Source organism: Bacteroidales bacterium (assembly GCA_013141385.1).
Classification (GTDB): Bacteria; Bacteroidota; Bacteroidia; order Bacteroidales; family Tenuifilaceae; genus UBA8529.
The window spans coordinates 57672-144551 of the sequence record JABFRB010000010.1 but is presented as its reverse complement, the minus strand read 5'-3'; the positions used below and the strand labels follow the sequence as shown (position 1 = coordinate 144551).

The following is an 86880-nucleotide window of genomic DNA, read 5'->3' as shown; positions in this document are numbered from 1 at the left end:
AAGGCAGCCCATTGAGTCTTTCTTCAACTGGCTTGAGGAGAAAACTGGCATTCAAAGGGCGTCTAAAGTTCGATCGACAAACGGCTTGCTGGTTCATGTATTTGGTAGGCTAGCCGTTGCATTTATGTGCCTTTTTTTCAACCCTTAATTCGCATTGTTAGTTAAAATATAATTAATCAATGAATATCCTCTTCGATTTACTGCACCCTGCTGATGTAAATCTTTTTAGAAATTCAATTAATACTCTTTCCCAAGAGGGGAATTTAGTTTATTTAACTTATCGGCACCGGGGAGTTTTAGATTTAATTGCCAAAAGTGAGTTGCCGGAATTTACGATTACAAGACTTGGCTCACATCGCAAAAGTTTGTTTGGTAAGATATTCTCAATTATTCAAAGGGAGTATTTGGCGTTTCGTTTCCTGCGTAGAAATAAAATTAAACTAGTTATCTGTCAGGGTTTAGCTTCTGGTATTGCTTGTAAACTACTTGGAGTAAAGATTCTTCATTACGATGATGATAGCGAATACCGCTTTACATTTTTATTGGGCAAATGGTTTTCTGATATTGATGTGATGCCAGATTTTATGCCAGTTAACGGAAAAAACTTTTTTAAGTATAGAGGATATAAAGAACTTGCATACTTACATCCAAACTACTTCACTCCTAATCATGATATTCTTAAGGAGTATGGTTTACAACCTAACAGCTATGTATTTATCCGCGAAATCGCTAATGTAAGCGTGAATTACCATAACCGCATTGGATTGTTACCAGAGATTGTCATCTATTTGAAAAACAAAGACATAAAAATACTTTTATCCATAGAAAACAAGGCTTTAGTTAACGAGTTTAACGATAATTGTATTATTCTCAAAGAACCGGTAAAACATCTTTATTCTTTGATTTACTTTTCACGCTTTGTAATATCCTCTGGTGACACTATGGCTCGCGAGGCTTGTTTGTTGGGAAATCCATGTATCTATACTGGAGGGCGAATGATGCAAGCCAACCAACGGTTTATTGATATCGGAGCAATGGTAAAAACGGAGTTGATAGAAGAGGTTTACAGCACGATTGATACAATGATGGATGTTTCCTTTAACCAAAGTTCAAAAGAAAAAATGACCGCTCTAATCGCAAATGAATTTGAGGATACAAACGCTGTATTGTTCAGTCAGATAAAGAAGTTATTAAAATAGATTCGCTTTGAACTCACACACTTTAAAACCCGGCGCAATCATAATTGAAGGCCATGTACAGGGCTTGTCTCTTGCCCGCACGCTGGGCGAGAAAGGGATTCCTGTTTATGTTGTTGATAAGAGAAACTGTGTAGCTCGATATTCCAGATATTCCCATAAGTTTTTTATTTGCCCTGATTTTAAAGATGATGCCTTTGCAGAATTTCTTTTACAATTGGCAAAGGATGAAAATCTTAATGGGTGGATTCTTCTTCCATCAAACGACCATGCGGTAATCACCCTTTCTCGTAACCGAAAAAAACTTGAAGAGCATTACAAAATGCTAGTTCCTGAATTCAATATTATCGAGCTGATTTATAACAAGGTAAACCTTTTAAACAGTGCTTCAGAATTAGGTGTCCCTATTCCAAGCACCCATTGTTTTACCGATACCAATACAGATGATTTAACGCTTAAATTTCCAGTAATTACTAAAGGAAAGCATGGTTTGGCTTTCTATGGTGCAATTAAGAAAAAGGCATTAATTGCAAACAGTAAAGTTGAGCTAGAGGAACAGCTAAAGTTAATTGAGCAAGAATATACTCTCGGTGATACCTTTACTCAGTCGGTGATTCCATTTGATGGAACTAATAAAACCATATCGTTTACCGCATTCTCAGAGGTCGGTGAGATTAAAGCATTTTGGATGGGAGCAAAGCTTAGGGAGCACCCCATACAATTTGGAACCGCTACTTTAGCGGAAAGTGTTATGGTGCCCGAACTCCTTGATCTTTCAAAAAAACTAATAAAACATTTCGGGTATAGCGGTGTTTGTGAAATTGAGTTTCTGAAAGATCCTTCGGATAATCAGTTTAAGCTTATTGAGATAAATGCAAGAACATGGCTATGGGTTGGATTGGCAAAAGCCTGTGGGGTTGATTATGGATTATATATTTATAATTATTTAAACGGGATTATCAATAATTATCCCAATGAATTCAAGGTAGGAGTAAAATGGACTAACTCCTTAACCGACACTGTTTATTCTCTTTTAGCATTTAAAAAGGGACTATTAACAATTAAGAACTATTTGAAATCAATGAAAGGGGAACGGGTTGGTGCGCTATACTACAAAAAGGATATTAAACCTATGTTTGCTTATGCATTAATGATGTTTTCGTTCCTTAAAAAAAGATAAATGTATTTTAAACCAAATAAAGTAGAATTGTAATGGAACAAGTTATAATAGTAATGGCATCGTTTTTACTCTCGTCTGCGATGTTTATCTTTTGGGTAGCAAAAGGGGGTTTTAATAGGAAATATTTGTATACGGACAATATTCTTTTGGGAGTATTCTCTACTGCTATTGGGCTATTGATATATCATTTTGTTAGTATTCCGATTGCTGTTTTTGTGATAATCCTATGCCCACTAATAGTTTTCTTACTTTTTGTTGGCCTATTTTTCTACCGCTTTTTCAGAAATCCCCAAAGGGAAATCCCTGGCGATAAGGATGATATCGTTGCCCCAGCAGATGGAAGAATCATCTATATAAAAGAGCTTGAGGTTAACCAAACCCCTGTTACCATTAAGAAGATGAGAGTGGCAAACATTAACGAAATCACCAAAACAGATATCTTAAACCAACCCTGCTATTTGATAGGAATTGCAATGACACTCTTTGATGTTCACTACAATAGGGCTCCCATTGATGGGGAAATAATTCTTGTTAAACACACCGATGGTACAGCAATTGGGCTAAATACACCAGAATCAACACTAACCAACGAGAGAAACACCGTAGTTTTCAAGCGCAACGATGGAATTATGGCTGGTATTGTTCAGATTGCAGCTCGAGGTGTTCGGCGTTGTATTGTAATGACCAAGGAAGGTTCTGCTGTAAAGAGAGGTGAGATTATTGGGAAAATACGATGGGGTTCACAATCAGATCTAATAATTCCCCGAAATACAACCATCATGGTTCGGGAGGGAGAACAAGTACATGCAGGGATTACTATAATTGGAAGACTAAATTAGTTTTTGAAGGAGCAGGTTAATGAGAGATTTTACATCAAAAACATATATTTCTTTAATTGAGGCAATTAATAATGCGGGATATTGCTTTCAAACAGTTGAAGAATTTTTAGTAAAACCAGCAAAAAAGGTTGTTGTTCTTAGGCACGATTCCGATATATGGCCTGGTCATGATTTAAAGATTGCCAGAATAGAAAATAGTTATAATGTTAAAGCAACATATTATTTCAGAATACCTCACACTTTCAAGATAGAAATAATTAGCAAAATTAAGAATTTAGGTCACGAAATAGGCTATCATTATGAAAACTTAGCTGACACAAAAGGAAATTATAGCAAAGCAATAAAATCCTTTGGTCAAAAACTTGAAAAACTTCGACAAATATATCCTGTTAAAACAGTGGTAATGCACGGTCGACCACTATCAAAATGGGATAGCCGTAAACTTTGGGATAAATATTCTCTCAAAGATTTTGGGTTGATAGGTGAACCATATCTTAGCATTGATTACAACGCCGTTTTTTATTTAACTGATAACGGTAGTCGTTGGGATGGTGAACGGATGAGCATTCGTGACACAGTAAATAGCAATTTTGATTATTCTTTTCGCACCACTTTTCAGTTGATTGAGGCATTTAAGAATGGCAAATTGCCCAACCAGATAATCATAAACGCACATGCTGCACGATGGAATGATAATTTGGGAATTTGGGTTTATCGGTATTTCCTTCAAAAGGCCAAAAACATTGCCAAATATTTTTTAAAACTTTTTTTCCATTAACCGACATTATTAGATGGAGCCGCAAAAAAAGTATTGTTTACTAACTAATGATGTTGAAACCACGTCTATTGCAAATAACAACCTTTCGGATGCAATGGGAGAAAGGGTTCTCAAGGAGGGTCTGCCATTGTTGCTTCAACTATATGCAGAATACAATATTAAAGCAACTTTTTTTTTCACGGGGTATATTGCTGAGAAGTTTCCGGAGGTAGTTAGGATGGTTCTTCCGTATGGTCATGAAGTTGGTTCGCATGGTTATTCACATAAAGTTGATAAGGCGTTTGATGTTTTATCTTTTGAAGAGCAAGTTGAGCACCTGAGGAAATCTAAAAGCATTCTCGAAGACATATCTGGGCAAGATGTTATTTCTTTTAGAGCTCCTGCGGCCAGAGTTAATAGAGATACAGCCATAGCTCTTAAGCAGGTTGGATTTAAAGTTGATAGTTCAGTAGCCTCGCAGCGATTTGATATGTTTTTGTCCTTTGGTGGAATGAAGAAATTAAAATGGCTAGTAGCTCCGCGCAAACCATATTTTACCCATGAGCAAAATCTAATGAAACGTGGAAGCGGAGATGTTTTTGAAATACCAATCTCTGCCCTAATAATGCCGTATATTGGAACTACAATGAGAATATTCCCATTTACAACTCGACAGCTCAGAAAATTACTTTCTTGGGAATCAAGCATAAATAGTAAGCCGATTGTTTTTTTGACCCATCCAAACGAGTTTATTGATGAGATTTCGGATGGTAAGAAAATTGTTAGACGTTCATCGAACTACATTTCCTATCTTCTTGGGGATGTTATTCGTCGAGAACTTAAGCTTAAGAACCTCGGCTTAAAAGCCATTCCATTATACAGGAAAGAAATAGAGTATTTCAATAGTAACGGATTCAAATTTGTAACTTGTAAACAGTATTATGAAAACCAAATAAATAAGGAGATATAGTTATGCCAGCAAAAGAAGTTTTAGATTTTTATGGTCTAAAGGGGCCTTGGGGTACATTTCGATATGGTGTCCGATTTGTATGGCGGTTTGTACTTGACAAGGTAGCTTTCTTCTGCTTTGTTAAGAGTTGGAGAACCAGCATTCATCGCTGGCGAGGAGTTAATATTGGCAAAGGTGTTTATATTGGTCACGAGGTTATGTTCGACCGTGTCTTTACCGATCAAATATTCATTGGAGATGATACTTCAGTAGGAGATCGGACTACCATTACAGCTCACGCAAATATCCCTTCAAATACAAGGCTGAAAAAGATTTACCCCCGACAAATTATGCAAACCCGAATAGGGAAAGGAGTCTGGATAATGCCTAATGTAATAATTGCTCCAGGTGTCACAATTGGAGATGAAGCCGTCATCGCAACAGGTTCTGTTGTAACAAAGGATGTTCCTCCAAGATGTCTTGTAGGTGGCGTTCCTGCAAAAGTGTTAAAAGATTTATCTGAACACGAAGCCTTTAAATCGTAGATGATCGTTTCATTTTAAAAATATAGAACACGCACTTGAAACTATTAAGATTATTACTTTTTGTAATTCTTCCTCTTTTCGTTTGGAGTAAAGTTTATTGCCAAGAGATCCCTGTTTCCTTCTGCAATGAGGGTATTTATGATTTTCTTGATAAGCTAGCCAATAGCAAAGTTATAAACATAAATTCTGCCGTTAAGCCCTATACGAATGGTTATATTCTAAAATGTTTAGTTGAAGCGGAAAAAAGTAAAGAGCAAATCACAAAACGACAGAGCAAGGAGTTGGATTTTTACCTAAAGCAGTATCGGTTTATTGGTGAAAAAGGTAAAAATTCCTATACAGACTTGAAACGGGGCAATCTGATAACAAAAGAACCGAACTTCAACATTGGGTTTTTACCACTAGGAATACACTATAAAGATTCGCTTTTCACCTTCTCTTTAAAACCTATCTGGGGCATTCGTGAATACGTAGTAGGATCTAACAAAATAATGCACACATGGGGCGGGGCAGAGGCGTGGGGTAGTATTGGGAGGATTTCAATCTATGCGAATTTGCGCGACAACTACCAAACCGAAATTCTTGCAAAGCCTAGTTATTTCACACAAAGCGAAGGCGGAAACTATAAAGTGAGTGTACAAGGGAGGAAGGGTGGTGATTTTTCTGAAATGAGGGGTGGTATTGTGTACGGTTGGAAATGGGGATCATTAGGACTGATTAAAGATCAGTTGGAATGGGGCACAAATTACCATGGTGCTTCAATTTTTTCAGGGAGAACTCCATCCTTTGCTATGGTTAAGCTTAATATGAAACCAGTTTATTGGTTTGAGTTAAATTACTATCATGGTTGGCTGGTATCAGAGGTTGTTGATACTAGCCGTTCGTATATAACATCTGGTGGCGATTTTAGAACAGTGTTTAGAGATAAATACATTGCAGCAAACCTCATGACCTTTATCCCCTTCAAGGGTATCTCTTTTTCGGTCGGAAACTCAATTGTCTACTCTGATATTAAGGTTCAACCAGCGTACTTAATTCCAGTAATGTTTTATAAATCGATTGATCATACATTAAACCACGACATTGAGAACGAGAACTCACAGATGTTTCTTGATTTAAGCATACGAAGAATAAAGAATCTTCATCTATATAGCACTATTTATATTGATGAGTTTTCGGTTACACGAGTGTTCAGCACAAAGCGACACAACTTCGTTTCACAGAAGTATGGCTTTCGCCTTTCGAATTGGCCAATCTCAAATACATCTTTGACCTTTGAGTATACAAAAGCCAACCCTCTTACCTATAAACATCGAGTGCCAACAACTACTTTTGAGACCAACAAATTCAATCTAGGCCACTATCTTCGCGATAATTCGGATGAACTATTTGGCGCAATAGATATCAAGTTGTTCCGAGGTTTTCTTTTGAGAGGAGATATTACCTATGCGAGACATGGGAATGAATATACATATGTCACCGCCCCAAATGAAGACCAGTTGCCTTTTATGAAAGACATCACATGGAAGAACTTAACAATTTCTTTCACTAGTCGCTGGGAATTTATTCACGATTCATGGCTCTATCTCAATATCGCTCAAAGCAATATTCAGGGCTTTAATGTGGATGGGTACACAACTCAATATTACTTGGATCTTTATACCCCATCATCTTTTCAAGGGAAAAATTCTATAATTACAGTAGGACTAAATTTTGGATTCTAAACTATAAGATGCTGAATATAAAAGGAAAAAGCGACACCCAAAGGTTTTTGAGTTTAATTTTGGAATGTGGTATGAGAATTGTGTAATTTCACACCAATTATTAACCTTAAAAATAATAGTTATGATTAAGAAAATCACATTAATTATTGCAGTTGTTCTTTTTGCTGTTGGTGCTAACGCACAATTTAAATTCAAAAGTATTGGTGGTGGCTTAGCACTTGGGTCTAAAGCAGCAGTTAATAAGAGCGGAAACGCCCAAATGGGATTTGGTTTATATATTAATGGTCTTGCTCAAATTGTTGAAAAAATTGACGCAGAGGTTTCATTTGCATATTATTTTCCAAGTGAACCAGTTTCTGGTTTTAAATTTAAACTAACGACCTTCAATATTAATGGGCATTATAATTTTCTCCAGAACGATAAACTCACAGCTTATGGTTTGGCTGGTTTGAATTTTAGTTTTGGAAAAGTTGAAATTGGCCCCATCTCTTCAAGTACATCAAAGGTGGGCTTTAATATTGGTGCTGGGGGTGCTTATGGAATAACAAGCAAATTAGATGCTGTTGGTCAAATTGGTTATACTATTGGCGATGCTGATCAACTTTTCATTAACCTAGGTATCGCATATAAATTCTAAAAGAACATATAAGAAAATAAGAAAAGACCTATTTGTAGGTCTTTTTTTATGCCCTTAATTGTTGGATTATTCTTTAGGTTTTACAATATTACTAGACGTCGTCTTCTATAACCCATAATTATTTGGGATATGGTAAATACTTCCTGTTTTTGGTGTAGGATTCACTGTAATATCAAGCGTACGTGCAATGCTAGTACCACAGGAGTTAGTTGCAGTTACATTTAACTTACCCGAAGTTGCTGTTGATGAAAAATCTAGGGTTATGCTATTTCCACTACCATTTATTGTTGCTCCTGTACCAACAGTATAAGTCCATGCATAGGATGTCACAATTAGATCATTAGGCACTGTGTAGGTAACACCTGTTTGTCCTTGGCATACGGAAGTGGTGCTTGCTGTAAAAGCCCCTGGCTGGTTGGGAGTAATGCTCCAAGAAATAATTCTGGTATCCGTTACATCGGCACAACCATTAGCTCCCGTTAAGGTTAAAGTTGCTGTAATTGACCCGGTGGTGGTAGTGGGAGTAAATGATGCTAATGCTGGATCGGGATTTTGTGTCCAAGAGCCTCCAGAACCCGTCCATGTTGGTGTGCCGCTATAGGATCCTGTGGCAGTTGCTCCTGTTAGAACAATTGATGCTGTGCCACTACAAAGACCCAAAGCGTCTGGACCCGCATTTGCAACGGGAGCCTGATAAACAGTAACGGAGGTATTCGCAGATCCCATACATCCTTTAGTATCAGTAACTGTGTAGGTTAAACCATAACCTCCCCCTGTCGTATTGTTGAACAATGGATTGGTAATCGTAGTTGACGACAGGGATCCTGCGCCAACACCAGTCCAAGCGTGTGTCATATAGGGTGCTGTACCTCCAGCGGGAGTTGCAGTAATGGTAATTGGTGTTCCGCTACAGGTTGCTGGTGTTGCTGGTAGAATAGTCGCAGTTGGAGGAGTATTTACAACAATACTGTAATTTGGTGAAACCGTTCCTGTACTACAACCATTAGTTCCTGCTACAGTTAAATTTCCATTTGTTGCACCCACCGCAAAATCTATAGTTACGCTTGTACCTGTTCCATTTATTGTTGCACCAGTGCCTGAGTACGACCAAATATAGCTAGTAGCATTTGTTATGGGTGCGACACTATATGAGTAACCAGCTCCTCCCTTACAGACCTCTGCTACACCAGTAATAGCACCTGCTGCGCTTGGCATGGATGCCGTATTTACTGCTACAGTATAAGTTGAAGAAACCCCATTTCCACAGCTATTTACTCCATAAACAGTAATAATGGTTGACCCAGAATTTGGGAAGGTTAGTGTTATGCTATTTGTTGCACTAGTTCCTGTTGCACCGTTATTATTCGACCAATTATAGCTGGTTGCATTAGCGATTGCGGGTACTGTATATACGACAGATGAGGTTCTGCAAACGGATGCTGGCCCACTTATTGCACCTGCGGCAGCAGGTAATGGATTTACAGTAACCGCCAAAGCACTGCTTGTTGATGAACATCCTCCTGAGTTAGTTCCAATAGCATCAACAGATTGTGAGCCTACAGCCAACAATGAGGTATTATAAGTATTGCTCGCTCCATTTTGGACTGTAGTTCCGTTTATTCTAAAACGATAGTTTGCTAATCCGGCTGTTGCTGTAAATACAATATTAGTCCCTTGACAAATGATATTATCAGCATCATTACTGGTAATATTAACTGTTGGTATAGGACTTACATTAACTGTTGTTGATGTCATACCTGTGATAACGCCAGGAATACCGTTTGCAGTAATATTTGTAAGAGTATATACTGTTGTTGAAGAAGGACTTACTGTAATATTATAGGAAGCAGAATTTATGGCAGGGGTTGTAATAGGAGTAGCACCTACATTATATGTAAGCACATAAGGCATTGTGCCTGTGAATGTAACTATAATTGTTGTTGAAGATCCATTACATAGATTCACTACGCCCGGACTAGTTATCGTTGCTGTACTTGCAGCAACAGGTGTTACGGATGCTAGTGTGAAGTAGGTGTAACTACCATAATTTATGAATGTAGTAGTTGATACCGTACCAGAAGTTGCTGTTCCAGTTACTGTTGCACTAGTTCCCACAACCTCCCATTTAGATGATGATGCATTCCATCCTACAACCCTAAGATTCGATAAATCTAACAAAGAACTTGCTACATCACTAGAGCCATCAAGGATTATACTTATGATAGAGGCGCCTCCTGTTGGTGCTTCTATCTTCCAATACTCCGAATGACTTACTGTAGATATGGGGCTATCAAAATTATCTGTATTATATCCTGCTAATGTTGCGTTTGCAAAAAAGTAAGATGCCTTCCAATCATTTATACCAGAAGGACCAGATACAGATTTTAGCGTAATTGGACCATGTGCTTTTGTATCATCCCAGTTGCCAATTGGGAAAGTAAAGCTGTTGCCATTCATCATCTCCTTTGTAAGCACCCCATTTACAAAAGATAATGCAGAACCTGCTGATGGAGTAACTATTGCTCCATAGTTAATTCTGAATAAACTTGAGGGGTTTATACTTACTAGACCGTTAGTGAGTCTTAGCTCCCTATCAATCTCAACATCGTTAATAATAGTAACATCGTTGGCATTGTTTATCTCAAGATTATTTAAAGCATTACTATTCGAAAATGATCCAGTAATGGTTTGAGGAAGAGTTCCAACAAATGCGAGAGTTGCATTTGCACCACTACCTGCATCATACGATCCTGATGTTCGGGTTAGATTCCCCTTAATGCTTGTTTTACGGTTGTAGTAGTTTATGAGGTTAAGACCTGCATCACCTGTTATATTAAGATCTCCGTTTAGGAGAAGGTTGTTATTCGGAAATTTTCTATCACCTATTCCCGTAAATCTCAGATGGTTTACCACAGTAATATTTCCAAGAAATTCGTAGTTTGTTGTCCCGCTAAATTCAAGGGTTCCCCCTGCGGATGAAAAGAAATCATCGTATACAGCAGCGGGAATATCTCCTGCCTCAAGGTATATCGTACCATTCCCGTTGAGAATACCCAAACGATGACCGTAAGTTGAGTAGAGTTTAAGAGTACCGAATACTTCTGTTAGGTAACCAGCAACATAGTTTGAGGTTACATCAACGGTATGGGGGATGTTAATTTTTGTGATTGCACCACGAGGACCACCTGCAACATTTGGAGTCCAAATTGTACCCGTTGCCCAATCGCCATTGGAATTAGTTTCGTAGCTGGTTACTAAATCAGGAATAGCCCCATCAAGGCTTGCATCACCTGCTCCGGCTGTATAGTCGCCGCTTATTCCAGCGTCATTTTTGAGATTGAAATTGAATATCAGATCTTTATTTGTTTCATCAAAATCAGCCTTTGGAAATTTCAGCCAGTTACCTAGTCCATTAGCAAGAAGACTCGCCGTATGATAATCAGCAATAGTGTACTCTGGACCAACAACAGCATCAATATCTATATACCTCATTTTAGCAGAAGCCGTGAACCCCGAAATTCCGTTTGCCTTTAGAGTCCAGTAATATTGAAGAGCATTGTTTTTATCAATAATTTGTGTGCCTAACTCTGCATCCTCAAGAATACTGGGATGAATTTCGTTGGCAGGTTTCACGGCAATGCTACCTGTACTATTCCCGTTGGCTGAAATTGTTAGTGTTACAGGTGTATATTTATCGTTTGATCCAACAGGAAAAATGAATACAGGTGATACTCCCGCAGGAAATGTTTTACGCAAACCATTATCGGTAAAAGAGATATTGGTTTCAATCATGTTTGTATTTGAGAATGGTGACGACTCCTCAATAACAGCATTTACACCTATGTCGAGTAGATTTTTACCAATATTTAAAACGCCTGCTTGCATTTTTAACGATCGAGTGATGGATAGTTGATTTCCAATAGGAATTGTCACTCCATTGGAGTTATTGATAGTCAGTTTTCCAAAAACTCCATTACCTGAAAGAATTTGAGAATTATCTCCTTTTAGAGTTATCCCATCTCCAACTCCATTGTTTATATGCGTTGCATCATTATATACATCCCCTTTTACGGTTACAGTATTTCCATTATCTGTAAAAGTTCCGCCACAAAGCGAGAAGCTGTTGGTTACCAACAACGGTGTGTTGCCAGCGGTTAATATTACGTTGTTAGAAGTTAATTTATCGAAATTGTAGAAATTAAGCGAAGTTCCATTTCCTGTGATGGTTTGTGAACTACTTCCGCTTAAGAAGGTAGTGTTTCCATTGGGGATGAATGTTCCGCTAGCCGTCATATCGCCTTGAAGTTCGAGATCTAAACCATTAGCGTTAAAAGTTGCCCCAGCATCAATTTGAAGTAAACTTGTAATAGTGGCTGACACCACGTCGAGTCTTGCTATTGGATTTCTTGTACTAGAGTTGTTTATTCTAAGTTTAGGGAGCGGTTTTCCTGCATATATCCCTATTGTTTGAGAAGCAGGTGTTGATGTATGTCCTATGTTTATATTGGCTGCAAGACCTATATTATAGAATGCAGGGTCGAAATAGAATGCTGAGATGGTTGGGCTTGTTTGAGCACGTGCAATAAATAAATCTCCCCCAGTAATTGAGAAAGAGCTTCCAGCATTTAGTATTTCGAACACACCCCTATTTCCTATTGGTGCGGCATCGTTACCAATAACAACAGTTCCGTTGGTTTGTGAATAGGTAAGAATACCCACATCCGATGAAGGTGTTCGGCGAACTTGTCCCCCAACGGTTAATGTTCCACTTGTAACCGAGATTGTTGCCATTCCCGATGCCGAATACTCAATTGGATTATCGCCACCGCTCATATCAAGCGTTCCACCGCTTAGGCTAAGTTTACCATCAAGGCTAATACCCGAAGTACCGTTGGCATGAGTTATTCCCTGTTTAATATCGAGACAGGATGCGGCGGGTATTTCAAAATAATTACCTCCTGTGGTTAGGTTGATATTAATTGCCGGATCGTTTAAAATAAGCGTACCACTCTTCATTGTGATAGCTTTGGTTGCGGTGTTTGTTGACCCGTTTAGTATAAAACTATCATCGAAGGAAAAAGAGGGGGTTTGATTTGTACCCTTGTTCATTACTATACGATACAGGTTTGGAACTGTTGTTGAGGTTCTAGAATATGTTCCATTTTCGGTACCCTGCATCTCTAAAATTGCCTTGGATCTATTGGCCGCTCCGTAAAGATCTATTCCCCAGTTATTATCGGAACCTTGAATTATATTTCTTTTAATAACAAAAGTGTGCTCAAGGATACCAGCAGCAGCGGCTACATTTAGATTTCTATTACCTACAGATCCTGGAATAGGGATTCGTGTAAAATCAACATCTCTATCAACGGTAACTTTAACGGCACTACCTGTTGCGGGGAACTGAAATGTTGCTCCCAGCCAAAAACCTAAAACCAAATCTCGTTTTATATAAACATCTCTTAATGGATGCACTGTTGCATTCCCTTGAACAATCAGATCCGAATTGATTGTAATATTTTGGTTGATGTCGGTGGAGTACTCAATCATCATATTTGGAATAGGCGTTGGAATATTTGTTAGCTGAGCGGGTGCTGTGCCATTGTTAAAGAAGAGATAGTAAGAATATGGATTTGTCCCAAAATCACCAAAATCACCTGTTAAATTTATGTTATTTGCACCGAAAGAGATCATTCCAACTCCCTTTACAAACCCCAAAGTTGCGTTAACACTATTGTAAAACTGCAATCGTGGAACATTTTCGGAGTTCGATTGCGCAATAGGCAGGTTTGGTAATTCAAAAATAATTTCCGCTGGTGGATTCGGAATACCTGTAGCATCAACAGTTATCCTACCTGCTCGTGGTGGCGGGTTATCAACAGTTGCTCTACCGTTATAGATGTGTACAATACTTCCAGTTGTTGGAACAGCATGAACTCCGCTACCAATAAAGCCTACATCCCATGTGGCAGCGTTATTCCAGATCTGATAGCTTGCGTTTGTGTAGTAGTGAATTGGCGAACCTGCGAAACATGCGGCAGCCCCAGCTGTAAAGTTGTAATCGTCCAAAGAAAAGCCGTTTGAGGATGGAGTAAACAATCCATTGGTGCTATTTCCATTGAAAGTAATTACACGTGTATTTGTTGCCCCAACGTTTTTGATAATATCGTTATCGGTTAAAGCCTCGTATAATCTTGTGTATGGATTACTATCCTGTACTTTTCCGGGAACGTAATTAACTTCATTAACCGAGTTTGCGGCAACAAGATCCATTAATCCACCACCCGTTCTGTTTCTATAGTAGAAACGAAAAGCAACAGTAGGAGCAGTGGTGAAATAAGATGATGATACTCGCCAGTATTGTTGAAGAACCTCACCTCCTGCGGCGTTTAGAGTGAGCAGTGGTCCCATTGCAGTTCGAATTGTAACATACCCATCATCGGCAAAGTTCTTTACCACCATCTGTGCAGGACGGAAGTATAGCGTTGTACCCCCATCAGCCGTAAAGCCAAGAGGATAGGTTATTGGGCCAAAATTATTAAGAATATTGGGCTGATTCTCTGTTTGTGAATCTGCTGTTACTTTAAGAGTTAAACCACCATCGCTTGCTTTTCCATCGGTAAAAATCATAGAACTGCCAGAGTAGCCACTATCTGCCACTTTTAGATAACTATTAGTTGCACTGTTCTCGAAAATACCCATTTCCATATTCCATAAATTATCAACCTTAAGGTTATAGCTCTTAAGGTAGATAAGCCCTTTTACATACTCCATACGCTCGATGTAAACATCACTGGTAAGGGTTATTTTTGATGGGGGAGTTACATTTATCTGAACGTTACCAAAAACGGCATTGGTTGTGGTTGTGAGTGTTAACGCAGGGTTTTCAACCATTTGAATTTGGGCTCTACTGGGGGTTACACCCGGAAACCAAGTACCCATGTGGTCATTATTTGTTATGGCGCCCCATGTACGAATAGTGAAGAGGTTTTGATTTAATGTCCCAGATAGCACAGAAGCATTGCCGTTTATATCTAAACCAACCGACTCATTGGTTCTGGTTGCCCCAGAGGTTAGTTTTACTTCGTAACCGTTGGTTCTGTCTACGACAATATTTCCAAGTTCAAGCGGGTTAGTAGTATTACCCTGATAAAACTCTTCAACTGCACCCGTTCCGTTTGTTTTGTTGAAATAGGTTGTGTTGCGTGATGTTGGCTGATTGGCAATTGCATCGTATGGTGCTGTTCCTCCGCTTATGGGTACATACAGCGCCCCATTTTCAATATAAAAAGCACCTCCAATATATACATCATTTGTTCCTGAATTAAAGGTGATAGCGGGATATGTTGCACCACCAGATTCTTTTCCCCACAACCTAAAATCGTTTAGCACTTTTAGTGGTTGAGCGGCTACGTTTACATTATCGGGAGCAATATTTGTTGCTGCTCCCAATGAGAACTGTCGGGCAACAGCCGTTGAGTTTTTAAACGAAAGATTCCAGAAAGGGGCAGTTGATGTAATTAAAAAATCATCGGTTGATTTTGTTTCTGCAATCACTGTACCACCCGTAACTTTTATATTATCAGGATCGGAATTAATGAGAATACCGCTATTCCCTGTTGAGGTGTTTACATTAAGAGTACCACCACTCATGTTGAATACACAGTTGGGGTAGGGCAAAGAAAAAACGTAATAATCTGTATTTGTTGTTCCTCCTAGAACATTTACCGTTCCCGCTGTTTGAACATAGCCGCCATAGTTGGCAACCCCTACATCCGAAGTTCTAATTTGATTGGTATTAACAGTTCCCCCTTCAACACTTAGAATACCGTTGTTTCGAAATGTTATCCCGCTGATTGTTTTAGCCTCAAGGGTTCCGTTGGTAATTTTAATCTTGCCATATAAAGCAATGGTTTGTCCACTATTCTTTTGCGCAGTTCCACGATCCATCCATAGTTGCGCTCCTGCAGAAATGCTGTAAATATTTGCAGTAGAAAGTGTTGGTATTACAACGCTATTTCCTATTCTTACAGAGCCTCTTATTAAACCTAGAGCATTATTATTGTTTACTAATTGTGCCGTAGCAGGGGTATGGTTTTCGTTGGCAAATCCAAATAGATTAAAATTGGCTGGAGCAGTAGCATCAATATTTAATGTATAAGTATAATCAACTCCTTTGTCTACCTCAATTCTATAGAAATTTGTAATACCCCTGCACATTATACTTTGGTCGTTATCGGGGCTAAGGAAATTGGCATCAACAATACCATCAGTGGCCTCAGTTGCATAATCGGCAACAGCACGATTGGTAAACCTTACATCACCGCTATTGGTAAAGTCGCCATACATATTCAGCTGATGGCGAGCATTGGCCGTACCAGTTGCAATTTTACCTGTTGCTGAAACGGTGATATTTCCCTTTACGGTTATGTTAAGTGGAGTAGTTGAAGTATTATCGTTAATACTTAAAATTCCATTGAATATTTTTAAGTAACCATTGATTGAGTAATCACTTAATAATGTTAGCGTATTTGCTGCTGTTAGGTTGATTTCCAGGTTAAAGAAAGTGCGAGCAGAATTCAAGTTACAAGATGTTCCATAGTATTCTACCGTTCCTTCACCCAACCCAGCTGTAACGAAATTGGTAGCATCTCCTATTGGAAAGTTATCCCCGGCAAGACGTATACGACCAGTACCATTAATGGAAGTAAACGAATGTCCTATTGTTGTTCCAAAATCAAGTGTTCCAATAACAGTTAGTTTACTATTCACCTTTGTATATGTAGATACGGTAACTGTTCTCCCTGAAAGGATTACCACCTCATCAAAAGCAGACGAAGTGGATGTTGTAGGTGTTACATTATTGGGATTTAGCGGCTGTGTTCCGGAAGGATCGAGTGTCCATGTTGTTGGATCGTCCCAACTACCTGTTTTTAATGAGTAGAATACTCTTTTGATAGGCTCAGTGCCAGTCCATGTTGCATCTAAAGTTGAAGTAGATGATGCTTTAAGAGGGTTATTGCCCGCAGCGCTTGCACCAATTGGAACGCCCCAGACTCCAGCTGTTGGTTTATAAGCAATTTCGCAGAGACTCGCATTACCACCAGCAGGAATATCCCCAGCATCATAAGTAAACCGAATATCGGCTATTAATGATCCTGTAATACCGGTGGTTGAGGTTACCCATTGACGATTTAGCGGATGGTTTCCGGGAACTCCCGATGCAGGAGTTGAACTGCATTGCAGTTTAATACTCGATAATGGAGCAATGGATGTTGCCGAAAGACTGGCTATCTGCATAGATGTATACGCAGATCCAATGCCTACTGGGTATGTGAGTACAAAATCGGAATTGGTATTTCCCTCCTTAATTATGCTGCCAGTTCCAACGTCAATCATATTGAAGGAGCCAACCAATCCAACTACACTTGCATTGCTAGATAAAGTTAGTTCATTACTGTTTAGCGCAAGCCTCCCGTTAGTTAAGTTTAGAATGCTGTTAATGCGAATGTTACCTGCAACAGTTTTAGTACTTCCACCATCTATGGTTAACCTTTCATAAGTAGGTACAATTGAGATCGTCTGTGCGCCCATGGTTTGGTAGAAAATTGTACTAGTAGGATCAAGAGTTATATTTCCCGATGTATAATTGGTAGGGAATAGCACATTCGTTGCATTACCAGTATTTCCAAGGGTTAAAACTGTCCCCAAAGTCATTGTAAACAAACCAGTGGCATTTCCCGTAATCTGATAAATATCTGATGCTAAAGTAGTAGTGCCAGAAATAGAAAGGTTATTATTTATAGTTGTTGCTCCTAAAAGTGTTTTTGTTCCACTGCCAGATGTTGTGAGATTATAATACGGAACTCCCCGAATTTGTTGAGCTGTTCCATTATAGTTTACAGTACTTGTGCCACAATTGAATGTACCAGTCTGATTATTATTACCACCAATATTAAGTGTTCCTGTTGTAAACGATAAATTTCCAGCACCACCTAAATTTCTTGTAAGATTAATTGTATTTGCCGCACCGGCAATGGTTCCCTGCGAAATTGTTAAATCGTTGCCAATGCTTAGGTTTGAACCCAAAGTAAGTGTTTGTCCATTAGCATTCATTGTAAAATTGCTAAAGGATTGATTTAAACCCACAGGGGTTGTACCTGTAAAACCCGCACCAATGGTACAGTTGGAACTAGCACTCCAAGTTGAGGTTGGAATAGTGCCACTATTTTGATTATGATTATATACCCCGGTTGAGGTAAAGGTTAACGAACCACCAGTTACAATTCCTGAATTTGTTACAATCCCATTAATTGTAACTGTACCAACATTGGCATTAAAAGTTCCTCCACCTGCAATGGTTAGTGTTTGACCAGAAGCGAGAGTGATTGTATTATTCGCAGAATTTGAAAGAGTGCCAGTTATGCTTGTTGCTGTATTTATTGCCGATAGATTTAAATTAACCGCATTTCCAACAGTTCCATCGCCAAAGGTTGCTGAGCCTGATATGGTTAATGCCGATGTTGCATTTGTATTATTGATAGTAATTGATTGAGCCGTTCCGTTGGCGGTAAAACGAATACCAGTACCTTGTACTGTAAGAGAGTTTAAGGAAATATTTGGAACTCGGCTAATTGTTTGGTTAATAAAAGCTACAGGAATAATAACATTGTCGCCATTTACTGGAGCGATATTACTTGACCAATTTGTAGCAGTATTCCATCTTCCATTGCCAGCATCTCCGTCCCATGTTCTTGTTGCTTGCCCATAGCTATTAAAGACAAAAACCACCATTAAAAATAATGATAGTCCTAGTCGTTTGAGGGGTTCAGGTATTTCTTGTAGGTTTTTTAACTTACACGAATGGTGTGATATCCTATTTTTAAATTTTTTTCGATGTAACTGCGTAAAAGTATTGAAATTGCACATATTTATTTCTTTTTTCACACCTTATACTAAAATAGCTACGTATAATTTCACTTTAACTATTATAAACCAATTTCGGACAATAGAATATCAATAAAAGTAAAGACAAACAACAACCAAACCAATAATAATAAAGGCGTGATAATTAGAAAAATAAAATAATTGTAGTAATGATAAATACTCCTAAAGTCCATTTCTGGACAATTTTGTAGTATTAATAGTCAAAGAGGATAATTATAAACTCAAAAAACATTTTCATGCCATAAAATTAATCCAAATATTTGATCAAATTATTCATAATTAACAATATTGTTAACTAATCACTCACATAATTTAATAGATATTTCTTTTGAATGTAAAATAAACGTCAACCACCCAAGCTATTCTCGCAAAGTCGCCAAGTTCGCGAAGAAGAAAAAACTAAAAGTTTTTCCCTTTGCGCACAAACTGTAGATTCTATTTGGTATAATCAAATCGCAGTATTTCAACTGATTTTAATAGGGTTTCTTATCTATTTAACTTTCTCTGCGGCTTAGCGACTTTGCGTGAGATATTTTTTTGTTGCAGAATAGTTACAATCGTTTTTGTAACTTTGGCAACCTAACTTTAAATTAATTAATATGTTTTCAGGAATAGTTGAAGAACCCGCCAAAGTGGTTGCAATCGTAAAAGATAAAGAGAACCTACACGTCACACTTACATGTTCATTTGCGGAGAATCTAAAGATAGATCAAAGCGTATCCCATAATGGTGTGTGCTTAACTGTTGTGAAAATAGAGGGAAATACATATACAGTAACCGCAATCAAGGAAACGCTTGAGAAATCAAACTTAGGTCTTCTTAAGGTAGGCGATAAAGTAAACCTTGAGCGCAGCATGAAGATTGACAGTTTACTCGATGGACATTTAGTTCAGGGACATGTTGATCAAACCGCAACATGTAGCGAGGTTAAAGAGGCCGATGGCAGCTGGTATTACACATTTAAATATGATTCTAAGATAGGCAATATCACTGTTGAGAAAGGTTCTGTATCTGTGAATGGCGTTAGCTTAACCGTAGTAAATTCTCAGGAAGGCTCATTTCAGGTTGCAATTATTCCATACACCTATGAGCACACCAATTTCCATGAATTTAAGGTTGGTACAGTTGTAAACCTCGAATTTGATATTGTGGGTAAATATATATCTAGGCTTTTAAAGCAATATCTGGATTCAGGATTACTTGGGCGTTAGGAGAGAACAATAATTAATAATAGCTGTTGTTGTTTAGTTGATAGTTTATCCCATGAAAAACCCTTTAAACCGAGAAATCACAGTCTATATATCATTAACAGCAGCTATTGCCTCTGGGTTAATCGCCATAATTTTTATAAGCGGGAACAAAGAGTACTACCTATTATACCCAATCGTTAGTATTCTCCTCGTTTTTCTGCTTACATACCTTGTTACATGGTTATTTTTAAAAAGAGTTCCAAATGTTAATACTGTTGATGAAAAACCCACTTGGAAAAATCTCGATAAAATTTTCAACGAGGTTAATCAGGATGCTGTTTCCTTGGCAAGCAATCAGGTGAGAGAAATTGACCGCTTAAAGGGGATGGAGCAATATCGTAAGGAGTATTTGGGTAACGTTTCGCACGAATTAAAAACTCCAATATTTAATATACAAGGATACGTTCTAACCCTTCTTGATGGCGGGCTTGAGGATGCTGAGATAAACCGTAAATACCTAGAGCGAGCCGAAAAAAGCATCAATCGTCTTATTTCAATAGTGGAGGATTTAGAAACAATCTCAAGGCACGAGGCAGGAGAATTAAAACTCGTCAAAGAGAATTTCAACATTGTGCAGCTTGTTGAGGAAGTTTTTGAAACGCAGGAAATAAGGGCTAAAAAGCGCAATATTCAACTTGTTTTTTACAAAAAGTATAAAAAACCGATTATTGTCTGTGCAGATAAAATGAAGATTTTTCAAGTTCTCACCAACCTTATAACCAACTCAATTTACTATGGAAAAATGGAAGGTAAAACGCGCATCTCTTTTTCTGAAGTAAAAAATAAAATTCTGGTTGAAGTACATGACAATGGTATTGGAATTGGGGAAGCCGATATCTCTCGTGTTTTTGAACGATTCTATAGGGCCGATAAAAGCCGCTCACGCGAGCAGGGTGGAACCGGATTAGGCCTTGCCATTGTTAAGCACATTATCGAAGCGCATGGCGAAACAATTCATGTAAAAAGCAAGATAAACAAGGGCTCATCTTTTATCTTTTCATTACCCAAATAAATAGATTTTCAAAGGAATAACTTAACTTTTACCTTAAATATAAAAAGCAACAAAAAACAACCCCTACCGCTCCTTAAAAAAGGAGGAGAAACTACCATGCAACTCTGTTATAGCCCCTTAAAGAGTTGAGGTTCGTTCGTCATACTAAAATCACCATTAAATCTACTTTTCCGAACGCCAATGGAGTAAAGTATGCCAAAATCAGAAAAAATATCTCACTATTAAATAATACTACGAATGATCTTTAAAATCGCAAATAAAGGCAAAAATCACTTAAACTCTTTCTTATTGTTAAATTTCAGCAAACAATAGAATGCTCTTTTGTAGTTTAAAAATTTTATTACTTTTGATATAGGATTTGGTTTTATTATAAAATAGAATTATTAATGAAAAATAGAATTTTGATTTCCCCATTCTTAGCACTAGGATTTTTACTGATTATTGCTAATAGTTGTTGTAAAGACGATGATAACAGTCCAAGCAACCCAACCAACGGACTGACAATGGCAAAGTTTAACCCCCATTTGAGGTATGGTTCAATGACCGATCAGGATGGGAATACCTATAGAACCATTGCCATTGGCACCCAAACGTGGATGGCAGAAAACCTACGAACCACCAAGTACCGCAACGGCGAATCTATATTCAACATAACGGATAACGCACAATGGAGCGGCTTAACCACGAGTGCGTACTGTAATTACAATAATACGGTTAGCTTGGATTCCATCGCCACGCTAGGTCGGTTGTACAACTGGTATGCGGTATCCGACAATCGGGGCATTGCGCCCAAAGGCTGGCACATACCCGCCGAGGCTGAGTGGAATACGCTAACGGCCTACCTCGGTGTCGATAGTATTGCTAGTGGAAGGCTAAAGGAAGCCAGCATAATCCAGTGGGGAGGACCCGATAAATATACCTCCGATAACAGCAGCGGGTTCACCGCCCTTCCGGGCGGGTGGCGTTGGTATCCCAATGGCCGCTTCTACCACATCTACTACTATGGTAGTTGGTGGTCTGCTACGGAGTCAGATGCTCTTCATGTAAGGATTATTTCTCTGTCGGACTTCGACGCCACAATTAATAGGAGCAATGGCCGCACAGGCGATGGGTATTCGATCCGGTGCGTAAAGGACTAGACCATTGGGCTTTTTTACCATTTTGTTCTATTGCAATGTGTGCCTATAAGCAAAATCGCTCATTATATTCGGTATAAAATATAGGTTTGATTATAAGATGAATTAATTATGAGAAACGGAAATTTGATTTTCAAATTGGTTGTACTAGGATTTTTACTGGTTATTGCCAGTAGCTGTAGTAAAGACAACGATAGCGAGCCAAGCAACCCAACCAACGGACATACCACCGCGGTGTTCAATCCCAAGTTGAAGTACGGTTCGATGACCGATCAGGATGGGAATACCTACAGAACTATCACCATTGGCACCCAAACATGGATGGCCGAAAATCTGCGGACTACGAAGTACCGTAATGGCGATGCTATAACCAATGTAACGGGTAATGCGCAATGGGGAAGTACTACATCGGGTGCTTACTGCTACTACAACAATACGAATAGCTTGGATACCATTGCCCTGCTAGGCGGGTTGTACAACTGGTACGCAGTATCCGACAACCGCAGCATCGCTCCTAAAGGATGGCACGTACCTAGCGAGGGCGAGTGGAATACTTTGGTAGCCTACCTCGGGGGCGATAGCATTGCTGGATACAAGATGAAACAAGCCCCTTTTATTGAGTGGGACGGGGCTCTTTGGATTGGGATTGACCATATCGCCGATAACAGCAGCGGCTTCACCGCCAACCCGGGTGGGTGGCGTTGGTTCGACACGGGTCGCTATGTCTGGGTTTGCTACGATGGTGCCTGGTGGGCGGTCACTGAGTGTGGTGTCCCTTATGCGGGGGTTCTTTTTTTAGAATACTTTGAATCAGCAGTTACCAAGATCTGCAATTATAAGGGGAATGGTTATTCTGTTCGGTGCATCAGGGATTAAGCATTGGGGTATTTGAACATGAAAAATATGCTCTTTTTGATCTGCCCCAGTCAAAGGATAGGGAATGAAAAAGGGATTATAATCAGAAATGGGAACCCGATTACAGAGAAAGTGCTCTTTATGAAGCCGAATAATCAACTAAAATGTAATATTGAATTACTTTTTTATTTAACCACATAAACCTAAAACGATGATGAAAAGATTACTCAAATTTTTTTGCACCCTTCTAATCCTGCTAGCAACAGGTGGTATACTTACTGCCCAAGATTTTACCGTAAAAAGTTCAACTGATAAAACTAGTCAGCTATGCACACCCGTTAGAACCGGGAGCACGACTAAGGTTCAGGTCAAAGTAACAAGTAACAGGAGCGATACCTGTACCGTTTCAATTGATAAGTCATACTCGTTCGGTGCTTACGCCAGCTGGGTGAGCATTGATAATAGTGGTCAAAGTATATTAAAAACTCAAACTATTACATTTAATTTGGATATTACCCCTGCAAACGCAAATGATGGAGATTTATACCCTTTTCAGCTGACTTTTATTGTAAGGAACAAAAAGGGTAACTCAATCAACCCTAGTTATAGTGAAAATGTTTTATTTAGTGTTAGGATTGACAATTCAATTCCCTCAAAACCAGTTGCATCAGTTTCATACATTCATAGCAATTCTGCTACAATTAACTGGACGAGCAGTACCGATGATTGGTCAAATCCATATACTGCTTCTAACATTTCTGCCGGAGTTAATGGTATAAAAAGTTATACTGTAGTTTTAAAGAATTCGGCTGGTACAACCATGCCAGGGGCAGGGCCATTAGATGCTTCTACCTATTATTATACGGGTAACTATTACCCATATAGCGGCCTTACATCCAGTACTACCTATACGGCAACTGTTACAGCGGCTGATTTTGCAGGAAACACAAATACATCTTCAGTAATATCCTTTACAACACCCCTTCCTCCTCCAGATGCGCCAACAAGCCTTGCATCAAGCAGTATTTCCTATTGTAGCACCACGCTAACATGGGTTGCTTCACCTACGGCAACAATCTATAATGTCTATAATTCTACAACTACTCCTAGTTCAAAAATTGGCACCACAACGACTACTTCATTCAATGTAACCGGATTGTCCGCAGGTACTACCAACAAGTTTTATGTAACTGCTGAAAGCAATACGGGAGTATCTCCTCAAAGCACTACTTTTTCTGTAACAACTCTTTCAATTCCTACGCCAACAATCTCTGGTCCAGCTACTGTTTGCTCTTTAGGTGCTACCTTTACAGTTGGAAACTTACCCTCGGGCTGTTCCGTTTCATGGGATCCTGGTACCAACTTAAGCTTATCGTCAGCATCGGGTAGTTCAGCAACATTTACTCCCACCGGGAATAGTTCGAGTTGGGTTAGAGCAACATTTAACTCTGGCTGCGGAACAGCGTATCGCAACTATAGCATTGTTGCTGGCTCTCCAGTGCCTGGGGCTATTTCTATAGATTTTGATGCTCCACCAAGAAGGTTTACGGCAACCATCGATGGCGTAAACACCGCAACGAGTTATAAATGGTATCTGGATGGTGTTTTGAAATCTAGTACATCATCAACCAGCGTTATTTTCCAGAGACAGCTAAATAATTGCGGTCATGTGTACTACGTGGATGTAGCAGAGGTAAACGCCTGTGGGGTATCCGAAATAAGCCATGCTGAAGTCTCCGAGGATCCCTGCTACTATGGCTTTAGCATTTCTCCAAATCCTGCTTCTGAAAATGTAACATTGACCATTGGTAAGGCAGAGAATACGGCAACTACCCAATCTACACAAGATGCAGCAACGTTTAGGTCAAAATTCATTTCAACGAATTCTTACACTGTCCGCATTTTTGATAATTTTGGAACTATAAAAGCAACATTGAAGAAATCTGGAGAAACGGTTACATTACCCATTAGCAATCTTGATAACGGATGCTATATTATTGAAATAAATGATGGTAACAAAATATATCGTCAGCAACTAGTAGTAAAGCATTAATGATAGAAAAAATATTTGTTAAATTAGAGACCCTGCTTTCGCAGGGTTTCCTATTTAATCAACAACTTGAATTAATCAATAAATATTCAAAGGAATAACCCAACTTTTTTAAAAGAAAAGTTTTTTTGGGGAACACTACCATAAAACAACATAGAAAAGTCATTCGGGAAGGAAGAAAAGTCTCTTCCCTTCCTTCCCCGAAGACTTTTGAAGAAAGGAATGTTTCTCTCCTTCCTTCCCCGAAGACTTTTGAAGGAAGGAATGTTTTATTCCTTCCTTCCCTGAAGACTTTTCAAGGAAGAAATATTTTATTCCTTCCTTCGGAAGAAACTTTTGAAGGAAGGAAAGTTTCATTCCTTCCTTCCCCGAAGACTTTTCAAGGAAGGAATGTTTCTTTTCCACATAGAAAAATCCTTAGGGAATGTAGAAAATTCCTCTGCCAAAGGAGGAAATTGTTGCTCAGAGGGGGAAAATCCTCACTTGGAAGGAGGAAATTGTTGCTAAAAGGGAGGACGTCCTCATTTCAAACAAGAAAATCCTCATTCTGAACAAGGAATTCCTTACTCAAAGGGAGGAAATCCTAATTGCAAACAAGGAAATCCTCACTTCAAACAAGGACGTCCTCACTTTAAATGAGGATAACCCTGTTTTAATGGAGGAAATTGGTGCTCAGAGGAATCATCAAAGTTTAACCCTGTTCCCCAAAGTGTAAAAAAGCAACATGTATTATCGCATTTTGCGATAGTGAAACTAAGAAACAATTTATACACATTTTGCCACCTTGTGGCATTAAAACACAACCCTAAACGGGTATTAATAAAACATTTTAATTCAACAAATTAACCCCATAAACAGAGGGCTGGCAACGTAGGTTAATTAGCAAACATCTCTTAACCAACAATCTGTTTGATATTCTCATACAGAAACCTATCTTTGTGGGATTTTATTGCAAGGTACACTGTATAATAGTTAATTTGAATGAAACCTAAATTTCAAGAGTACAAAGGATTAGATTTGTCGCAGGTGAATAAAGACGTGCTGAAAACCTGGGATAAGAACAACACATTTCAAAAAAGTTTAACCACCCGTGAGGGTCACCCCGTGTTTGTTTTCTACGAGGGCCCGCCATCAGCAAATGGAATACCCGGTATTCACCACGTTATGGCGCGAGCAATTAAAGATATATTTTGCAGATATAAAACCCAAAAAGGATTTCTAGTTGACCGAAAAGCTGGTTGGGATACCCATGGATTGCCAGTTGAGCTTGGTGTTGAAAAAATGCTTGGGATAACCAAGGAGGATATTGGAACAAAAATATCAATCCAAGAATATAATGACGCCTGCAAAAAGGAGGTGATGAAATATACCGACCTATGGGAGGAACTTACCCATAAAATAGGGTATTGGGTCGATATGAAACATCCTTACATCACCTACGATAATAGGTATATCGAAACCCTATGGAATCTACTTCAAAAGCTATACGATAAAGGGCTGCTCTACAAAGGAAAAACCATTCAACCTTTTTCTCCAGCAGCAGGAACGGGCTTAAGTACCCATGAGCTTAACCAACCCGGTTGTTATCGGGATGTTAAAGACACCACGGCAGTTGCTCAGTTTAAGGTTATCCGTAACGATAAAAGCGAATTCCTTTTCCAAGGAATTAATACCGATTTACATATTCTTGCTTGGACTACTACCCCTTGGACATTACCCTCAAATACGGCATTGGCTGTTGGGCAAAACATCAAATACGTATTGGTTCAATCCTTTAACCCCTATAGCGGAAACCCAATCAATGTAATACTTGCCAAAGATCGTCTTGAAGCCTACTTCCCCGCCGCGAATGCAGAATTAAGGTTGGAGGAGTATAACCAAGGAGATAAAAGAATTCCATTTAAAATCGTTACAGAAATTCAAGGATCAAAACTTGCTGGAATTACTTATGAACAGCTCTTCCCTTGGGTAAAACCCGAAGGTGATGCGTTTAGAGTTGTTGTAGGTGATTTTGTTACCACTGAAGATGGAACAGGCGTAGTTCATATTGCACCAACCTTTGGTGCTGATGATGATCGAGTTGCAAAGGTTTCTGGTATTTCACCGCTAATCCTACGTGATAAAAACGGAAACCCAGAACCAATGGTCGACCGCCAAGGAAGATTTTATAGAATAGACGATCTCGATCCTGCATTTGTTCAAAATAACATCAACATCAACTTATACAAAGAATTTTCGGGACGATTTGTTAAAAACGAATACGATTCTACCTTAACCGAAACGGATACAACCCTTGATGTCGACTTGGCTGTTAACCTAAAGCAGCAGAATAAGGTATTCCGAATCGAAAAGCACATACACAGCTATCCACACTGCTGGCGTACCGATAAACCCGTGCTTTACTATCCGCTCGACAGTTGGTTTATTCGCACCACGGCATTAAAGGACAGAATGCTTGAGCTAAACAAAACGATTAACTGGAAACCGCAAAGCACAGGAACAGGAAGATTTGGAAAGTGGCTCGAGAATCTTGTTGATTGGAACCTATCCCGCTCACGTTTTTGGGGAACACCATTACCAATATGGGTTACCGAAGATCGTAGCGAAATGATTTGCATTGGTTCTGTTGCCCAGATGAAGGCCGAGTGTGAGAAAGCGGTTAAGGCTGGTTTTATGTCAGTTAATCCATTGGCAAAATATGCCGAAGGCGATTTCTCCGATTCAAATTATAGCTCATTCGACTTACATCGTCCATTCGTTGATAATGTTATACTCGTTTCCCCATCGGGCAAGAAAATGACCCGTGAAACAGATCTTATCGATGTTTGGTTCGATTCTGGGGCTATGCCTTACGCACAGGTTCATTACCCATTTGAGCATAAAGATAATTTCAGTGATGTTTTCCCCGCCGATTTTATTGCAGAAGGTGTTGACCAAACCCGTGGATGGTTCTTCACGTTACATGCAATATCAACCATGCTATTCGATTCTGTATCATATAAAAACATTATTTCAAATGGACTCGTTCTGGATAAGAGCGGCAATAAGATGAGTAAACGCTTAGGTAATGCCGTTGAACCATTTGAGGTAATTGAAAAATATGGCTCAGATCCTCTGCGTTGGTATATGATAACAAACTCACAACCTTGGGATAACCTTAAGTTTGATATCGAGGGCGTTGACGAGGTGAAACGTAAATTCTTTGGTACACTTTATAACACCTATTCATTTTTCGCACTATACGCCAATATTGATGGATTCACATTCGAGGAGGCTGAAATACCTGTTAACGAACGTCCTGAGATTGATAGATGGGTTATTTCATTATTAAACACATTGATTAAAGAGGTTGAGGATGCCTATGAAAACTATGAGCCAACAAGGGCGGGTAGAGCAATTCAGGATTTTGTATCGGAGCATTTAAGTAACTGGTATGTACGTTTGAACCGCAGACGTTTCTGGGGCGGCGAATTCAGTAAAGATAAAATTGCTGCATACCAAACGCTTTATACCTGCATTGAGACCGTGACTCAGCTTGCAGCGCCAATTGCACCATTCTATACCGATCGGCTATTTATCGATTTGAATAAAGTTTCGGGTAAGCATAAGGATGATAGCGTTCATCTATCAACCTATCCCAAATACGATATGGCCTTGATCGATAAAGATCTTGAGGAAAAAATGGAAATAGCACAGAGCGTTAGTTCAATGGTGTTAGGCTTACGCCGCAAGGTAAGCATCAAGGTTCGTCAGCCATTGAGCAAAATCATGGTTCCAATCCTCGACGATAATTTTAAACGTCAGCTATCCGCCATTGAACATCTTATCCTTTCTGAGGTTAATGTAAAGGAACTCGAATATCTTGTGGACACTTCGGGAATTTTGGTTAAAAAGATAAAACCAAACTTTAAGGAGTTGGGTCCGCGTTTTGGAAAATCGATGAAATCTATATCTGCTTCAGTAGCAAATATGACTCAGAAAGATATTTCAACGCTTGAAAGCAATGGTATTTTCACCCTTAATATCCCTGAAGGCTCAATAGAGATTGGTATTAAGGATGTTGACATCCTCTCAGAGGATATTCCTGGCTGGCTGGTTGCTAACGAGGGAAGATTTACAGTAGCTCTTGATATTAAAATAACCGAAGAGCTTCGTAATGAGGGTATTGCGCGTGAACTTATTAACAGAATTCAAAATTTACGAAAAGATGCGGGTTTTGATGTAACAGATAAGATTCATATCAGTATACTGAAACACAATGCAATTAATAAAGCGGTTGAAATTCACCGCGATTATATTGCAAGTCAAACCTTAGCAAAAGAGATTATTTTGGTTGATATTGAGCCAAAGGGAGCATTTACAAACATTGAGATTGATACAGATATAAATACTGCAATTAAAGTTGATAAGATTGCTGTATAAGCTTGGTTTATTCATATTAATTTTCATATTTTTAAGCAAAATTTAGAGTTATGGCAGAAAAAACAAGATACTCTGATGAAGAGTTGGCAGAATTCAAAGAGATTATTCTGCAAAAGCTCGATAAGGCACGTAATGATTACGAAACTCTTAAGAGTGCTATTACCATGAGTGAAAGCAACGATACTCAAGATACCTCACCCACATTTAAAGTACTTGAGGAAGGTGCGGCTACCTTATCAAAGGAGGAAGCAGGGAAGTTGGCTCAGAGACAAATTAAATTTATACAACATCTTGAGTCTGCCCTAGTTCGCATCGAAAATAAAACCTATGGTATTTGTCGAGAAACTGGTAAACTGATTGCAAAGGAGAGACTGCGTGCTGTTCCACATGCAACACTTAGCATCAATGCTAAAAATAACCAGCGATAAGAAATCTTTGCTAAAAGCATTAAGGTGATCGGATCTTTCCGATCACTTTTTTTTATAGTTTTGCCCAGTAAATATTACATCAAAACCATTTTTTACCAACAACATTAAAATGAAAATATCATTAAGAAATAAATCAATCCTTCTAATCCTTTTAATCCTTTTTCTGGACCAGCTGCTTAAATTTTGGATAAAAACCCATATGATTGAGGGGCAAGGGTTTTCTGTTATTGGGAATTGGTTTATCATTCATTTTACCGAGAACCCCGGAATGGCCTTTGGAATCGAATTTTGGGGTGGTTCTGGGAAACTTTTCCTAAGTCTATTCAGAATTGCAGCCAGTTGTGCAATGGGATACTACATATATCTCCTAATTAAACAAAAAGCGAATACCGGATTAGTTTTAGGAATATCTGCAATATTAGCAGGGGCAATAGGAAACTTAATTGATAGCGCATTTTACGGTTTGATATTCAATGATTCTATCTCTGGCGTAGCAACATTTCTTCCAGAAGGTGGCGGATACGCCTCTTTCCTTCATGGGAGAGTTGTAGATATGCTCTACTTCCCAATTATTAACACTACCTACCCCGAATGGTTTCCTTGGGTAGGCGGTCAACATTTTGTTTTTTTTAGTCCTGTCTTTAATCTTGCTGATTCAGCAATAACAACTGGGGTATTCTACCTTTTGATATTTCAGCGTAAGGTCTTATTAGGGAAATCTGAAAAGCAAACTCAAGATATAGCGTAAGACATTTTCTATATCTTGTTCAAGGTGTCTTTATCTCAGATTAGCTACCTCTTTAGAAATTGTTTTGCATGAATTAGCCTTTTTCTTAATTGGAGTTTCACCAAATTCCTAGAGTGAAACCCATCAAAGAAAATAGCGCAATATACATTCCTGCATCAATTGCCAATAATTTTATCGAACGATTGGCAAATAAATTACAACGAAATTATTCTCAAAAAATTTACTCCGAAAATTTGCATTCGGATTCCAACCATTTTAACTTTGACCGACCGTTCATTTAATTATAAATAGTTATATAAAAAGAGGTTAATTTCATAAATAATCTTTTGTTGAATGAATAATCATACAACATGTCGCCTCGAACAACATCTCAGAACAAACAAATAAGACAGGTAAAGCGAAAGCAGATAATGGATGCTGCGCTCGAACTTTTTGCAAATGTTGGATTCCATCCTACAAGCGTTAGTGAGATTGCCAAACAAGCAGGAATCTCAAAAGGTTTGATGTATAACTACTTCAACAGCAAGGTTGATCTCCTACTAAGCATCCTGATTGAGGGGTATGACAGGATGATTGTATCCTTTGATCCTAATCATAACGGAGTGCTTACGCGTGATGAAATGATTCTTTTTGTTACTGATATTCTAGAACAAATTAAATCGGATCCGAATTACTGGAAGCTATACTTTTCGGTTATGATGCAGCCTACAGGGAACACCATTTTCCATAATGAGTTAAAAGAGATTAGCGCACCGTTCTTCGAGATTCTGATTAGGTACTTTGAGTCTGCCGGTAAACCAAATCCTGAGGCTGAAACCCTGCTTTTTCACTCGATGCTTGATGGAATCTGTATCAATTACTTATATCATAAAAACTACCCAATTAAGGAGATCCGACAGCTTATAATTGAAAGATTTGTTTAACGTATAATATTTTGATATATGACCATTCTACGTATTATATCTATTCTTCTTGCACTTGGAATTTCATCAAACAGCATCTCCCAACAATTATCCGCAACCGATATCGTTAAACGAGCTGACGATAAGATGCGTGGTGAGAAATCGAGTTACAGCGTAATGTCGATGAAGATAGTTAGGCCAACATGGGAGCGTACAATCTCTTTTAAGAGTTGGGGCAAAGGAACGGAACTATCGTTGGTTTACATCACCGCTCCTGCAAAGGATAAAGGACAATCATTTCTTAAGTTGAATAGGGAAATGTGGAGCTGGAATCCAAGCATTAATAGAACTATTAAACTTCCAACCTCAATGCTTTCGCAGGGCTGGATGGGCTCCGATTTTACCAATGATGATCTTTTGAATCAGCGTTCAATCGTTGTTGACTACACACATGAAATTGTTGGAGAAGAAACTGTTTCTGAGGAGTTATGCTATAAGATTTTACTTAAACCAAAACCCGATGCACCAGTGGTTTGGGGAAAAATTGAAATGTGGATATCAAAAAAACATGACATAATCCTCAAAACGGAATACTATGATGAGGATCAATACTTAGTAAAATCAGAGATAGGAAAAAATATAAAGGAGATGAGTGGTCGTTATATGCCAACAACGTTTGAGCTGATCCCCGCTGAAAACGAGGGTAATAAAACAATAATAACAATTGATGAGATAAAATTTGACATTCCAATTGAGAATTCTTTTTTTTCTCAACAGAACATGCAAAGAATTAGATAAACACTATCCCTTAATTGGGCTAAAAAACACTTTCTCATCGAAGGGTTGTGGGAAAAACCAAAGATTAATAATAGCCGCTTTTATAAACAGTCAGTTATGGATTTACTTAAAATAGCTTGGCGGAACCTATGGCGAAATAAGCGACGAACAGCAATAACTGTTGCATCTATACTATTTGCTGTATTCTTCGCTATTTCCATGCGTTCAATGCAGCTTGGCTCCTACAATCAAATGATTAAAAGCATGATCAAATCCTTCACGGGATTTCTTCAGGTTCAGCAGGTGGACTATCAGGATGATCCTTCGCTTGAAAACACCTTCGAATGTACAAATCAATTCTTAACAGATTTAGAGAATACCCCAGGAATACAGGCTGCTGTACCAAGAGTTGAAACATTTGCCCTTGTATCCTCCGGCTCGCTCACCAAAGGAGCTCTTATTATAGGGATAGATCCTGAAAGGGAGAAAAACCTCTCAAACCCCAAAAATCTTCTTGTTCGCTATAGAATTACACAAGAGAGCATTGATAAACTTAAGGTTGATAATCGTTTACCAATTGAGGTTCGACAAAAGTTGGGAGATATACTCAATAACTCCTATTCTAACACTGGCACAATTGCCACGGATCTTGGTTTGGATAAGGTTAAGCAAAAGGATTTACTAAACATTATTGCTTCAGCATCACCTTTTTCAGGAAAATATTTAGACGGTAACGACAATGGCGTTTTGGTTTCAGATCGACTTGCAAAATACCTAAAACTATCCATTGGTGATTCGTTGATCCTGATGGGACAAGGATATCATGGTTCAACAGCGGCAGGACTTTATCCTGTGCGAGGAATCGTGAGATTTGCTAATCCTGAACTCGACAATAAGTTGATTTATATGACACTCGCTTCGGCTCAGAACTTTGCAAGTCTCGAAAATAATGTAACTACGATTGCTATCAACCTGAACGATAACTCGGATGAGGCAATGCTGGCAATGCAAAAGACCTTGAACAGCAAATTTTCCAGCTCGAAAATAGTTGTAAAGAATTGGAATCAGTTCAATAGAGTGCTGATGCAGCAAATTCAAAGTGATAACCAAAGCGGGAAAGCATTTTTGGTTTTGCTATACTTCATCATCTTCTTTGGCATATTTGGAACAGTGCTAATGATGATATATGAGCGGTATCACGAATTTGGCGTCCTTGTCGCCATTGGAATGCGGAAGACAAAACTTGCCCTAATCATGATTTACGAATTGTTTCTAATAGGATTAATAGGGGTTGTATCTGGGACCGCAATGAGCATTCCCTTGATATATATTTTGCACAATAACCCCATTCACTTAACTGGTGATATGGCACAAGCAATGGAGGATATGGGATTTGAACCTCTATTGCCTTTGGCATGGTTCGATAGTTATATCTTTTGGCAGGGGTTTGTGGTAATGCTGATGGTTATGCTATCGTGCATTTACCCATTACGGAAAGTGTTAAAACTAAAAGAAGCGGAAGCTTTAAGATCATGAATCAAGCACTTAAAGTGAACTAAAGTTGAGATTTTTTCAACTTTAGGCACTCGAAGTACTCAAGGCACTCTAACTTTTTAAACTATGATATTGTCTATTGGTTGGAAAAATGTATGGAGGAATAAAACCAGAAGTCTGGTTGTTATCATCGCGCTGGTGCTCGGGATCTTTGGAGGAGTAATGACCACGGGAATCATGAATGGTTGGATTGCCCAACGTGTTCACGATTGCATATACATCGAGGTTTCCCATACCCAGATACATAACCCACAATTCATGCTAAATGAAGACATACAATATACCGTCCTTAACTACGATAAGGTATTACACACTCTTGATACGGCGAAAGGTGTTATTGCCTATTCTCCAAGGGTTAAACTATTCGCAATGGTGCAAAGCGATTGGGCTGCATCAGGATTGGTAATCAGAGGGATTGATCCTGAGAAAGAAAAAAAGGTTTCTGAGGTTTATAAGAGATTGATTGAAGGCGAATATCTAGGTGGAAACTATAAAATACCATCGATTATAATTGGAAGTAAAGCGGCTGAATCATTAAAACTGCTGAACTATCAGGTAACAGCTCAAAAATTAGATTCTATTGATAAATCTTTGTACCCCAAAACAATTATTGAAAAACTAAAAGGCATTGGAGATAAACGATTCCGTAAAGATAAAGATTTTAAAGTTGCATTGAAGGAAACGCTCGAACAGAAGGATTTTGACAAGTATGCCGATAGATTGACGAAATACTTCTCGTTTTACAGGATGAATACCAGCATAAGGCTTACCGTGCAAGCAAAAAATGGAACCATTCAGAACCCCGTCTTTAAGGTTAGGGGCATTTACAAAACCAGCAACTTGATGTATGATGGGATGAATGCATTCGTTGATAGAAAAGCCCTAAACCAGTTCACCGGTCTAAGCGATAGCGAGGTACAAGAGATTGCAATTATTAGCAACGATAACGAAACGGGCATAATTGCAGGAGAGAAACTTGCTAAGGATTTTCCCGAAAACAGCGTATTCACATGGCGAAAACTTTCCCCTGAAATTGCTATGTACACTGATTTTATGTGGTTTATAGGTTATATATATGTTGGAATATTCCTATTCGCATTAGCTTTTGGTATTATCAACACCATGCTGATGTCGGTTTTGGAACGCTTTAAGGAGTTGGGAATGCTCATGGCAATTGGTATGAACAGGGTTAAAATCTTCGCCATGATAATGCTCGAATCGGTATTCCTTTCGCTCACAGGAGGGGTAATTGGCTTACTAATTAGCGGAGTTGCAACAAACATGCTCAGCAAATCGGGAATAAATTTTAGTTTTTGGTCTGAAGGATTAGAATCAATTGGATTTTCATCAACGATATACCCAAATGTAACTTTTGACAACTATCTTATCGTAACGCTACTTGTAATCATAACAGGAATGGTTGCTTCGATTTGGCCTGCCCGAAGGGCTTTGAAATTGAATCCGGCAGACGCACTACGAAATGAATAAAGTAAAATGAAAAGAAGGACACTGAAACCTAATTTATGAAAGTAATAGAACTAAAAAACGTCGAAAAGACATATAACGACTCCGAGGTAAAGGTTCATGCTGTTAGAGGCGTTGATCTTACCTTCGAGGAAGGCGAATTTACGGCGATTGTTGGTCCGTCAGGATCGGGGAAAACAACCTTGCTAAACATGCTAGGAGGTTTAGATAAACCTACATCGGGGGAGATAATGATTGGAGGAATACGTATCAGCGATCTCAAAGGATCAAAACTGATTGATTTTAGACTCCATAATATTGGTTTTGTATTCCAATCATACAACCTAATACCCGTACTAACTGCAAAAGAAAACGTTGAGTTTATAATGCAGATGCAAGGAGTACCAAATAAGCAGAGATATCAACGGGCAAAAGAACTTCTTGAATCGGTAGGATTGGGCGACCGTCTCAACAGTAGACCCTCTAAACTATCTGGAGGACAGCAGCAGAGGGTTGCAGTGGCAAGAGCCTTAGCCTCAAAGCCAAAATTCATCCTTGCTGATGAACCAACTGCTAACCTTGATACTCAATCCACTGAAAATTTACTGGACATCATGGAGAAGCTTAACCATGAAGCAGGGATGACCTTTATATTCTCAACTCATGACCAGCGGGTCGTAAACAAAGCACATCGAGTGATAACGCTAGAGGATGGTGCTGTAAAAAGCGATATTAAGGGAGATCCTCATAAGTAATAGTTTAGGTTCAGATTGATATGAATAAGATTAAAGATATCTCGCAAAGAGCGCAAAATTTTTCGCAAAGAATGCGAAGACATACACCCTTTGCGAAATTTTGCGTAAACTCTTCATTTTTGTTTACCTTATTTATTTTTTCTACCACAAAACAAACTCAAGCGCAGGAACCCACAAAATTTGAATTTAAAGGGTATATCAAGGACATACAAAATGTTTTTATCCCCAAATCCGATTCATTATACTGGTTTTCCGATAATACAATTGAAAACAGACTTCAGCTTAAATACTATCCAAAAAATTGGTTAACCGCAGATTTTCAGGTAAGAAATCGTTTTATGTACGGTGATTTTGTAAAGTCGATACCTGGATATAAGGATTATATTAATCAGCATATAGGATACTTTGACATGTTGGTTCCTTGGGGAAGCAACAAATCATTCCTTGCTCTTAGCGAAATTGATCGGTTGAATGTAATGATGAATTTTGATAAATGGCAAATCACACTGGGTCGTCAACGGGTTAACTGGGGTATTGACCTAATATGGAACCCTAATGACATTTTCAATGCATACTCTTATTTTAACTTTGAATATGTTGAACGCCCCGGTATCGATGCTGTCAGCATAAAATATTATACAGGAATTACATCCTTTGCTGAGGTTGTTTACCAAGTTGAGAAAAACTACGATAAAACATCGTATGCTGGGCTGTACCGCTTCAATACTCATGCATATGACATACAGTTTCTAGCAGGTAAAATGAAAACTGATTTGGTAGCAGGATTGGGATGGAGCGGAAAATTTGGGCAAGCAGCTTTTAGGGGAGAAACCAGCTATTTTCGATCATATAAATCGCTTTCCGATTCTACTGGAATATTGGTTTCATCAATATCAATGGATTACTCATTCCCTAATACTTTATACCTTCAGGGAGGCTTTCTCTTCAACTCCAATGGAGCAACCAAGAACATTGCCAGCCTAGATCTGTTTGGACAGCAGCCAACAAGCCCCAAAACTTTAAGCAAGGGGAAGTATAATCTTTTTGCCCAATCCTCCGTTCAACTTACACCGCTAATTACCCCAGGTTTTGCTGTAATGTTTAACCTTTCGGATTACTCGGCATTTGTTAGCCCATCGGTTACATTATCTGTTGCTGAAAACTTTGACTTTAGCACTGTGGGCATGCTTTTTCTGGGTAAAGAGAATACGGAATATAAGAATATAGGGCAAATGGTTTATGTGAAATTTAACTGGAGTTTTTAATACCTAACGTGAGCTCGATATAATAAATGTAATAATATACTCATTTGCAGAGACATATAATTATTTAGTATGATAATGGAAGGTTGGAATAATGGAGAACAAGAGGTTAGATTTTTGCTTGTATCTTCCATTTTTCCATTTTTCCACTATTCCTTTGATTCAAATAAAATAAATTGATTGATATATAGATTAATACATTGTTTCTTACGTCGAACTGACGTTACCTAATTATTTTATGCTAATTAAAAACGACAGTTTTTTAGGATTATACCGAAAAGGAAATTAGTCTTTTAATGAATGTTTCTTTGACGTTCTATTATCTTGCAGTTCGGATTTAAAGAAAGATTCTGTATTATCTATAACCTCCCTTAATCGTTTAAAATCGGAGGGGGTTATTATACCGGAAGCAACAATTGTGCATTGATGATGATTATTTTCATCTTGAATAAAACTCTCCATGAGTTCCGGAGCAGCAATTTTAACATGGATATTCATAGATTAGTTATTATTGTTAAATAAAGTGTTTATTCTTTCTGCCGTTTCATGAATTTGCCTTATCAAAACATTATTGCGGTTAGAGTATTTACCAAGATTATTGTTTAGTACCATACTTACGTACTGAGAGGAGCAGTTACATGTTTTTGCAATTGCTTGATAGTACCCATAAAATGGGACTTTTGACTTAATTTTTGCTATAGTCATAAAAATTATCGTAACTTTGTTTAATACATAGTTACAAATATACATTACAAATTGCGATTATGCAAGAAAAATTATCAAAAAATGCGATAATATCCATAATTGAAAGATTAAGAGTTTATTATCAAGTAGATACGGATACATCGCTTGCTAGTTTTCTGGGTGTTAGACAGAATACTATATCCTCGTGGAGGTCGAGAAGTGCGATTGACTTCGAATTAATAATCACAAAGTGCGATAATATTAACTTGAATTGGTTGTTCTTTGAGGAGGGACCTGTTTATAGGAGAGATATGAACTCAAATACACCAAATAATCAATCCAATGGCCTGAGCAATATGCTTTTAAAGCAAACTATTTCCGAAAAAGAGGAAAAGATAGAGAGTTTGAATAGGGAGATTGGGAAACTTCAAAATCAAATAGAGTCATTAAAAAAGATAAACCCAACACTCGAATTCCAGGAGGCCGCAGAAAATAAAATTGCACCGGTGGAGTACGTGCAACCGAAAGGGAAGAAAAAAACGACCAAGTAATTAAACTTATTAGAAATCAGTTAAATGATACTTATAAGGTTGCTCTACCTTAATAAATAATCTTTTCCGTAATTTTACTTCAAAAGGAGAGTTTAGACTCCCTCACCATCCAGCAGGGCTATCCCTGAAAATCCGACCAATCTGGAATCATGACATTTTGGGGTAGCCCAAATATGAAGTATTTTCCTATTTCTGTTTAATGGATTTACATCTAAGCGAACAGGATCCATACATTGCTTATTAACCAAGCGGTTTCGCAGAACGCTCATTAAGAATATTTCAGTTTCGGGGAAAAGTGTTTGAATCATTATTCCTTTAGAAACATCATCTTTGTTGACTTTAAAGAAGTTACAACCCGTTTGATTTAGGAATTCTATCCGACCAGTTAATGTTATTTCGAATATAATATGAGGGAGCATATCGGTAAGTTCATGAAAACGATGCTCGTTTCTAACCAATTGTACATGAGCCCTCTCTCTTTCATATGAGAATGATATTAGATTCGCTATAGTTTTTAGAAGTTCTACTTCCATTTTGTCCCATTCCTTTGGTTCGTTATACTCATCAAAGCCAAGGAATCCAATGAGATTATACTCCACCTGAATAGGGAACATTAAACATGACTTACTACCTTGTGAGATCATCATTTCTGAAAGATCCGAGGGCATGTCCCGAAGCAAATCATTTGAGAAGTAAACCTCTTTTCCTTCAATCCACTCAAGGATCATATCAAGCGGTATCTTTTGGAGGTTTTCTATTTGAGGTTCAATGTCTTCGTTACACCACTCAAAGGTATTAGATGTAGTTTTTTGATCAGGGCTATTTTCTAGAATATAAATACGACTAGCATTTGTGAAAAACCCTAGTTTTGTTAATACTTCGTTGATTTTTATTTTGAAGTATTCGTTTGTATTTAGTGTGTAGGATATTTCAGAGAGAAGTTCGTTGAGAGCTAGGTTTCTTAAAAGTTCTTCGCGGTGAAGGATATGCTCCATTTCCACATTTTTTTGGAAAGTAATATCGGTAATTGTCCCAGTGAGCCTTAATATTTTTCCCACAGTATTTCGTATGGCTTTATTTTTTGAATGAATCCAGATATGGTTACCATCTTTTTTTTGAATTCTAAAAACAAGATCAAGGGTATCTCCAGATTTTTGAAATTTCTCAACTTTAGATACGGTGGCTTCCTTATCATCTGGGTGAATCATACCAATCAACACATCTCCATTCGGTTCAATTTCCCAAGGACGATAGCCAAGTAGCTGAAAGGCCATTGGGGAGTAGTATTTTTCACCAGTTTCAACATCAACATCCCAAATACCAACCCTGCCTGCATTCAGTGCTAATTTTAAACGTTCATCACTTTTCTCTAATTTAATTCGAGATGTTTGGCTTTCTGTGATATCCTTTACTGTTATTGCTATTTTTTTCCCAGCACTTGTTGATATTGAAAAGATAGTATTTTGAATAATTTTTCTTTCACCATTATATAGGGTGAGTTGGGTTTCGAGTGTTTTTCCCTCCAAAGGATTGATTCCGGTATGCGAAATTTTGTCGAAAACATCCTTAAAAGTCTTGAGATATGAATTCAAGCCATGAGTACCCAAAGTAATTTGGCCTTGTACATCCCATAGGTAGTAACCAATTGCCTGACTACGCTTAATTAAGGTTATTTTTTCTTGAGCAGGATTCCATTCTTTTATTATTCCATTCTGATCAATAATAATTAAGCCATCGTGAGTATTAGAAATTAATCCTTCTAGGGTTTTTCGATTCTCGTTCTTTTCAACCTCAATCCTCTTTTTTTCATCAATATTCATATTTACTCCAACCATACGAACGGGAACTCCCATTTTATCCCATTCAACCACGCGACCAATACACCAAAGCCAAACATAGACTCCTTTTTTGGATAAGGCAAGGTACTCTTGTTGGAAGTTACTCTGATTGCCTTTCTTTATATTACTCTCCAAATTTTCAAATGATGAGGCATAATCAGGATGGATTAAGGATAACCATTTTTCATAGGTGGCTTTAAACTCATTGGGCTTGTAACCTAAAAGAGTGAATGAATCCTCGCTTATGTAAGTTTCATTTGATCGAAAATTAAACTCCCATACACCCTGTTCTGTACCTTTTAACGCTAATTGAAGTCGAGCATCTTCGCCTTTAGGCAAAAAATCTGTTTTTTCTTCGGCTTTGTCAATATCAGCAAGCATCATCAGCAATGAGGACTTTCCCTTCCAAATGCACCTTTTTATGCGGGGAACATACCAAGTATCGGATCCACTTTTTGATCCAATTTTCACCAATAGCTGCTCCGAAGAGGGTTTTCGCATGGTTACGGCTATTGCCAAAAAATTGCGAAAAGGGGCTTGCTGGTTGGTCGTAAATAGTTCATCTATTGTTTTAGTGGACAGTTCTTTTGAAGTAAAACCAAAACGTATAATTGCTCTTCGGTTCGCGAAAACAACCATATTATCAGCAATTACAACCAAAAGTTGTTCGCTACCATCTAGGATGGACTTTAGCAATAGGTCAAGTAGTTTTGTGTTTTCCTTAATTAGATTAGAAAAACGCTTTACTTTTTCCACTTTTTTCTTGCCAGGGTTCATTTTAAAACTTTTCAAAATCAGACGCCTAATTTACTAAATTGTTGAAATTTTAAGTATATTTCCAAAAGATTTTATAATTATCTATTATTTTTGTTTTTTTGATCAGTACTTAATAAAAAAAAGAGAATACATGTCGGAGAATGAAAGATTAAAGGAAATTCGCAAATCGCTTGAACTTACACAGCGAGAATTTTCTGATGCTCTTGATATTAAGCAGGGTTCTTATTCTGATGTTGAAAGGGGTAAGGCTGGTATCTCGGCAGTGCTTCTTAAAAACCTTATCCGGAGATTTCGGATAAATCCCCTTTGGTTATGCGAAGGAGAGGGAGCAATGTTTATTGATAAGCCGGATGAAATATCAAAATTCTCTCCTAATCGTATTTCCAGAAATAGTGGGATACCACTTCAAAAGAGCGTAGATAAAAATTATTTAATCGAGTTACAGGAACAAGTAGAACAACTTGAACTTCAACAGGATAATCTCGAGAATCTAAAATCAATAATTGAATTCCTTAAGAAAGGGGAATAAACGCTCTTCAAAAGTATAATTGTTGGTTTATCTTCTTATTTCTTTTTGTAGCAATCGGGTTAAACGGAGGGTCTCAAAATAGGAAATTACTCTTCGTAATAAATCAACCTGAAGGGAAATGAATAGGAGTAATGAAAAAAGCCATATTATTGCAAGGTTGAACCAAAGAGTTTTCACATATTGTCCATTGAAATACTTCATTGGAGCATAAAAATGTGCTCTTCCCCATGGATGATTCGGAAGCATAAATACTGGTTCGTGCTTTTGAATTATTCGGTTGTCGGTTTCAAGGTATTTTGTTACTTCGTTTGTATTTAAAACCCAATCGGCAAGAGCCTTATTATAATTCTTTTGCTTAAGTTTAAATACACCTTCAGCGGATAAACTATCTACTAATTTTCTATAGGTAAAATCTTTTTTCTGTCCGGCTACGGAGCTAAGTTCTGAAAATTGACCCTTAATAAATCTTAAATACCCATTGGTTTCTTCGGAGATTTGATTGTTAAAACCAGCGCTGTTTAGCTTTTGTATATTATCAAAAGGAGGTAATTGTGCCGATTTTTGAAGGATTTGTATTTCGTTGAATATAATATTTAGGTCGCTGATAAATTTGGGATCATTCTTTTTACCCTCATCTTCGAGTCGATTGCACTCCTCAAGTTTGTATTGAAGCCTTGGAATAAGAAATGCTGTGCGAAAATAGGATTCGCTCATGATCAATTCTTGGTCGAAAAAAAGTTTTTCAAATCGATTACCCTGAAATTGTTCAACGGCAAGAGCCTCAAAAGCCCACCGAGAGGCCATAATATCTCCAACTATTGGTACGTAAACCTTTTGTGTTAACGATGGGTGGAGATTATCGAATTGAACAATAGTGCCACTCAGAAGCAGTTGGGGAACAAGAATGAATGGAATGCTGATGTAAATTGAGACAATTGAGTTAAGCCCCGAACTTATATTTAGGCCCACCATGTTAGCCAGACAGGATGTTGAAAAGAGTACAAGCCAGTAAGCTAAAGTCATCCCTTTAATCTCAAGAACATAATTACCGATTAAAACAAACATCAGCATCTGAATTGCGGATAGGGCAAATAGGTAAAAAACCTTAGCATTAAGGTAGCTGAAGCGGCTTAAGTTTAGGAACGACTCGCGTTCTAATATTTTTCTATCGCTGATTATTTCTTCGGCGCTAACGGTAAGTCCAATAAAAAGTGCTACCACAACGCTCATGAATAGGTAAGCAGGCAGGTTTTTATTATCGGCCAGAATGTATTCCTTTCCAGGAATATATTTTGTAAAATACGCTAGAATGAAGGCGAGTAAAGGGGCTTCAATTAAATTTATAAGTACGTACTGCTTATTACTAATCTTTGAAAGGATATTTCGAGTTGTAAAGATTTTAAACTGAACTTCTATATTAGGTATATTAAAAAAGTTTTTGGGTAAAATATCTTTATGATCCTTCGATTTAAGGTTGTTTTGGAGATTATTGTTGTATAGCCCATTCCATTCATCGGGGCTTTTTTGGCGCATATTAGTGTGCTTACCGTTTTCATCTACAATCCTTGCCTCCACTATTTCAAGGATTTGATCAGGATTTATACTTCCACACTGAAAACACCCACTCTCTGATGCATTAGCCTGAGTGTTCATGGTTTTAAAGTATACAATGCCATCAATAGGATTACCTTGGTAAATTGGGTAACCTCCTTTGTCAAGAACCCAGAGTTTATCGAAAAGCTTGAATACTTTAGATGATGGTTGATGAATGTTAACGATAACCAAGCGACCATTGTTTGCCTGCTGCTTTAAAAGGTTCATCACCATTACAGAATCGCTAGATGAGAGCCCGCTTGTTGGTTCGTCAACAAACAGGATTGAGGGTTCACGCATCAGTTCTAGTCCAAAGTTTAAGCGCTTGCGTTGACCTCCGCTAATCATTTTATTTAATGGAGATCCAACCCTTAAATCCCTAATTTCCCATAGATCTAAATCATCTAGTACTCGTTTTACGGTTTGCCTAATCTTAAACTCAGTAAAATTGCTAAAACAGAGTTTTGCATTATAGTAAAGGTTTTGGTAAACGGTGAGATCTTCGAACAAAAGATCATCCTGTGGTACGTAACCGATAATACCCTCAACCGATCTTTTATCGGTATGAATATCATACCCATTAATTAATACGCTACCCGATTTTGGGGTAAGCTTCCCGGTTAACAGGTTGAGTAGGGTTGATTTACCCACACCGCTACCGCCCATAATACCTATTAGTTGGCCTGATTCTTCGGAAAAACAGAAGTTTTTAATACCGTTTGTGCTATTCCTAAAAGAATATTCAAGATTTTCAGCTGTAAATACAATTTTCTGTCGATTCTTTGATTTAAAGAGCCAACCCGTTAAATCGCTAAAATATATTGGTGTTATTGAAGGCCCTTTGATGATTGAGCCTACCTCAATAATGTAGGCTTTGCCTGGGATTATGGTAGTACCATCATGATAAAGTTCGGTTTTTCCATAGTAACGCATTACGAAACTTCCTGTTGAGGGAATATATAGGAATGTTAACCGACCAGCAATATTCTCGTTATATAATTTGTGTGAATCCTCAAGCCATTCGGGCATGTTCTCCTCTACCCAAAGCCCTTCAAGAACATCCTCGCGAATCTTAGGGTGGCTTTCAATTATTAGGAGATATGAGGGGTCAATTTCTTCGCAATCGTTATGAAAAATAAAGTATTCAATATTCTGGGTCTCTTGTTCATCAATATTAAAGCAGGTTGCAATGGTATCTACCACATCTTTTTCGAGCGGGGTAATTTTATTATCCTCGATAATGTATTCCAGCAGTTTAATAAAGACAGTAATTCTATCAGCTTGTGGTAATCCTTTTCTTAGTTGGGTACAAACCCTTTGAACGTATTCTATTAAAGCCTCTTTACCAGATTCTTCCTGATTTGCATAGGTTGAAATATCGCGATTAAAAAAATCGACATAGTTTTCGAAAAGATCAAGGTATTCGGAAGCTAAACGACGAGAAAGGTGTTGGCGTAAAAATGCATCAACAATTTTTTTCCCTTTTGCTGTAACCTGTGAGGTGTTGGCAATTAGGGCAAATAGCTGCATTAACGCGTTTAGAATGGATTCACTCATACGATAAAATCAACGTACTAAGATATGAAAAGATGAATAAATAAATAGAATTGATATTCCTAAATACATAAATACGTACATATTTTCCAAATTCAATTCAATGTTGTTTAGTTAAGCCCGAAGGGCTTGAATATGAATAACCTCCGGTAACACCGGAGGTGGTAAGTCGCTTAGTCACCAACCCTGAAAAGGGTTGAATATTTAACCTTAGAACCACACTCAACCCTTTTCAGGGTTGGATTGTTATTCGTTATCAACTCCCCTCAATTTCATTGGGGGCTATTCAAATTCAAGTCCTATCGGACTTGTAACTTAACTAAGCGACATTGAAATTCAATTTTTGATTCTTAGATAACTGTGAAAACATTATACTACTTTTCATTCATCATAGATTTTCATCAGAACTTTTAGTAAAACAAAAGAGCTGCCTATTTGAAGACAGCTCTTTAAATGCTTATGTGTGTATGAATTAAATAATCCCAGTTCTAACTTTAATAACAGCTTTTGTTATTTCATCAAACTGCTCTTTTGTGAGTTTTTCAGTACCTATGGTTGCAAAAATATCCGCAAGTGGTTTAAGGGCTTCTTCTACTTCAGTAATATCCTTATCGTTGGTATATGGTTTCATCAACTCAAGGAGTTTATTTAGAGGATCTTTTTGGTTGGCAACAATTTTAAGCATATCCTCGTTATTCTTGCTAATTATTGCAATTTGACTTGTAATGTAAAGTCCTTCAACCCAACTACCAGCCATAACAAGTAATGAGGTATTGTCTTTTCCATTATTTACAAGGAATTCGTAAGTGTCGTAAAAAGAGTCAGAAATGATATGAATTAGAGAATCCTTATTATCAATATTCTTATCGATACGTTGAGCGAATTCTACATTGAAAGCAGAGGTAATCTGAAGTTCGTCAATAAGTTTTTTGGAAACCTTAAGATAGTTCATGGTTTCTTGTTTCATCTGATAGGTACTTGCATAGCTAAGATCCGCACCATATATGCCAAGGTTTAATGCTTTACTTTTTGTAGGAATGTATTTATCAACATTCTCAACTGGATTACTAAGACTTAAAATGTAGCTTGCACCAGCATTGTTTAAAAGTTTAATAACTTCAAAAGCCGTCGGGATTGGATACTTTGTAACACTTTTAAATGTTTTTTCTTTTTGTGTTCCAGAAGTATTTTCAGCGTCCTTTGCCTGCTTACCTCTACAACTAACAACAAATAAAACAACGATTGTAGCCAGTAGGAGAGCCGAAAATTTTACGAAATCGAACTTATTAGTTTTCATCAGATTTATAGTTTTGAGTTATTATTTTGATATCAATATAGTGTTCGAATATAGCAATTAATGAGTGGTAAAGGTAATAATTCACAAATAAATTAACAATTAAAAGGCCGGGTTGTTTTAAATCGGCTCTATGATTTAAATAATTATTGTGTTTATTTAAAGCAAATTCCTATCCAATTCTTTAGAAATCTGATTTATGATTATTTTAAGCTCTCTTATTTTTGTCAGTATATTGTTAGTCTCCTCAACCTGTTGTGGGTTTAGTTTGGGTAATTCCATCAGAAGTTTCTTATCAGCAATTTTTAGCACCTTAAGTTTAAATACGAGTATAGATTTTGGTATCGCATGATGTAGGAAGGTTTCATCATCTTCAGAAAAATCTTCATGATTTACCCATATTTTACTCAAACTGTAAGGGTTTGAAAGAAAATCGGCGGTAACCTGTCCTATTTGGCTATCGGGATGATTTACAAAGTAATGAATATCGACCTCGGGGTTTGCTTCAAGTTGTGTGAGATAATCGTTAAATATTTTCTGATATACAAGGTTTTTAAAATCAAGATCATCGTTTAGGATTTCGTTTATAATATATTGACCAATCGAAACCGATGGAATGTCCTGATTCTCATCAGTTGGTTCGGGTTTCCAGAAAACAACATTCCCGTGCCGAAGCAGGAAGTAAACAATCTCTTTCTCCTGTTCCTCACAAAAAATATTGGAAACAAAACCTGGAAGGGGTGTGGTTTTAATCTCTGATTCGGCAGGTATTTTTCCCAAAACCTGCTCCATCTTTTTCCTTCGGTTCGACCCAACCTCGGCATAAAGTACATTTTCTTGAATATCAAGCAAATTGCTACACTCCTTGATATATACTGACCGGGTAATGCTATCGGGGATAACAGCAATTGATCTAACAATATCACTGATTAAACCTGCACGTTTAATAGGGTCTGATTTTGCATCATCAAGAAGTAGACGGGTTTTAAAGGCAATAAAATCCGTTTCGTTTTTAGCAATAAAATCTAGAACCTCCGATGCGCTGTGTGTGCGAGCATAACTATCAGGGTCTTCGCCTTCGGGGAGCAAGGCAACTTTTACATTTAATCCCTCCTCTAGCACCAGATCAATCCCTCTTAAGGAAGCCTTGATACCTGCTGCATCACCATCGTATAGTATGGTAACATTGGGAGTAAAGCGTTTTATTAGTTTAATCTGATCGATGGTTAATGATGTACCCGAGCTGGCAACCACGTTTTCAATTCCCGCCTGATGAAGCGATATTACATCTGTGTACCCCTCAACCAAAAAGCATTTATTCTCCTGAGTAATTGACTTTTTAGCATGAAAAATACCGTATAGGACATTACTTTTATGGTAAATTTCGCTTTCGGGGCTGTTGAGGTATTTAGCAAATTTCTTATCGGTTTTAAGAATTCTCCCTCCAAAGGCAATAACCCTGCCGCTTACGCTGTGAATGGGAAACATTACCCTCCCCTGAAATCTATCGAATGAATCCTCGTTATGCAGAACGGTGAGCCCTGTTTTAACAAGATAATCGAGTTTGTAACCTTCGCGAATTGCTGTGCGAGTAAAGGCATCACGTTGATCCAAACAATATCCAAGTTGAAATTTTTCGATGATATCATCGCGGAAGTTTCGCTCACGGAAGTAAGCCATACCAATGGTCTTTCCATCCGAGTGTTTATGTAGGGTATCGCCGAAATATCGCTGTGCATAAGCGGTAACCACCATTAAACTCTCACGTTCGTTACGCTGAAGAAGATCTTCAGGAGTAACCTCCTTCTCAACAACCTCAATATGATATTTATGGGCAAGGAACTTGAGCGCTTCAACGTAGCTCATGTGCTCATGCTCCATGATAAAATTCACGGAATTTCCACCCTTCCCACAACCAAAGCACTTGAAAATTCCTTTAGCAGGGCTAACTGTAAACGAAGGGGTTTTCTCATTATGGAACGGGCAAAGCCCAAGAAAATTCACACCCCTCTTTTTTAGGGTAACAAAATCGCCAACCACCTCGGTAATATCGGCTGCAGTAATAATTCTATCTACGGTGTGTTGGTCTATCATTTATCCTTGGATTGAAAGTGTAAAGATAATAATTGGAAGGATACCTAATGGGGAAAATGGGGGGTCAAGTTTTTATAATTGATTTGAAAAAGAAAGAGACATTTACTGGTTTAAATCGCTTGATTTGCATTTATTTATAAATCGCAAAAAAGTAAAGCAATATATTTTTAAAACCTTTTTTAGGTAGGAGGGAAATCAAATTCTTATATTTACCCTAAACTCCATTTAAGCATATAGTGCTATGAAGAAAATTCTACTAATTACATCTCTAGCAATACTTGTTTCATTTAATTCCATTTGCTGTACCACAGCAATAATCAGCGGTAAAGCCACACCCGATGGTCGTCCTATACTTTGGAAACATCGTGATACGGATGAATTCAACAATAAAATGATGTTCATTAAGGGGGGGAAGTATGAATATATAGGATTGGTAAACTCCAATGATTCACTATATCAGGTTTGGGCTGGAACAAATAGCGCTGGATTTTCTATAATGAATTCTGCTTCATATAACCTAAAACCTAAGGATGATCATACAACATTACAAGATCAGGAGGGAATGGTAATGAAGTTGGCTTTAGCCACCTGTGCCACTATTGATGATTTTAAAAGATTACTTGACTCTTTACCCAAACCCCTCGGTGTAGAGGCAAACTTTGGGTTAATTGATGCTCAGGGAGGTGCTGCTTACTTCGAGACCGATAATTTTAAGTATAAAATCTTTGATGTTAACGATTCCAAGGTAGCACCAGATGGATATTTGATTAGAACAAATTATTCCTTTTCTGGTAGAGAGAATGAAGGTGCCGGTTACAATAGATACAATACAGCAAGTGTGATTATTAATGAAGCATATAAAGCAAAAAAAATAACACCAGAATTTTTTCTTTCAAAAGCAACACTTTCTCTTCGGCACGAGTTAACAAAGACAGATCTTTCAAATGTTTTTAAAAAGAAGGAGGATTTTCAGAATCGAATGTATCCGTTTAGGGATTATATAGTTAGATATTCTTCCTCATCAACAATTGTTGTTCATGGTGTAAAAGCAGGAGAAACTCCTTCGCTTGTAACCACTTGGGTAAAACTTGGATTTCAACCCACATCAATTTCAATCCCCCTTTGGGTTAGTGCTGGTGAGACTATCCCTGGAATTCTAACAGCACCTAGGACTAAGAAAGCGTTACTTTGTACCTTTACACTTCTCATAAAAAAGGATTGTTTCCCATTCAATAAAGGTACCGAGGGAGAGAATTACATTTACCTTGAAGTGCTTGGAAATAATAGCAATACGGGGATTATGCAACAAAATGTACAATTCGAAAAAGATATAATTGCCAAAGGGGAAAAACTAGAAGCTAAATGGCGGCGTTTAGGTTTTGATGATAATGAGGCCACTGATTTTTATAAAGAGGTTAATGAATCCATTTTACTTTACTATTCCTTTTTATGCAAAGAAAAACCTAAAGAGCGATGAACAGAATTAAATTAGTAGTGCTTACTGGAGCTGGAATTAGCGCAGAGAGCGGTATTCGTACATTTCGTGATATGGGAGGATTATGGGAGGAATACGATATAATGGAAGTCGCCAGCTACGATGGATGGGTGCAAAATCCCGACTTAGTTTTAAATTTTTACAATGATAGGCGCAAACAGCTTAAGAATGCGATGCCCAATAGAGGTCATATTGCCTTGGCTGAAGCAGAAAAGTATTTTGATGTTCACATCATTACCCAAAATGTTGATAATCTTCATGAAAGGGCAGGAAGCACCAAGATCCTCCACCTACATGGGGAGTTAACCAAGGTTGAGTCAACGTTAGATTCATCAATTGTTCATGATATTGGCTATACCGATTTAAAATTAGGCGATAAATGCGAAAAAGGTTCGCAGCTTCGTCCTCATATAGTTTGGTTTGGTGAACCTGTTCCTGCAATGGTAGATGCTATGCAGATAACCCGGCAAGCAGAGATTTTTGCCATAGTTGGTACATCTCTTAATGTATACCCAGCCGCAGGGTTACTAGGATACGTATCCAAAAACACTCCTGTTTATCTGATTGATCCTAATGACGTGACCGTTCAAAGCCGGCAAACGATTCACTATATTAAAGAGAATGCTTCGGTTGGTGTTGAGAAAATGCTCAAATTGATTTTAAAAGAAGTTAGAGGAAATTAATATTTATCAATAAACTCTAAGTATTCTAGGCACTTAAAAGCAACATCCATGAGAATTGTTATTATATATACACTATTGATTATTGGAATTTCCACTCATTCAACAGCGCAGCAATTTGATGCCGGATTTGTTTGTGGTTTAGCCGCAACTCAGGTGGATGGTGATGGGAATGGCGGATACAATAAGGCGGGACCAATTGCAGGTATCTGGGTCGGTCGTAGATTAAATCATGTTCTCTATACCAGAATGGAATTGAGGTACATTCAAAAGGGCAGTTTTGCCAAAACCATTCAGGATGGTGTTACCATTGGGCATTATCGCATGAGATTGAATTACCTTGAGATACCAATAATTGTTGGTTATCGATTTGGTAATGGGTTTAATGCATTAGCAGGTATCTCTACAGGGTATCTTGGTAAGGCTCAAGAGATGAATGAGTTTGGTCCTTTTCCACAAGAGGATATCCAAAAATTTCACAAATTTGAACTTGCTTGGAGATTTGGTTTTGAGTACAACCAAAGCAAGCATTGGGCATTTAATATTATGTATAGCTACTCCATGTTTCCTGTTCGACCTCACAAAGGGAATATAACTTACCGATGGGATCGGGGTCAGTATAATAATGTGATTGAGTTTGTGGCTAGATATAAAATATGATTCCTGACATTTTTTGCTTTTTCAAGGAAAAAAAAAGTTGAATTATAAAATTCTTAACAATTATTTCATTATTTTTATTGGCTGTAAACTAATATGATAGATATTGTTTTTTTTCAAAAAAGTTGAAAAAAATGTCACCAATAGGTAATTTTGGAATATTTAAGTGAGGGGATATCTCTCAATGACATAAATCCTAAAGAAATGGAAATAGAACAATTAATTAATCATTTAGGAATGCTTGATAACTTTGTTCAGAACAAATGTACAGGAAATACCCAAGCATTAGCCGAAAAGTTAGGCCTCAGCGAGAGTGCTGTTTGTGAACTTTTACAAATTATTGGAACTTTTGGTTATCCATTAAAATTCAACCACGAGATTGACAGTTATGAATATGTAAAGCCCATTAAATTAAGGCTTCTTGAATTTGAAGAAATATTGGTTAAAAACTCCAATCAATATTTAAATTAACCGCTATCGCAAAAAAGTAATTGAAATTTCTCTCCTATTGATGTAAAAATACTTGGTTAGGGTTCAATCATAAAAAGAAGGATGATTACTTAATCATTAATATAAAATTACCCCCTCGGCATAAAAAAGTCATTAAAAAATTATCTTTGACTACAAATCTTATCAAATTGAAAGGGCTTAGTATTTTTGTTTTACCTAAGAATTCATGATTAAGACGCTAATAGTTGAAGATAACAAGAAATCAGCAGAATTACTGAAAAGTTATATTTCGAATTTATTTAACGATTTAGAGTTCATTGGAATTGCTAATAATCTGGACGAGGCTGTAAATTTTATTTTTCAGGAGAGACCATCTTTAGTTTTTCTTGATATCAATTTACAAGAAGAAAGTGGGTTTGATGTACTAAAGAAAACGAATGCAGAAGAGTACGAAATTATTATTACTACTGCATATAGTGAATATACCTTACAGGCCATAAAAAACTCTGCAATTGACTATATTTTAAAACCTTACGATATTGAGGAGTTAAAGAATGCTGTTAATAAAGCCAGAAAACAAATAGAATTAAAAAGATTACCACAAAATCCGCAAATTATCCAAACCGATAAACTTGATGATAGAGTTTTTATATCTACCACAGAAGGCCTAATATTTATTAAGATAGATGAGATTGTTTGTATTTCCGCCGATTCCAGCTATTCGGTGTTTCATTTGGTTAATGGATCAAAGGTTGTTTCTTCAAAAAGATTATCTATTTACGAGGAAATGTTAAAGAATCGCCTCTTTGTTCGGGTTCATAAATCCTACCTAATAAATTTAAAGCACGTTAAGAAATATCAGAGAGGACGTGGCGGATATTTATGTATGACCAATGGGTTGGTTATTAAAGTAGGGGATAGCAAAAAGGATGAAATATTAAAATATTTGGTATTGTAGTAGTTACTGGCTGAGAGTTGCTAGTTTGGTGATTTACAGTGTTTAACGTTTGTTCAGCGCAAGAAATAATTTGAATGCTATATTATCAGTACGTTATTCTATTTTGGGAAATGCAACATTGGAAGAAAAAAGTTTGAAGTAACCCAAATACTTCATTATTCCTGTCTTTCAAAAACATAATATTAGCAATAAAGCATTAATAAATAATGATATAATAAGCATTCATAGATCAAACCCACATTATTTATTTTTTGAATATAATTTTAAATGGTGAAATTTGTATCAATGCGAATATCAAATAAATATCAAGATATCAGTAACTAGTATTGCTTACTGTTAAAATACGTTGCAAGGTTCGGACAGCACCATCATTCCACTATAAAATAATGCCAAAATCACTAAAAATAAACTTTTATAACAATCAGCCCCAATCGATTTTAGTGGATGTTGTATGCAACTTTTCTTTTAATACAATAGTTAGTTTCAGGTAAAGCGGTTACAATTCTTTCTTCTCAAAAAATAAGCTCCTTACCATTCTTGCGGATAGATAAAAGCCATTGATTTGCTTTTTATTATCTCTCTTAAAACGAACAATCCATTCAAAATCGCCTTCAAAAACGTCGTTTAAATAGGGAGTGAGTCTTAGCGAATCGTTTCGTGGAATATGAACGAAAATATTGTTACCATCACCAGTTACCCGATACAAAGCGTCTAACTCGCTGCAATAAAAATTGCCAATGTATTGTTTCCCGTCAACTTTAGCAGGTTCAACTTTTTTTACCTTTTTATACACTGTTTTTTGGGCGCCAATATCTGCTTTTGTCATGAAGATATTTTTACCATCAATTTTAAAACTGAAGGTTGTCATTGGTCCAGCACTAAAATCGTAATTGCTAACAGGGTTCAATCCCCACCAACCAATTTTTAATTCATTTTTTTCAAAATGCAGATTAAATTTTGAACTGGAAGTTTCATCAAAATAATCGCCTTCCCAATTTTTTACAATGGTGCTATCAATTGCAAAATGTTCCTCAGGGTTTCTTTGTTTTTCAACGTTTTTATTTGTAAGAAACAGATCAATTATTCTATGATAATCTACTGAAAAGTTACCACTATTAGAAAGAATTATGGCTGAAAAGTGCTTTTCCGGAATTCGCAAAACAAAACATCTGTAGCCCGCATCAGCGCCACCATGCTCGATAATATTATAACCATTGTAGTTTTCGAGCATTAATCCAGAAGCATAAATTTGCTCTGTGCCATCGTTTAGTACTCCGGGTTTATACATCGCTTGAACAAAATCGTCCGAAAATATTTTACCGCCATAAAATGCCTCGTCCCATTTGGCCAAATCTCTTGCCGTGGTAAACAATGCCGTGGCACCATAATTATCAAAAACAGGAATTTCAATTCGCCAATTCCCTTTTTCCTCCTTCACATAGGCCGATGTCCGGTTGGGGATTATGGCAGAATGATCGCTTTGAAAATGTGTATTGTTCATTCCCATTGGTTTGAAGAAAACTGAATCAGTATAATCTTTCAGTGAAACTCCTGTGATCTTTTTTACAGCAACAGCCAGCAAAGTGAATCCCGTATTGCTATATAAAAATTCATCGCCCGGTTTAAAATTTAAACTCTTCTGGCGTTTTACCATATCCAAAATATCGGTCTCAGTGATCAAGTCATTGCTTCGCCAGCCAGAAAGGGTCATCATCTCCCATTGATCTCTTAAACCACTTGTGTGATGCAGTAAATGATAGAATGTAATTTTATAACCAAAATCCGGAACCTCGGGAATGTATTTTCTGATGTCATCATCAAGCGATATTTTCCCTTCTAACGATAATTTTATGATAGCCGCAGCAGTGAATTGTTTTGACACAGAGGCAACATGGAATTTGGAATCCGGACTAACAGCCAAATTATACTCCAGGTTCGACATGCCATAATATTTTTCATACAACATTTTCCCGTCCTGCAAAATAGCTAAGGCACATCCGGGGGAGTTTGTATTATTAAATTCTGTAAAAATTTCATCCACCTTAGTTTTGAGCGAATCGGGCATTTGAGCTTGCATGTTCAAGCTAAGGGCAAATGCCAAAATAGTTATTGTTAATAGTCGCATACTGTTTTGAGTTTAAATTGTTTTTGAATCTGTTTACTACATCCTATTTCCCTGCACATACGATTTGATCAGCAGCTGTGCTTATGGCTGCCTTATGCAGGATCAATTTTTCATTTGAAATATCCACACTGATTTCAACCCACCCATTATATCTTTTATCAGCATTTTTAACCTGAAACGGAATGAATTTATGATTGGCATCTTTCCATAACCCATCCCAACTGTCAGGGTTATTGTAAGAAATGACCTTTTGAACCAATACTATTGATGATAATTCAAACCACTGATATCCATTCAAATCATCCAGTAAAATAGAATCACCCTTACTCAAGACCGGGATACTTTCATTGTTGTTAACAGGTAGGCAGACACCAATATCTGTGGATATGAAAAATTGCACGTTGTCAACCTGCTCTATTGGATCGCCCACCAGTAAGGTGCCAAACTTGATATCCCTTCGTCCATCGTGATTTACATCAACTGAAAATCCTGGTGTAAAGGCCTTTATCTCTTTATTACTTAAGTCAAAATATTCCATTTCAAGCTGATCCTCAGGTGGCAGCGGCTTTACATCCTCTTTTCTGCATGAGATAAAGATTAATAAAGTCCCAAATACTATTACAAGACTTGATTTTATAACAAAATTTTTCATAGTCAATTTTTTAAACCTTATCGGAATCCGAAAGTTTTAATATTACCAGTAAAAGACCGAGTGTGCTTTAAATCAACGTGGATTCTGAGATTTATAAGCGTTTGATAAAATTTCTCCTTGATAAAAGGCTTGATAAGATATTCGTTCATCCCACATTCCATGCATTTTTGTCGGTCTTTGTCCAATGATATTGGTATTTTTTTTATAGCGTCATTCATTTAACTTTTGCAGAAGTCAATGAGTTATATTCCTCCTTCGTTAAACGGCTTTGGGCAGGTAGGGAATAGGAACTCAAATGTTCAATTCAGTACAAAAGTCGATTAGAATTACAACTGTTGAATTTAGCAGTTCAGCCCCATTTGCATAAAACCGATGTTAGCGGTTCGCTGTTTTATTCTTTGGTCAGTCCCATTGCTTGTCCAATTAGAAATGTGTCTGTATATTGATTGAACTCTGTTATTTTTCCGTCATTTACTTTGTATTCACAGGCAAAGTCCGATTTCATATATTTTCCTGTAGCGTTAAAAGTTCCTTCGTAAAAACCAATAACAAAAACTCCGTCACCGATGTCAATATAACGTGTAATTGTTGCTTTCCAATTTGTCCAATTTTTTCTGAACCCACCAAAAACCTTTTCAAATACTGCGGCCGCTCCAATATGTTGTCCGCCACATGGGAAACCTTTCATTTGGTTCCACTTTATGTTTTCGTCAAATATTTGTCTTATTGCATTATTGTCTTTGGTAGCAAAAAGCTCATACATTTTTTTTACTGTTTCAATATTTCCCATTTCTTCTGATGTCTTTTGATTTTAGTTCGTTCTTGTTGTCGTCTGTTTATTTTGTCCGTATGCCAATGTAAGGCAAAATGTCAATGCTTTTATTAGAAGTTATTTTGTCATTTCATTAATGTTTTGCTGTCTGCGTGTCGCCCTGCAATGACCACTAATATAAATCTCTGTAATCGGAAGCAATTTCTACTTAACAGTTTACAACAAACAGGCTTTTGTGCGCAACTAAGAAGATCTCATTCATGCATTGGATAAAAGCAAGCCATTTGGCTACATTTTACTATTTGCGCAGGTTCATTAGAAATTATTGCGGATACTTTTTTACATATTTATTTTCACACATTATTTTCGTTTGATTGGTATCCAAATTTCTTCTTCCGATTTGGGGTCGTTATTTTTATATTTGTTGCCTAACACTTCAAAATGAGGCCTGTTGTCTAAGGTATATTCTGAGTCTGGCAACCATGTTCCCAAAATGTATTGAAAAATTGAATGATCTGTATTTAAGCCTTTGTAATCAAAAACGGCATAAAGTCCACCTGGCAAAACGAAAATCTCCATTTCATCCGGTACTTTGTCAAAACTTGAAACTTCAACAGCCGCCCACTTTTCGAATTCGTTCGTTGGCTTAAAATCAGTGAAATGTTCCGGTTTATAAATTGCCATTGAAATTAAATCGTCCGTTAGTTTGTCGGTGATTTCATTTCTCCTTGGCATAAAATTTTTCCAGAGGTTACCTACTTGGTAGTTTGTTAAGCTCATTGATAGTCTGATCCCAACTACTTTTTTTTCGTCAATTGTTTGAATCCTTGGTTTCATCTTCTTTATCGATATGTTTATCTATAACTTCGTGAATAATGATGTTCTCTCAACTTAGCAATAAGAAGAAAGAGAATGCAAAATTGTTATATCCTTAATTTATGTTTTGCTGCAAAGAGTAAAACAATAATAATTGAAAACAATGTTCCAACTGATATGTACCAAAGCGTTAGTACTGAAACAAAAAGTCCAAATCCGAATGTCCAGATTTGATTTGCCCACAGAGCAAATATCCAGATAAGCCAAAACAATCCCATGCAAATGAACAATGGCCCCAGTTGAAAAACATCTATGTTGAGTTTGTTAAATAAATTTGCCCAGAGACCTGATTTTTCCGGATCGATATATTTACCTTTCAGAATAACATAAATTCCATCAATGAGCATATAACCGCCAATTATAAGAGCAAGTATAGTGACTAAAGGGTTCATTTACCTAATTTACTTCATGTGATAGATGATTTTCATTCATTTTTCGTTGCATTGTGAAGGCAACAATCTTAACCCGAAATACAAAAGCCCAGTTTCAAATTCTTTCGATTTTACAAATAAAGCAACAGGGTTCTGCGTTACGTGCATGCAAGTATTTCACATCCGGATTATGATCGAATATTTCTGCTATCAGGTCGTCAACATCAGCATCGCCCACCAATTGCGTAAATATCATTTGTTGGTCTTTACTATAGCCGATCAGTGAAAGAGGAAAATTCACTTTGTCATCTTTTATTTCCTTTGGAAATCGATAAATATCGCTATAAGGTTCGACATCTTTTTTATGAATAAAAACCGGTCCCGGCTGATTGTAGGCATTGTCTATTTCAAAAGGGCTGTAACTCAAAAGTAATCGCTTATCCACACCTATTTCGAAAGGTTTTAAGGACAGTCTGCATGGCCCATATCCCGATGCGACTTGCTCTACAATGTCGTGTCCAAAATCATCCTTTTGTGATGATTTAATCTTGCTAACAAATTCCGGGGTCAATGGAACAATTCTGAAATTTCTCATAACTATCTATTTTTTTCTGCAAAAATAGACCGCTATACTTCCGTGCACAATCCGTTTCTTGCTGTCTTAATCTTCAGCGGCTATTTTTGATGCTTCCCATCCCAGTATCGCATTTTTTCGTGTTGAACCCCAATGGTATTCGCCAATTTGCCCAGATGATTTGATAACCCTATGACAGGGAATGAGATAAGCAACAGGATTACTGCCTATAGCTGTTCCAACGGCCCTAACAGCTTGCCGGTTATTAATGTTTTCTGCAATCCTGGAATAGGTAGATACATTACCTGATGGAATTTTCAGAAGCGATTGCCACACTTTAATTTGAAAGTCGGTACCTTTTAAATGCAGTTTAATTTTTTGCAAATCGCTCCAATCGTTAGAAAAGAATTTGAGCGCATTTTGTTGCATTAAATCCGTTCTTTGAATAAGGGAAGCATTGGGGAATTGCTTTGTAAGACTTTCAATTTCATTTTGCTTGTTGTCTGAAAAATTCAGGTGACAAATTCCCTTATCGGTTGAAGCAATAATAACATCCCCAAAAATTGTTTCAGCACAACTGTAGTTGATTTGCAGATCCTTGCCTCCGTTTTTATACACTCCAGGCGACATGCCTTCGATTGTAATAAACAAATCGTGCAGTCTGCTAGTGCTGCTAAGACCAGTTTCGTAACTTACTTCAAATAACGACATGTCGTTGCTAAGTAGTCTTTTGGCATACTCAACGCTTAAAAATTGCAGAAACTTTTTAGGGCTTACTCCAGCCCATTCTTTAAACATCCTTTGAAAATGAAAAGGGCTTAAGTAAACCTGCCTTGCAACTTCATCCAAATTAGGTTGTTCCTTAAAATTTGAATGAATAAATTCGATGGCCTTTGCTATTCTTTCGTAATCTGTCATAATACAACAAAAGTAGTAAATGGCAACTCGTTTTGAAATCCGAAAATTGCTAAAATTTGAAAATCAATATTTTTCATGTTATTATTTAATTGATTTTATTTGATATAGAAACATCAAGGAAATTGAAAGAGTTGGTTTCTTGGTAGGGTTGAGTGCAACTAGCAACTCGGGTTAATTATTATAAGTTATCGATTATAAACGATATAGAATCTTCAACATCACGGTAGTTCCTGTTGGATTTCCATTTTCATCATAGTTATCAGTTATATCTATAGAATCTTTAATTAACAAATTCTTCTGAAACTGTAGTAGAATCCTTTTTTTAGTGAGTTCAATGCCCATCGATTGGTGACCATTTGCTTTCTTTTGTGCAATTTCAGATGCCTTTACCCTACCAATGCCATTATCCTGAATAGTACAAATCAACAATCCGCCCATTTTGTTTATAGTAAGTTCTAAATGCATATCCTTTTGTTTTGGTGCAAGCCCATGAATGATTGCATTTTCAATAAAAGGTTGAATAAGCATTGGAGATATCAATGTTTTTTTGGAATCAATAGTTTTATCAACAGTTATTTGGAAAGAGATTTCTTCATCAAGATTTACAGATTCCACAGATACGTATGTTTTATAAAAATGTATTGCTTTTTCAAGGGGGATATATTCCAAATGCGAATAATCTAGGCACATTCTCATTAATCGCGAGAATTTTGAAAGATGATCAGATGCGATATCCTTACTGTTCATCAAAATGCTTTGCTGTATTGAGGTTAATGTATTGAATATGAAGTGAGGGTTGATTTGCGCTCGCAAAAGATCAAGTTCCATTTTATATAGCCTACTTCGCAACATCTGCCTTCGAATCAAAACAAGAATTATTGAACCAATAATCGTAATGGCGATTAAAACGGTTAGTATTTTGAATAGTAGGGTTTGATAAAAGGCTGGTCGTATAATCAAGAGTAATTCAATCTTTTGTTCACAATCAATATCTGTTGAATTACTACTTGTTAGTTGGAAGATATATTTTCCTGGAGGAACATCTGTGTAGCTAGCCGAATTAACACCATTGTTTACAGTTCTTTCAGTCTTATTGTAATTAAGTAATTGGTATTTATAATGAATTTCCTTTGGATTTCTAAAATCGAGTAGCGAGAATTCAAATGAAAAAAAGTTTTCATCGTGATTTAGAATAATGGTATCCTTATGCTTCAGTTCTCGCCTAACGACATTATCAAATACCCGAAATTCGTTTATTAAAAGTGGATATTTAGTGCTATTGGATTTAATACTATCGGGATTGAAATAAACAATCCCTTGTTTACTGCCAAAAAGAAGGAAATTATTACGGGTTTTTGCAGAACTTTTAAAATTGAAATCGCAATTAAAAGGGCCATTCTTAACGGTATAGTTTTTAATTGTATAGTTTTTAGAATCAATAAAACTGATGCCCTCTTTAGTGCTCATCCATAAATTGTTGTTGTGGTCTTTTTGTATAGCACAGGTAAAATCGGTAGATAGACCATTGTTTTTATTGAAATGTTCAATTTTATTTAGATGTTTATTATAAATATAAAAACCATTGGTGGTTGTACATACTATTAATCGGGCATCGTCAATTTCTAAAATATTCCAAACAGAGTTATTTGTGTAGTTTGTTTCATTGATTGAGGGAATAATGGTTTCAACGTTAATACTATTCGAACTACCCTTGAAATGGAGTTTATACAGCCCCTCTCCACCCAGCCACACTTCGTTTTCAGTATCTTTATAAAGGGAGTAAACAACATCAGGCATGTTCTGTATTTTAATCGATGTGTCCAGTTTTATTCTATTCGAATCAACAATTACCTTGAAAAGGGTTGGCTTTTCAAGCGAGCCAATTAGAATGCCACCGGGTATCTCAAGGGCTGAAAAATATTGTCCATTTTTGGGGATGTAAAACTGATCTGTGAATTTCTGTAAAAGTGCACTATAGTAGTAAATAGCCTTGTTAGTTACAAATAGAAAATCTTTGTTTTTTAACTCAAGAATTTGATTTGTTGCATACACTTCACCATTAATAGTAGGGAAGAGGAAACTATTGACACTTTTCCTTTTGTTTGCTGTAAGAGTATCTGCTTTAGGAATTTGGTATGTAGCACCCTGCCGAACACCAATCCATAAATTATTACGGCTGTCAATTGCCAAAGATCTTATGTACTCATTAGTCAACCCATTATTTCCGTCAAGAATATGAAAGGGTGAACTTGGAGGAATTTTAAATAAGCCAGTACTTGTTCCAATCCAAATAGTCCCATTTTCTTCCTTTAGTCCACAATAATACTCTATTTTCGATTTCAGTTTTTGAGGCTGAAAGAATATGGTTTTTGTTAGTTTAAAAGTTGCATTAAAGGAGCAAATTTTGTTTTTATATACCAGATAAAGAGTCTCATTATCATGAAATAGTAAGCAATTACCATCGTTAACTGCCAAAAGTGAGTATTCCTTTTTTGTTGAAAGATCGTACCTGACAAGTTTATATTTATCTAACCCTAAGCGTTTAATACCAATAATATTGCGATTAAATACAATGTCGTTATTAAACTCAAAATTGCTAATAGTTAGTGCTTTATATGTATTATTTATTAAATCGTACTGATAGGCGGTGAAAGAAATAAAGAAGGAGATACTTCTATTGGGCACAAAGTCTAATATTTTCGAAGAAAGAATCCTTGAGTTAACATTAAATTTTAGATTGGTAAACCTACCTGTATTGATATTGAATTTATTTACCCCATTATAGGTGATAATCCAGTATATACTATCATTCTCCTGCGCTATTGAAGATACTCCTGGGTTGCTTATAGATAGCTTGTTGTTGGGATCATGCAGATAGTTCTTCCATTTACTGGTCTTACGCTCTAATATCGATAACCCATTGGTTCCGACCAGAATGTTTTTCTTATCATCTTCAAAGATGACTGTTATAACATCACCCGAGATGCTATTTGAATTTGGCTGATGCTTAAAAACCGAAAACTTATTACCATCGTATTTTGCTAATCCGTATGATGTACCAACCCAAATATAACCCTTAGAGTCTTTCAGTAAACACCTTACCTCGTTGTTAGGTAATCCATTTATGATATTAAAAGTTTCAGGGTTTGAATATTGTGTTTGTGCAATTACGCCTTTAGCCGATAAGCCTAGAATAATACATATAAATGATATTAATTGAAGAAATGAATTCATCGAGAATGCCGCTTTTATCATCAAAAGTATAAAAACATTGACGAATTAAGGCAATTATACATAAAGAATTACCAATACTCCTTGGGATTGAGAAATTGTAGTTACAATGATAATGCGATAAAATGCTCATTTGTGAATTTGATCGACGTGTTCATGATAAAGTATTTGTAAGTGCATCCAAATGAGTCTTCATTTGTAGTGAATAAGCTAACCCTTATAACCCTAAAACTATGAGTGATCTAAGTAAGTTTGCTTCCACAACTACGTTAACGAGTTCTGTAAAGCGTATCGTTTCTGGACAAATCAACAGGTTCGATCAGTCAAGCAAAAAAAAGACATTTGCTCGGGCAACAGTATTTAAATTGATTATTTTCATTGCCCTGATAACTTTTTGCGTTAACGTAAATGGACAGGATTCAACAAGAGTTAAAGTTATTTTTCAAACGCAGTCTGATCGGCCAATTTCTTTGTATAAGGAAATTTGTTTGGGAGAGATCAATACATCAGGTTTTGTTGGTGACCATTTTACTTCTCAACACGGGTCATTTACTAAATTAGATTTTTTATGTAATGCACCAAGCACCCATTATTTCGAAAGGAATAACCCTGTTTCACTTGTAATTACAGATAACCGTAGTTACAAAACACGATTTATCATTGATCCGGTATCTACAAACCAGAAATGGTTAATAACACCTGCTGGTAAAAACTATCAGAATGCCAGATTGATGATCATTTGGGGAATTATAGGGACATTTACATCATCGGTTCTTTTTAGTTTAGATGCAATAATAAATGCTGACAGGAAAAGTGAATACGAGATGAAGTTAGCACAGTATAATTTTACTAAAAATGTGATGAACAATAACGTTTTCCCCTACTCATCAGGATCTGCACCGCAAAAACCCAAAACGATTCGTTACACTATTCCAACAATAGTTTTGAGTTGTTCTATTTCGTCGATTATTACAGGTAGAATATTACACACAAAAAACAAACCCAGAGCAGAAAGGGTAGAATAAAAAGAAGTAAATAAAGATAACCAAGAGTCAACATGCATGATTAACAATTAGAATTTTAGACCAATGCCTGAAATTGTAGCAGATAATATGAAAATGCAAATTATATTAAACACTTAAAATTTTAACTATGAATAAGAAACACTTAATTTATCTATTGTTGGGAATGCTAGTATTAATAGGGTTTAACTCAAAAGCCCAATTTGATAATATTAACTTGAATAAGTATAAACTCACTGATTTTAGGTACAAATCATTGAGCACTAACTTAAATTTTAATAATGAAGGTCGATATATAAATTCATCAACCAATTCAAATCAGAATAATTTATCTTCTAATGGAGGTATTTCATATTCTTCAACCAGTCAAAGCAGAAAATATTATGGAAATCAAAACATTAGTTTCGGTTTTAATAATAATTATGGGAAAAGTGAAGTTTCTTCAATCAACACATATTCCAGTTCTAGTAACTCGCTCTATCTAAGCGCATCAATAAATAACAAATTTTATATTTCGGATAAAAATTTCTTTGCAATCAACTTCTCAACATATATGTCGCCCTCACAATCGCATAGTAGGCAAGATAATTTCACGGATGTTTCTAAAACCCTTAACAACTACTTTTTTGCAAATAATATGTTATCAATTCAGATTGGTAGAGGCCGTTATGAGAATGTAACGGATGCCCGGTTAGCTATTTATATACTCGATGATCTTGTTAAACAGGGGCGTTTATCCCGATCTCCAAATGAGGACGAAGTCTTTGAACTTGCAGACTTCATTACAAAAACATTAAATAAAAGGGTAATCGACACTCGAACAAAAAGGATACAAGAGTATGTTGCCGTTGATTCGTTTCTTGTATCAAAAGGCCTAACTACTAAAACGGATGGTCTATATTTTGGTATTATTAATGATAACTGGAATTACGCACGCTCACAGAGTTGGCAAACAGGTAAAAGTTGGTTCTTTGGAGTATCTCCAATACTGTCCTACAATAATAATTTTTATAAATACACATTAAATGATTTAGTAATCTCAAAACAGAGGCATGAATTAACCCGATATGGGATTGGTTTCAACGCGGGCTTTGGCTCATCATGGATTAAAGGTCTTAAATGGCAAGAGGGTTATTCTTTAAATGGTTCTTTCAATATTTTTAAATATGATACAGTAGGTTCATATTCAGCTATAAACAATTACCAATCAATTAGTGGGCAGGCTAGTTATTTTTTATCATATATTCCTAATACAAGAACAGTAATTAATTTTGGAAGTGGTATTGTTTTAACTAAATATTTCAATGTGGATACGAATGATAGAATAGAAATTACCCCAAACATTGCAGGGTCATGCAATTACTATTTTTCAGAGAAATTGCGATTACAAATTAACGCAAATGTAAATTATAACTTCAATAGAATGTATGCTCCAATATCAACAATTAAAACAGTAGATTTTGGATTTAGGGCAGCATTACAATACTACATTTTCTAAATACTAAGAAGTGGAGGGAGGCACATTTATGTTGCCTCCCTTCTTTTTTATTATAAAACCCATTCATTTTCAATAGTTTGACTGACGGAACTATTAAATAGTGATATTGAATAAAAAAAACCTCATATCTTTAAAGTAATTCCCTTCCATATTCGTCTTCCCTAGTATATGGAGGATTTAATTGTATTATCAATGGCTCAAGAGCGACAGCAGAACATAATAAATGCTGTGCAGAATTACGGAAAACAACTATTCAAATTTATCCGAAGCCGTGTCAAGAATGATGCTGATGCAGAAGATATACTGCAGGATGTTTGGTATCAGCTTAGTAGTATTGTTGACATTGAACCTATTGAACAGCTAAGTGCATGGCTCTTCAGGGTTAGCCGAAATAGAATTGTGGATAAACAACGGAAAAAGAAACCACAATCATTGGAAGATCTCGCCTATGAAGATGAGGATAATGAAATGTTTTATCCTGAGGCCATCCTTGCTGATATTGTTAACCCCGAGAGTGAGTTTGAACAAAAAACTGTTAGGGAAGCAATATTCGCTGCTTTGGATGAATTACCCCCAGAACAAAGTCAGGTGTTTATCTGGAACGAGCTGGAGGGTCTAACCTTTCAACAAATTGCTGAAATTACCGGTGATAATACTAAAACCCTCATATCGCGAAAGCGTTACGCAATTGCATATTTGCGAGAACGTCTTGAAAAATTGTATTACAAATAATAACAAATAAAACTTAGAAATTATGATGTGTTGTGGTAGCGAAAGAAGCAAACGATTTTGGATACTAAGAATAATCTTGATCCCGATTGGGATAGCAGCCTTAGGATTTCTTCTTGGATTTGTTGTGATGTCATTATGGAATTGGTTAACTCCAGTACTATTTGGATGGCATACTATTACATTCTGGCAAGCAGTTGGGTTGTTTGTTCTTGCGAAAATTCTATTTGGAGGATTTAAATGTTGCCGTCACCACGGTCATTTCCACGAAGGGATGCATCGTTGGCATATGAGTCCTGAAGAACGCGAGAAGATGAAAGAGGAATGGAAAAATAGGTGTTGTACCTCTGAGAAAAAGGAGTAGTCCTTGTGTAAATTAAAAGGAGAGGGTGTCTAAAAAAATTAAGACACCCTCTCCATTGTGTTTATGCGGAGTTTTCCAAAAACTCAATTATCCTATAATATCCAACGAATAATATTTAACAATTAGATTTGAATAGTTGTAATGGCTTTGTTAATGCGCATAATCACCTCTTCCTTTCCAATCACCTCGCAAATTTCAGCCACCCCTGGACCCTTAGATGCACCAACAAGGCACAATCTCAGGGCATTCATCACTTTGCCCATTCCAAGGTTATTTGTATTAATATAATCCTTTAATTGAGTTTCAATTTCGTGAGCATTAAAGAGCTCTATCGTTGGTAGAAATGATAGTACTTTTTTCATTAAATCTGATGTTTCGGCATTCCATGCTTTTTTAACAGTGACTTCATCATATGAAGCAGGGGAAGTGAAGAAAAAGAACGATTGTTCCCAAATCTCATGAACAAAATTTACACGCTCCTTAACTAACCCCACTATTTTCTCAACCTTTGCAAATTCTGATTTAACACCCTTATCGTTAAGGTAATTCATGAATAGCGTTGCTAATTCAGCATTACTTTTTTGTACAAGATATTGATGGTTGAACCATTTTGCTTTTTCTGGGTCGAATCGTGCGCCTGATTTATTTACCCTTTCGAGCGAGAACAGTTGAATAAGCTCATCCATGCTGAATATTTCCTGTTCGGTACCAGAATTCCAACCTAGTAGTGCAAGGAGGTTGATAAAGGCTTCTGGGAAATAACCATCCTCACGATAACCCCTCGAAGTTTCACCTTCTGGTGATTTCCAGAATAGGGGAAATACTGGGAATCCCATTTTATCGCCATCTCGTTTGCTCAGTTTGCCATTGCCTGTTGGTTTTAAAAGCAAAGGAAGATGTGCAAAAAGGGGCATACTTTCTGTCCATCCAAGTGCTTTGTATAGTAGAACATGTAAGGGTAACGATGGTAACCACTCTTCGCCTCTAATCACATGTGATATCTCCATTAAATAATCATCGGTAACATTTGCCAGATGATAGGTTGGGAGCATATCTGCACTTTTAAAAAGAACTTTGTCATCAAGGGTTGAGGTATTTACGGTAACCTCGCCTCGAATTAGATCATGCATTACTACCTCAACATTTTCGGGCATTTTAAATCGGATAACCCACTGATCGCCATTCTCAATTCTTTTGTTTACCTCCTCCTTAGTCAATACAAGAGAAGTTTGTAATTGATTTCTTACCTTATAGTTATATGTGAAAGTTTCACCCTTGGCTTCATCCGCCTTTCTCATCTCCTCAAGAGTAGTAGGGGAATCGAAAGCAAAGTAAGCATTACCCGAAGCCACTAACTGATCAGCATATTGCTTATAAATTGCTTTACGCTCGCTTTGGCGATAGGGAGCGTGTTTGCCTCCTTCAACAACGCCCTCATCAATCTTAATTCCGCACCAACGTAACGATTCGTTGATGTATTCCTCTGCTCCAGGCACAAAACGTTGCGAATCGGTATCCTCTATTCTGAGTAAAAAATCACCGCCATGCTTTTTAGCAAAAAAATAGTTGAACAAAGCGGTACGAACACCTCCTATATGCAATGGCCCTGTGGGACTTGGGGCAAAGCGAACACGAACTCTACGATTTATCATTTTCAAATGTTTTTACAAAAAGCAAAGGTAGAAATTTTAGAGAAAGATTTTTTAATCTTCAATAGCGACAGGTGGAGGAAATATCTTTTTAAATCAAGATATTAAACCATTTACCTGAGTTGATATTCTAATTAGTTGATGTAATGATGTTTTTGAAAATCATTTTATTGATATTTTAGTCAAACCAGACTTTCAAACTAAACCGATGAAAAATCCACTAAACATTTTTAAACTAATCTTTTTAACAATTATTGTTTCCTGCAATAGCAACAAACAAAAGGTTGATTTTACTTCTGAGAATTTCAATTTAGAGGAGTTTAAAACTAGGATTGCAACGCTCGCCTCCGATGAGTTTCAAGGTCGATTTCCAGGAACTATAGGAGAAAAGAAGACAATTCAATATCTGGAGGAACAATTTAAGCAGATTGGGGCTAAACCAGGTAATGGGAATAGCTATTTTCAGGAGGTTCCTTTATTAAAAATTACTTCGGATCAGACCACGAAACTTCAACTATCAAAGGGAGCAGAGACCCTAATACTAAACTTCTCCGATGATTTTATTGGAGGCACTCCTCAACCGGTTGAAAACATAGAGATATCAAAATCAAACCTAGTTTTTGTTGGCTATGGTATTAACGCTCCTGAGTTTAATTGGAACGATTACAAAGATATTGATGTAAAAGGGAAAGTTGTACTTGCTCTTGTTAACGATCCCGGATTTCGAGATAGTACTCTTTTCAAAGGTAAGAACATGACCTATTATGGACGATGGATTTATAAGTACGAGGAAGCCGCAAGGCAAGGTGCGGCAGGAATAATTCTTGTACATGAAACAGAGGCAGCATCTTACCCATGGGGAGTAGTACAAAACAGTTGGTCGGGTACTCGTTTTTACTTGGCCGATAATACTGTAACAAAATCGGGTCTTAAACTTCAGGGTTGGCTTACAAACGAAGCTGCCCACAGAGTTTTTAAAATTGCAGGATTAGATTATGATCAACAACTTAAAACCGCATCAACACGAGGATTTACATCCGTTGACATGAAGTTAAGTACTTCAATTAATTTTAAGAATAAAGTAGAGTACATAAGGTCAAATAACGTGTTAGCGTTAATTCCGGGAACCGATTTAGCTAATGAGTATATCATTTACACAGGTCATTGGGATCATTTTGGAATTAATTCAAAACTGAAAGGAGATTCAATTCTTAATGGTGCACTTGATAATGCAACGGGAACTGCCGCATTAATACAGCTGGCTGAAAACTTTAGCAATCTTAAAGTCAAACCTAAAAGATCAATAGTTTTTATGGCTATAACCTGCGAGGAGCAAGGATTATTAGGGAGCGAGTATTATGCAGAAAATCCAATCTTTCCTCTAAATAAAACCATTGCGGTGATTAATATGGATGCTTTAAACATTTTTGGTAAAACAAAGGATATGACTATTTCAGGTTATGGTTTTTCTGAATTAGATGATTATGCTATAGAGATTCTAAAAGAGCATAATCGATACGCAGCACCAGATCCATCACCTGAAAGAGGTGGTTATTATCGTTCCGATCATTTTAGTTTTTCAAAGGTAGGTATCCCATCAATCAACATGTCATTTGGTGTTGATAATATTGAACATGGCAAGCAGTGGTCGTTTGATACTATGAGTAAATGGATTTCAGGCAATTATCATAAACCAACAGATAACTACGAGCCAAATATTTGGAAATTTGATGGAATGGTAGAAGATATAATGGTTTATTTTGAATTGGGGTATAAGTTGGGTATGACAGATAAATACCCGAACTGGAGAGAAGGCGCACTCTATAAGGCCAAAAGAGATGAGATGATGAAACAATAAAAACACAAAAGAGGGGAGTCACAAAGGGCTCCTCTCTTTCATTTTTGAAATATTTTTAAGTAAAAATGATTTGTGTTCCCTCGCCAGCAGCCAATTCGTAGAACTGACCGATGGTAATAATATCTTTAACATGCTCACAGAAATCCTCCTTCTTTAAACCGAACATTTCAACTGCAAGTTTACAAGCATAAATCTCGCCACCGCCAGCTGTAATTAGTTCAAGAAATTCATCAACAGGTGGAATATCAAGTTTTTCCATCTGGCTCTTCATCATTGCTGATACACCGGCCTCAACACCCGGAAGCATTCCGAGAATAGAAGGGAAGGGAAGCCCTCCTGGCATTCTCATTCCTGGATTTCCAACCGTGGCAGTATGAAGTTTCTTCATTTGCTTTTTAGTTATCGCATCAAGGCCAAAGAAAGTAAAGAACACTTTTGCTTCAATACCCTCCATTACTGCTCCATTTGCCATTACCAAAGCAGCGTATACATCTTCGATATTTGCTTTAGCGCAAATAATCATTACTTTTTTTATTGGATGATCTAAGTTTGCCATCTTTTTTGTTTTTAATGAGTTAGTATTAAACGCAGCTTACAGGTTTTGCCACTCCAGCAATTTTGGTGGCTTTTTTTAATGGTGCACCAGGGAATAGTTCATAAAAGCCTTTTGTATCAACAACACCCGATTTTCCAATCGAACGAATAGTAAGAGCTTCACCTTTTAAAACTCTCTCTCTTAAGTATTCAATTACTGCAAAATGCTTATCGGTGAGTGTAAGACCTTCTTCTTTTGCGATTTCAATAGCAATTTCTTTTGTCCATTGTGATGGAACGGTTAAGTAACCTTCATCAGTAACAGTTACGCTAACCCCTGCAAATATTTTTTCTGTCATAACGATTGAGTTTTATTAATAAGTTTTAAATATATTATTTTTAGTCAACTATTTTTCCTTTCATCGACATGTTTGTACTAACCGGAAGATCTCGTCCTTTAAGTAGTATATTCCAGTAAATCCAACGAAATGCAAGCTTTCCAAAATGATTAATTCTTGTAGGCTTCAGAAGTTTCATTGGACCAAAAACTGGGATTGGGAAAGCCCCTCGTAAAGGTTCTACATCGTAATTAAAATCAATTAATGCCGCTTTTCCAAAGCCAGTTTCAATAAAGCAATTGGCATGGCCATCAAATTGTGCTTTTGGTGCTTCGCCCCTAAATATTGACAGCATATTCTCTGTTAATATTTCTGATGCAAAATGAACTACAGCCCCGGCCTTAGAGGTTGGAATATTAGAAGTATCTCCAAGCACAAAAATATTTTCGAATTGATCGCTTTGCAGAGTAAACTTATTCGTTGGAATGTAGTTTAAATCATCCCCTAAACCACTTTTTGCAATATAATCTGAACCCATATTAACGGGTACAAATGATAGAACATCAAATTTCACCTCTCTGCCATCGAATGAGTGAATTGTTTGGCTATCATTATCAATTCTTTCAATATAGAAATCGGTGACTACTTCAATATTTTTTTCTTTTAGGAGATCTCCAAGTATAAGAGTACTCTTGGGTTTTGTAAAGGCTCCAGATAAAGGGGTTGTATAGATAATTTTTACTTTATCTCTGATTCCTCGTTTTGTGAAATACTCATCGGCAAGAAAGACAAACTCTAACGGTGCAACAGGGCATTTGAATGGCATTTCAGCAATGCTTGAAACGAGTGTTCCCCCTTGCCATGTTTTGAAGAACTCGTGAAGAGCAAGAGATCCCTCCAAGGTGTAGAAATCAAATATTTTTTTCCTCCAAAGGCTATCCATTAAACCAGGAGTTTCATCGGGTTTAATGTGAGTTCCTGTGGTAATAATAAGATAATCGTAACTAATTACATTTCCGCTATCTAGGAAAATATTATTAGTTTTTGGATCAACCCTATCAATTTTATTTAAGACAAACTTAACTCCTTTGGGAATAAAATCAGCCTTTGGTTTTACAACGTCTTCCTTTTTATATGTTCCAAAGGGAATAAAAAGAAATCCGGGTTGATAGTAGTGAATCGGATCGTTATCGATAATGGTTATCTCCCAATCTTTTTTGGACAAAGACTTATAGAGCCTATTTGCCATGATTGTTCCGCCTGTGCCGGCACCAAGTATTACAATTTTATTCATAATCTCGCAATTGTTAATCTTTTCACAAAGATTGCGTTTTTAAAATTAATAAGTAATTTAACACCTTTGTTAAATATCAAGATTGATAAATATCAATGAGCGATAAAATGCAAATACCATGCTTAGGAGAATCTTGTGGCGAGTGCGGTTTTCGATCTACCGTTTTTAATTGCCTTTCAAACGAACAGCTGGAATTGCTTTCAACGGGTAAAGATCTTTTAAAGGCTAAAAAGGGCGAAGTGATTATTAAACAGGGAGATAAGATTAAGGATTTTATTTTTTTGAGAGTTGGATTGGCAAAGTTAAGCAGAGTCTCAAGCGATGGCAAGGAACAACTTGTTGGAATTGCTAGGCCTAAAGATTTTGTTGGTCTATTAAGTTTATTCTCCTCACCCGTTCATCCATACTCAATTATTGCAATTGAGGATTCAGAATTTTGTATAGTTGAATTTGAACTTATAAATAAACTTGTTCAGGAAAGCGGGAAATTTGCATTCAGTCTTCTCCAGAAAATAAGTCAGGTGTCCGATTTGCTTTTAAATACCAAGTTAGATATTGATAATCGTCAGCTTAGAGGCAGAATAGCCTTTATTCTTGATCTGTTTTCAAAAGAAGTTTACGAATCCACTAAGTTTAACTTGCCAGTTTCAAGAAAAGAGATTGGCGAATTAATAGATATGAGAGTTGAGAATGTTGTTAGAATACTTTCAGAATTTCGTAAGGATAAAATAATATCTATTGAGGGGACTACAATTGAAATCTTACAGCCCGAAAAGTTAGAATGGATAAAAAACCATGGATAAACTAAAGAATACCTTTTATTTTTCTGGTTAAAGCAGAAGCAAATACAAAGCTATTAAATTCTTTATTATCGCTATGTAGAACATCTTCCTTTGTACCTTCCCACCATTTTTGACCTTCGTAGATAAAGATAATTTTATCTCCAATACCCATAACGGAATTCATATCGTGAGTATTAACAATTGTTGTAATATTATATTCTTCCGTAATCTCCTTAATCAGTTCATCTATAAGAATTGAAGTTTTTGGATCGAGACCCGAGTTAGGTTCATCACAAAAAAGAAACTTAGGATTTAAAGCGATGGCTCTTGCAATGGCTACCCTTTTTTGCATTCCACCGCTAATTTCGGCAGGGAAAAGATGGTTGAAATTAATTATGTTTACCCTCTTTAGGCATGAATTAACCCTTTCGAGTTTTTCCTCAAAGGTCATGTTGGTAAACATATCAAGAGGAAACATTACATTTTCTTCAACGGTAGAGGAATCAAAAAGGGCGCCTCCCTGAAACAGCATTCCAATTTTTTTACGAATTTCTTTTTTTTCGTGGAAGCCAATTTTATTAAAATGAACATCTTCGTAAAAAATATCTCCTTCATCAACGTCAAAAAGACCAACTATACACTTAAGGAGAACCGTTTTACCAGAACCGCTTTGTCCAATAATGAGATTCGTTTTTCCTTGCTCAAAAGTTGCACTGATGTCCTTTAGAACAGCGTGGTTGTTGAACGATTTATTTATATGATTAACGCTGATCATGAAAGAAGTAATTGGGTTAGGATAAGATTGAAAAGGAGGATAGCCACACTACTTGCAACAACAGCCCTTGTGCTTGCTTGTCCAACTTCAAGAGATCCTCCTTCAACATTATACCCCTGAAAAGCTGATATTGTAGTAATCAAAAAGGCAAAAACAATAGTCTTTATTAAAGCATATGTTATATAATAAGGGATAAATGCGTATTGAATACCATTAATATACTCTTGTGTAGTTACAACCCCAGTAAAAACGCCAACAGACCAACCCCCGATAATACCAACAACAATACTCAACATAGTAAGAAAGGGGTTAAAAAACATGGTTGCAATTATCTTAGGAAGAATAAGGTAACTCGCAGAATTAACACCCATAACCTCTAGAGCATCAATTTGTTGTGTGACCTTCATGGTTCCAATCTCTGAAGCAATATTTGATCCAACTTTTCCTGCGAGTATTAATCCCACTATGGTTGAAGAGAATTCTAAAAGAATACTGTCGCGAGCAGCTAAACCAATTAGGTAGGAGGGTAAAAATGGGTTTTCTGTATTATAGGCTGTTTGAATAGTAATTACGGCGCCCATAAAGGCGGAAATAATGGCAACAATAATAATAGAGTTTAAGCCAAGTTTCTCTATCTCTTTTACAGTTAGTTTATAGTAAATCATTTTCTTTTCTGGCTTGGCAAATACCTTACCCAAAAGAAGGAAATAGGAACCAACTAGGTTGAATAGTCTCATAACGAGCGCAAAGTTACTTTAGTTTTTTCATTGTTGATATTTAAACCACCAAATTATAACGAATTTGTTTTGGATAAATTGACTGATAACTAGTTAATGGGTATGTTTTATAGCGAGTTCTTAACCCAAATATGTTTATTACATTTGTATCAAATTTAACATATCAATATTATGGAGAATAGAGATATACACTGTGTGATAATGGCTGGTGGTATTGGAAGTCGATTCTGGCCGTTAAGTCGGACGACAAAACCAAAACAGTTTATTGATATTTTAGGAACAGGAAAAACACTTTTACAGCAAACATTTTTAAGGATGAGCAGAATTTGCCCTCCTGAGAATATTATCATTGTAACGAGTCAAATTTATAGAGATTTAGTACTTGAGCAGTTGCCAAATATAGTGGAAGAACAGATTGTTCTTGAGCCAATGCGAAGAAATACCGCCCCTTGCATTTCGTTTGCAAACTATAAAATCAAAAAGAAGAATCCCAATGCGATTGTAATTGTTGCCCCAAGCGATCATTTAATTCTTAATGAGGATAAGTTTGTTGAAACTATAAATAGCGCAGTAGGTTTTGCATCTAAAAATGATGCACTACTTACACTTGGAATTAAACCAAATCGTCCAGAAACTGGTTATGGTTATATACAGGTTGGTGCAATAGCAGACAAGCACATTCCAAACCTCAAGAAGGTTAAAACATTTACCGAGAAACCTAACCTAGAACTCGCCAAGGTATTTTTTGATAGCGGGGAGTTTTATTGGAATTCTGGAATCTTTGTTTGGTCGCTTGGTTCTATTATTAATGCATTTGAAAAATACTTACCCGAGGTGGATGGGCTTTTCAAAGAAATTTCTTCTCAATTTGAAACCAAAAGCGAATTATCATGTGTCGAGAAATCCTATTCAGAATGTCGGAATGTTTCTATTGATTATGGCGTAATGGAAAAGGCAGAGAATGTATTTGTAATTTGCTCGGAATTTGGTTGGTCTGACTTGGGCACTTGGGGATCTCTGTATTCACACTCAAATAAGGATGATAAGAAGAATGCAATAAATGGAAAAAATGTAATGATTTATGATTCAAAGAATACTCTGGTAAATGTTCCTGATAGTAAGTTAGTAATACTTCAAGGCTTAGATGATTACATTGTTGTTGAATCCGATGATATTCTCCTCGTTTGTAAAAAGAGTGATGAGCAGGAGATAAAGAGGTTTGTAAGTGATGTCCTTATCGAAAAGGGAGAAAAGTATACCTAGAACGATTATCTATGAAATAAAAAAGCCTCGAATTATTCGAGGCTTTTTTTATTTTTTTAATATTCCCAAAGATCATGTTCAAATGTAAATAAATCATTTTTGATCCTATCGGACTCCTGCATATTTGGAATACCTCCATAAGTATACTCCTGAACACGACGATTATTATAAACATTTGATTCTTGAGTAATGGATGAGTTAAAATGACGCTTAAAGAAAAGGTCATCAAATGTAATCCTTTGTGAATCGTTAAAACTATTGAATACTGCTGTATTTGCAAGTATTTTTCTTGCTTCAGGGAAGTATACCCAGAATAGAGGTTGACGTACTAATTCACCAGCTACCTCTTCTTCACCACCAGTTTTAAGTTCGCGGTAAAAGTGACGTATTGGACAGATTCCAATAATTCTAACTTGAATGGATGAGAGTTGTTTGTCAAAAAACCATTCCTCTTTAACAAGTAACTCTTTTACATCCTGCCAGCGAATTTCTCCCTTAACATTAATTGTAGTATCTAGTCCAGTTGTTATACTTTGTTGTGTTTTCGTTTTGTCAAGAGCATCAAAATTTTGTAAAACTTGATTGTAGGAAAGTAATGTAGTAAACTCATCATCAACGGCTGGATCATAGGCACTTACTTCATTATATTTTATTGCATCAACAAGTCTTTGAACAAGGCTAGTTCTGTCCTGCATCCTTTGAGTTGGATAGTATAAAGGATGGTTGATTTTCTCCCTTAAATCGATAATGCGCCAAATTCTTTTTGTATACATCATATCTGCCTCTCTGATATAAGGGTATGGAATAGGAATGCGTTGTGGAATAGACTCACGAACGTATATGCCATCCGTAACCAAAGATTCTTTCTTTTGGTCTTGTGCGGAGATGCTTAAAGACGTAAATAATAATGCTGCACCAGTTAGTAAAATCGTTACTCGTCTCATATCGTGTATCAATTATTTAATCTTAATAACTAAATCGTTTAGATCTCGAACATCACCTCCTGGACCAACAGCTTTAATATTAATAATACTAATAACATTGCCAGATTGAAGATTACTTAGTATTCTTTTTTGATCCTCGGTGAATGCTTGACCCTTTGATGACTGTTCTTGGTTAAAACCTCTAATTGTAGCGGCAAGGGTAAAACTTGTAACTTTAAATTTTAGGTCAAAGTCAAAATCCTTCGGCATTTCAGCAACAACACCAAGGGATGCTGCGAGTTCATTCTTAGGAACAGTTTTTCCTGTAATCCCACTTACTCTTGGGATTGGAGGTGGAACTTGTTTTATTCTAAAGGTTTTTGTACCCATATTCCTTTTAGTTCCTTCAACGATAGCGTATACAGTAATATCGCAGGTTGTGGTTCCAGATCCTGGTTGTACAATAAAATCAGAACCAGTCGGCTTGATTGTTCCTTTGCTAATTGTAGCAGAAATTTTATCCATTGATATTCCTGGAATTGAAATTTCAACAGGATTATCAACTCCGTAATAAAACACGTTCATTTTTGATGGGGAAACAACTACGTTGGGTGTTGCAACCTCAAATTGATGTTTAAAAGGTTTTCTCGTTATTGATCCATCAGGTGCTGTCATTTGAATAAGGCCAGACCAAAAATTTTTACCGAGTTTTGTACCCTTAGTGGTATATAATCCTTTTCCTGATTTTGAAACGGGAATAGAAGTAGAACCTCCAGCAACCCTATAATCATAATCTCCAGTTTCTTTGTTATAAGTTGAATCATAACTACAAATAAGCACCTCTGGTTGTTGTGTAGTATCTGATGCTGCTAAGAAAACCTGAGCTTTAAAGTCATTGCCTTGAATTACATAAGTTGAAGATGGAATAACAGTGGCTTTTAGTACATTAAACTTAAAATCATTTGCACCAACCTGTTGCAAAAGGTAGTTGACTACTTCTGCTTCGCAATTGAGGACATCTACTTGTACTTTTGTTAATTGAGGCATATCAGCAATTAGGGGTATTCCTTCAAACCGAGAACTTTCCCATGTTTGAACTGTGCCATCCTCTTTGGGTGGAGGATTATCGGTATTAAGGATGCCATTTATTGAAGAAATAAGTTCGGGTGCTTTCTGAGCATTAATTAAACTAATTAAATATTCTCTGAACTTGACAAGTTTCCGTTTTAATTCAAAAGCTTTTCCGCTACCTTCAAGGCCGATTAGAATATTAGCACCTTTTTCTGTATCGGTTGTTTGAGTAATAAACTCACTAAGAATTTCATTCCCTTTTACCGCAGGTGTTTCAGGACCTTCTGCGGATATAACAATTTCTCTTTTAAGTCCTTGGACATAATCAATAATATCTAGTGCTTCTTTTTTTATCTCATCTGCTTTATTCTTCCATGGGCCAACCTTAACTTTATTTAGAGTATAGGCATTCTCAAATTGAGTGTAAAGTTTTTCGTTCTTTGCGCTATAGTTTTTAGTCGTTCTAGATAAACCATTATCAACTAAAACAAAAGCTTTAAGTACATCAGTGGATACGTTCAATGCAAGCATTGCAGTCAGCACGAGATACATCATGCCGATCATTTTTTGCCTAGGTGTTTCTTTGCCGTGAGCCATAGACCAGTTAGTCTAAAGGATTATTTGCCATTCGACATAATATTTATCGCCGATAGCATATTGCCATAAACAGAATTTAATGCTGAAATATTCTTGTTGAGTAACTCAAGAGCTTCAGTAAACTTTTCAGTTTCAGTAACTGATGTATTAATCTTTTTCATCATCCCATCTACACCAGAATAAACCTTTTCAGCTTCTTTCAGTCGCTGAGTTGTTTCTTGAAGATGTAATTCGTGTGCAGCATTGAGGGCAGACATGTTTTTATTCAATCGTTCAAGTTGTCCTTGATAGCCCCCACTTCCTTCACTAATAATATTACCATTAGCCTTCATAGCATCAGAAAGTTGTTGATAGGTTAGGCTTAGTGAATCTGTTGCTTGTTTATAAGTAATTGCTAATCCATTAGCAGCTGTTCCTAAATCAGCAGCAACTTTATTTCCTGATTCATTAATACGGGTGCTAACGTTCTCTCCCGCTTTAGTAAGTTGATCTTGAAGGTTTGTCACAGATTTACTTACGCCGTTCATGAAATCCTGACCGCTTTCTGAAACAATACCTGCCGTTTTTTGATAATTTTCAGAAAGAATGTTTATAGATTCGTTAAGAACCTGACCAGATTTTGAGTAGTTATCAGTGAATGAGCCAATTGATTCAGCGGCTTTCTTCATCTTATCGGCATATTCATTTGTTGCCACAGCAGCATTAGAGATGTCCGCAATTTTAGTTGAGGTATCACTAAGTTTATTTAAACCGCGGCTTACTTTATCGAAAAGTTCAGGGCCGATTTCCGCATTTTCAAGCATTTTGTTAAACTTTTCAGTAAAAACTAATGCCCCAGGAACACCAATAGGAACTTGTTGAACTTGTCCAGAAGAACCAGATGGTTGATTGGCAACTTGACCACCGCTTGCCATAACACTTGTTATAATCTCCTTAATAGAATCAGCATCTAAACTACCACCATGTTTACTATCACTCCTATATTTTCGAAGTTCTTCCTCATCAGACATACCTGCAAGTTCGGGATAAACTAAGGTCCAATCAACTTCCTCGTGAATTGGCTCAAAAGCCGAGAAAAAGAAAATGATTGCCTCAATCGACATCCCTACCATAAGCATTTGAGCAGCACCCTTTAGGTGAAGAATTTTAAACATGGCTCCAAGAATTACAATGGAAGCACCCCAGCCATAGAGATACTTCATAAAGTTTTTCCAACCAGATCCTTGGACTATTTCAGAAATATTAAATCCCATGGTGTTAAATTATTAAGTTGTTAATGCGCCTTGAATGCATATGTCTTACTTACCTCCTAAATAAGATTTTACACATCTAAAACCAATATATGATTTAGTAGTGTCCTGATATTCAAATGTACGTGTACCTACTTGAAGGAAAAAACCAATATCTTTCCATGAGCCACCACGAATAACTTTACGTTTTAGGGCTGGAGGATCGGTAGGTTTTGCGTTGTATTTATAATCAGGATTCATGTCGTGCATAAATGAATAGGCACTTTCGTCATAAGCGTTGGCCGTCCATTCAGAAACATTACCTGCCATGTCATACAAACCATAATCGTTTGGCTCATAACTACCAACAGCAAGTGAAATAAAACCCCCATCATCAACTAAATTACCTCTAAGTGGTTTGAAATTAGCAAGGAAGCAGCCTTCAGCATTACGTGTATATGGACCACCCCATGGGTACATGCTATGATCTAATCCGCCACGAGAAGAGTATTCCCATTCAGATTCTGTTGGAAGTCTGAAGTCGTTTGAACCAGATAAACCTTGTCCCATTAAATACTTATTAAAGGTTTGGGTTCTCCAGATGCAAAACGCAGTTGCTTGTTTCCATGAAACGCCTACAACAGGGTAATTATCATATGATGGATGCCAAAAATATGTAGTTGTATAAGGTTCGTTGTATGAGTATGAAAAATCGCTAATCCAACAGAGAGTATCTGGATAAACATTTACTTTATCACGAATTATAAAAGAAGAACGATCTGTAACTTTTACAGGAACACCCATGTTATTTATTATTTCACCTTTATCATAACTTTGTGTTTCAAAATTATAACGGTTACGCTTTTCTGCAGCTTGCTTTAGGTCGATCCAGAAATATTCATAATCAAGTTTTCTGGTATCAATCTCTTTACGGCCATAAAAACTTTCTTCTTTTGAATAATACATATCTTTAAGAATCTCTGCTTGTCCTTCATCGGTTGCATCGATTGGAATTTCCCAATTTAGCGTTGGTGGATCGATTGGGTTGCCAAATTGATCTTCAGAAATTGCGAATTCATCATTTTGTTCTGCAAGTTTTCTTCTAGCAATAGAGTCCCGAACATAAAACACAAATTGACGATATTGGTTATTTGTAATTTCGGTTTGATCCATCCAAAACGCATCAACAGAAATTGTTTTTGTTGGAGCGTTAATGGCCCAAGATACATCCTGATCGTTACCGCCTATGTTAAATGAACCCATTGGAACAAATACCATATTGTATGGATTGGGTTCTGAATAGCTTTTTCTCCCAGAAACACCAACAAGCTCTCCTTCTCTGTTAGGACCACAACTCCATAGAAGGGATATAAGAACACTTAAAATAAGAAGCTTTTTCATAACACTCCGTTTATTTAGCAAATAACGTAATTTTTTTTGAATTCAGTTTTAATGGTTTACAAAAATCTTATGCTTTTAAATTGTTGAGGCGGGCGTTCCTTTTTCAATTTAAAGGAATAACCAAGCATAAACTCATGAGAACCATCATTATAGTTACTAATCTCACGCATTGAAAATTCGTAAGCGTAACCAATTTTTAATCCATTAAACAATTCAATCCCTAACATCCCAGTTACAGCCTCCCCCAAACGACCTATGCGATAAGAAACGCCACCCCAGAATTTTTTATTGTACTTTAGATTTGCTGATAATGAAAATTGTGACAGTACTAAATCAGAAACGACATATGCTGATGGACTAAACTGCCATGAAGGATTCGGTAGATTTAGTATATAACCTCCAGTAAGATAATATTGTCTGGAATAATGGGAAGGACTAATAGATTTGTTCATTCTGGTTCCATTGAGATGTGTTGCCGAGAGACCAAAGAACATATTATCTGTATTGTAGTACAACCCAAAACCCAAATCAAAATTTACACTACTTTGTTTGCCTTGAGGTATTGCATTATCTGCGCTAACATTTGGAAAGTTCCAATTAGGATCAATCGAATTATTTATAAAACCGATACTAGTGCCAATACCGAGATTTCCTTTTCCTGCTTTAAAACGAGCAGCATAAGAAAAACTAAGGCCTAAATCTTTGTTGAATCCAGGGTTGTCAGTTAGAATATTTAGACCAACACCGCTTTTAAATCCAAAAGGTGTAATAGGTGAGTTAATTGTAAAAGAAGAGGTGGAAGGAGCTCCATCAAATCCAACCCATTGAATCCTATTAATTGCATTTGCATTAATCATATCATTACTTCCTGCATATCCAGGATTTATGCTCATTTGATTGAACATAACCTGCGAGAATTGAGGATCCTGCTGCCCAAAAACAGTGGAATAAAAGAGTCCAGAAAAAAGTACTAAAACAAATTTCTTTAATCGCATACTGTTATATCTCACTAAATATGGTTCAACCGAAAGGTAAAGTAAAGAAAAATATTGATTCCTTACAAATTTTATTAACAATAATATGTTGATAAATGAATGAAAAATTAATAGCGTATACATTTATTCTCTCCAAAAAGTTATCACTTATCCTTTAAATTTTTATTATTAGGGCATAAAAATATTAATTTATCAAAATATTTATAACGTAATTATATCACTTTATTATATACTCTAATCCACCTTTCTGGCAATTCTTGTTTGCTTGCAAGTAAATAATCATTATAAGAACAGGCGATTATCACTTTTCTTTCAGGAAATAATTCATAGTTGTTAGTTGGAATTTCCATCCACCAGTTGTCTGAAATCATACTTTTATAAAAGATCATGTCAATTCCAGGAGTATTACTTTTCACAATAAACTTTTTAAAATCAATATTATTATGTGGAATTTCTCCTTTTCTTTGTGAAAATGCTTCAATAAAATGCCATACCAATTGGGCAGATAAATGAGCACTTTGAAGAGAAGGATCAGAGTCTGAATTTAGTTCAAATATACCAAAACAACAGGTTTTATCACTTAATCCGGAATATCTTGATAGTTGGCATGCTTCTTCCGCATAAAGCCCATTTGGAGATGGATAAATATTCCCAGGACAGTCGGAATGTCTTATTGCTCCAATATCGACACTTACAAAATCTGAATCCCTAAAAGTTGGCTCTACTTCACGGAAATTACCCCTAATAAAGCCTAATCGAAATGCTTCATGACTTTTTTTAGTTAATGAATCAATCTGCTTCGGGTCAACCAAATAGCTTTGATAACCCACCAGACTTAGATTGAATAAATTCCCTATGGGTTCTTCAAGAAATTTTTGGATGTAACTAGTTGCACAAAAACCACTATCAGGTACTCCTAAATCTAAGCGAGAATCAATAAACGAGACTCCAATGCTTTTTCGATGAATACATATTGCCTGATAAATGGCCAGTGATATCTCCTGTGTACCACCAAGAATTATTAATGTAGCTTTTTTCCCAAGAAAAAAATCAACTAAATCTTTTATTGCAGAGTATGAATCTGAAGGTGTTTTAGTTGGTTTTAAGTTTCCCCCATCTACTATTTTTACTTTTAGAGGAAAATTTGAAAGTCCGTAAAAATATGATCTAATTAAATCGGGTGATTTTGATGAACCAATATTAGAGGAATTCCTGTTTTCAGAAACTCCTAAAATAACGATATCACCCTGTTTTATTTCAGGAAATGCTTTTCTATGTGTGTAGGAGGTGATGTTAACAAGAGTAGATGATTCTTTTGTTACACCTCCAAAAAAAGGTATTGAATCTGAAGGATCAAGATAATCAACTGGATTCATCGTTTCGCTTTTCCTGATACTTTTTTCTTTTTATTTGTTGGTTTCTGTTCGCTCACAATTTTGACGCAATCGGAATAGTTTAGTTTTTGAGCGTCGGAACCTTTAGGTAATTTATAATTATCACCCTTATAGTTTATGTAGGCACCCCACCTACCATTTAAAAGTTGTAAAGATGAGTCCTCATCAAAGATTTTAATTACTTTTTCTCTTTCTTTCTTTCGGCCCTCTTCAATTATATCAACAGCACGTGCTAAGCTTATGGTTATTGGGTTATCTTCTTTTTTTAATGAAAAGAATTTTGATGCATGACGAACATATGGGCCAAAACGTCCAATACCAATTACTACCTCTTTTTCTTCGTAAAGACCAACGTTTCTGGGTAAATTGAAGAGAGATAAAGCTTCTTCGAGGGTAATAGTTTCGATAAGTTGACCTTTAAGGAGGCTTGCATATTGAGCCTTTATATTTTTTTCTGTATCATTTTCTCCTATTTGAGCAATAGGACCAAAACGCCCAATCCGAACAGTAACAGATTTCCCTGTTTTAGGATCGGCACCGAGAGTTCTTTCTCCTTTGCTATAGTCGGATTCAAGAAGTGTTTTTTCAACATCTTTGTGGAAAGGACGATAAAATTGTTCGATCATTTTTGTCCATTCAATTTTCCCTTCGGCAATATCGTCAAAATCCTTTTCTACCGTAGCGGTAAAGTTATAGTTAAGGATGTTTTTAAAATATTCAACAAGAAAATCATTTACAACGATACCAATATCACTTGGAAATAATTTTGATTTTTCGGCACCTGTAATTTCAGTTTTTTCCTCCTTTGTTACCTTTCCGTTCTTTAATAGAATTGAAATGTATTTTCGACTAATGCCTTCTCGATCTTCTTTAAGCACATAACCACGTGTTACTATGGTAGAAATGGTAGGAGCATAGGTTGAGGGGCGTCCAATCCCAAGTTCTTCAAGTTTTTTCACAAGGCTTGCCTCTGTATATCTTGGGGGACGCTGGGTAAATCTTTCGTTAGCAGCAATTTCCTTTGGTGAAAGTATTTGACCCGCTTTCATTGGAGGCAAAAGGTCTTTTCCTGACTCGTCTGAATCATCGTCGGTTGATTCAAGGTATACTCTTAGAAAACCATCAAACAGAATAACTTCACCGGAAGCAATAAATTTATAGGTTGATGTTGAAATATTTATTGTAACAGTCGTTTTTTCGAGTTGAGCATCACTCATTTGCGATGCAATGGTTCTTTTCCAGATTAGGTCGTAAAGTCTCTGTTCACCAGTACTGCCAACAATTTTTTGTTTATCAAAGTAGGTTGGTCTTATAGCTTCGTGCGCCTCTTGAGCTCCTTTTGATTTTGTTTTAAACTGTCTTGGGTTATGATATTTTCCTCCAAACTCTTGAATAATTGTTTCTTTTGCAGCATCAATTGCTGTATCCGAAAGGTTTACCGAGTCGGTTCTCATGTATGTAATATGACCAGCCTCATAAAGTTTTTGAGCGATGGTCATAGTTTGAGAAACTGAAAAACTCAATTTACGACTCGCCTCTTGTTGAAGCGTAGATGTTGTAAAAGGGGGTGCAGGTGTTTTTTTCGAAGGTTTTTTACTAACATCTGAAATCGTAAAAATTGCAGTTTTACAGCTTTCAATGAAGTCAAGCGTTTCCTTTAAGGTCAGGAGTTTTTCAGAAAGTTCAGCTTTTATTTCAGTATCCCCTTTGAAATGGGCAACTACCTTAAAAAAAGAGGAGGAATTAAATGCAAATACTTCTCTTTCTCTTTCAACTAAAAGCCTTACAGCAACTGATTGAACCCTTCCCGCAGATAGTGCTGGTTTAACTTTTTTCCAGAGTATGGGCGATAATTCAAAACCTACAAGTCGATCAAGTATTCTACGAGCTTGCTGGGCGTTAACAAGGTTATAATCAATTCCTCGAGGATTCTTAATTGCGTTTTGTATCGCATTTTTAGTAATCTCGTGAAAAACTATTCTTTTGGTTTTATTCTTATCTAGCTTAAGAACTTCGCTTAGATGCCAAGCAATTGCTTCTCCTTCGCGATCCTCATCAGATGCAAGCCAAACTGTTTCGGATTCAGCAACGCTTTTGCGTAGATCATCGACCACCTTTTTTTTATCATCGTTAACGATATATTCAGGCTTAAACCCTTTTTCAATATCGATACCTAGATTCTTTTTGGAGAGATCTCGTATATGCCCAAAGCTTGATTTTACTACAAACTCCTTCCCTAAAAACTTTTCTATCGTTTTCGCTTTGGCTGGTGACTCAACAATAACAAGATTTTGGATCATACCTTATTATAAAATTTGATATAAAAACTGGCACAAAGTAAAACAATAAACGAAGTAACCGCAAAAAAAATATTAAAAATACTTTTTTAATGAATAAAATACTTTTTTTGTAGTTAACCGGTTGTCATTTAAAAACACTAGTAAACAAAGATTCTCAGGAACATTCGAAAGGCATAAGAAATAACTTTTAAAATATTATTAACTTTGTTCCGATTTTTTAAAAAATATAGGATATGTCCCGAGAAAAACTTGACATTAAGAAGAAAATAAGATGGTGGCTATGGGGTCTCATCTCTTTTGTTTTTTTATCTGTTACATTAATTTATATATTCATATCAATTGAGGTGTTTGGACCAATGCCAACATTTGAGGAGCTTGAAAATCCCAAAAGTAATTTGGCCTCAGAGGTTATTTCGGAAGATCATAAAGTGCTCGGTACGTATTTCGTGCAAAACAGAACTTTTGTAGGTTATGATAAGATATCTCCAAATCTTGTTAAGGCCCTTCTTGCTACAGAGGATATACGCTTCTACCGACATAGTGGAATTGATGCTAGGGGTTTAGGGCGCGTATTTATTAAAACGTTACTGCTTGGTAATCGAGAAGCTGGAGGGGGCAGTACGATAACCCAACAGCTTGCTAAGAACTTGTTTCCCCGGGACACAATATATCATAGTTTCTTTATTTCAAAACTTGCACATCTTTCAATTGCAAAATTCAAAGAATGGATTACAGCAGTAAAATTGGAAAAGAATTATACCAAGGATGAGATTTTAGCCATGTACCTCAACATTGTTGAGTTTGGAGGTAATTCTTATGGAATAAAATCAGCCGCAAAAACCTTTTTTAACACCACGCCCGATTCAATTAAAGTTGAGCAAGCGGCTGTGCTAATTGGCTTAGTTAATGCTCCTACGAGATATAGCCCAGTTCGTAATCCAGAAAGATCTTTAGACCGGCGAAACTTCGTTTTATCACAAATGTATAAGTACGAGTTTCTTACAAAGCGAAAATATGATTCATTAATAAGAATTCCAATAAAGTTAACTTATAGGGTTCAGGATCACAATGTTGGACTTGGAACCTATTTTAGAGAGACGCTTCGTTTGATACTAATTGCAAAAAAGCCTGATCCTAAATTCTATTTTGCTCACGATCAATTTGTTGAGGATTCGCTCCAATGGGCTGATAACCCTCTTTATGGCTGGTGCAATAAAAACCTAAAACCCGATGGTACACCTTATAGTATATATAGGGATGGTCTTAAGATTTATACTACAATTAACTCTAGGATGCAGCAATATGCTGAGGAGTCAGTTGAAGAGCACTTAAGTAAATATCTTCAGGTGCAATTTGACTATGAACAGAAGAATAGCGGGTATCGATTATTTGACTCTAAACTTACGAATGAGCAGGTTAAATCGATCCTCCTTCATGCGATGAAGCAAACAGATCGGTATAGGATACTTAGAAGTAAAGGGGTTTCAACGGAAAATATTTATGCCAACTTTAACACTAAAACAAGGATGACCATTTTTACTTGGAAAGGAGAGCAAGATACCTTGATGACACCAATGGACTCAATTAAACACTATAAACGATTCTTTAGAGCAAGTTTTATGGCAATGAATCCACATACTGGTTTTATTAAAGCATATGTGGGCGGGCCTAACTATAAACATTTCAAGTACGACCAAGTTTTACAAGGGAAACGACAGGTTGGTTCTACCATTAAACCTTTTGTATATACCTTAGCAATGCAGGAGGGTTATTCCCCTTGTTATAAAGTTCCCAATGTTTCACAAACATTTATTGAAAGGGTGAGAGGCAAAGATGGGGTACTTAAAGATTCTACTTGGACTCCCAAAAACTCTGGTAGTACAAAATATGACGGAAAAATGGTTACTCTCAAGTGGGGTCTCGCAAATTCTGTGAATAATATTTCTGCTTGGTTAATCAAGCAGTTTACGCCTCAGGCGGTTGCCGATATAATAAAGAAGATGGGTGTTAAAAGCAAGATCCAAGCTGTAAATTCGGTTTTCTTAGGAACTTCAGAACTTTCACT

65 protein-coding genes (1 of these 65 cut by a window edge) are annotated in these 86880 nt (G+C 36.7%); 37 read left to right on the top strand and 28 right to left on the bottom strand.

Annotated elements, in window-relative coordinates:
- The first annotated feature begins 179 nt into the window (after positions 1-179).
- The 8 genes from HOO91_06015 to HOO91_05980 all read left to right on the top strand — a co-directional run bounded on the left by HOO91_06015 (position 180) and on the right by HOO91_05980 (position 7827).
- Entirely contained in the window at positions 180-1199 is a 1020-nt protein-coding gene (locus tag HOO91_06015) for a DUF354 domain-containing protein (GenBank protein NOU17097.1), read from the top strand.
- A gap of 7 nt (positions 1200-1206) precedes the next feature.
- On the top strand, positions 1207-2376 hold the full coding sequence (locus tag HOO91_06010) for a hypothetical protein (GenBank protein NOU17096.1): 1170 nt from the start codon (positions 1207-1209) through the stop codon (positions 2374-2376).
- A gap of 32 nt (positions 2377-2408) precedes the next feature.
- Entirely contained in the window at positions 2409-3215 is an 807-nt protein-coding gene (locus HOO91_06005; protein ID NOU17095.1) for a phosphatidylserine decarboxylase family protein, read from the top strand.
- Between the two features lie 19 nt (positions 3216-3234).
- The gene (locus HOO91_06000; protein ID NOU17094.1) at positions 3235-3993 is read left to right on the top strand and encodes a hypothetical protein; all 759 of its coding nucleotides are present in this window, start codon (positions 3235-3237) and stop codon (positions 3991-3993) included.
- Between the two features lie 13 nt (positions 3994-4006).
- On the top strand, positions 4007-4942 hold the full coding sequence (locus HOO91_05995) for a polysaccharide deacetylase family protein (protein NOU17093.1): 936 nt from the start codon (positions 4007-4009) through the stop codon (positions 4940-4942).
- 2 nt (positions 4943-4944) lie between these two features.
- Positions 4945-5466 carry an acyltransferase gene (locus HOO91_05990; GenBank protein ID NOU17092.1) on the top strand — a complete coding sequence of 174 codons (522 nt, stop codon included), beginning with the start codon at positions 4945-4947 and terminating at the stop codon, positions 5464-5466.
- Between the two features lie 35 nt (positions 5467-5501).
- A complete protein-coding gene (locus tag HOO91_05985) occupies positions 5502-7190 on the top strand; it encodes a hypothetical protein (GenBank protein NOU17091.1) in 1689 nt (562 codons plus the stop codon).
- 121 nt (positions 7191-7311) lie between these two features.
- Positions 7312-7827, top strand: a complete 516-nt coding sequence (locus tag HOO91_05980; GenBank protein ID NOU17090.1) for an outer membrane beta-barrel protein — start codon at positions 7312-7314, stop codon at positions 7825-7827.
- Positions 7828-7932: 105 nt separating this feature from the next.
- Here the strand turns inward: HOO91_05980 and HOO91_05975 are convergent, their stop codons facing one another.
- The gene (locus tag HOO91_05975) at positions 7933-18621 is read right to left on the bottom strand and encodes a hypothetical protein (GenBank protein ID NOU17089.1); all 10689 of its coding nucleotides are present in this window, start codon (positions 18619-18621) and stop codon (positions 7933-7935) included.
- A 752-nt stretch (positions 18622-19373) separates the two neighbouring features.
- Between HOO91_05975 and HOO91_05970 the strand changes: the two genes are divergently transcribed.
- From HOO91_05970 to HOO91_05950, 5 genes are all read left to right on the top strand, one after another.
- Complete coding sequence (locus tag HOO91_05970; GenBank protein NOU17088.1) at positions 19374-19985, top strand: riboflavin synthase; 612 nt, start codon at positions 19374-19376, stop codon at positions 19983-19985.
- A 52-nt stretch (positions 19986-20037) separates the two neighbouring features.
- Positions 20038-21036, top strand: coding sequence for a sensor histidine kinase (locus HOO91_05965; protein NOU17087.1), 999 nt, complete (start codon positions 20038-20040; stop codon positions 21034-21036).
- A 386-nt stretch (positions 21037-21422) separates the two neighbouring features.
- A complete protein-coding gene (locus HOO91_05960; protein NOU17086.1) occupies positions 21423-22175 on the top strand; it encodes a hypothetical protein in 753 nt (250 codons plus the stop codon).
- A gap of 108 nt (positions 22176-22283) precedes the next feature.
- Positions 22284-23048: a hypothetical protein gene (locus tag HOO91_05955; GenBank protein NOU17085.1), complete on the top strand. Its 765-nt coding sequence runs from the start codon at positions 22284-22286 to the stop codon at positions 23046-23048.
- A gap of 193 nt (positions 23049-23241) precedes the next feature.
- Positions 23242-25080 (top strand): T9SS type A sorting domain-containing protein, encoded by a 1839-nt coding sequence (locus HOO91_05950; GenBank protein NOU17084.1) that lies wholly within the window; start codon positions 23242-23244, stop codon positions 25078-25080.
- Positions 25081-25239: 159 nt separating this feature from the next.
- Here the strand turns inward: HOO91_05950 and HOO91_05945 are convergent, their stop codons facing one another.
- On the bottom strand, positions 25240-25482 hold the full coding sequence (locus HOO91_05945) for a hypothetical protein (GenBank protein NOU17083.1): 243 nt from the start codon (positions 25480-25482) through the stop codon (positions 25240-25242).
- Between the two features lie 576 nt (positions 25483-26058).
- Here HOO91_05945 and HOO91_05940 point away from each other — a divergent pair.
- From HOO91_05940 to HOO91_05900, 9 genes are all read left to right on the top strand, one after another.
- Positions 26059-29499: an isoleucine--tRNA ligase gene (locus tag HOO91_05940; GenBank protein ID NOU17082.1), complete on the top strand. Its 3441-nt coding sequence runs from the start codon at positions 26059-26061 to the stop codon at positions 29497-29499.
- A gap of 50 nt (positions 29500-29549) precedes the next feature.
- Positions 29550-29927, top strand: coding sequence for a TraR/DksA family transcriptional regulator (locus tag HOO91_05935; protein ID NOU17081.1), 378 nt, complete (start codon positions 29550-29552; stop codon positions 29925-29927).
- 109 nt (positions 29928-30036) lie between these two features.
- Positions 30037-30675, top strand: a complete 639-nt coding sequence (locus HOO91_05930) for a lipoprotein signal peptidase (GenBank protein NOU17080.1) — start codon at positions 30037-30039, stop codon at positions 30673-30675.
- Between the two features lie 350 nt (positions 30676-31025).
- Positions 31026-31598 (top strand): TetR/AcrR family transcriptional regulator, encoded by a 573-nt coding sequence (locus HOO91_05925; GenBank protein ID NOU17079.1) that lies wholly within the window; start codon positions 31026-31028, stop codon positions 31596-31598.
- Between the two features lie 18 nt (positions 31599-31616).
- On the top strand, positions 31617-32375 hold the full coding sequence (locus HOO91_05920; GenBank protein NOU17078.1) for an outer membrane lipoprotein-sorting protein: 759 nt from the start codon (positions 31617-31619) through the stop codon (positions 32373-32375).
- Between the two features lie 96 nt (positions 32376-32471).
- Positions 32472-33890 (top strand): ABC transporter permease, encoded by a 1419-nt coding sequence (locus tag HOO91_05915; GenBank protein ID NOU17077.1) that lies wholly within the window; start codon positions 32472-32474, stop codon positions 33888-33890.
- Positions 33891-33974: 84 nt separating this feature from the next.
- Positions 33975-35396 carry an ABC transporter permease gene (locus tag HOO91_05910; protein NOU17076.1) on the top strand — a complete coding sequence of 474 codons (1422 nt, stop codon included), beginning with the start codon at positions 33975-33977 and terminating at the stop codon, positions 35394-35396.
- A gap of 35 nt (positions 35397-35431) precedes the next feature.
- Positions 35432-36127 (top strand): ABC transporter ATP-binding protein, encoded by a 696-nt coding sequence (locus HOO91_05905; protein ID NOU17075.1) that lies wholly within the window; start codon positions 35432-35434, stop codon positions 36125-36127.
- A 119-nt stretch (positions 36128-36246) separates the two neighbouring features.
- On the top strand, positions 36247-37392 hold the full coding sequence (locus HOO91_05900; protein NOU17074.1) for a hypothetical protein: 1146 nt from the start codon (positions 36247-36249) through the stop codon (positions 37390-37392).
- Between the two features lie 282 nt (positions 37393-37674).
- On the opposite strand, the gene HOO91_05895 is transcribed toward HOO91_05900, so the two are convergent.
- Positions 37675-37887, bottom strand: a complete 213-nt coding sequence (locus tag HOO91_05895; protein ID NOU17073.1) for a hypothetical protein — start codon at positions 37885-37887, stop codon at positions 37675-37677.
- A 266-nt stretch (positions 37888-38153) separates the two neighbouring features.
- Here HOO91_05895 and HOO91_05890 point away from each other — a divergent pair, with 266 nt between their 5' ends.
- Positions 38154-38624 (top strand): hypothetical protein, encoded by a 471-nt coding sequence (locus HOO91_05890; GenBank protein ID NOU17072.1) that lies wholly within the window; start codon positions 38154-38156, stop codon positions 38622-38624.
- Between the two features lie 92 nt (positions 38625-38716).
- Here the strand turns inward: HOO91_05890 and HOO91_05885 are convergent, their stop codons facing one another.
- Positions 38717-41239 (bottom strand): PAS domain-containing protein, encoded by a 2523-nt coding sequence (locus tag HOO91_05885; protein ID NOU17071.1) that lies wholly within the window; start codon positions 41237-41239, stop codon positions 38717-38719.
- A 130-nt stretch (positions 41240-41369) separates the two neighbouring features.
- Between HOO91_05885 and HOO91_05880 the strand changes: the two genes are divergently transcribed.
- Positions 41370-41768, top strand: coding sequence for a helix-turn-helix domain-containing protein (locus HOO91_05880; protein NOU17070.1), 399 nt, complete (start codon positions 41370-41372; stop codon positions 41766-41768).
- A 27-nt stretch (positions 41769-41795) separates the two neighbouring features.
- Here HOO91_05880 and HOO91_05875 read toward each other — a convergent pair whose 3' ends face one another.
- The 3 genes from HOO91_05875 to dnaG all read right to left on the bottom strand — a co-directional run bounded on the left by HOO91_05875 (position 41796) and on the right by dnaG (position 48303).
- Entirely contained in the window at positions 41796-44918 is a 3123-nt protein-coding gene (locus HOO91_05875) for an ATP-binding cassette domain-containing protein (GenBank protein ID NOU17069.1), read from the bottom strand.
- 469 nt (positions 44919-45387) lie between these two features.
- A complete protein-coding gene (locus HOO91_05870; GenBank protein ID NOU17068.1) occupies positions 45388-46212 on the bottom strand; it encodes a hypothetical protein in 825 nt (274 codons plus the stop codon).
- A 156-nt stretch (positions 46213-46368) separates the two neighbouring features.
- The gene (gene dnaG / locus HOO91_05865) at positions 46369-48303 is read right to left on the bottom strand and encodes a DNA primase (GenBank protein NOU17067.1); all 1935 of its coding nucleotides are present in this window, start codon (positions 48301-48303) and stop codon (positions 46369-46371) included.
- Positions 48304-48544: 241 nt separating this feature from the next.
- Here dnaG and HOO91_05860 point away from each other — a divergent pair, with 241 nt between their 5' ends.
- The 5 genes from HOO91_05860 (at position 48545) to HOO91_05840 (ending at position 52543) form a co-directional block, all read left to right on the top strand.
- The gene (locus HOO91_05860; GenBank protein ID NOU17066.1) at positions 48545-49780 is read left to right on the top strand and encodes a hypothetical protein; all 1236 of its coding nucleotides are present in this window, start codon (positions 48545-48547) and stop codon (positions 49778-49780) included.
- Positions 49777-50481, top strand: a complete 705-nt coding sequence (locus HOO91_05855; GenBank protein ID NOU17065.1) for an NAD-dependent deacylase — start codon at positions 49777-49779, stop codon at positions 50479-50481. Before HOO91_05860 ends, HOO91_05855 begins: the two co-directional genes overlap by 4 nt.
- 48 nt (positions 50482-50529) lie before the next feature.
- The gene (locus HOO91_05850; protein NOU17064.1) at positions 50530-51138 is read left to right on the top strand and encodes a porin family protein; all 609 of its coding nucleotides are present in this window, start codon (positions 50530-50532) and stop codon (positions 51136-51138) included.
- Positions 51139-51339: 201 nt separating this feature from the next.
- Positions 51340-51606 carry a hypothetical protein gene (locus HOO91_05845; protein ID NOU17063.1) on the top strand — a complete coding sequence of 89 codons (267 nt, stop codon included), beginning with the start codon at positions 51340-51342 and terminating at the stop codon, positions 51604-51606.
- 205 nt (positions 51607-51811) lie between these two features.
- Complete coding sequence (locus tag HOO91_05840; GenBank protein NOU17062.1) at positions 51812-52543, top strand: response regulator transcription factor; 732 nt, start codon at positions 51812-51814, stop codon at positions 52541-52543.
- Between the two features lie 496 nt (positions 52544-53039).
- Here the strand turns inward: HOO91_05840 and HOO91_05835 are convergent, their stop codons facing one another.
- The 8 genes from HOO91_05835 to HOO91_05800 form a co-directional block, all read right to left on the bottom strand.
- Positions 53040-54668, bottom strand: coding sequence for a beta-lactamase family protein (locus HOO91_05835; GenBank protein ID NOU17061.1), 1629 nt, complete (start codon positions 54666-54668; stop codon positions 53040-53042).
- A gap of 43 nt (positions 54669-54711) precedes the next feature.
- Positions 54712-55320, bottom strand: coding sequence for a hypothetical protein (locus HOO91_05830; protein ID NOU17060.1), 609 nt, complete (start codon positions 55318-55320; stop codon positions 54712-54714).
- 391 nt (positions 55321-55711) lie between these two features.
- Positions 55712-56110, bottom strand: a complete 399-nt coding sequence (locus HOO91_05825) for a SnoaL-like domain-containing protein (protein NOU17059.1) — start codon at positions 56108-56110, stop codon at positions 55712-55714.
- Positions 56111-56452: 342 nt separating this feature from the next.
- On the bottom strand, positions 56453-56938 hold the full coding sequence (locus HOO91_05820) for a GyrI-like domain-containing protein (protein NOU17058.1): 486 nt from the start codon (positions 56936-56938) through the stop codon (positions 56453-56455).
- A gap of 77 nt (positions 56939-57015) precedes the next feature.
- The gene (locus HOO91_05815; protein NOU17057.1) at positions 57016-57360 is read right to left on the bottom strand and encodes a hypothetical protein; all 345 of its coding nucleotides are present in this window, start codon (positions 57358-57360) and stop codon (positions 57016-57018) included.
- A 94-nt stretch (positions 57361-57454) separates the two neighbouring features.
- Positions 57455-57934, bottom strand: a complete 480-nt coding sequence (locus HOO91_05810) for a DUF1203 domain-containing protein (GenBank protein ID NOU17056.1) — start codon at positions 57932-57934, stop codon at positions 57455-57457.
- 66 nt (positions 57935-58000) lie between these two features.
- Entirely contained in the window at positions 58001-58831 is an 831-nt protein-coding gene (locus tag HOO91_05805; protein ID NOU17055.1) for a methylated-DNA--[protein]-cysteine S-methyltransferase, read from the bottom strand.
- A 192-nt stretch (positions 58832-59023) separates the two neighbouring features.
- The gene (locus tag HOO91_05800) at positions 59024-62065 is read right to left on the bottom strand and encodes a histidine kinase (GenBank protein ID NOU17054.1); all 3042 of its coding nucleotides are present in this window, start codon (positions 62063-62065) and stop codon (positions 59024-59026) included.
- Between the two features lie 230 nt (positions 62066-62295).
- On the opposite strand from HOO91_05800, the gene HOO91_05795 reads away from it, so the two are divergent.
- The 4 genes from HOO91_05795 (at position 62296) to HOO91_05780 (ending at position 65675) form a co-directional block, all read left to right on the top strand.
- Complete coding sequence (locus HOO91_05795) at positions 62296-63087, top strand: hypothetical protein (protein ID NOU17053.1); 792 nt, start codon at positions 62296-62298, stop codon at positions 63085-63087.
- A gap of 127 nt (positions 63088-63214) precedes the next feature.
- Positions 63215-64582, top strand: a complete 1368-nt coding sequence (locus tag HOO91_05790; protein ID NOU17052.1) for a hypothetical protein — start codon at positions 63215-63217, stop codon at positions 64580-64582.
- A 192-nt stretch (positions 64583-64774) separates the two neighbouring features.
- Entirely contained in the window at positions 64775-65314 is a 540-nt protein-coding gene (locus tag HOO91_05785) for a sigma-70 family RNA polymerase sigma factor (GenBank protein ID NOU17051.1), read from the top strand.
- Between the two features lie 25 nt (positions 65315-65339).
- Entirely contained in the window at positions 65340-65675 is a 336-nt protein-coding gene (locus HOO91_05780) for a hypothetical protein (GenBank protein NOU17050.1), read from the top strand.
- Between the two features lie 122 nt (positions 65676-65797).
- On the opposite strand, the gene HOO91_05775 is transcribed toward HOO91_05780, so the two are convergent.
- A complete protein-coding gene (locus HOO91_05775) occupies positions 65798-67327 on the bottom strand; it encodes a glutamate--tRNA ligase (protein NOU17049.1) in 1530 nt (509 codons plus the stop codon).
- Between the two features lie 205 nt (positions 67328-67532).
- Between HOO91_05775 and HOO91_05770 the strand changes: the two genes are divergently transcribed.
- Entirely contained in the window at positions 67533-69182 is a 1650-nt protein-coding gene (locus tag HOO91_05770) for a M28 family peptidase (GenBank protein NOU17048.1), read from the top strand.
- Between the two features lie 55 nt (positions 69183-69237).
- On the opposite strand, the gene HOO91_05765 is transcribed toward HOO91_05770, so the two are convergent.
- From HOO91_05765 to HOO91_05755, 3 genes are read right to left on the bottom strand one after another with little or no spacing between them, the layout of a single operon-like run.
- Positions 69238-69738, bottom strand: a complete 501-nt coding sequence (locus HOO91_05765) for a hypothetical protein (GenBank protein ID NOU17047.1) — start codon at positions 69736-69738, stop codon at positions 69238-69240.
- A gap of 25 nt (positions 69739-69763) precedes the next feature.
- Positions 69764-70075: a TusE/DsrC/DsvC family sulfur relay protein gene (locus HOO91_05760; protein ID NOU17046.1), complete on the bottom strand. Its 312-nt coding sequence runs from the start codon at positions 70073-70075 to the stop codon at positions 69764-69766.
- Between the two features lie 40 nt (positions 70076-70115).
- A complete protein-coding gene (locus tag HOO91_05755) occupies positions 70116-71348 on the bottom strand; it encodes an NAD(P)/FAD-dependent oxidoreductase (protein NOU17045.1) in 1233 nt (410 codons plus the stop codon).
- A 95-nt stretch (positions 71349-71443) separates the two neighbouring features.
- Between HOO91_05755 and HOO91_05750 the strand changes: the two genes are divergently transcribed.
- Positions 71444-72151, top strand: a complete 708-nt coding sequence (locus HOO91_05750; GenBank protein ID NOU17044.1) for a Crp/Fnr family transcriptional regulator — start codon at positions 71444-71446, stop codon at positions 72149-72151.
- Position 72152: 1 nt separating this feature from the next.
- On the opposite strand, the gene HOO91_05745 is transcribed toward HOO91_05750, so the two are convergent.
- Entirely contained in the window at positions 72153-72905 is a 753-nt protein-coding gene (locus tag HOO91_05745; GenBank protein ID NOU17043.1) for an ATP-binding cassette domain-containing protein, read from the bottom strand.
- Positions 72902-73642: an ABC transporter permease gene (locus tag HOO91_05740; protein NOU17042.1), complete on the bottom strand. Its 741-nt coding sequence runs from the start codon at positions 73640-73642 to the stop codon at positions 72902-72904. The genes HOO91_05745 and HOO91_05740 overlap by 4 nt, the downstream gene beginning before the upstream one ends.
- 171 nt (positions 73643-73813) lie before the next feature.
- On the opposite strand from HOO91_05740, the gene HOO91_05735 reads away from it, so the two are divergent.
- Positions 73814-74905, top strand: a complete 1092-nt coding sequence (locus HOO91_05735; protein ID NOU17041.1) for a mannose-1-phosphate guanylyltransferase — start codon at positions 73814-73816, stop codon at positions 74903-74905.
- Between the two features lie 56 nt (positions 74906-74961).
- On the opposite strand, the gene gldN is transcribed toward HOO91_05735, so the two are convergent.
- The 7 genes from gldN to topA form a co-directional block, all read right to left on the bottom strand.
- On the bottom strand, positions 74962-75849 hold the full coding sequence (gene gldN, locus HOO91_05730) for a gliding motility protein GldN (GenBank protein NOU17040.1): 888 nt from the start codon (positions 75847-75849) through the stop codon (positions 74962-74964).
- Positions 75850-75861: 12 nt separating this feature from the next.
- A complete protein-coding gene (gldM, locus tag HOO91_05725; GenBank protein ID NOU17039.1) occupies positions 75862-77496 on the bottom strand; it encodes a gliding motility protein GldM in 1635 nt (544 codons plus the stop codon).
- A gap of 20 nt (positions 77497-77516) precedes the next feature.
- A complete protein-coding gene (gene gldL / locus HOO91_05720) occupies positions 77517-78749 on the bottom strand; it encodes a gliding motility protein GldL (GenBank protein ID NOU17038.1) in 1233 nt (410 codons plus the stop codon).
- A gap of 45 nt (positions 78750-78794) precedes the next feature.
- The gene (locus HOO91_05715; protein NOU17037.1) at positions 78795-80126 is read right to left on the bottom strand and encodes an SUMF1/EgtB/PvdO family nonheme iron enzyme; all 1332 of its coding nucleotides are present in this window, start codon (positions 80124-80126) and stop codon (positions 78795-78797) included.
- Positions 80127-80182: 56 nt separating this feature from the next.
- Positions 80183-81121, bottom strand: a complete 939-nt coding sequence (locus HOO91_05710) for a type IX secretion system membrane protein PorP/SprF (GenBank protein ID NOU17036.1) — start codon at positions 81119-81121, stop codon at positions 80183-80185.
- A 212-nt stretch (positions 81122-81333) separates the two neighbouring features.
- Positions 81334-82497, bottom strand: a complete 1164-nt coding sequence (locus HOO91_05705) for a formimidoylglutamase (GenBank protein ID NOU17035.1) — start codon at positions 82495-82497, stop codon at positions 81334-81336.
- Positions 82494-84815, bottom strand: a complete 2322-nt coding sequence (topA, locus tag HOO91_05700) for a type I DNA topoisomerase (GenBank protein ID NOU17034.1) — start codon at positions 84813-84815, stop codon at positions 82494-82496. Before topA ends, HOO91_05705 begins: the two co-directional genes overlap by 4 nt.
- A gap of 233 nt (positions 84816-85048) precedes the next feature.
- Between topA and HOO91_05695 the strand changes: the two genes are divergently transcribed.
- A protein-coding gene (locus HOO91_05695) for a penicillin-binding protein (GenBank protein ID NOU17033.1) crosses the window boundary here: on the top strand, positions 85049-86880 show its 5' portion. The gene runs 556 nt beyond the window's last position; the window shows 1832 of its 2388 coding nt (coding positions 1-1832); the start codon lies at positions 85049-85051; its stop codon lies off the right edge, out of view.

What these genes read in the sequence shown, in the direction of transcription:
- HOO91_06015 (NOU17097.1), top strand. Translation starts at nt 180, where the DNA reads ATGAATATCCTCTTCGATTTACTGCACCCTGCTGATGTAAATCTTTTT.
- HOO91_06005 (NOU17095.1), top strand. Translation starts at nt 2,409, where the DNA reads ATGGAACAAGTTATAATAGTAATGGCATCGTTTTTACTCTCGTCTGCG.
- HOO91_06000 (NOU17094.1), top strand. Translation starts at nt 3,235, where the DNA reads ATGAGAGATTTTACATCAAAAACATATATTTCTTTAATTGAGGCAATT.
- HOO91_05995 (NOU17093.1), top strand. Translation starts at nt 4,007, where the DNA reads ATGGAGCCGCAAAAAAAGTATTGTTTACTAACTAATGATGTTGAAACC.
- HOO91_05990 (NOU17092.1), top strand. Translation starts at nt 4,945, where the DNA reads ATGCCAGCAAAAGAAGTTTTAGATTTTTATGGTCTAAAGGGGCCTTGG.
- HOO91_05980 (NOU17090.1), top strand. Translation starts at nt 7,312, where the DNA reads ATGATTAAGAAAATCACATTAATTATTGCAGTTGTTCTTTTTGCTGTT.
- HOO91_05975 (NOU17089.1), bottom strand. Translation starts at nt 18,621, where the DNA reads ATGGTGGTTTTTGTCTTTAATAGCTATGGGCAAGCAACAAGAACATGG.
- HOO91_05970 (NOU17088.1), top strand. Translation starts at nt 19,374, where the DNA reads ATGTTTTCAGGAATAGTTGAAGAACCCGCCAAAGTGGTTGCAATCGTA.
- HOO91_05965 (NOU17087.1), top strand. Translation starts at nt 20,038, where the DNA reads ATGAAAAACCCTTTAAACCGAGAAATCACAGTCTATATATCATTAACA.
- HOO91_05960 (NOU17086.1), top strand. Translation starts at nt 21,423, where the DNA reads ATGAAAAATAGAATTTTGATTTCCCCATTCTTAGCACTAGGATTTTTA.
- HOO91_05955 (NOU17085.1), top strand. Translation starts at nt 22,284, where the DNA reads ATGAGAAACGGAAATTTGATTTTCAAATTGGTTGTACTAGGATTTTTA.
- HOO91_05950 (NOU17084.1), top strand. Translation starts at nt 23,242, where the DNA reads ATGAAAAGATTACTCAAATTTTTTTGCACCCTTCTAATCCTGCTAGCA.
- HOO91_05940 (NOU17082.1), top strand. Translation starts at nt 26,059, where the DNA reads ATGAAACCTAAATTTCAAGAGTACAAAGGATTAGATTTGTCGCAGGTG.
- HOO91_05935 (NOU17081.1), top strand. Translation starts at nt 29,550, where the DNA reads ATGGCAGAAAAAACAAGATACTCTGATGAAGAGTTGGCAGAATTCAAA.
- HOO91_05930 (NOU17080.1), top strand. Translation starts at nt 30,037, where the DNA reads ATGAAAATATCATTAAGAAATAAATCAATCCTTCTAATCCTTTTAATC.
- HOO91_05925 (NOU17079.1), top strand. Translation starts at nt 31,026, where the DNA reads ATGTCGCCTCGAACAACATCTCAGAACAAACAAATAAGACAGGTAAAG.
- HOO91_05920 (NOU17078.1), top strand. Translation starts at nt 31,617, where the DNA reads ATGACCATTCTACGTATTATATCTATTCTTCTTGCACTTGGAATTTCA.
- HOO91_05915 (NOU17077.1), top strand. Translation starts at nt 32,472, where the DNA reads ATGGATTTACTTAAAATAGCTTGGCGGAACCTATGGCGAAATAAGCGA.
- HOO91_05910 (NOU17076.1), top strand. Translation starts at nt 33,975, where the DNA reads ATGATATTGTCTATTGGTTGGAAAAATGTATGGAGGAATAAAACCAGA.
- HOO91_05905 (NOU17075.1), top strand. Translation starts at nt 35,432, where the DNA reads ATGAAAGTAATAGAACTAAAAAACGTCGAAAAGACATATAACGACTCC.
- HOO91_05895 (NOU17073.1), bottom strand. Translation starts at nt 37,887, where the DNA reads ATGAATATCCATGTTAAAATTGCTGCTCCGGAACTCATGGAGAGTTTT.
- HOO91_05890 (NOU17072.1), top strand. Translation starts at nt 38,154, where the DNA reads ATGCAAGAAAAATTATCAAAAAATGCGATAATATCCATAATTGAAAGA.
- HOO91_05885 (NOU17071.1), bottom strand. Translation starts at nt 41,239, where the DNA reads ATGAACCCTGGCAAGAAAAAAGTGGAAAAAGTAAAGCGTTTTTCTAAT.
- HOO91_05880 (NOU17070.1), top strand. Translation starts at nt 41,370, where the DNA reads ATGTCGGAGAATGAAAGATTAAAGGAAATTCGCAAATCGCTTGAACTT.
- HOO91_05875 (NOU17069.1), bottom strand. Translation starts at nt 44,918, where the DNA reads ATGAGTGAATCCATTCTAAACGCGTTAATGCAGCTATTTGCCCTAATT.
- HOO91_05870 (NOU17068.1), bottom strand. Translation starts at nt 46,212, where the DNA reads ATGAAAACTAATAAGTTCGATTTCGTAAAATTTTCGGCTCTCCTACTG.
- dnaG (NOU17067.1), bottom strand. Translation starts at nt 48,303, where the DNA reads ATGATAGACCAACACACCGTAGATAGAATTATTACTGCAGCCGATATT.
- HOO91_05860 (NOU17066.1), top strand. Translation starts at nt 48,545, where the DNA reads ATGAAGAAAATTCTACTAATTACATCTCTAGCAATACTTGTTTCATTT.
- HOO91_05855 (NOU17065.1), top strand. Translation starts at nt 49,777, where the DNA reads ATGAACAGAATTAAATTAGTAGTGCTTACTGGAGCTGGAATTAGCGCA.
- HOO91_05850 (NOU17064.1), top strand. Translation starts at nt 50,530, where the DNA reads ATGAGAATTGTTATTATATATACACTATTGATTATTGGAATTTCCACT.
- HOO91_05845 (NOU17063.1), top strand. Translation starts at nt 51,340, where the DNA reads ATGGAAATAGAACAATTAATTAATCATTTAGGAATGCTTGATAACTTT.
- HOO91_05840 (NOU17062.1), top strand. Translation starts at nt 51,812, where the DNA reads ATGATTAAGACGCTAATAGTTGAAGATAACAAGAAATCAGCAGAATTA.
- HOO91_05835 (NOU17061.1), bottom strand. Translation starts at nt 54,668, where the DNA reads ATGCGACTATTAACAATAACTATTTTGGCATTTGCCCTTAGCTTGAAC.
- HOO91_05830 (NOU17060.1), bottom strand. Translation starts at nt 55,320, where the DNA reads ATGAAAAATTTTGTTATAAAATCAAGTCTTGTAATAGTATTTGGGACT.
- HOO91_05825 (NOU17059.1), bottom strand. Translation starts at nt 56,110, where the DNA reads ATGGGAAATATTGAAACAGTAAAAAAAATGTATGAGCTTTTTGCTACC.
- HOO91_05815 (NOU17057.1), bottom strand. Translation starts at nt 57,360, where the DNA reads ATGAACCCTTTAGTCACTATACTTGCTCTTATAATTGGCGGTTATATG.
- HOO91_05810 (NOU17056.1), bottom strand. Translation starts at nt 57,934, where the DNA reads ATGAGAAATTTCAGAATTGTTCCATTGACCCCGGAATTTGTTAGCAAG.
- HOO91_05805 (NOU17055.1), bottom strand. Translation starts at nt 58,831, where the DNA reads ATGACAGATTACGAAAGAATAGCAAAGGCCATCGAATTTATTCATTCA.
- HOO91_05800 (NOU17054.1), bottom strand. Translation starts at nt 62,065, where the DNA reads ATGAATTCATTTCTTCAATTAATATCATTTATATGTATTATTCTAGGC.
- HOO91_05795 (NOU17053.1), top strand. Translation starts at nt 62,296, where the DNA reads ATGAGTGATCTAAGTAAGTTTGCTTCCACAACTACGTTAACGAGTTCT.
- HOO91_05790 (NOU17052.1), top strand. Translation starts at nt 63,215, where the DNA reads ATGAATAAGAAACACTTAATTTATCTATTGTTGGGAATGCTAGTATTA.
- HOO91_05785 (NOU17051.1), top strand. Translation starts at nt 64,775, where the DNA reads ATGGCTCAAGAGCGACAGCAGAACATAATAAATGCTGTGCAGAATTAC.
- HOO91_05780 (NOU17050.1), top strand. Translation starts at nt 65,340, where the DNA reads ATGTGTTGTGGTAGCGAAAGAAGCAAACGATTTTGGATACTAAGAATA.
- HOO91_05775 (NOU17049.1), bottom strand. Translation starts at nt 67,327, where the DNA reads ATGATAAATCGTAGAGTTCGTGTTCGCTTTGCCCCAAGTCCCACAGGG.
- HOO91_05770 (NOU17048.1), top strand. Translation starts at nt 67,533, where the DNA reads ATGAAAAATCCACTAAACATTTTTAAACTAATCTTTTTAACAATTATT.
- HOO91_05765 (NOU17047.1), bottom strand. Translation starts at nt 69,738, where the DNA reads ATGGCAAACTTAGATCATCCAATAAAAAAAGTAATGATTATTTGCGCT.
- HOO91_05760 (NOU17046.1), bottom strand. Translation starts at nt 70,075, where the DNA reads ATGACAGAAAAAATATTTGCAGGGGTTAGCGTAACTGTTACTGATGAA.
- HOO91_05755 (NOU17045.1), bottom strand. Translation starts at nt 71,348, where the DNA reads ATGAATAAAATTGTAATACTTGGTGCCGGCACAGGCGGAACAATCATG.
- HOO91_05750 (NOU17044.1), top strand. Translation starts at nt 71,444, where the DNA reads ATGAGCGATAAAATGCAAATACCATGCTTAGGAGAATCTTGTGGCGAG.
- HOO91_05745 (NOU17043.1), bottom strand. Translation starts at nt 72,905, where the DNA reads ATGATCAGCGTTAATCATATAAATAAATCGTTCAACAACCACGCTGTT.
- HOO91_05740 (NOU17042.1), bottom strand. Translation starts at nt 73,642, where the DNA reads ATGAGACTATTCAACCTAGTTGGTTCCTATTTCCTTCTTTTGGGTAAG.
- HOO91_05735 (NOU17041.1), top strand. Translation starts at nt 73,814, where the DNA reads ATGGAGAATAGAGATATACACTGTGTGATAATGGCTGGTGGTATTGGA.
- gldN (NOU17040.1), bottom strand. Translation starts at nt 75,849, where the DNA reads ATGAGACGAGTAACGATTTTACTAACTGGTGCAGCATTATTATTTACG.
- gldM (NOU17039.1), bottom strand. Translation starts at nt 77,496, where the DNA reads ATGGCTCACGGCAAAGAAACACCTAGGCAAAAAATGATCGGCATGATG.
- gldL (NOU17038.1), bottom strand. Translation starts at nt 78,749, where the DNA reads ATGGGATTTAATATTTCTGAAATAGTCCAAGGATCTGGTTGGAAAAAC.
- HOO91_05715 (NOU17037.1), bottom strand. Translation starts at nt 80,126, where the DNA reads ATGAAAAAGCTTCTTATTTTAAGTGTTCTTATATCCCTTCTATGGAGT.
- HOO91_05710 (NOU17036.1), bottom strand. Translation starts at nt 81,121, where the DNA reads ATGCGATTAAAGAAATTTGTTTTAGTACTTTTTTCTGGACTCTTTTAT.
- HOO91_05705 (NOU17035.1), bottom strand. Translation starts at nt 82,497, where the DNA reads ATGAATCCAGTTGATTATCTTGATCCTTCAGATTCAATACCTTTTTTT.
- topA (NOU17034.1), bottom strand. Translation starts at nt 84,815, where the DNA reads ATGATCCAAAATCTTGTTATTGTTGAGTCACCAGCCAAAGCGAAAACG.